This is a genomic window from Fodinicola acaciae, from assembly GCF_010993745.1.
Lineage (GTDB): Bacteria > Actinomycetota > Actinomycetes > Mycobacteriales > HKI-0501 > Fodinicola > Fodinicola acaciae.
On record NZ_WOTN01000003.1, the window covers coordinates 1,203,764 to 1,319,106 of the forward strand.

General features: G+C 68.2%; 106 protein-coding genes, 1 tRNA gene and 1 riboswitch (1 of these 108 cut by a window edge). Of the genes, 41 read left to right on the forward strand and 66 right to left on the reverse strand.

Annotation, left to right across the window (positions count from 1 at the left end):
- Positions 1-341: the final stretch of a phospholipase D-like domain-containing protein gene (locus GNX95_RS31860; protein ID WP_163511369.1), read on the forward strand. The gene continues 898 nt to the left of window position 1, outside the view; only the last 341 of its 1,239 coding nucleotides appear in the window; the start codon falls outside the window, past its left edge; its stop codon occupies positions 339-341.
- A gap of 86 nt (positions 342-427) precedes the next feature.
- Here the strand turns inward: GNX95_RS31860 and GNX95_RS31865 are convergent, their stop codons facing one another.
- Both GNX95_RS31865 and GNX95_RS31870 read right to left on the reverse strand, forming a co-directional pair.
- Complete coding sequence (locus GNX95_RS31865; RefSeq protein WP_163511370.1) at positions 428-727, reverse strand: hypothetical protein; 300 nt, start codon at positions 725-727, stop codon at positions 428-430.
- Positions 724-1,560: a Bax inhibitor-1/YccA family protein gene (locus GNX95_RS31870; protein WP_163511371.1), complete on the reverse strand. Its 837-nt coding sequence runs from the start codon at positions 1,558-1,560 to the stop codon at positions 724-726. Before GNX95_RS31870 ends, GNX95_RS31865 begins: the two co-directional genes overlap by 4 nt.
- Positions 1,561-1,727: 167 nt before the next feature.
- On the opposite strand from GNX95_RS31870, the gene GNX95_RS31875 reads away from it, so the two are divergent.
- From GNX95_RS31875 to GNX95_RS31885, 3 genes are all read left to right on the forward strand, one after another.
- Positions 1,728-2,255, forward strand: a complete 528-nt coding sequence (locus tag GNX95_RS31875; protein WP_163511372.1) for a CGNR zinc finger domain-containing protein — start codon at positions 1,728-1,730, stop codon at positions 2,253-2,255.
- Positions 2,252-3,103 (forward strand): DMT family transporter, encoded by an 852-nt coding sequence (locus GNX95_RS31880; protein ID WP_163511373.1) that lies wholly within the window; start codon positions 2,252-2,254, stop codon positions 3,101-3,103. The genes GNX95_RS31875 and GNX95_RS31880 overlap by 4 nt, the downstream gene beginning before the upstream one ends.
- Before the next feature lie 65 nt (positions 3,104-3,168).
- Entirely contained in the window at positions 3,169-3,510 is a 342-nt protein-coding gene (locus tag GNX95_RS31885) for a hypothetical protein (protein ID WP_163511374.1), read from the forward strand.
- 432 nt (positions 3,511-3,942) lie between these two features.
- Here GNX95_RS31885 and GNX95_RS31890 read toward each other — a convergent pair whose 3' ends face one another.
- Entirely contained in the window at positions 3,943-4,734 is a 792-nt protein-coding gene (locus GNX95_RS31890) for a hypothetical protein (protein WP_163511375.1), read from the reverse strand.
- A 164-nt stretch (positions 4,735-4,898) separates the two neighbouring features.
- Entirely contained in the window at positions 4,899-5,099 is a 201-nt protein-coding gene (locus GNX95_RS31895; RefSeq protein WP_163511376.1) for a hypothetical protein, read from the reverse strand.
- A 269-nt stretch (positions 5,100-5,368) separates the two neighbouring features.
- Here GNX95_RS31895 and GNX95_RS31900 point away from each other — a divergent pair, with 269 nt between their 5' ends.
- Positions 5,369-6,229 (forward strand): helix-turn-helix domain-containing protein, encoded by an 861-nt coding sequence (locus GNX95_RS31900; RefSeq protein ID WP_163511377.1) that lies wholly within the window; start codon positions 5,369-5,371, stop codon positions 6,227-6,229.
- Positions 6,230-6,402: 173 nt separating this feature from the next.
- Here the strand turns inward: GNX95_RS31900 and GNX95_RS31905 are convergent.
- The 5 genes from GNX95_RS31905 to GNX95_RS31925 form a co-directional block, all read right to left on the reverse strand.
- Positions 6,403-6,485, reverse strand: a tRNA-Leu gene (locus tag GNX95_RS31905).
- A gap of 48 nt (positions 6,486-6,533) precedes the next feature.
- Positions 6,534-7,928, reverse strand: a complete 1,395-nt coding sequence (locus tag GNX95_RS31910) for an NAD(P)/FAD-dependent oxidoreductase (RefSeq protein WP_163511378.1) — start codon at positions 7,926-7,928, stop codon at positions 6,534-6,536.
- An 87-nt stretch (positions 7,929-8,015) separates the two neighbouring features.
- Entirely contained in the window at positions 8,016-8,783 is a 768-nt protein-coding gene (locus GNX95_RS31915; protein ID WP_281356978.1) for a uracil-DNA glycosylase, read from the reverse strand.
- Between the two features lie 102 nt (positions 8,784-8,885).
- Positions 8,886-9,107 carry a hypothetical protein gene (locus tag GNX95_RS31920; protein ID WP_163511380.1) on the reverse strand — a complete coding sequence of 74 codons (222 nt, stop codon included), beginning with the start codon at positions 9,105-9,107 and terminating at the stop codon, positions 8,886-8,888.
- A 109-nt stretch (positions 9,108-9,216) separates the two neighbouring features.
- A complete protein-coding gene (locus tag GNX95_RS31925) occupies positions 9,217-9,360 on the reverse strand; it encodes a hypothetical protein (RefSeq protein WP_163511381.1) in 144 nt (47 codons plus the stop codon).
- 10 nt (positions 9,361-9,370) lie between these two features.
- Between GNX95_RS31925 and GNX95_RS31930 the strand changes: the two genes are divergently transcribed.
- Positions 9,371-9,637, forward strand: a complete 267-nt coding sequence (locus GNX95_RS31930; RefSeq protein ID WP_163511382.1) for an HNH endonuclease signature motif containing protein — start codon at positions 9,371-9,373, stop codon at positions 9,635-9,637.
- A 372-nt stretch (positions 9,638-10,009) separates the two neighbouring features.
- Here GNX95_RS31930 and GNX95_RS31935 read toward each other — a convergent pair whose 3' ends face one another.
- The 5 genes from GNX95_RS31935 to GNX95_RS31955 all read right to left on the reverse strand — a co-directional run bounded on the left by GNX95_RS31935 (position 10,010) and on the right by GNX95_RS31955 (position 15,568).
- Positions 10,010-11,125 (reverse strand): beta family protein, encoded by a 1,116-nt coding sequence (locus GNX95_RS31935; RefSeq protein WP_163511383.1) that lies wholly within the window; start codon positions 11,123-11,125, stop codon positions 10,010-10,012.
- Between the two features lie 138 nt (positions 11,126-11,263).
- On the reverse strand, positions 11,264-11,788 hold the full coding sequence (locus tag GNX95_RS31940) for a dienelactone hydrolase family protein (RefSeq protein WP_163511384.1): 525 nt from the start codon (positions 11,786-11,788) through the stop codon (positions 11,264-11,266).
- A gap of 173 nt (positions 11,789-11,961) precedes the next feature.
- Complete coding sequence (gene manD, locus GNX95_RS31945) at positions 11,962-13,191, reverse strand: D-mannonate dehydratase ManD (protein WP_163511385.1); 1,230 nt, start codon at positions 13,189-13,191, stop codon at positions 11,962-11,964.
- Positions 13,188-14,510, reverse strand: a complete 1,323-nt coding sequence (locus GNX95_RS31950; RefSeq protein WP_163511386.1) for a mannitol dehydrogenase family protein — start codon at positions 14,508-14,510, stop codon at positions 13,188-13,190. Before GNX95_RS31950 ends, manD begins: the two co-directional genes overlap by 4 nt.
- Positions 14,511-14,521: 11 nt before the next feature.
- The gene (locus GNX95_RS31955) at positions 14,522-15,568 is read right to left on the reverse strand and encodes an L-idonate 5-dehydrogenase (protein WP_246281829.1); all 1,047 of its coding nucleotides are present in this window, start codon (positions 15,566-15,568) and stop codon (positions 14,522-14,524) included.
- A 57-nt stretch (positions 15,569-15,625) separates the two neighbouring features.
- Here GNX95_RS31955 and GNX95_RS31960 point away from each other — a divergent pair, with 57 nt between their 5' ends.
- Together GNX95_RS31960 and GNX95_RS31965 are read left to right on the forward strand one after the other, a co-directional pair.
- Positions 15,626-16,369: a GntR family transcriptional regulator gene (locus GNX95_RS31960; RefSeq protein ID WP_163511387.1), complete on the forward strand. Its 744-nt coding sequence runs from the start codon at positions 15,626-15,628 to the stop codon at positions 16,367-16,369.
- 65 nt (positions 16,370-16,434) lie between these two features.
- Complete coding sequence (locus GNX95_RS31965; protein WP_222854079.1) at positions 16,435-17,856, forward strand: MFS transporter; 1,422 nt, start codon at positions 16,435-16,437, stop codon at positions 17,854-17,856.
- A 64-nt stretch (positions 17,857-17,920) separates the two neighbouring features.
- On the opposite strand, the gene GNX95_RS31970 is transcribed toward GNX95_RS31965, so the two are convergent.
- Genes GNX95_RS31970 through eno form a run of 4 tightly spaced genes read right to left on the reverse strand, consistent with a single transcriptional unit; the run spans position 17,921 to position 21,242 of the window.
- Positions 17,921-18,853 carry a Ppx/GppA phosphatase family protein gene (locus tag GNX95_RS31970; RefSeq protein WP_187369730.1) on the reverse strand — a complete coding sequence of 311 codons (933 nt, stop codon included), beginning with the start codon at positions 18,851-18,853 and terminating at the stop codon, positions 17,921-17,923.
- A 33-nt stretch (positions 18,854-18,886) separates the two neighbouring features.
- Positions 18,887-19,375: a DUF501 domain-containing protein gene (locus tag GNX95_RS31975; RefSeq protein WP_222854080.1), complete on the reverse strand. Its 489-nt coding sequence runs from the start codon at positions 19,373-19,375 to the stop codon at positions 18,887-18,889.
- Entirely contained in the window at positions 19,372-19,944 is a 573-nt protein-coding gene (locus GNX95_RS31980) for an FtsB family cell division protein (RefSeq protein ID WP_163511388.1), read from the reverse strand. Before GNX95_RS31980 ends, GNX95_RS31975 begins: the two co-directional genes overlap by 4 nt.
- Before the next feature lie 8 nt (positions 19,945-19,952).
- On the reverse strand, positions 19,953-21,242 hold the full coding sequence (eno, locus tag GNX95_RS31985; RefSeq protein WP_163511389.1) for a phosphopyruvate hydratase: 1,290 nt from the start codon (positions 21,240-21,242) through the stop codon (positions 19,953-19,955).
- A 227-nt stretch (positions 21,243-21,469) separates the two neighbouring features.
- Here eno and GNX95_RS31990 point away from each other — a divergent pair, with 227 nt between their 5' ends.
- On the forward strand, positions 21,470-23,017 hold the full coding sequence (locus GNX95_RS31990; RefSeq protein ID WP_163511390.1) for a recombinase family protein: 1,548 nt from the start codon (positions 21,470-21,472) through the stop codon (positions 23,015-23,017).
- 102 nt (positions 23,018-23,119) lie between these two features.
- Here GNX95_RS31990 and GNX95_RS31995 read toward each other — a convergent pair whose 3' ends face one another.
- The 7 genes from GNX95_RS31995 to GNX95_RS32025 form a co-directional block, all read right to left on the reverse strand.
- On the reverse strand, positions 23,120-24,232 hold the full coding sequence (locus GNX95_RS31995) for a DUF5677 domain-containing protein (RefSeq protein ID WP_163511391.1): 1,113 nt from the start codon (positions 24,230-24,232) through the stop codon (positions 23,120-23,122).
- A 1,252-nt stretch (positions 24,233-25,484) separates the two neighbouring features.
- Positions 25,485-25,763 (reverse strand): hypothetical protein, encoded by a 279-nt coding sequence (locus GNX95_RS32000; RefSeq protein WP_163511392.1) that lies wholly within the window; start codon positions 25,761-25,763, stop codon positions 25,485-25,487.
- A 143-nt stretch (positions 25,764-25,906) separates the two neighbouring features.
- Entirely contained in the window at positions 25,907-28,150 is a 2,244-nt protein-coding gene (locus GNX95_RS32005) for an FtsK/SpoIIIE domain-containing protein (RefSeq protein WP_163511393.1), read from the reverse strand.
- A complete protein-coding gene (locus GNX95_RS32010) occupies positions 28,150-28,518 on the reverse strand; it encodes a hypothetical protein (protein WP_163511394.1) in 369 nt (122 codons plus the stop codon). The genes GNX95_RS32005 and GNX95_RS32010 overlap by 1 nt, the downstream gene beginning before the upstream one ends.
- A gap of 208 nt (positions 28,519-28,726) precedes the next feature.
- Positions 28,727-28,921, reverse strand: a complete 195-nt coding sequence (locus tag GNX95_RS32015) for a hypothetical protein (protein ID WP_163510244.1) — start codon at positions 28,919-28,921, stop codon at positions 28,727-28,729.
- A gap of 7 nt (positions 28,922-28,928) precedes the next feature.
- Positions 28,929-29,768, reverse strand: coding sequence for a DUF2637 domain-containing protein (locus GNX95_RS32020; RefSeq protein ID WP_163511395.1), 840 nt, complete (start codon positions 29,766-29,768; stop codon positions 28,929-28,931).
- A 107-nt stretch (positions 29,769-29,875) separates the two neighbouring features.
- Complete coding sequence (locus tag GNX95_RS32025) at positions 29,876-30,325, reverse strand: hypothetical protein (RefSeq protein ID WP_163511396.1); 450 nt, start codon at positions 30,323-30,325, stop codon at positions 29,876-29,878.
- 386 nt (positions 30,326-30,711) lie between these two features.
- Here GNX95_RS32025 and GNX95_RS32030 point away from each other — a divergent pair, with 386 nt between their 5' ends.
- A complete protein-coding gene (locus GNX95_RS32030; RefSeq protein ID WP_163511397.1) occupies positions 30,712-31,560 on the forward strand; it encodes a GntR family transcriptional regulator in 849 nt (282 codons plus the stop codon).
- A 68-nt stretch (positions 31,561-31,628) separates the two neighbouring features.
- Here the strand turns inward: GNX95_RS32030 and GNX95_RS32035 are convergent, their stop codons facing one another.
- The 7 genes from GNX95_RS32035 to GNX95_RS32065 all read right to left on the reverse strand — a co-directional run bounded on the left by GNX95_RS32035 (position 31,629) and on the right by GNX95_RS32065 (position 35,854).
- A complete protein-coding gene (locus GNX95_RS32035; RefSeq protein ID WP_163511398.1) occupies positions 31,629-32,087 on the reverse strand; it encodes a hypothetical protein in 459 nt (152 codons plus the stop codon).
- A complete protein-coding gene (locus tag GNX95_RS32040; RefSeq protein ID WP_163511399.1) occupies positions 32,084-32,701 on the reverse strand; it encodes a hypothetical protein in 618 nt (205 codons plus the stop codon). The genes GNX95_RS32035 and GNX95_RS32040 overlap by 4 nt, the downstream gene beginning before the upstream one ends.
- A 42-nt stretch (positions 32,702-32,743) precedes the next feature.
- Entirely contained in the window at positions 32,744-33,091 is a 348-nt protein-coding gene (locus tag GNX95_RS32045) for a hypothetical protein (protein ID WP_163511400.1), read from the reverse strand.
- A gap of 276 nt (positions 33,092-33,367) precedes the next feature.
- On the reverse strand, positions 33,368-33,667 hold the full coding sequence (locus GNX95_RS32050; protein ID WP_163511401.1) for a hypothetical protein: 300 nt from the start codon (positions 33,665-33,667) through the stop codon (positions 33,368-33,370).
- A complete protein-coding gene (locus GNX95_RS32055) occupies positions 33,664-34,263 on the reverse strand; it encodes a bifunctional DNA primase/polymerase (RefSeq protein ID WP_163511402.1) in 600 nt (199 codons plus the stop codon). The genes GNX95_RS32050 and GNX95_RS32055 overlap by 4 nt, the downstream gene beginning before the upstream one ends.
- Positions 34,260-34,781, reverse strand: a complete 522-nt coding sequence (locus tag GNX95_RS32060) for a hypothetical protein (protein ID WP_163511403.1) — start codon at positions 34,779-34,781, stop codon at positions 34,260-34,262. Before GNX95_RS32060 ends, GNX95_RS32055 begins: the two co-directional genes overlap by 4 nt.
- A complete protein-coding gene (locus GNX95_RS32065) occupies positions 34,778-35,854 on the reverse strand; it encodes a hypothetical protein (RefSeq protein WP_163511404.1) in 1,077 nt (358 codons plus the stop codon). The genes GNX95_RS32060 and GNX95_RS32065 overlap by 4 nt, the downstream gene beginning before the upstream one ends.
- 270 nt (positions 35,855-36,124) lie before the next feature.
- Here GNX95_RS32065 and GNX95_RS32070 point away from each other — a divergent pair, with 270 nt between their 5' ends.
- A complete protein-coding gene (locus tag GNX95_RS32070) occupies positions 36,125-37,183 on the forward strand; it encodes a hypothetical protein (protein WP_163511405.1) in 1,059 nt (352 codons plus the stop codon).
- A 7-nt stretch (positions 37,184-37,190) separates the two neighbouring features.
- Here the strand turns inward: GNX95_RS32070 and GNX95_RS32075 are convergent, their stop codons facing one another.
- The 4 genes from GNX95_RS32075 to GNX95_RS32090 form a co-directional block, all read right to left on the reverse strand.
- Complete coding sequence (locus GNX95_RS32075; protein WP_222854081.1) at positions 37,191-38,084, reverse strand: 1-aminocyclopropane-1-carboxylate deaminase/D-cysteine desulfhydrase; 894 nt, start codon at positions 38,082-38,084, stop codon at positions 37,191-37,193.
- Positions 38,085-38,543: 459 nt separating this feature from the next.
- A complete protein-coding gene (locus tag GNX95_RS32080; RefSeq protein ID WP_163511406.1) occupies positions 38,544-40,142 on the reverse strand; it encodes a DUF885 domain-containing protein in 1,599 nt (532 codons plus the stop codon).
- 430 nt (positions 40,143-40,572) lie between these two features.
- A complete protein-coding gene (locus GNX95_RS32085) occupies positions 40,573-41,481 on the reverse strand; it encodes a nucleoside triphosphate pyrophosphohydrolase (protein ID WP_163511407.1) in 909 nt (302 codons plus the stop codon).
- Between the two features lie 4 nt (positions 41,482-41,485).
- Positions 41,486-42,112, reverse strand: coding sequence for a SurA N-terminal domain-containing protein (locus GNX95_RS32090; protein ID WP_163511408.1), 627 nt, complete (start codon positions 42,110-42,112; stop codon positions 41,486-41,488).
- A 267-nt stretch (positions 42,113-42,379) separates the two neighbouring features.
- Between GNX95_RS32090 and GNX95_RS32095 the strand changes: the two genes are divergently transcribed.
- Entirely contained in the window at positions 42,380-44,863 is a 2,484-nt protein-coding gene (locus GNX95_RS32095) for a protein kinase domain-containing protein (protein WP_163511409.1), read from the forward strand.
- A 1,170-nt stretch (positions 44,864-46,033) separates the two neighbouring features.
- On the opposite strand, the gene GNX95_RS32100 is transcribed toward GNX95_RS32095, so the two are convergent.
- The gene (locus GNX95_RS32100; RefSeq protein ID WP_163511410.1) at positions 46,034-46,834 is read right to left on the reverse strand and encodes a serine/threonine-protein kinase; all 801 of its coding nucleotides are present in this window, start codon (positions 46,832-46,834) and stop codon (positions 46,034-46,036) included.
- A gap of 183 nt (positions 46,835-47,017) precedes the next feature.
- On the opposite strand from GNX95_RS32100, the gene GNX95_RS32105 reads away from it, so the two are divergent.
- Complete coding sequence (locus tag GNX95_RS32105; RefSeq protein ID WP_163511411.1) at positions 47,018-49,042, forward strand: cation:proton antiporter domain-containing protein; 2,025 nt, start codon at positions 47,018-47,020, stop codon at positions 49,040-49,042.
- Between the two features lie 389 nt (positions 49,043-49,431).
- Here the strand turns inward: GNX95_RS32105 and GNX95_RS32110 are convergent, their stop codons facing one another.
- The 3 genes from GNX95_RS32110 to GNX95_RS32120 are packed head-to-tail and all read right to left on the reverse strand — an operon-like array spanning position 49,432 to position 51,007.
- Positions 49,432-50,175, reverse strand: a complete 744-nt coding sequence (locus tag GNX95_RS32110; protein ID WP_163511412.1) for a sugar phosphate isomerase/epimerase family protein — start codon at positions 50,173-50,175, stop codon at positions 49,432-49,434.
- Positions 50,172-50,564 (reverse strand): hypothetical protein, encoded by a 393-nt coding sequence (locus GNX95_RS32115; RefSeq protein ID WP_163511413.1) that lies wholly within the window; start codon positions 50,562-50,564, stop codon positions 50,172-50,174. The genes GNX95_RS32110 and GNX95_RS32115 overlap by 4 nt, the downstream gene beginning before the upstream one ends.
- 11 nt (positions 50,565-50,575) lie before the next feature.
- Entirely contained in the window at positions 50,576-51,007 is a 432-nt protein-coding gene (locus tag GNX95_RS32120) for an uL11 family ribosomal protein (protein WP_163511414.1), read from the reverse strand.
- Positions 51,008-51,194: 187 nt separating this feature from the next.
- Here GNX95_RS32120 and GNX95_RS32125 point away from each other — a divergent pair, with 187 nt between their 5' ends.
- Both GNX95_RS32125 and GNX95_RS32130 read left to right on the forward strand, forming a co-directional pair.
- Positions 51,195-51,965 carry an NAD-dependent epimerase/dehydratase family protein gene (locus GNX95_RS32125; protein WP_163511415.1) on the forward strand — a complete coding sequence of 257 codons (771 nt, stop codon included), beginning with the start codon at positions 51,195-51,197 and terminating at the stop codon, positions 51,963-51,965.
- Positions 51,966-52,023: 58 nt separating this feature from the next.
- Complete coding sequence (locus tag GNX95_RS32130) at positions 52,024-52,521, forward strand: cupin domain-containing protein (protein ID WP_163511416.1); 498 nt, start codon at positions 52,024-52,026, stop codon at positions 52,519-52,521.
- Positions 52,522-52,535: 14 nt separating this feature from the next.
- On the opposite strand, the gene GNX95_RS32135 is transcribed toward GNX95_RS32130, so the two are convergent.
- The 4 genes from GNX95_RS32135 to mfd form a co-directional block, all read right to left on the reverse strand.
- Positions 52,536-54,068, reverse strand: a complete 1,533-nt coding sequence (locus GNX95_RS32135) for an FHA domain-containing protein (protein WP_163511417.1) — start codon at positions 54,066-54,068, stop codon at positions 52,536-52,538.
- Positions 54,065-54,508 carry a hypothetical protein gene (locus GNX95_RS32140; protein ID WP_163511418.1) on the reverse strand — a complete coding sequence of 148 codons (444 nt, stop codon included), beginning with the start codon at positions 54,506-54,508 and terminating at the stop codon, positions 54,065-54,067. The genes GNX95_RS32135 and GNX95_RS32140 overlap by 4 nt, the downstream gene beginning before the upstream one ends.
- An 18-nt stretch (positions 54,509-54,526) precedes the next feature.
- On the reverse strand, positions 54,527-56,404 hold the full coding sequence (locus tag GNX95_RS32145) for a hypothetical protein (RefSeq protein ID WP_246281830.1): 1,878 nt from the start codon (positions 56,402-56,404) through the stop codon (positions 54,527-54,529).
- 159 nt (positions 56,405-56,563) lie between these two features.
- Positions 56,564-60,178: a transcription-repair coupling factor gene (gene mfd, locus GNX95_RS32150; RefSeq protein ID WP_163511419.1), complete on the reverse strand. Its 3,615-nt coding sequence runs from the start codon at positions 60,176-60,178 to the stop codon at positions 56,564-56,566.
- A 498-nt stretch (positions 60,179-60,676) separates the two neighbouring features.
- Between mfd and GNX95_RS32155 the strand changes: the two genes are divergently transcribed.
- Genes GNX95_RS32155 through cydC form a run of 3 tightly spaced genes read left to right on the forward strand, consistent with a single transcriptional unit; the run spans position 60,677 to position 66,397 of the window.
- Positions 60,677-62,146, forward strand: coding sequence for a cytochrome ubiquinol oxidase subunit I (locus tag GNX95_RS32155; RefSeq protein ID WP_163511420.1), 1,470 nt, complete (start codon positions 60,677-60,679; stop codon positions 62,144-62,146).
- Between the two features lie 10 nt (positions 62,147-62,156).
- A complete protein-coding gene (gene cydB, locus GNX95_RS32160; protein ID WP_163511421.1) occupies positions 62,157-63,143 on the forward strand; it encodes a cytochrome d ubiquinol oxidase subunit II in 987 nt (328 codons plus the stop codon).
- Positions 63,140-66,397, forward strand: a complete 3,258-nt coding sequence (gene cydC, locus GNX95_RS32165; protein ID WP_163511422.1) for a thiol reductant ABC exporter subunit CydC — start codon at positions 63,140-63,142, stop codon at positions 66,395-66,397. The genes cydB and cydC overlap by 4 nt, the downstream gene beginning before the upstream one ends.
- Before the next feature lie 8 nt (positions 66,398-66,405).
- On the opposite strand, the gene GNX95_RS32170 is transcribed toward cydC, so the two are convergent.
- Positions 66,406-68,184 (reverse strand): hypothetical protein, encoded by a 1,779-nt coding sequence (locus GNX95_RS32170; RefSeq protein WP_163511423.1) that lies wholly within the window; start codon positions 68,182-68,184, stop codon positions 66,406-66,408.
- A gap of 96 nt (positions 68,185-68,280) precedes the next feature.
- Between GNX95_RS32170 and GNX95_RS32175 the strand changes: the two genes are divergently transcribed.
- The 4 genes from GNX95_RS32175 to GNX95_RS32190 all read left to right on the forward strand — a co-directional run bounded on the left by GNX95_RS32175 (position 68,281) and on the right by GNX95_RS32190 (position 72,732).
- Positions 68,281-69,252, forward strand: coding sequence for a helix-turn-helix transcriptional regulator (locus tag GNX95_RS32175; RefSeq protein ID WP_163511424.1), 972 nt, complete (start codon positions 68,281-68,283; stop codon positions 69,250-69,252).
- Positions 69,253-69,336: 84 nt separating this feature from the next.
- A complete protein-coding gene (gene ppc / locus GNX95_RS32180; protein ID WP_163511425.1) occupies positions 69,337-72,075 on the forward strand; it encodes a phosphoenolpyruvate carboxylase in 2,739 nt (912 codons plus the stop codon).
- A 96-nt stretch (positions 72,076-72,171) separates the two neighbouring features.
- Complete coding sequence (locus GNX95_RS32185; RefSeq protein WP_163511426.1) at positions 72,172-72,363, forward strand: hypothetical protein; 192 nt, start codon at positions 72,172-72,174, stop codon at positions 72,361-72,363.
- 126 nt (positions 72,364-72,489) lie between these two features.
- A complete protein-coding gene (locus GNX95_RS32190; RefSeq protein WP_163511427.1) occupies positions 72,490-72,732 on the forward strand; it encodes a hypothetical protein in 243 nt (80 codons plus the stop codon).
- Between the two features lie 162 nt (positions 72,733-72,894).
- Here GNX95_RS32190 and GNX95_RS32195 read toward each other — a convergent pair whose 3' ends face one another.
- Positions 72,895-73,083: a DUF397 domain-containing protein gene (locus GNX95_RS32195; RefSeq protein ID WP_163511428.1), complete on the reverse strand. Its 189-nt coding sequence runs from the start codon at positions 73,081-73,083 to the stop codon at positions 72,895-72,897.
- Positions 73,080-73,955 (reverse strand): helix-turn-helix domain-containing protein, encoded by an 876-nt coding sequence (locus GNX95_RS32200; RefSeq protein ID WP_163511429.1) that lies wholly within the window; start codon positions 73,953-73,955, stop codon positions 73,080-73,082. The genes GNX95_RS32195 and GNX95_RS32200 overlap by 4 nt, the downstream gene beginning before the upstream one ends.
- 153 nt (positions 73,956-74,108) lie before the next feature.
- Here GNX95_RS32200 and GNX95_RS32205 point away from each other — a divergent pair, with 153 nt between their 5' ends.
- Positions 74,109-74,309, forward strand: coding sequence for a hypothetical protein (locus GNX95_RS32205; protein WP_163511430.1), 201 nt, complete (start codon positions 74,109-74,111; stop codon positions 74,307-74,309).
- Positions 74,310-74,422: 113 nt separating this feature from the next.
- On the forward strand, positions 74,423-74,779 hold the full coding sequence (locus tag GNX95_RS32210) for a hypothetical protein (RefSeq protein WP_163511431.1): 357 nt from the start codon (positions 74,423-74,425) through the stop codon (positions 74,777-74,779).
- A 48-nt stretch (positions 74,780-74,827) separates the two neighbouring features.
- Here the strand turns inward: GNX95_RS32210 and GNX95_RS32215 are convergent, their stop codons facing one another.
- The gene (locus GNX95_RS32215) at positions 74,828-75,505 is read right to left on the reverse strand and encodes a DUF4386 family protein (protein ID WP_163511432.1); all 678 of its coding nucleotides are present in this window, start codon (positions 75,503-75,505) and stop codon (positions 74,828-74,830) included.
- A 71-nt stretch (positions 75,506-75,576) separates the two neighbouring features.
- Here GNX95_RS32215 and GNX95_RS32220 point away from each other — a divergent pair, with 71 nt between their 5' ends.
- The 4 genes from GNX95_RS32220 (at position 75,577) to GNX95_RS32235 (ending at position 80,489) form a co-directional block, all read left to right on the forward strand.
- A complete protein-coding gene (locus GNX95_RS32220) occupies positions 75,577-76,053 on the forward strand; it encodes a MarR family winged helix-turn-helix transcriptional regulator (protein ID WP_163511433.1) in 477 nt (158 codons plus the stop codon).
- 1 nt (position 76,054) lies between these two features.
- The gene (gene cysC, locus GNX95_RS32225) at positions 76,055-77,152 is read left to right on the forward strand and encodes an adenylyl-sulfate kinase (protein ID WP_222854082.1); all 1,098 of its coding nucleotides are present in this window, start codon (positions 76,055-76,057) and stop codon (positions 77,150-77,152) included.
- A gap of 147 nt (positions 77,153-77,299) precedes the next feature.
- A complete protein-coding gene (locus GNX95_RS32230; RefSeq protein WP_163511434.1) occupies positions 77,300-79,546 on the forward strand; it encodes a SulP family inorganic anion transporter in 2,247 nt (748 codons plus the stop codon).
- Between the two features lie 4 nt (positions 79,547-79,550).
- Entirely contained in the window at positions 79,551-80,489 is a 939-nt protein-coding gene (locus GNX95_RS32235; RefSeq protein ID WP_222854083.1) for a protein kinase family protein, read from the forward strand.
- Here the strand turns inward: GNX95_RS32235 and GNX95_RS32240 are convergent.
- Positions 80,475-81,341 carry a LysR family transcriptional regulator gene (locus GNX95_RS32240; RefSeq protein WP_222854084.1) on the reverse strand — a complete coding sequence of 289 codons (867 nt, stop codon included), beginning with the start codon at positions 81,339-81,341 and terminating at the stop codon, positions 80,475-80,477. The genes GNX95_RS32235 and GNX95_RS32240 overlap by 15 nt on opposite strands.
- A complete protein-coding gene (locus GNX95_RS32245; protein WP_343035064.1) occupies positions 81,341-82,507 on the reverse strand; it encodes an MFS transporter in 1,167 nt (388 codons plus the stop codon). The genes GNX95_RS32240 and GNX95_RS32245 overlap by 1 nt, the downstream gene beginning before the upstream one ends.
- Positions 82,508-82,553: 46 nt before the next feature.
- A riboswitch (guanidine-I (ykkC/yxkD leader) is annotated at positions 82,554-82,659 on the reverse strand.
- A gap of 94 nt (positions 82,660-82,753) precedes the next feature.
- Between GNX95_RS32245 and GNX95_RS32250 the strand changes: the two genes are divergently transcribed.
- Positions 82,754-83,641 (forward strand): serine/threonine dehydratase, encoded by an 888-nt coding sequence (locus GNX95_RS32250; protein ID WP_163511438.1) that lies wholly within the window; start codon positions 82,754-82,756, stop codon positions 83,639-83,641.
- A 141-nt stretch (positions 83,642-83,782) separates the two neighbouring features.
- Here the strand turns inward: GNX95_RS32250 and GNX95_RS32255 are convergent, their stop codons facing one another.
- From GNX95_RS32255 to GNX95_RS32265, 3 genes are all read right to left on the reverse strand, one after another.
- Complete coding sequence (locus GNX95_RS32255; protein ID WP_246281831.1) at positions 83,783-85,168, reverse strand: sugar porter family MFS transporter; 1,386 nt, start codon at positions 85,166-85,168, stop codon at positions 83,783-83,785.
- A 205-nt stretch (positions 85,169-85,373) separates the two neighbouring features.
- Entirely contained in the window at positions 85,374-86,171 is a 798-nt protein-coding gene (locus GNX95_RS32260) for a WecB/TagA/CpsF family glycosyltransferase (RefSeq protein WP_163511440.1), read from the reverse strand.
- Between the two features lie 4 nt (positions 86,172-86,175).
- Positions 86,176-88,098, reverse strand: coding sequence for a hypothetical protein (locus GNX95_RS32265; RefSeq protein WP_163511441.1), 1,923 nt, complete (start codon positions 88,096-88,098; stop codon positions 86,176-86,178).
- A 134-nt stretch (positions 88,099-88,232) separates the two neighbouring features.
- Here GNX95_RS32265 and GNX95_RS32270 point away from each other — a divergent pair, with 134 nt between their 5' ends.
- Genes GNX95_RS32270 through GNX95_RS32305 form a run of 8 tightly spaced genes read left to right on the forward strand, consistent with a single transcriptional unit; the run spans position 88,233 to position 97,749 of the window.
- A complete protein-coding gene (locus tag GNX95_RS32270; RefSeq protein ID WP_163511442.1) occupies positions 88,233-89,603 on the forward strand; it encodes a hypothetical protein in 1,371 nt (456 codons plus the stop codon).
- The gene (locus GNX95_RS32275; RefSeq protein WP_163511443.1) at positions 89,600-90,838 is read left to right on the forward strand and encodes a phosphotransferase; all 1,239 of its coding nucleotides are present in this window, start codon (positions 89,600-89,602) and stop codon (positions 90,836-90,838) included. Before GNX95_RS32270 ends, GNX95_RS32275 begins: the two co-directional genes overlap by 4 nt.
- Positions 90,835-91,656 (forward strand): sulfotransferase family protein, encoded by an 822-nt coding sequence (locus tag GNX95_RS32280; RefSeq protein WP_163511444.1) that lies wholly within the window; start codon positions 90,835-90,837, stop codon positions 91,654-91,656. The genes GNX95_RS32275 and GNX95_RS32280 overlap by 4 nt, the downstream gene beginning before the upstream one ends.
- On the forward strand, positions 91,653-92,396 hold the full coding sequence (locus GNX95_RS32285; RefSeq protein WP_163511445.1) for a GumC domain-containing protein: 744 nt from the start codon (positions 91,653-91,655) through the stop codon (positions 92,394-92,396). Before GNX95_RS32280 ends, GNX95_RS32285 begins: the two co-directional genes overlap by 4 nt.
- On the forward strand, positions 92,393-93,310 hold the full coding sequence (locus GNX95_RS32290) for a glycosyltransferase family 2 protein (RefSeq protein WP_163511446.1): 918 nt from the start codon (positions 92,393-92,395) through the stop codon (positions 93,308-93,310). Before GNX95_RS32285 ends, GNX95_RS32290 begins: the two co-directional genes overlap by 4 nt.
- 1 nt (position 93,311) lies before the next feature.
- Entirely contained in the window at positions 93,312-94,865 is a 1,554-nt protein-coding gene (locus tag GNX95_RS32295) for a CpsD/CapB family tyrosine-protein kinase (RefSeq protein WP_163511447.1), read from the forward strand.
- The gene (locus GNX95_RS32300) at positions 94,862-96,448 is read left to right on the forward strand and encodes a lipopolysaccharide biosynthesis protein (protein ID WP_163511448.1); all 1,587 of its coding nucleotides are present in this window, start codon (positions 94,862-94,864) and stop codon (positions 96,446-96,448) included. The genes GNX95_RS32295 and GNX95_RS32300 overlap by 4 nt, the downstream gene beginning before the upstream one ends.
- Positions 96,445-97,749: a ParB N-terminal domain-containing protein gene (locus GNX95_RS32305; RefSeq protein ID WP_163511449.1), complete on the forward strand. Its 1,305-nt coding sequence runs from the start codon at positions 96,445-96,447 to the stop codon at positions 97,747-97,749. The genes GNX95_RS32300 and GNX95_RS32305 overlap by 4 nt, the downstream gene beginning before the upstream one ends.
- Here the strand turns inward: GNX95_RS32305 and GNX95_RS32310 are convergent.
- The 3 genes from GNX95_RS32310 to GNX95_RS32320 form a co-directional block, all read right to left on the reverse strand.
- A complete protein-coding gene (locus tag GNX95_RS32310) occupies positions 97,731-98,360 on the reverse strand; it encodes a response regulator transcription factor (protein ID WP_163511450.1) in 630 nt (209 codons plus the stop codon). The two genes, GNX95_RS32305 and GNX95_RS32310, sit on opposite strands and share 19 nt — an antisense overlap.
- Entirely contained in the window at positions 98,348-100,306 is a 1,959-nt protein-coding gene (locus tag GNX95_RS32315) for a sensor histidine kinase (protein WP_163511451.1), read from the reverse strand. The genes GNX95_RS32310 and GNX95_RS32315 overlap by 13 nt, the downstream gene beginning before the upstream one ends.
- 862 nt (positions 100,307-101,168) lie before the next feature.
- Complete coding sequence (locus GNX95_RS32320; protein WP_163511452.1) at positions 101,169-101,957, reverse strand: class I SAM-dependent methyltransferase; 789 nt, start codon at positions 101,955-101,957, stop codon at positions 101,169-101,171.
- A 56-nt stretch (positions 101,958-102,013) separates the two neighbouring features.
- Between GNX95_RS32320 and GNX95_RS32325 the strand changes: the two genes are divergently transcribed.
- The gene (locus GNX95_RS32325) at positions 102,014-102,622 is read left to right on the forward strand and encodes a TetR/AcrR family transcriptional regulator (RefSeq protein WP_163511453.1); all 609 of its coding nucleotides are present in this window, start codon (positions 102,014-102,016) and stop codon (positions 102,620-102,622) included.
- Here the strand turns inward: GNX95_RS32325 and GNX95_RS32330 are convergent.
- The 4 genes from GNX95_RS32330 to metG are packed head-to-tail and all read right to left on the reverse strand — an operon-like array spanning position 102,589 to position 106,713.
- Entirely contained in the window at positions 102,589-103,515 is a 927-nt protein-coding gene (locus tag GNX95_RS32330; RefSeq protein ID WP_163511454.1) for a 4-(cytidine 5'-diphospho)-2-C-methyl-D-erythritol kinase, read from the reverse strand. The two genes, GNX95_RS32325 and GNX95_RS32330, sit on opposite strands and share 34 nt — an antisense overlap.
- Positions 103,508-104,395: a 16S rRNA (adenine(1518)-N(6)/adenine(1519)-N(6))-dimethyltransferase RsmA gene (gene rsmA / locus GNX95_RS32335; RefSeq protein WP_425483932.1), complete on the reverse strand. Its 888-nt coding sequence runs from the start codon at positions 104,393-104,395 to the stop codon at positions 103,508-103,510. The genes GNX95_RS32330 and rsmA overlap by 8 nt, the downstream gene beginning before the upstream one ends.
- Entirely contained in the window at positions 104,347-105,159 is an 813-nt protein-coding gene (locus GNX95_RS32340) for a TatD family hydrolase (RefSeq protein WP_163511456.1), read from the reverse strand. Before GNX95_RS32340 ends, rsmA begins: the two co-directional genes overlap by 49 nt.
- Positions 105,160-106,713 (reverse strand): methionine--tRNA ligase, encoded by a 1,554-nt coding sequence (gene metG / locus GNX95_RS32345; RefSeq protein ID WP_163511457.1) that lies wholly within the window; start codon positions 106,711-106,713, stop codon positions 105,160-105,162.
- Between the two features lie 102 nt (positions 106,714-106,815).
- On the opposite strand from metG, the gene GNX95_RS42750 reads away from it, so the two are divergent.
- Positions 106,816-108,117, forward strand: a complete 1,302-nt coding sequence (locus GNX95_RS42750; RefSeq protein WP_222854085.1) for a hypothetical protein — start codon at positions 106,816-106,818, stop codon at positions 108,115-108,117.
- Between the two features lie 477 nt (positions 108,118-108,594).
- On the opposite strand, the gene GNX95_RS32355 is transcribed toward GNX95_RS42750, so the two are convergent.
- Both GNX95_RS32355 and rsmI read right to left on the reverse strand, forming a co-directional pair.
- Entirely contained in the window at positions 108,595-109,095 is a 501-nt protein-coding gene (locus tag GNX95_RS32355; protein WP_163511458.1) for a methyltransferase family protein, read from the reverse strand.
- Positions 109,096-109,124: 29 nt separating this feature from the next.
- On the reverse strand, positions 109,125-110,018 hold the full coding sequence (gene rsmI, locus GNX95_RS32360) for a 16S rRNA (cytidine(1402)-2'-O)-methyltransferase (protein ID WP_246281832.1): 894 nt from the start codon (positions 110,016-110,018) through the stop codon (positions 109,125-109,127).
- 137 nt (positions 110,019-110,155) lie between these two features.
- Between rsmI and GNX95_RS32365 the strand changes: the two genes are divergently transcribed.
- The gene (locus tag GNX95_RS32365) at positions 110,156-111,721 is read left to right on the forward strand and encodes a dolichyl-phosphate-mannose--protein mannosyltransferase (protein WP_163511459.1); all 1,566 of its coding nucleotides are present in this window, start codon (positions 110,156-110,158) and stop codon (positions 111,719-111,721) included.
- Here GNX95_RS32365 and GNX95_RS32370 read toward each other — a convergent pair.
- On the reverse strand, positions 111,718-112,404 hold the full coding sequence (locus tag GNX95_RS32370) for a DsbA family protein (RefSeq protein ID WP_163511460.1): 687 nt from the start codon (positions 112,402-112,404) through the stop codon (positions 111,718-111,720). The two genes, GNX95_RS32365 and GNX95_RS32370, sit on opposite strands and share 4 nt — an antisense overlap.
- A gap of 232 nt (positions 112,405-112,636) precedes the next feature.
- Positions 112,637-113,308 (reverse strand): HD domain-containing protein, encoded by a 672-nt coding sequence (locus tag GNX95_RS32375; protein ID WP_163511461.1) that lies wholly within the window; start codon positions 113,306-113,308, stop codon positions 112,637-112,639.
- Between the two features lie 112 nt (positions 113,309-113,420).
- Here GNX95_RS32375 and GNX95_RS32380 point away from each other — a divergent pair, with 112 nt between their 5' ends.
- A complete protein-coding gene (locus GNX95_RS32380; RefSeq protein WP_163511462.1) occupies positions 113,421-114,233 on the forward strand; it encodes an ion transporter in 813 nt (270 codons plus the stop codon).
- On the opposite strand, the gene GNX95_RS32385 is transcribed toward GNX95_RS32380, so the two are convergent.
- Positions 114,230-114,499 (reverse strand): hypothetical protein, encoded by a 270-nt coding sequence (locus GNX95_RS32385; protein ID WP_163511463.1) that lies wholly within the window; start codon positions 114,497-114,499, stop codon positions 114,230-114,232. The two genes, GNX95_RS32380 and GNX95_RS32385, sit on opposite strands and share 4 nt — an antisense overlap.
- Positions 114,500-114,507: 8 nt before the next feature.
- Complete coding sequence (locus GNX95_RS32390; RefSeq protein ID WP_187369731.1) at positions 114,508-115,332, reverse strand: phytanoyl-CoA dioxygenase family protein; 825 nt, start codon at positions 115,330-115,332, stop codon at positions 114,508-114,510.
- Positions 115,333-115,343 lie beyond the last annotated feature (11 nt).

Sequence of the window (115,343 nt, forward strand, 5' to 3'; positions counted from 1 at the left end):
ACGACACGGCGATTTCCGCGCTGGAGAAATGCGACCGGCACAACGGCGTCACCGTCGACTCGATCCACGGCCGGGTCAATGACGACAACGACGAGAACGACACCGAGAAGGTCGGTTTCCTGCACTCGAAGTACCTGGTGATCGACGGTTACTACGACGGCGCGGCCAACCAGCGGGTGGCGTGGACCGGCAGCTACAACTACACCACCGGAGCGCTGCGCAGCAACGACGAGACGCTGCTGAAGATCCGCGGCCACTCCGACATCATCGACGCCTTCCAGGCCAACTTCGCGACCGTGGCCGCGCACAAGGACTACTCGAAACAAGCCGGCACCTGCTGACCGCCCGCAGGCCTGCGGACTTTGCGGCGGATTGTTCGCATGGCCACCATGCGTGCACTGGACGCACGCATGGTGGCCATGCGGACTTAGCGGCGGATCGAGTGGACGATCTCCACGGCGCGGCGCAGCGTCTGGTCGGAGGCCTCCGCGCGCAGCAGGTCGTCGACCAGCACCGCGAGCTGCATCGGCAGCACCTCGTCGTTGTCCGGCGGCGGCAGCTCGCGGCGGCTGATGCCTTCGGCGTCGGCGTCCAGGTCCGCCAGCTCCTGCAGGGCCGCGTGCATCCGCTCGGCGTACGGCCGCCACCGCCGCGCCGACCAGCCGGCCGTCGCGTTGAGCAGCCGGTCGGTCTCGGCGCGCAGCCGCTGGCCAACCGGTCGGGTCACCGCCTGGCGTAACCGAACAGCCGGAGCAGCTCCAGGTAGAGCCAGATCAGGCCGACCAGGATGCCGAAGGACGCATACCAGGCAAAGCGCCGCTCGACGCCGCGCGCGACGCCGTCCTCGACGACCGCGAAGTCCAGGATGAAGGTGAGCGCGGCGAGGCCGACGCAGACCAGGCTGAACACGATCGGCAGCCAGCCGACCGGCTGTCCCGGCGCCGCACGCAGGCCGAGGTCGATGCCGAACAGGCCGAGGCCGAGGTTGACCAGCATCAGCACGACGACACCGATGACCGCACCGGTGACCCACCGTACGAACCGCGGCGTGGCGCGCAGGATGCGGAACCGATAGAGCAGCGTCATGCCGCCGAACACCGCGAGCGTGGCGACCACCGCCTGCAGCACGATGCCGGAGTAGAGGTTTTCGAAGACCCGGCTGAACACACCGAGCAGTGCGCCTTCGACCACCGCGTACGCGATGATCGGCACCGGGTTGGTGATCCGGCCGAAGGAGATGACCAGGCCGAGCACCAAGCCGATGACCACTGCGCCGACCAGCGCGAAGGTGGACACCGCCGGCGGCAGCAGGATCCAGGCGGCGGCCGCGGTGACGACCGTGATCGCCAGCAGGCCGAGCGTACGGATCACCACGTCCTCGACCGTCATGGCGGCCAGGGAGCGCGTGCCGGGCTGGGCGATAGTGCCGCCGTACGGGTAACCCTGGCCGGCCGGTTGTCCATAACCGTAGCCCTGGCCGTAACCCTGGCCGACCGGGTTGCTCACCCCGCGGCGCTCACCCCAGGGGTCCCGTCCGAACGCGGGATTGCTGCTGTTCACCGTGTCCTCCCCACGTCACGTCCCGTCTGCCACCGAGAATAGCGGCCAAACCGGGCCGATGACTGCTCCGTCAGGATGATCCTGGCCAGACGTTCGTCCTGCGTACGGCCAAGGTTACTTTGCTAACCGGACGTGCGGTTATCGGCGAGGTAACCTATCGTGTGGTTATGGAGCGTGAGTGGGTCTGGTATGGCGGGCGGCTGAGCATCGACTTCGTCAACACCCGCAAGCAGCGCTATGCGGCCGGTCGCGAGCTGCTGCTTTCCTCCGCCGATCTCGACGACTGGCTGGCGACGGCCGGTCTGAGAGGCCACGCACCGCTGGCGGAGGCGACCGAGTTACGGGAGGCGATCGACGCCGGCGTACGGTCAGTCGTCGCCCACACCGCCTTTCCCGCCGCCACGCGGAAAACCATCAACCACTGGCTCGCTCGCACTGAGCCGCCGCACCTGGAGATGCGGGCCGGTGCACCGGTTCTGCGTACGCACACCGGTCCACTCAGCCGGATCGCACTGGACGCCGCCGAGCTTTTCGGCACGGACACGCGCAACCGGCTGCGGATCTGTGCCGGCTCCGACTGCAGCGGCCGGTTCGTCGACCTGTCCGCCGGCCAGCGCCGGCGCTGGTGCGTGATGGCAGTCTGCGGCAACCGCGCGAAGGCCGCGCAACACCGGCGCACCAAGGGATCCACATGACCGGCCGCCGGCTTTCCGGGATATCGCTGATGTTGGGCTCGGCGGTGTCCTTCAGCACGGTCGGCCTTTTCACCCGCGCGGTGACCGCGCCGCTGCCGGACGTCCTGTTCATCCGCGGCCTGTCCGGCGCCGCCGCGATCTGGCTCGTGGCAAGGCTTTTCACGACGCAGCGATGGACCGACCGGGGCAACTTCTCCTGGCCGGCGCTGGCCGTCGCCGCGCTTTTCACGCTCGGCATGACCAGCCTGGTCGTCGCGTACCGGATCGGCTCGGTCGTCAACGTCTCGGTCGTCTATGCCACCATCCCGCTGGTCATCGGCCTCTTCCAGATGCTGTTCCGCGGTCGCCGGCCGTCCTGGATTTTCTGGCTGTGCGGCGGATCCGTGGTCGCCGGCGTCGCGATCATGACCGGCCGCGGCGTGAGTGCCGGCGATGTTCTCGGCATGGCGCTGGCGTTTTTCATGACCCTCTGCGTCGCGGCCATCATCCTCGTCTCGCGGGCTCATCCGGACACGCCGATGCTGCCGGCGTCGGCTTTCGCCTGCGTCGCGAGCAGCCTCGCCGCGGCTCCTTTCGTCACCAGTTTCGCCTTTGGCTGGAACGAAATCCTGCTGTGTACGCTGTTCGGTGTCGTGACGTTGGGACTCGGGCGGGTTTTCCTGGTGCTCGGCTCCAGCCGCGTACCATCACGGGACGCCGCACTCATCGACGTACTCGACGCGCCGATCACACCGCTGTGGACCTGGGCCATCCTCAACGAGGCACCGACCATCCCCGGCGCCATCGGCGGCGGTGTCGTCATACTCGCCGTCGCCGCCGGCATCCGCTTCGACCGCAACCAATCCTGAGCCGGGACCGGTCCCAAGTGCCTCTTCCTACGATGCTGCCACTGCCGACATCGAGGGACCTCCACATGACTGAGCAGACACCGACGCCGGATCCGACACCGGCCGGGCCGCGTCCGATCCATGGAACGCCGAAATCTCAGGGAATCTGGAGCATCGTGCTCGGCGTCGGCCTGTGCATGTGCGGCGTCAGTGCCGCCAACTCGCGCACCGGTGGCCCGCTCAGTGCTTTGTTGCCTCTGCTGATCTTCACCGGGCCACTCATCGGTGTCGCTCTGGCGATAGCCGGCATCGTCGGCGCGAGGAAAGCCGGCATGTCCAACACCCTGCCGACTGTCGCGCTGGTGATCTCGGCGGCTTTGTTGCTGATCTACACTGCGACCGGAGTGGCTCTCGTGGCCACCAGATAGGAGCCGCGTCGCGTGGACGCCCAGCCTGGTCGCAAAGCGTCCTTACGCGCGCTGGACGCCAATGCCAGGAACTTTAAGGTCGTCCGGATCGCTTCTCCTGGTTTGGTGTGACTCGTAGTGACCGGGTTGCCGGTGAGAACGCGCCTTGGGTTAGCGAACTCGACGTTGTCGACTGTTCCTTCGGCGTGTCGAGGTCCGCAACGTCGAGTTGGTGAGTCCGGAACTCGGCGGGCGGGACTGTCGGTGACCACGCACGGGATGCTCCGTTGCCATCACCAGACGGCCCGACGACCTAACAATGAGGGCATCTACCAGCGCTTCCGTATTACGCAACCGACGACAAACCGACCTAACCGAGGCCGACATCAAGTTCCTGGCATTGGCGCTGGACGCACACATGGGGCCATGCGCGTTTCGGCCGTACGACGTGGGTCAGTTGTCGGAGTTGGCCATCGTGACCGGCTCGTCGGCGATCGGCGGCCGCGGCTCAGGTACGGACACGTTGGCGGCCTGGTCGATGAGCTTGCGAAACAGTTCGAGATACGCCGCGCCGCGGTCGGTCGCGGTCATCCGGTCGATCAGCCGCTCCGCGTCCAGGAGCCGCTTCGCGTCCGCCGCCTGTGCGGCGTAGTGGTTGAGTTGGCTGAGCGCCTGCGAAAACACGCTCAGATATGTGCGGTGCACGAAGAAACCCAAGGTGCCCCCGACCGAGCCCATCGCGAGCAGCACGGTGCGCGTCTCGGTGTCGGTGACGATGAGACCGGCCGAGAACCAGGCGAGCATCCACCCGAAGCACACACCCATGGCGGTTTGCGACGACCGGAAAGAAGCGCGAGCCTGATGTGTCGCGATGTCGTGATAATGATCCAGCTGTTGCCGGCTGCGTTCGATCCGCGCGGGCAGATCGCCTCCGGTTTCGGTCCGGCCGTACGGCGCGTGCCGATAGTCGGAATAGTCGCTGTGCACGGCCTCGTCGAGCTCGCGAAGACCCGTTCGTTGCTTGTGGATCACGACCACCACGGCGACGCATCCGCCGATCGACAGCAGCAGGAACGCACCGAGCCAGGCGGCCGGCGGGATGGCGGAAAGCCTGCCGGCGAACGCGCCGGGAAGCGCGGCGAACAGGCTTCCCGCGGCCAGCGCGGCGCCACCTGTCGCCGCTATTGACGCGCAGATGGCTAACCATCTGACGATATTGGACCGGCGCGGTTGGGTTGGCGCCATTGGGCTTTCCTCTTTTCGATCGTGTGAGGGCTCCCCGTACCCAACCGGAGAGTTTGCACCATCGTGGCGAGGTCTTCCAAATTCATGCGGATGCGATCCGCGCATGCGCCAGGCGACCAGTTGTTTTTACTTTTACGTTGCCTGCCAAGGATTTCTTGACACGGCTATCGATCGGCCGGCAAGAAAGAAAGGACAACCAGAGTCAACGTGCCGAGCGCGCAGACCGCGAATCCGATAATGAAAGCAATTCCGACGCCGCTTGGCGCCAGCGCCGCGAACGTGCCGGACAGAAGCATGCCGAGCATTCCGATGCCGGCAAGGCCTCCCAGCTTGAGCCGTCGATGAGCGCTTCGCTGGTCGATCACTCGCGAACCTCCCGATCCCCAGCAGTGATATTTACTCGTACGCCGGCCGAATATACGGCGCCCGTATGATTCACTTACCTGACACGCAAATCCGCCGGCCACTCAGCCGACCGACGAAATCCGCCGCGGTCAGCATGATCTGACATCAATTGATGATAGGCAAATCCGTCACTGACTGTGATGTCTGAAGATGAGCTCACACGCACGTGCAGGACATCATAACTACGTAGCGTTAGCTGAAGTGGCAGCACATGCGTCAAGATCGACTGATGCCACGCTTCAGTCCGCCGACGCCACGCTCGCGCCGTCTCGGCCGCGCGTTGAAGAAGCTGCGTACGGCGCGGGAACGCGACCTCAGCCTGGAGAAGGCGGCCGCGCTGATCGCCTCCTCGCCGGCCCGGCTCAGCCGCATCGAGTCCGGCGAGATCAAGGCCAGGCCAGGTGACGTCATGGAGATTCTGGTGGCCTACGAGCTGTCCGTGGACAGCGAGCCCGGCGCGTCGCTCATCGAGATGGCCCGCCAACTGCGAGAAACGGCCTGGTGGAGCCACCTCGACCAGCTGCCGAACAAATACGTCACGTTCATCGCGTACGAGGCCGAGGCGGCACTCCTGCGCAACTTCGAGCCACTGCTCGTTCCCGGCCTGCTCCAAACCGAGGACTACGCGCGCGCGGTCAGCAGCGTCGGGCGGGAGGCGGACGAGCCGGGGATCGATCAGCGCGTCACCACCCGGCTGCGACGACAACAGGTGTTGCACCGCCGGCCTGCGCCGCTCAAGTTCCACGCCATCGTCTCCGAGGCGGCGTTGCACTGCGAGGTCGGCGATCGAGACGTGCTGCGACAACAACTCAGGCACATCGCGAACGTGTCACGCCTGTCGAACGTCACGGTCCAGGTCCTGCCGTTCGCGGCCGGCGCCGAGCTGGCGGACCGTCACGGCTTCGCGATCCTGACCTTCGAGCGCGAGGACCCCACGCTCGGCTACACCGAGATGCTGACCGGACAACAGCTTCTGAGCGGGGCCCAGGAGGTCGCGCGGCTCGACGCGACGTACGACCATCTGCGCAAACTGGCGCTGTCACCGGCCGAGTCCGCCTCGCTGATCAGGAAGCGCGCCGACCAGATCTGAGAGACTGTTGGGGAACTGAGGTGCGCGAGAGTCGAGATCCAAACGTCGTCCTGCCGGTGCCGGACGGAAGCCCAAATAGCAGCACTATGGTGGGGTTTCGTCCGGTGCCGGCAGGCGGCGTTTGGGCTCGGCTGTCGCGTGCCTCAGTTCCCAACAGTCTCCGAGAGGGCGGGTGCCCGGGGCGGGAGTCGAACCCGCACGCCTGTCAAGGCAGTCGTGTTTAAGACGACCGTGTCTGCCGTTCCACCACCCGGGCCTCGCCGTTACGTTACGCGATCGACCGGTGCCGTGGGGTCATAACCGGTCACCTTGTGACGGCCGCCTCTCGAGTGTGCTCCGGAACACGCGGCGCCGGGGGCATCCCGGCGAGCGAGTCCGGCGTGGCGGCCACGGTGAACTCGGCACGCGGGCTGTGCAGCTGGCCGAGCGCCACCACCTCGCGTTTGAGGAACAGCGCCAGCGTCCAGTCGGCGATCACTCGGATCTTGCGGTTGAGCGTCGGCACGCGGCTCATGTGGTACGTGCGGTGCAGGAACCAGGCGACCACGCCTTTGAACTTCAGGCCGAACAGCCGCGCGGCCCCCTTGTGCAGGCCGAGGCTCGCGACCGACCCGACGTACTTGTGCTTGTACGGCCGCGGCACCGCACCGTGGATGACCAGCGCGATGTTGGAGCCGAGCCGGGTCGCCTGGCGTACCGCGTGCTGCGCGTTCGGTGCGCAGGTGGCGGCCGGGTCGGGGTCGGCGAGGTCGGGCACCGCGGCGTTGTCGCCGGCCGCCCAGGCACCCGGCACGATCGCGCCGGTGGCGTCGACGACCTGCATCTGCGCGTTGGCGGTGATCCGGCCGCGGTTGTCGAGCGGGAAGTCGGTGTGCCGCAGCACCGGGTTGGCCTTCACACCGGCGGTCCACACGATCGTGCCGGCCTCGAATGCCTCGCCGTCGGACAGCTTCACCAGGCCGTCGACGCACGAGTCGAGCCGCGTGTTGAGCCGCAGGTCCATGCCGCGGTCGATCAGCCGCTGCACGGTGTACGCACCCATTTCGTGGCCGACCTCGGGCAGGATCCGCTGCGCGGCCTCGACCAGCACCCAGCGCATGTCGCTCTGCGACAGCTCCGGGTAGTAGCGGACCGCGTCGCGCGCCATGTCCTCCAGCTCGGCCATCGCCTCGATGCCGGCGTAGCCGCCGCCGACGAAGACGAAGGTCAGCGCGCGGCGCCGCTCGTCCGGGTCGTCGGTGCTGGCGGCCGCGTCGAGCTGGCCGAGGACGTGGTTGCGCAGGTAGATCGCCTCACCGATGGTCTTGAAACCGACCGCGTTCTCTTTCAGGCCGGGGATCGGCAGCGTACGCGAGATGGAGCCGGCGGCCAGCACGATCTGGTCGTACCTGATCTCGCGCGGCTGACCGGCGGCCGGCCGCACGACGGCCGTACGACGCTCGTGGTCGACGCCGACGACCGAGCCGGTCACGACCGTGCTGTGCCGCAGCACCTTGCGCAGCGGCGCGACGACGTGCCGCGGCGAGATGTTGCCGGCCGCCGCCTCGGGCAGGAACGGCTGGTAGGTCATGTGCGGCTGCGGGTCGACGACGATGATCTCGGCTTCCCGGCGGGAGAGTTTCTTCTGCAGGCGCAAGGCGGTGTACATGCCCACGTAACCGCCACCGACGATGAGAATCCGTGACCGTCCATTTCTCATGACTCGAGCGTACGTCCAGGTCAGGCGGCCGGAGACCAATAGCGATGGCGGTCATACGTAACGGCCGACACATGTCCTGCGACACCTTCAGCCGGCGGCGATTTTGGCCGCTCGCTGGAAAACTCCGTCCATCATCGGCTCGGTGAGCCGGCCGGTGAAGGTGTTCTGCTGGCTCGGGTGGAAACAGCCCAGAACGGTGATCCCGGACACGTCGAATTCCACCCCGTGGCCGAATTTCGGCCGCGGCTTCGGTGCTTTTATCGCCAGCGCCTCCAAAGCCGGCCACAATGCGGCCCAGCCGAAGCCGCCGAGCACGACGATCACCTTGAGCGTCGGCCGGAGCAGCGCCAGCTCGCGCACCAGCCACGGCTGGCAGCTGTCGCGCTCGGCCGGCGTCGGCTTGTTTTCCGGCGGCGCACATCGTACGGCCGCGACGACCCGCGTATCGATCAGCGCGAGGCCGTCGCCGGCATCGACGGACAGGGCCTGGTTTGCCAGGCCGGTGCGGTGCATCGACGCGAACAGCCAGTCGCCGGAGCGGTCGCCGGTGAAGACCCGACCCGTACGGTTGGCGCCGTGCGCCGCGGGCGCGAGGCCGAGCACGGCGATCCGCGCGTCGGCCGGCCCGAAGCCAGGCGCCGGCCGGCCCCAGTAGGTCTCGGTGGCGAAGGACGCGCGCTTCTCGACCGCGACTTTTTCTCGCCAGGCAACCAATCGCGGGCACGCGCGGCAGCAGGCGACGGCATCGTCGAGGTCGTCGAGGCTTTCCGCCGTGCCGGCCAGCCTGCGTACGCCCGCCGGCGACTTCGCGACCGGCACGGCGCGCTCCGGCGCACTCAGATAGCGCAGCTCCACGCACCCATCTTGCCGCAACGTTGGCCAGCTGGGTCGTGAGGGAGCATGGCGGTGCATGATTTTCCAACAGAAAGCCGAAAACCGTCGATCGAGTGATTCGGATCAGCGTTCGCGGATGGTAGTATTTCGTACATGAGTACGAGCGTGGACACTGCGGTCGAGCAGGTCCGCGCGTTGGGTGACGATCAGGTGAAGGCGTTTGTGCGGCAGGCGTGCCAGGCGCATCTGCGCTCGTACGCGGAATTGGGTCGCGGCGGTGGCGGCGTTGGAAAACCGTGGCATCGCCGCCGCCGACGGGTTCCCGGTGCGGTCAGTCCCGGCCACGTACGGGAAATCATCGCGGCGATGTCGGTCGTGCCGGTGGAGTGGCCCGACCGAGACGGCATCGAAGCCTCACTGGCCACCCTGGCGCGGTCGGCTCACCCCGAGGACGTCAAAAGAGCTGGGGAAAGTGATCGCGGACCGGGTCGAGCAGGAAACCGCCGTCCAGCTGAACGCGTTCACGTCCGCCTTCGCCCGGCCCCGCGACACCACCGACACCCGCAGCACCGAACGCCGCCAAGGCGACGCCCGCCATCCGCCGAGCGTTGATCCTGCGCGACGGCGGCCGCGCCTTCCCCGGCTGCGACCGCCCACCGCACTGGTGCGACGCACGTCATGTGACGCCGTGGGAGTTCGGCGGGCAAACCACACCGCACAACATGACGCTGCTGTGCCTTGCCCACCACCAAATCCTGCACCACAACCAATGGACAATCCAGATGCTCAACGGCGTACCGTACTTCGTCCCACCCGCCTCCATCGACCCGACACAGACACCGATACGCCACACCCGCTATTCAATGCGCTGCTAAGCCGCCGTACGCGCCGCACACAGAGAACACCCGCCCGACGGCAGGTCACTTTCGTTCGCCCAGACCGAAAACGACCCGCGACGGTTCTCGATCCGACGTCACCAGCCGGCACCCCTGGCGGACTCGTACGCCAGCACAGCGGCCACCGCCGGCTCGCCGCCAGGCCCACGTCACGAACCTGAAATGGATGTCTGTTGTTGATCACGGGATTCTCACGCACACCAAAGGTGCGTGAGAATGCCGTGATCAACAACCCGGACACGCCCGGCCGTACCGGCAGCTGCCGCCGGTCGGCCGGGGCGAGCAGGGCAAGGCCCCCGTACGGGCAAGGGGGTTGACGGCGTACGGGGGCCTTGCGTCGAGGGGCTCCGGTCAGGCGACCAGAGCGGCGGTGCGGCTGGAGTCGGCGAGGTGTGCGCAGTGGTGTGAGGTGCCGATGGCGATCCACCTGGTCACCGTGCCGACGTTTTGTACGGTCCCGTTGGCGCAGCCGGCCAGCTCGGCATCACCCCAGGAATAGCGCGGGCCGGCGTACTCACTCTGCCGCGACAGCTCGTTGGCGATCTCCCGGAACTTCGTCGCTCCCCCGCCGCGGACGATCTTTCCGTTGTCGTCGCGCGGAAGTTGCCGGCTGAGATAGAGCGAGCCGTGCGCGGCCGTGTAGAACAGATACGGGTTGGTGGTGACCGGTCCGGCCAGCTGTTGGTCGGCCTGCAGCGGATGGACCACCCCGAAGTCGCCATAGCGCAGCTCACCGGACAGCGAGCTCGCGCACGCCGACCACAACTGCCGTTCGTAGCGCGGCTTGATGATGGTCTGCGACACGAACCGGCGCGCGGGCACCGAGCCGGACACCAGCGTCACCGAGCGCACCGGCAGCTCCTGGTGTACGGCGGCGACGAGGTCACACACCAGGTCGACGCGGCGCTCCTGCACGGAGTCGACATAGCCGGCGTCGACCAGCACGTCCAGGCGCTGCGGCGGGATCTCCAGCGCGGCCGACTGGCGAGCCAGCTCGGCGGCCCAGTCGTACGCCGGCCGGCGCGTCAGGCCCTCGATCCGCAGCGCGGCGCCGCGGCCGTCGCGCTTGTCGGCGCGGCGCGCGGCCTCGGCATCGGCCGTGTCCAGGTCGCGGCCGGCGGCGAACACCGGCGTCAGCGTCGGCAGCTCAGCCGTGCCGAACTTCTCCTCGACCGAGTCGCGCACCTCGTTGTCGAGGAAGTCGTATGCCCCCATCGGCTCGGCACGCAGCGGATGACCGGCCGGAATCCGCGACAGGTCCACCATCAGCGGCCGGCCGAAGCCGGCCAGCGCCGTCGCGGCGGCCACGAAAGCCGCCATCAGCCGGCTCTCCGGCACCAACCGCGGCAGCACCACCGCGACCGGCTGGATCGCCGTCGCCTCCGGCCGGCTCAGATGCGACAACGCGGTCAGCTCGCCGAGCTTGCTGTGCGCGGTCAGCACGACCCGGAAGTCGGGTAAAGCCATGGCATCTCCTCACGCCAGTCCGATCGTCTGGCTGCCATAGCCATTACCTCGATCGTACATATGTTCGAAGATCGAGGCAACGTCTCCCGCGACTTTTCCGCGTCGAGAAAATGGCCTTCTAGCTGCGCAAACGCGCGATCATGCAGCTCGCGCCACGGCCAGTCCACGGAGCAGCTCGAGGCTGCGCGCCCAGGCCGTACGAGCCGCGTCGGAGTGATAGGCGCGCGGGCAGTCGTCGTTGAAGAAGCCGGCGACGGCGTCATAGGCGTATGCGCGGCAGCTGCCGCCGGCGTCGGCGATCTGGCGCTGGATCGAGGTGTCGCCGTCCACCTGGTGCAGCACCACCGAGACACCGCGGAAGCGGCTCCAGACCAGGTCCGCCGGCCGCGGATAGAAGCTGACGACCGCGGCCGGCCGGAGCTCGGCGGCGGCCGGCAGCGTACGGTCGCCGAAGCCGAGGATGCCGAGCCGGCCGGTGCTCTCGGGCAGCTCGAGCAGCCGTCGCGCGGCGTCCGCCGGGCCGGTTTTCGGCACCAGCGCGAGGAAACCCTCGGCGGCCAGCCGGTCGGCGACGCTCATCAGGTGGCCGGTCAGGCCGTCGCCGACCACCAGCACCGCGGGGCCCGAGCCGGACTCGGGAATGGCCAGATATCCGCTGCTCATGGCAGCCCCTTTCGGCGGAGACGACCCGACGACGACATGGCCTGCCTCAGGGGTGGCGAGACAGGTCGTGGTCCGGCGACCTAATCACACGGGACAGCGCCGAGTAAAGACGCCAATACGCTAAATCACAGTTGGCCCGCCGATTTTCGAGGCCGTGGTCACACTTTCTCGATTCACCAGTCGTGCACGGTGCCGTCCGCGAGCCGGTTGAAAGGCAGATAGGCGGCCGCGTACGGATAGCTCGCGGCAGCCTTCTCGTCGAGCGTCACGCCGATGCCGGGCTCCTCACCGGGGTGCAGAAATCCGTCCCGGAACGTGAAAGTCTGCTGGAAGACCTCGTTGGTCGCGGGCGCGTGCTGCATGTACTCCTGGATGCCGAAATTGTGGATCGCCAGGTCCAGGTGCAGGGCCGCGGCCATGCCGACCGGCGAGATGTCGGTCGGACCGTGGATGCCGGACTTGATCTGGTACTGCGCGGCGAAATCCAGCAGTTTGCGCATCGCGGTGACGCCGCCGGTGTGGGTGACCGCGGATCGTACGTAGTCGATGAGCTGTTCCTGGATCAGCGTCTGATAATCCCAGACGGTGTTGAAAACCTCGCCGATCGCCAACGGTGTCGTGGTGTGATGGCGTACGAGCCGCAGCGCCGCCTGGTTTTCCGCCGGAGTGCAGTCCTCCAGCCAGAACAGGTCATAGGGCTCCAGCGCCTTGCCGAGTTTCGCCGCCTGGATCGGGGTCATCCGGTGATGGCCGTCGTGCAGCAACGGCAGCTCCGGACCGAATTCGTTGCGTACGGCCTCGAAAACCGTCGGCAGATGGCGCAGGTAGGCGCGCGTGTCCCAGTCTTCTTCCGGCGGAAATGCCTGCCGCTGCGCCGGTTCGTAGTCATAGCGCTTGCCGTCGACCGACGGCTGCGACGCCACGCCGTACACGGATTTGAGGCCTGGCACCGAAGTCTGCACGCGGATCGCGGTGTAACCCATCTCGCGGTGTGCGCGGATGGAGTCGAAAAGCTCGTCCAGCGTACGACCGCTCGCGTGGCCGTATGCCTGGATGCCGTTGCGCGACGCGCCACCGAGCAGCTGATAGAGCGGCATGCCGGCGGTTTTCGCCTTGATGTCCCACAAAGCCACGTCGACCGCGGCGATCGCGGCCATCGTGACCGGTCCGCGCCGCCAGTATGCCGAGCGGTAGAGAAACTGCCAGGTGTCTTCGATCCGTCCGGCGTCGTGGCCGAGCAACAGCGGCACGACGTGGTCGGACAAGTACGCGGCGACCGACAGCTCGCGTCCGTTGAGCGTCGCGTCGCCAAGACCGGTGACGCCGTCCTCGGTGGTCACCTTCAGCGTCACGAAGTTGCGGCCGGGACTGGTGACGATCACCTCGGCGGTGCGGATTTTCATTGCTTCACAGACCTTTCCTCCAGGTCGGCGGCGGCGTCGGCGATGGCCGCGGCCAGTGTCGCGTGGTCGTCGCGCTCGGCGGCGAGGTGGCGTACGACCGCGAGCGCGCCAGCGGCCAGGTCGTGCCGCGCCGTGGCCGCCAGCTGTGCCGCACCAGGATCGTCGGTGGTCACGTAGCCGTTTCGCAGGCGTACCAACCAAGCCGCCAGAAGCAGCGCCGACCCGAGCGGCACGCCGGTGTGTTGTCGCAGGATCGGCGCGACCCGTACGCGCAACTTCTCCGAACCGTCCAACGCGATCTTGGTCAGCTGGTGCTCGATCCGCGGATTTCCCCAGCGCAGCAACAGATCCCATTTCGCCTGCTCGATCTCGGCGTCGCCGAACGGCAGCATGACCGTGGCCTCCGACCACAGCTGCCCGACCGCCTCGCGGCACACCGGATCGCTGACCGCGTCGAAAACCGTGGCATGGCCGCGAGCGAGGCCAAGATAGGCCAGCATCGAGTGACCGGCGTTGAGCAGGAAGAGCTTGCGCATCTCGTACGGCGTGACGTCGTCGACGAAACGTGCTCCGGCGACCTCCCAATCCGGTCGGCCGCACGGAAAGTCGCCGGCCAGGACCCAGTCGGTGAACGGCTCGGCGACCACCGGCGCCTGGTCGGGCCAGCCGGTCAGCCGCTCGGCGATCGCCAGGTCGGTGGGCTCCACGGCCGGCGTGATCCGGTCGACCATGGTGGAAACAAAGGAAACATCCCGCGAGATCCAGGCGGTGAGCCCGCCGTCGACGAGATCGGCGAAGTCGAGCACCGCCCGTCGCGTCGCCTCGCCGTTGCCAGGAAGGTTGTCGCAGCTGACGATCGCGATCGGACGGCCGCCGTCGCGGTGCCGCGCGCGCAGTCCGTCGACCAGCCGAGCCACCGCCGTACGCGGTGATTCCTCAGCGATGACGGCCTTCACGTCAGCGCGTACGTCGTCGGCCTCGGTGTCCAGGCGACCGTCGGAACGTAACCGATAACCGGCCTCGGTGACGGTCAGGGTCACCAGCGCGGTCTGCGGCGCGGCCAGGAATCGCGTCCACAGCTGGCGATCCGCTCCATCCGCGGCGACCGCGATGCTCGACACGTGTTCGGCCCGGTCGCCGCCGGACTCGCGTACGAGCAAGGTAAAAGCGCCGTCCTGCGCCGCGAGTGCGCGCGCGGCATCCGGCTTTCGGCCGGTGAAACTCGCGTATCGCCAGCTGTCGCCGCCGGCCCTGTTGGCCACTTCGGTGTACCAGGCCTGGTGCGAGCGGTGGAAGACGCCGAGACCGAGATGGACCATCCGTGGAGTGGTTATGGCGAACTCCGTTCGCGAGTGAAGTCGAGCAACACCTTGCCGGCTCCGCCGACCCGGTCGCGCGCGACCGCGAAGGCCTTTTCCGCTTCGTCCACGTCGAAAACATGCGTCAGCAGCGGCGACACGTCCAGCCCGTCGGCGAGCAGCCTTACGGCGTCGGCGATCTCGGTGTCGAACCGAAACGACCCGAGATAGCTGATTTCCCGGCTGATCAGCGGCGAAAGATCGACGTTGGCGCCACCGGCCGGCAGGTTTCCGACCTGCACGAGGGTCGCGCGGCGCGGCAGCCAGCGGATGACGTTGGTCAGGCCGGCCGGCGAACCGGACGCCTCGAAGGCGACCTCCACCTCCGGCAGCTCCGCGGCTGTCGAGGCGTCGATGGTTTCGTGTGCTCCTAATGCTTTCGCGATCCGCAGCGGCGCCTCGGCTATGTCGGCGGCGTACACGCGCTCGGCGCCGGCATGCCGCGCGGCCGCCACGACCAACGCGCCGATCGGACCGGCACCGTTGACGAGTACGGACTTCCCGGTCAGGTCGCCGGCGCGGCCTACGGCATGAATGGCGACACCGAGCGGCTCGCAGACCGCCGCCGAACGCAGGTCGACCGAGGCCGGCAGCGGCCGGATCTGGTTGACCGGCACGATTTTCCGCCGTACGAAGCCGCCGTCGGTGTGCGGATCGTAAGCCGCGCTGCCGAGATAACGCATCCGCTCACAAAGATGCGCGAGTTTTCCGCGGCAATAACGGCATTCTCCGCAGGACGTGCCAGGATGGACGGTGACCGGCTCACCGGTCGCGGCGATCCGGCCGGCAAGCTCGTGGCCGAGGATCATCGGATGCCGCAGCACGCTCGTGCCGGCCGCGCCATGTGCGACATAATGCAGGTCAGAGCCGCAAATTCCGCCGTAGTCGACCTCGACGACGACCGACTCCGGCGGGCACCGGCCGGGCTCGTCGACGGTGTCCACGCGCAGGTCACTGACGCCGTGGACGACGACCGCCTTCATCGCACTCCTTCCGTTGCGGCCATCGAACACTGCCATGGCAGTCATGTCAACGGTGTCTTCCGCCAGCCGGATCGCTCGCGCATAATGGCCGGCGTGACCAGGGCTGGGGCGAGCGGACCGCGGGCGTCGGCGCGCGACGTTGCGTACCAGGCGATCCGCAACTCGATCATCACCGGCGTCGACGAGCCCGGCGCCCTGCTGTCGGAAAACGAGCGCGCACTGTCGCTCGGGCTGAGCCGTACGCCGGTGCGCGAGGCGCTGCTGCTGCTGGCGCACGAAGGCCTGGTCGAGGTGCGGCCACAGAGCGGCACCTACGTGAGCGCGATCGACCCGTCGCTGGTGCGCCAGGCGCAGTTCATCCGCGAGGCGGTCGAGACCGCGTCGCTGGCCCAGTGCGCGGCGAATTTCACCGCGGAGCACGAAAAAGAGCTGCGCCGGATCCTCGACGCGCAGGACCGCTGCACTGGCAACCGCGAGGACTTCTATCCGCTCGACGAGGAGTTTCACCGTACGCTGCTGGACATCGCCGGCCACGGCACCGCCTGGCTCACCGTGTCCGGCGCGAAGGCGCACCTGGACCGCGTACGGTACATCGGCCTGCAGGGTCACCGGCCGATCCACGAGTTCGCTGCCGACCACCGCCGGGTCTTCGAGATGCTGGTGGCCGGCGAGCTCGCGCAGGCACAGCGTGAGCTGCGCACGCACCTGCGCTATGTGCTGGCCGACCTGGAGGCCATCCAGCTGGAGCTGCCGGAGCATTTCTTCACCGGCGAGGCACCGAGCGCACGCCGGGTCGCGCGGCCACCTCGGCGGAACAAGACCACGTCACGTGGTTGACATCACTGCCATGGCAGTGCTGGAATGCTCCGCGTCTTGGATGGCAGTTGTGCGGAGGCCCTTAGATGGCTATGTCACAAGCCGAGTTGCGTACGCTTTCCGACCAGGCGGCGCAGCGGGTGATGAACCAACCCGGCACGGTCAGCGGAAGCCGCGCCGGCTGGATGATGATCTCCACGATCCTCATCGAGGCGTGGGATCTCTACTCGATCTCCTTCCTGCTGATCTTCATCAAGAAGGACTTCGGCAGCGACCCGCTGCTGATCGGCCTCGCCTCCGGCGCGGTGCAGCTCGGCGCGCTGCTCGGCTGCCTGGCTGGTGGCTGGATCGCCGACAAGTTCGGCCGTAAGAAGGTCTTCATCACCACGATGATCCTGTTTGTGGTGCTGGCGCTGGCGCAGGGCTTCGTCACCAACATGTGGGAACTGATCATCATCCGGTTCCTGCTCGGTTTCCCGCTCGGCAGCGACATTTCCTCCGGTTACGCGTACATCATGGAGGCGATGCCGCGCGGCAAGCGCGAGGTGATGGGCAACCGCTGGCAGGGCATGTTTGGCATCGGCGAGGTCATCGCGATCGCCATTATCACCCTGCTTTTTCTCACCGGAATGGACCACGAGCTGCTCTGGCGGGTCGGCCTGGCGCTCGGCGCCGTACCGGCACTGGCCCTGCTGATCGGCCGGCTGAACATCTCCGACACCGCGCTTTCGCTTATCCAGCGCGGAAAGTTCCGAAAAGCCAAACAGGTGTCGGAGCAGATGTTCGGCGACTCGCTGGACATGCTGCCGGACCAGGACTTCCACCTCGAGCGGCCGCGTACGCGTGACTTCCTGAAGAGCATCTGGTCGGACGAGACGCGGCGGAAGGCCAGCATTTTCGCCTGGATCTCCAATGCCTGCCAGGGTGCCGAGTTTGGCGCGTTTGGCTTCTATCTGCCGACGATCCTGGTGGTGGTCGGCATTTCGAAGAACGACGTGGTCGCGACGAACGTGTTCACGCTCGGGATCTATTGCATCGCCGCGGTCTCCGGCTTCGTCGGGCCGGCGATCACCCCGAAGATCGGCCACCGCGGCATTTCGCAGTGGGGATACGGAATCGCCTTCGTTTCGTTGCTGCTGGCCGCGGTCGCGCTCTGGCTTGACCTCGGGATCCTGCTGCTGGTCGCCGCCGCGCTGATGATGTGGGGCCATTACTGGGACGCGTCCAACGGCATGACGATCACCTCGATGGTCGCACCGACCCGTTACAAGGGTACCGCGTCGGGTTTCGGCTATCTGTTCGTGAAGTTCGCCGCCTTCGTGACGCTGCTGCTGTTTCCGATCCTGCTGGCCGCGACCGGCCCGGCGCTGGCCACCGCGATCGTCTCGGTCATCTCGCTGGCCGGTTTCCTCGCGGCGCGTTTCATCCTGCCGGAGGTCTACGGCTATGTGGAGACCGAAAGCGGCGGCCTGACCGCCGAGACCCGTACGGGCCAGGCCACCGCCTAGTACTACAGGTTTCGCATGGCCACCATGCGTGCGCTGGACGCACGCATGGTGGCCATGCGCGCATTTACGCCAGTGCGTACGCGATGCCGTCGAGGATGTCGTGCTCGCTGGCGACCACCGACGCCGCCCCGACCTCGGCCATGAGTACGCGCAGGACGGTCGCGCCGCCGCCGATGACGTCGACGCGGCCGGGATGCATGACCGGCAGCGCGGCGCGTTCGGCGCGGGTGGCGGCCAGCAGCATCGACGTGACCTCGGCGACCTGCTCGTAGGTCGCCGTCGCGTGGTGGATCCGCGTCGCGTCGTAGGCCGGCAGGCCGAGCGCGATGGCGACGACCGTGGACACGGTGCCGGCGAGACCGACGAGCGTACGCGCCTGCGCCACCGGCACGGTCTGTCGTGCCTCGGCGATGGCGGCCACCACGTCGGCCTCGGCGGCGGCGATCTGCGCGGCGGTCGGCGGGTCGTCGTGCAGGTGGCGCTCGGTCAGCCGTACGCAGCCCACGTTGACCGACTTCGCGGCGGTGACGGTGTCGACGCCGAGCACCAGCTCGGTCGAGCCGCCACCGATGTCGGCGATCAGATACGGCGGCTGGCCGATGTTGGGCGGCAGGTCGCGTACGGCGCCGGCGAAGGACAGCCGGGCCTCCTGGTCGCCGGTGATGACCTCCGGGTCGACGCCGAGCACCGACCGCACCATCGCGGCGAAATCGTCGGCGTTGCCGGCGTCCCGGCTCGCCGAGGTGGCCACCATCCGGATCCGTTCGGCGCCTAGCCGGGAGATTTCCTCGGCATAGTCGCGCAAAGCCGTCTCGGTGCGGGCGATCGCGGCCGGCGCGAGCATCCCCGTACGGTCGACGCCTTCGCCGAGCCGGACGATCCGCATCTGCCGGGTCACGTCCGACAGCAACGCCCCGTTGAGGCCGACGTTTTCCACGTCCGCGACCAAAAGCCGGATCGAGTTGGTGCCGCAGTCGATCGCCGCCACGCGGGTCATCGGGTTTCCTCCGCACTGTCCACAGTGGACGTTTCAGGCACAGTCCGGGCCGGGCCACCGGTCGGCGATCGCCTCGATCGCCTCGTCGCCGAACGGGTTGACGCCGGGACCGGCGGCCAGCGCGTGCGCCACGAGTACGTGCAGGCACTTCACCCGCTTTGGCATGCCACCGGCGGAAATCCCGTGGATCTCCGGTACGTCGCCGAGCTCGTAGCGGCGCGCCAGATAGCTCTCGTGCGCTCGCCGGTAAGCCGCCGCCAGCTCGTCGTCGACGGCCAGCCGGTCGGTCATCTCCCGCATGATGCCGGATGACTCGAGCGTGCTCACCGCGGTCACCGCGTGCGGACAGGTCAGGTAGTAGAGCGTCGGAAACGGCGTGCCGTCGGACAGCCGCGGGCTGGTCTCGACCACGCCCGGATGTCCGGCGGGACAACGAAAAACCACCGCACGCGCGCCGCGCGGCGGGCGGCCGAGCTGGTCGCCGACCACCGCCAGGTCGGCCGCGCTGATCGGCGCGGTCACTTGGCGTGGTCCGCGCCGGCGATGCTGCCGGCGAGTTTTCCGTACCAGGGACCGGATCCGCTCGTGCCGCCAGCGCCACCGGCCGACTGGCCGGCCGGCGCGGCGCCGCCGACCACCACGAACGTCGTGTCGCCCGGCGTCACATACTGCAGCCGCTCACGCGCCTGCGCACGCACGTACGCCGGGTCGTTCCACCGGTCTTTTTCCTGCTGCAACTGGTTGATCCGCTTCTGTTGCGCGGCCTGCGACTGTTCCAGTTGGGCGATCTGGCTGCGCTGGGACAGATATTTCTGCACCGGATAGGCGAGCGTCAGCACCAGCAGGCACACCACGACCGCGAGGATCGCCGACCGGCCGGTGAGCCGGCCGCCGCGCCGCGGCAGCTCGCCGGCCGAGCTGGGGCTGGTCCGCCGCTGCCGCGCCGGCCGGGCCATGGACGGCACCCGGCCGGTGGTGCGCTGCTGCTCGTCGGCGCGACCGCGTCCGGACCGCGGGCCGGGCGGCTGCTGGCTGCCTGGCGTACGGCGGCTGGTGCCGGTGGTCCGGCGGCCCGGGCGCGGCTGCGTCATGCCTGCTCCTATGCCTTGGCTTCCGGCTCGTAGCGCGGAAACGCGGAGAACCCGGCGTACGCGGCGGCGTCGTCGAGCTCCTCCTCGATCCGCAGGAGCTGGTTGTATTTGGCCGTACGGTCCGACCGGGCCGGCGCGCCGGACTTGATCTGGCCGGCGTTCACCGCGACCGCGAGGTCGGCGATGGTGGTGTCCTCGGTCTCGCCCGAGCGGTGGCTCATCATGGTGGCGAAACCGCTGCGCTGCGCGAGCGAGACCGCGTCGAAGGTCTCGGTCAGCGTGCCGATCTGGTTGACCTTGACCAGCAGCGCGTTGGCCGCGCCGGAGTTGATGCCCTTGGCGATCCGCTCCGGGTTGGTGACGAACAGGTCGTCGCCGACGATCTGGATGTTGTCGCCGAGCCGGTCGGTCAGCGAGACCCAGCCGGTCCAGTCCTCCTCGGACAGCGGGTCCTCGATGGAGACGATCGGATAGGCCGCCACCAGGTCGGCGTAGTACGCGGTCATCTCCTCGGCGGTGTGCGGCTTGCCGTCCAGCGTGTAGACGCCATCGGTGTACAGCTCGGTGGCGGCGACGTCCAGCGCCAGCACGATGTCCTGACCGAGCTGGAAGCCGGCCTTGCGTACCGCCTCGGCGATCAGGTCGAGCGCGTCGCGGTTGCTGTCCAGGTTGGGCGCGAAGCCACCCTCGTCGCCGAGGCCGGTGGACAGGCCGCGGGACTTCAGCACCGACTTGAGCGCGTGGTAGGTCTCGGCACCCCAGCGCAGCGCCTCGGCGAAGGTCCCCGCGCCGGCCGGCGCGATCATGAACTCCTGGATGTCGACGTTGGAGTCGGCGTGTGCGCCGCCGTTGAGGATGTTGAGCATCGGCACCGGCAGCAGGTGTGCGTTGGGGCCGCCGAGGTAGCGGAACAGCGGCAGGCCGGCCGAGTCGGCGGCCGCGCGCGCCACCGCGAGCGAGACGCCGAGGATGGCGTTGGCGCCGAGGTTGGACTTGTTGTCGGTGCCGTCCAGGTCGATCAGCTCGTAGTCGATCAGCCGCTGCTCGGAGGCCTCGTAGCCGACCAGCTCACCCTCGATGGTGTCCACGACGGCGCGTACGGCCTTGTCGACGCCTTTGCCGCCGTAACGGTCCTCACCGTCGCGCAGCTCGACCGCCTCGAACGCGCCGGTCGAGGCGCCGGACGGCACGGCGGCACGGCCGACGGTGTCGTCGTCGAGCACCACCTCGACCTCGACGGTGGGGTTGCCGCGCGAGTCCAGGATCTCACGCGCGGTGATGCCGGAAATGGTCGCCACTGAAGGTCGCTCCCCTGTTGGAAGTCTCGTCGTCTGGGTCTGTTGTCGCCTCGGCAGGTGGCAACAGGCCCTAGGCGAGACTAACGAATCGGGATCGGTTCACCTGGATGGCCCGGGGCTGTGTCGGACACACCCGTTCCAAGATCAACTTCTATGTTTGCAAACATTCCCCACGAACCCACCCCCCACCCTAGCGGGGGTCTTTTTTGTGACTCATACTGGCTGACATGGGACGGAAGACGGACGTTAACGCAGGTCAGGACCCCGAGCAACCGCCGGTTCTCGACTCCTACGGCCGGTTGAGCAAGGTCCCGGAGACTGGGGAGCTGGAGAAGGTCGAGACGCAATGGGCGGACAACCGCAAGGTGATCGAACGTCTAGGCGGCGTGCTCGGTGAGGAACTGTCCGACGGAATGTCGGCTTGGCGGAAAGGCGCGAAGCGGCCAGGATGGGAGCGGCTGCTCGAGCGGGTGAAGTCCGGCGAGTCGCAGGGAATCGTCGTCTGGCATACAGACCGGTTGTTCCGCCAGCCGCGCGACCTTGAAGCGCTGATTGACTTGGCGGACAAGGGGTTCACCGTCGCATCCGCGCATGGCGCGCGGGACCTGTCCGACCCGGATGACCGGTTCATCCTGCGTATCGAGGTGGCGCACGCTGCGCGGTCCAGCGATGACACGTCGCGGCGGATTAAGCGGCGGTTTGCGACCTTTCGCGAGCAGGGCCGGCCGTCGACAGGCGGCGCGCGACCGTTCGGCTTTCCAGGGCTGGAACCATTGCCGCGCGGCGCGGACGGCAAGCCCATACCGCTGGAAGAGGGCGAAGAACGCCAGCAGGTGCCTGACCACATAGTGGAAGCTGAGCGGGAAGCGATTCGGGAGAACGCCAAGCAGTTGATCGCAGGTGTATCGCTGGGCGCGCGAACCAGGGCGTGGAATGAGGCGGGTATCCGTACGGTCGCCGGCCGGGAGTGGACGCCGGAGATGATGCGGAAAACGATGATGCGTCCGGCCCTGGGCGGACACATCGTGTACGAGGGCAAGGTGGTCGGCAAGATCCCCGGCAAGCCGATCCTGGACAAGCGCACCTACGACCGGCTGCAAGCGTTGTTTGCCGGCCGGAAACGCGGCCGTGTGGCGGGCGAGGTTGGGCAGCGGTACGTAGGCAGCGGAATTCTCCGCTGCGGCAACGACGGGTGCGGAATCAAGTTGACCGGTCACGCGAAAGGTCCGGGCGTCTACGAGGACGGTTCGCCGCGCTCAGCGTACTGCTGCTACACGGATCGGCGGGGATGCGGCAAGGTCCAGATCGACCGGTACAAGACAGACAAGGAGCTGCGTCTCTTCACCATCGCGCGCCTGTCTGATCCTCGGCATGCGTCCACGTTGACAGCTGTACGGTCGCGGGTGTCCGAGCGGCTGGCGTGGCTCAACGCAGAAATCAAGACGATTAGCGATCTCCAGAAGGGACTAGCCGCGAAGCTGGGGCGTCGGCAGATCACCGAGGAAGCGTTTGACGAAGGCAATCGACCCCTCGCCGAAGACCTAGCGAAGTACACGGAGGAGCGCGACGGGTTAGACGCCAAGACGCCAATCGGAACCGCTGGCGTCGCCGATCCCGATCAGTTGGCGGCTGAGTGGGATAACGCGGACGTGAGCCATCGCCGCGCGATGCTCCTACAGGCGATCGGCCGCGACCGGTTAGTGGTCAGGCCGCGACAGGCTAAGGGTCGGCCCCGGTTCGACCGTGATCGTATACGACTGCTTGAGAGCAAATGACCTTTCAAGCAGCGCTGGACCGTAGACCGACGCAACACAGGTCCGGCGTCCGTGCGGAGTACGACGTCAGCAGTTCGCTGGCACGCGGTATCGAGGCCGGCTTTATGGCGCTTGTCGATTCTGCTCTGCTTGGTAGCGTTCCTCTGCGGCATTTACGCTCTCATCGCCCGCTGCAAACGCTTTGTATCCAGCCGTGACTAGCTCCTGGACGGCCTTCATGGCGACCAAGTCCCTGGGATCTATTGGAGCGAGTGCACATACGTGCGTGGAGAAACACTGGGCGACTGACCCGAGCGCCATACCAGCAGGCTCGGCAAGCCCGATATTGGTACGGCCGTAGAGGTAGCCGACCTTGTCCCCTCGTCGCATAACGTTCAGGATCGCGTCTTTAGCGTCGGAGTGAATGTGATGGCTAGCCAATTTGTAGTAAGTGCGCAAGTGCGAGACTCCGGCGATTTTCTCGAGATCCGAGAATCGCGGCGACTTCTTTCCACCGATACCCGCCGCCCAGCCGTAGGACGTTGCATACTCTGGTCCATATTTCGAGATTACTTCGTCGCGTAGTCTTTTGAGTTCCGCCATCTCGCTGTCACTAAACTTCTCCTCTCCGAGTTTGGCGGCGTCTCTTTGATATATGAGTGCGTCCGAATAATTAAGGACATAGTGATGCTCAATGTAGCGCCTCGGCAGGTCTTCAAAGCCTTCCTTGCTGGAGTATTCGCCGAGTACGATCGCGGTAACGGCGATCTCGTGTAGCGTTCGGCAACGAGCCAAGCCGCCCATGGCAAAGCCTCCAGAAAGAAGGTGATGAACTTCGAAAGCCACTCGGCAGCACCGGGCGTTGAGCCCCGCCAACGCTTCTACCAACGGACCACCCGTTTCTCGTGATTTCCTGTCAGTCAGTTCGGCTCCGCATTCGTAGTACACACTGGCTACGGCGTAGAGGATGTCAAGACCATCGCCCCAATGCCTCCGCAATCGTGTCTCGAATCGCTGGTTATCTCGGCGATGCCTTTTATGGTTAGCCTTGTTGTCTATTATCGTTCTCGCAACGCGGGGTCCACTGGAATCCAATTGTTCCATATATATCTTTAGCGCCGTCGTGGCCGCCACATCTGGGAGCAAGCCACCGCGGATTAAACGCTCAGTCGTTTGCGCAAGTAATTCCAACGCACCTTCTTCTGAGAACGGGTCATGCATATGTCTGCGAGCCATCGGATAATGCTACAATGTCCTCGGCCCAAAATAGGTGACTTCCGGCTCGGCTGACCATCCGAGCCTCCCGAAGTAGCAGATCATTTAGAAGCGTGTCAACTGATCGGCCGATCTCGGATGCTGCACAAGTCGCCATCAGCGGCTTTGTTTCGACCGTAAGCTCTGGCATTACATGGTTCAGGCCGCCCGCGACGGCCGAACGTAGCTACGGTGACCGGCCGGCTTGTCGTTCGCCACCCGCATCCGACAAATCGGGGCGCACATCCGTGCTTACGGGTTCGTTGAAGGCCGACGATGGTTGACGACTCAGCCAGCCTAATCGCCAATCCGCCTTCCAAAGGCATGCATATGCCCGGATGATGCTCGGTCGTTCGATAGGTGTCGAGCCGCGTAATGCGATGACGAGCCCGATGACCTTCAGTAAGCCACCAACGGCCGTGGCGACGGCAACTGCGATGAGAGGCAAGAACAACTCTGGACGTGCCACGATGAGATCCCACATACCCCGGCTCCTCAATGGGACTGAGCCGAGGATGTAGGGCAGCCTCGGCTCAGCCAGCGCACAGCGCTGCTGAACAGAGGTCCTGCCCGCCGACCCGGTAAGGAACTCGTTGAACATGTCGCGAATAGGTGGTGCAGGGTCTTGCGCGCGCGGCATGACGTAGCTAACCAGGTCCGGGTCGGTGGACCACTGCTCCGCCGTGCCAGGCAGCCAGATGTGGTGGACTGCTACCACCGCATGCACTCATCCTGGCTGGGTTTACGCGACGAGATCAATACATCTCTTCGCACCGCCGCGCTCTCCACTTTGCACTGTATCGCATGTCAAGGATGTGGCCATCTCGTTCCCTGGGCCGATCGATACGAGAGGAATCGTCAGCTATAAGTAGGGCCGGTGCCGACCACGGTGGGTTGGCACCGGCCGCCGCCGGACGTACGCCGGAAGAGGCGGGCGTTAGGCGAGCTTGTCCTTTCGATTTTCTTGCGCGCGACGGTAGTCATCGATGCTGTCCAGAATGGTGGCTACGGCGTGGATCTGTTCGTCGGTCAGCGGCGGGAGTGTGGCGCAGATCTTGGCCCAGTGCTGGAAAGCCTCGGTATCGGCAATCGATTCGCTTTCCAGCTTGGGATTCGGGTTGCCCCTCCCGCTGGTCGCCGCTCGGTGCGGCGCCTGCTGTCGACTACGTCGTCTTTGCTGCGTTCCTTTGCTGTCGGGTGCCTCCCTGGGGTCGGATGGTGGCGTGCTCGTGGGTCACCTCCTCCGGTCGTCGTGCAGGCGCGCGGCGTTGTGCGCTTGGCGGATGCGGCGTGCGTAGTTCAGGACGTGGCGGCCGGTGCGGAGCCGGCGGCCGGTGCCTTGGCAGGGTGGGCATTCGCGCATGGACAGGCCGAAGGTGGAGCGCACGCGGCCGGTGCCTTGGCAGCGTCCGCAGTGTTTGAACGGCCGGCTGTGACAGGTGCGGATGTAACCGAGCGTGATCAGCACCGGTGCGAGGATGATCGCGATAGTAAGGAGCGTGGTCAGGGTCAAGATTCGCCTCCAGGGCGGGTTTTCGGGGCTAGTCCGCGGTTGTCTGCTATCCGCTAAACCGCAGGCCAGCATGGGTTTTGGGTGCTAGCAGGGGTGCTATCGATAGCAGTCGGGGCTGCTATCGATAGCACCCGATCTGTGGGCTACTCGGCCGGTTTGCGGTCACGTTGCGCGATGGCAGCGACGACGTCATCGCGGTCCGGGCCGCGACGGTTGGTCATCACGCCGTCAATGCGCCGGCCGATCTGTCCGACCGTGACGCCGTACGGCTTGAGAGCAGCGGTGAGCTGTTCGGGCTTCCATCCGCCGTACACATCGGCGCGGAGCTGGGCCAGCCGGTCGATGAGGGTTTCGTTCCACTCCCGCTCGACGCCGGACGGCCACACGGTCATCAGATCCCGCAGCACGTCGTACCCCGGCCCGACTTGCCGCTGTGCGGGTTCGGTCGGCAGCGTGCCGGCGACGGCCCGCAGCGCCACGGCGCGCGCCACGACCGCCTCAGCGGCGGCCTGGTCCACGTCGTATGCGTGCGCCGGGGCCGGCTTGCCCATGCCGACCGTGATGCCCCAGCCCGGCTCCTCCGGCCCGAACTCGGTAGCCCGGTACCCGTTCCGGTACATAGAGGTCCCGAGGATCATGTCGTTGGCTATCTGATCCGCCACGGCAAGACAGAACCGGGTGTTGACATTGCGGGTGATCCCCGGCGGCAGGCTGTCCTTGTCCGGGATCTGCGTTCCCAGCAGCAGGGTGACGCCAAGGGCGCGACCGAGTTTGATGATCTTTTCCAGCAGTTCTCCGGCTTTCTTGCCGTAGACCGGATGCGTGATCAACTCCTGAATCTCATCGATATCCACCACGAGCGGATGCAGCCCGGAGCCTTTCAGCGACGCCAGCTCCGGGGTGACTTTGTTCTCCGGAGCCATGCCTTTGGCGGCATAGAAGGCGATCCGCTTCGACCGGTGCTGGCACTCGCCGTAGAGCCAGTGCACCATGTCGTGGCAGCCGGCGACGGTCTCGTCATCGAATCCGCTGCCATACTCGGTGAGCACCGGCTCGAGGACCCTGAAATCACCCGTTCCTTTCAGGTCATAGCACCGAATCTCCACCCGAGGATCAAGCGCGGCGGCCAGAATCGGAATCCGCAACGCGCGAGACTTGCCGGAGCCCGGCATACCGCCGAACAGCCAGTTACGGGCGATCAGGTGCCCATAGATGGGCCGCAAACGCGGGTCGGTGGCGAACGGGAACGGCTCGAAGACATCCACCTTGGGGCCATGCAGCAGCGGCCACGGCGGCGCCTTCATCGCCGACGCCGGCTCATGTCCGACCCACAACCGCAACCGGCCGGTGTGCGCACGATCCGGCTCCGGCCACACCTGGTCCAGCGGCAACCGCAACGCGGACGCCAGCCGGCCACGCCGCGCGATCACGTCAGCGGCCTCCACGCCGTACGGCAGATCCACCACGGCCATATGTCCGGGGCCGTCGCGATGGATCTCCACCGGGAACGTGATCGCACCGGGATCTTTGGACACGGCCTGGTTGATGCCAGCCAGCTGGATACTGGTCAAGCCACGACGCACCAACTCCGCAGTCAGCTTGCGATAGCGCGGGCTATTCGCGACCCGATCGACGATCGGCTTGTCGGTCGGCCGGCCGGAGCGCGCGAACAGCAACGCCATGATGGTGTAGAAAACCCACCGCGCCACGTCCGGAATCGGCACGTACAGGAACACCAGACCGGCGATGAACGCGGCGAGAGTGCCGGCAACCACGATGACCCAGCGAAACCGCGACTGGTCGGCGCGGCGCTGGTCCAGCCGCAGCCAGGTGGCCGGGTCGTTGTGGTCGGCGGCCCACTGCCGAAGAGCCCAGTTCCCCTCCTCAGCGGTGGCCCACCGCAGCATCCGGCTCAACAGTCGGAACGCACCGACCGGCGCGTACACCGCGATTTTGGCCGCGTACTTGGGAATCCGGACCGCGTGATACCCGGCCAGGTAGAGCGTGTCCTTGATGGCCCACCGTACGGCGGCGGCCAGGTCAGCGCGGGACAGCAGCCACGGCGGAATGATCGGCCTACGTGTACGCCTGCGCTCGCGCCATTTCCTGCCTGCCCAACGAGAGCCGACGTGGACCGGCTCGTCCGGCGGGTCGACGGGCGGACCGAGCACCATCGGCGCTATCTCGACCGATTCCCGGTCCGCCGCGTCGTCGGCCACCTCCGAGTCGTCCGGGTCGTCGTCGCGGCCGGGCTGCCGCTGCGCCGGAATCAGCTCCTTGCCGTTGGTCCGGCGGCGGATGGCATCCAGGTCCAGGACTTCCGCGCCATCACCGTCAAACGGATTGAAGTCGTGGCTGTCGCCGTCGTCGGGCGGTCGGGTATCCATCAGCACCACCCCCCGTCGATGCGGCCGGATTCGTACCGGTCCTCAGACACGGGCTCCTCGTCCGGGGCCTCCCACAGGTCGGCCGGCTCGTCCGGGTCGGCGCAGTACTGGAAGTCCGTGAAATAGGTGTCGGGGTAGTCCGGCGGCCAGTTGTCAGCCAGCCGGTGCCCATCCGGCGGATGCGGCAGCTCGTCCACGAGGTACGCGAGCGGATTGGGTTCGCCGTCCAGGTCGGCGCAGATGGTGGCGTAGCCGGCAGCGATAAGGTTCGCGTGCTCTTGGCGAAGCAGCCAGTACGCGACCTGCAAGCCGGTGTTCGGGCCAGTGTCGTGGGATTCGGTCGTGGGGTGCGTGTGTTTGGTGTTCATAGGGTTTCCTTTCCGGTAGGGGTAATGGCGCCTGCCTTTCCGCCCCGGTGTGAGGCTCGTCGCGGATGAGGTACGTCAGGGTCGGTGTTGCGCGGCTGGTGCGTGATAGGCCATCGCCTCCAAGAATTGGTTTTCCAACGGCTCCACCCTTTCTCGCCCGTAGGCGTCGAGATTCGTTGACGTGTAAAGAGAAATTGGCTTGGGATCGCTAACCGCGGCGGTTGATTTCGTGGACGAGCCCGGCCAGTACCGACCCGACGATCGGCGCGACGGCGGGCCAGGACGCGACCGCGAATCCGAACAGCAGCACCACGGCCGCATGCCACCACTTCAGGCCGCCTTTCCAGCAGAGCAGGACGACGACGATGAGCAGGACGACCACGACGGGGAGCGTGATTGCCATCTATTTCTCACCTCCTCTCCGCTGGCGCTGATTCTTTTGGCGTCGGTCGGGCGCCGATGGTCAGCAGTGCCAGACCGGCCACGACCATCAGGCCATCGACAGCTAGCGGGCCGATGTGCGCGGAGATCGGGTCTTCGCCGTAGGCGATGAGCAGCCCGGCCATGTGTCGATAGGAGACGATCGCGGCGACGGTGGCCACGATGGTCACCCCGCCGTACCGAGCGGTGGCCCACCACGGACCGGACTGCCACCGCACCCGTGTCAGGACCTCCACGGCGAGGAACAGCGCGACCGGCCACCACGCGGCGGCCAGTACGGCGCCGACCGGCGGATGCCAGCCGGCCGGTGCGCCAGCCGGCGGCAGGAATGAATGCGCGATGTTCGCTGCCACCGACATGACCACGCCGGCCGCCAACCCGATCACGGCAGACAGTGACGCTCCCGGCCGCTGCTCGGCCCGTACCGGATCGGCGGTGCCGGTAGGCGTGGGATCGGCGGCAGCCGCAGCGGCAGCATCCGCAGCCTTTTGCGGGCTGTCGTTGCCGTCCTCGGCGTTCCGCGTTGCCGGCGGATGTTCCGCCAGCGCTTCCGCGTGCTCCTGTTCGGCGGTCGCGGACTGGTCCGCTGCGGCCAGTTCCGCCTTTGCGGCACGGATCTGCGAGCGTCCCCAACTGCTGGACCTGCCGCACATCCGGCCCAGCTCGTTGCCGGTCAACGGCTGGCCTTCCGCGACAGATCGCAGGTAGGCGCGACGCGCGGTGACCGTTGCCGGCTCGTCCGGCTCGCCAGTGGAAGCCGCGACGGCGCCAACCCGCTCGTGCTCCTTGCCGGCAGCAGAGTGCGACATTGCCGGAGCGTCCGCGCTGCCGCTCGGCGGTTCCGCTTGGCTGCCGGCGACAACCGGCCTCGTCGCACCAGTAGCCGTATCGACTGTCAGCGTGTCGGCGGTGGAAGTCATGACGCCTCCAGCCGGCAGGTGAAGGCGCCGATGGACAGCCCCAGCGCTGCCGCCAGCAGTTCCGCCACCTTGTCGTACTCGGCCGGCGGCATACCGAACTTCTGGTTGGTCTGATTGAGGTGCCGCTGGCCGGCGGCCCAGCGCTGCCACCGTTCCGCGACAGCCGCCACCGTGTCGCCGGCCGCTGCCGCTACCTGCTCCACCGTCGCGCCGGCCAGCAGCGCGCGATGCATCGTGATCGGTGACCACCTCACCAGCCACGACACCAGCGTGCTCATGACCGCCAGCTCTTCCAGCTCCTCGGCCACCGAGCGGTAGCCGGCCAGCTCCCATGCCGTACGGTCACCCCAGAGTTGAGCCAACTTGAACGGCGACATGCCGTCCACGGCGTCCAGGTTCAGCGGTGGCCGGCCAACGATCCCCCGCGTATCTCCGGTGTTCGTCATCGCGTCTGCTCCTTCCGCTGTCGACTGCTGTGCTGATGGCGCCGGTACAACCGGCGACAGCTGCACTTGATGCATTGGCCCAGCTCGCTGCCGATCCAGACCTCTGTGGCGACCGCTCCACACCTGCATCCCGGACCGGTCAGCCCGAACGGCACTCGCCGTCCACAGACCACTCGTCACCGCCTCTCCGGGCCGCTCCGCGACCCGCTCCACTAGGCTGACCATCAGCCTGTAGGTATATGTTGCGGGTACTAATATGACGGCTGGACAGCAGCTTGTCAAGCACTTAGGGTGTCAACTTGCAGGTACAGGTGTGGCCGTACTATAGTTCGGTTATCCGACACTCTTAGGTGGCTCTGACAGTCGGAGGGGAGACGCGAGTTGCAATGGCTCCGCGAAACGACGAAAACACGGCGGTAAGCAGCACAAACGCTACGAGCGCCGCGCGTACGTCCAAGCTTGCACAGGTCAGCGACGCGCTACGGGAGCAGATTCTTAGCGGTGCGCTTCCTCCGGCCGCGCTGCTGCCCAGTGAGCTGGAGATCGCCACACGGTTCGGCGTGTCCCGCAATACCGCGCAGAAGGCCCTAGCCGCGCTCAAGGGCGAGGGGCTGATCACCATTCACAAGGGGCGCGGGTCGTTCGTCCGTCGTCGCTCTGACCAGCCGGCGCACACCTACAAGCGCGCTATCACCCACCACCCCGACCACGACCCCGCAGACGGCCCCGGTGAGGGCGCCGGTTTCGCGGACAGCGACGTCGACTCGCCGGAATGGCGGCTGGTCGAAGAGGCTGCCACGTACCACATGGAGGCCACGGCGGGGCTCGCGCTGGACATGGCCGTACCCCGGTATACGCAGCTTTTCGTGTGTGACCGGCTGTTGGTCAACGATGCCGATCAGCGTGTCGGGCACCGGTTGTATGTGCCGTTCTCCGTGGCCGCGCATGTACGTCCGCTGGAGGAAAACCCGTTTCGGATGCCGGGAGAGCTGTACGACATCTTGTCGGCGGCCGACTATCAGCTCAACTGGCGTGAGTACGTCCGCGCGGTCATGCCCACTCCGGACGACGGTAAGGCGCTGCATATTCCAGCGAGCACACCCATGCTGATCACTGTCCGCGTCACCTACGACGGCATGAGCGGACAGACCCTCGCGCTCGAGCAGACACGCCGCTCCGCCGATGACGCACAGCTCATGTACTGGCTCAGCGCATCACCGGGCGCCGGCGACTAGCCCGACAACCTCACGACACAGCAGGAACCTGTCAAGTTTCCTTGCAGGCAAGGGGAAAGCTTAGGCTGTTACGATTCCGCGGTTGCCTCTCGGATGAGCGTTTCAATCTCGTCCGGGCTGATGATCGTCTGCGCGACGTACGCGGCTTCCTGGGCGGCCTCGTCGGCATCCCTGTCCAGCGCGCTCGCAAAAACTTCGTACGCGCGGGCCGCCATCCGGTGCCGTGTCAACTCCGCCTGTTTCTGCGCCGGCCACGGTTTGCCGGCCTCGTCCAGGGCATCGCGCTCGTCCCGCAGCGCCTCGTACTGGTCCTGAGAGGCGTCCTGAGCATCGGCCAGCCAGTTGGTGAGGTCGCTGGCGCCGAACTGCTCGGCAGCGATTGCCTGTACGACATGAAACGCGCCGTCGACCGGCACGCGGTCAGCGATCATGGTCACGATGGCGGACGCCACGCGGCGCTGAGCATCGGGTCCGGCGGCTGTCAACCGCTCGGAGAGCCGTGGATTGATGCCCTGGTAGGACCTCATCGCTTCGGCCTTCCTGATCGACGTACGTCCAGCTGAGCCTGCGGTCCCAACGGCCGCAGATCCGGCCCGGATGGGTTCGGCGGCTCGTAGTCCGGCGGTGGCGGCTCCAGTCTGGTCAACGCCTTGGTGCCCTCGGCACCCAGCTCCGGCTGGCACTTGCGCCAGCAGATCGGATAGCTCGCGGCTACCGACTCCAGCCGTACTCCGTCCATCTCGACCGGCTCTCCCCGTCTCTTTCGCTCTTCGTTGATCGCACGGATTTGCCTTACCGTGCGCACAATTCTCTGTTCCGCATCCAGGTTGTCCGAGACGGTAGCCGCGTACAACTCGCGCGGGTGCCGCAGGTCACGGACGCTCTTGGGCATCGCGCCATCGCCGGAGATCGAGAGCATGACATACCGCTCACCGGAGTTGTCCACCAGGATTCCGACCGCCATACACGGCGTACGGCGCGGCGGCCGGACCGGCACAGCTGCCTGCAACTGCGGCAGCCGGCGCAGCGCGTACCGTTCAAACGCGCCACGCCGTTGCTGATCCTCCAGCTCCCGCTGTGCCCACTCCGGCCGTAGCTCCGAAGGGATGTCGCGGAACCATCCGCCGTACTCGTCGCCCACTTCCGGGCTCCTCTCCGCCGGCATGCGGCGCATGCCGCTTGACTAGGCCGCATGGCGGTTCCCATCCGGATCGGGTGGCTCAGACGGCGGCCCGGACTGCGCTTCCTGTGCCCGGAATCCCGCGCGGCGCGCCAGGTCCATCAGCCGCCGTACCTTGCACGGCGCCAGTACGACGCGGACAACAGGAACGCCCTTGCTCGCGCAGGGCACGATGTCCTCTACGTCCAGCGCCATGCCGCCGAGCACGACGGTTTGCCACAGGTCAGCCGCCATCTGGTCAGCGACCTTCCAAACCTCCAGCACGCTTTCCGCACCGTTAGGCTGGATCGACTCCAGGACGGCTTCGGTCCAGTCGTCGGCACGCCGGCCGTAGTCTGTCGGCTCTTCCATCGCGTGATCACCTCCTCAGTCGTTGTCGACCAGAGGTGCCCCCACACGCGCCCTTGTTCAGGCACGCCACGGAAACCTCCGGTACGGTCAGTACCGGAGGTTTCCGGACCTCCAGCCGGACCACCCTGCACCGCGCAAGGATCGGGGTGGTCCGGCCTTCGTTCCCGCCACGTGTTCCACCCTGTGGCGAGAGACCAGCCCAACGGCTGGCCGTCTTACAGCCCGGCAGCTCGCTGCGCGCCTTCACAGCAACGGCCGCCGGGAGTCCTCATCTCACTAACCGACCCCCGTTTCCTTGCCATACGGGAAAAGGGACGAGGGTGCCGGACGGACACGGCCGACTCTCGGCACCGATGCAGGCTCGTCATCGCCGACGTTGTCAACCTCGATAGCGATCACGTCCAGCACTGCCTGCAAAGCCGATACCTTGCCAGCCAGAAAATCCATCCGCCGCTGATCACGGGTCCGCTTGGTGTCTTCCAACATCACGGCTGCGTCGACGCGCGACTGATCGACCTGCCGCCGGACCTCTGCCAATCCGCGGAGGTGATTTTCCCTGGAACGATCGGAATTCATGGCCAGATCACGTCCCCGAGCGGCGGCGGAAGCATCCCCGCGACGGCGTACAACAACGCCTGATGAACCATCGACGCATTAGCCGGCCGCCACTTGACCACCGTTGGCGACACCAGCCAGTACGCGTCACCGTGCGACGTCCGCGACGGTGGGACGGCCACACATTCCTGCACGCCGTGCCGCACCACGCCGGTGCAGGTCAACGCAACCGGCAATTCGATGCCGGGCGCCACAACAAAGTGCCATCGGCCGCCGGAGCTGATGGCGGTAGCGGTCGAGAGCAGTAGCCAGCGATGCGCGATGGCGCCTACGGCGGCCGGCGCGTCAATAACGTCCAGGACGTCACCGGTAGCCAGCCCAACGGCATATGGCAGCCGCGACCACCAACCCGCGACGACGTACGCATCCGTCGTCGGCTGAAGTCCATCGGCGCTGACAACAGCGCCACCACGTAGGCCCCGCTCGCCGTATTCCCACTCTCGCAAGGGAATGACCGGCCAGCCGTTGACCGCGTATCGCAACGCCCAGCTGCGCACCTTCGACAACCGATGCCGCGTCCGCAGACGCCGAACGACGGTCGCCACCGACGCCGTCATCGCTGGCCCCGCATACTCTCGGCGTGGCGACCCTGGCCAGCCTCCAAATAGTCCACGGCCGCCGCGACGACAGCGGCGATCCGCTGCTGTCGCACCGGCCCGTGCTCAGCGGCTTGCACCCACAATGCAGCATGCCGGCGCTGACCAACCATCGGAAGCACTTCCAGATCAAGGCCAGCGTCCCGCAGCGCGGCGGCCAGATCAGCCGGCACCCGGAACGGTCGAAGCGTCGGAACGGCAAGGATTGCCTGCCACCAGCCCGGCATGCTCGACGCACCCGTACGCCAGTCGTTGTCCAACGGTGTCGCCACCGTCGCCTCATCAAAGCCAAGAAGGCGAAGACGACCACGCAACCCGTTCGGGTACGTCACGTTCACCGGCCGCCGCACCGGAACATCCGTAAGCCGATTCCGCAAGACAAAAACCGTCCGGCCGTCTGTGGTCTCGGTGCGCATCCACACCCGACCGACGACCTGGGTCGACAGCGTCTCGCCCATCGTGCTTGTCGTCGCGGTCATCGGCGCGGCCCCTCGAGCGGCTGCCCCGCGTATGACTCGTACCAAAGCGACCGGTAACAACGCCACGGTTCCGGCACGAGATTGTTGGCCGCATCGACCATGACGCTCTCCACAATTCGCCGCGCATTCAGGAAATACGAGAATTCGTCCGCCTCTGGCGTATGCAGCCCGTCCATGACGGGCGTGTGTGCCTGGAAGACCTGGAGCGATGGGAAAAGTGTCACCTGCGGCAGCATCGCCGACAGAAAAGGCTCCATGTCCTTGGTGGAATCCAGGCCAACGATGTAGGTAAACGACGTGTCCAGGCCGGCTTCCCGCGCGTCTGCCAGCAGCGCAGGCATCAGTTCCGGCAGCAGATCGGCTTTTGTCTTCTTCAGAATCAAATTTCTACGAGTGACACAATCGGCCGTAAGGAAAAGCCCGAACGGGCCGACGTGCTCAGCAAGCCAGCGAAATGCTTCACGCGACCGCACAACGGACGACAGCAAGACGATACGAGCGTCGATACGCCGCGAGCGCAATACCTTGCGCAGGACCATCATCGCCTCGAGCGCGGCATCCTCTGACTCGTAGCAGGCGGTGGAAACGGTGATCTCGTGCAGATCACGCAGCGACCCGCCGTGCGGCAACTGCTGTCGCAAACCGTCCAGCAGTAAGTGCAACTCATCCTCGGTGTCCAACCGTGGATCGGCCGTAGGCTCCAACGAAGTCGGGCAGGGTGCGCAGCCGGTGCATTTGGACCGGCTGGCCGGATTGATCGTCGCGGCCCGCCACGCCGTGCCGTCCCAGCACCGGAGGTAGCCAGAGACGGCGTCATCGACATCCGTACGTACGGCGGCCCCGACCAGCTCAGCTCCGGCGAACAGTTGTCCACTATCCGCGAGAGTGAACGGCGAGTCAGGCCGGCCGGCGGCGATGACAATCGTCCGTGCCTGCGCGCCGACCGGCACGGAGACCTGCAAGCGGACCCGAGCACCCAGGCGGGTCTGGAGACCGTACAGGTTCAGCGCCAACAGAACCGCATCCGTACGCGGAACTCCGAACCTGTCGGCGGCATCGTGCCAGCCATCCATAGCGGCCAGCTGAGAAGCGACCGCCGAAGACTTCCAGCCGGTACGACAAACCTCCCCTGACGTACGAGGTGACGCCACGTGCTGGCTCATGCCTGCTGCCTCCCCGGTTCGAATGGCCTTCTCGGGTTATGAGACAACTGTCCGTTACAGACCGTGGCCAAGCCACCGCGTACAACGGTGATCTCCTGCGACGGGATCTCCCCGTTGTACGGGGAGGTTCTGTACTGTGGAGATGGCTCCGGAACAGCACGCGAGCGGAGGAGGCGTGACGTGGGTCGGAAGCCGCGCAGCCTGCGGCAAGAACAGCAGCAGCTAGCCGACGAGATGCGTAGTCGTGGCTGTGCGTGGCCTGAGATCGCAGGCAAGTTTCGCGAGACGTACAACGTCAACGCACGCGCGGCGTTCCGTCTCGCTCATGGCTGGAGTCAGCGAGAAGCGTCCGACCAGTGGAACGCTCGATGGCCGGCGGACCCCAAGACGCTCAAGAACTTCTCGTACTGGGAGACGTGGCCGGCAGCATCCGGCTACGAGCCGTCGCTTGCCGTACTGACGCGTCTCGCCGAACTGTATGAATGCAGCGTTGCCGATCTGCTCGTCGATGGCCCGGACTTCCGTGCCCGTGACTCGGTCAACAACGCTTATGAGAACCTAGCCGCTGTGCCCGCACTTTTGGATGGCCTCCAAGGAGAATCGCGCGCCGACGACCAGGCCGGCTCTGCCGACCTTGCAAAGTGGGCACTGCGCCTTGAGGAGATGGACATGGCCGAGATAACCCAGACGGCAGCCGTTTGGGCGCAACGCCTGGAGTCGACGGGAATTGACCGACGTGCGTTGTTGCTCAAGCTCGCCGCAGGAATCAGCGTCGCCGCCACAACACCAGCACTCGCGCCGGAGCCGGCTGCTGCCGCAACGGGCACCGGACAAAACCGCTACGAGGGAGTCTGGCTGAGCCGGTACGTCTACCACAGCTCAACCGCGACAGAGGACCTGGTAGGCGAGCACTACGTCGTACTTCGCAGCGATGGAACGGATCTCATCGGCGAAAGCCTTCCCCACACGAGTGGTTCTAAGCTTCGCCTTGAGCTGTCCGTCGACGGCCCTATCGTCAGCGGCACGTGGACAGAACACACCTCGCCGACCGGCCACTACAAAGGTGCTGTATACCACGGAACACTGCAAATGATGGTCGACCCATTGGGACGCAGCATGGAGGGCCAGTGGGTCGGTTTTGGCAAGAAATTCAAGGTAAATAACGGCGAGTGGTCGCTGACGTGGGTCGACGGCAACCTAACGAAACGAGCCATACAGAAATACCACCTAGCCGTATAACGTGGCCCTACAGTCCCGCGATAACTGCCACAACCGTGGACCCACGCACGAATCTCCCGCGCGCAGCGAGCGCAAACACGCCGTACATCATCTTGGCCTCGTAGATCCAATCAAGCCTGATCCCGTGGCGACGCTCAAAGTCATCGATGAAATCGTCCAACTCTGGAGTCCGCTTCGCGTAACCGCGGAAGTGGAATTCCGTTTCAATCGACCAATTTTGGGTAGCGTGTCCGAGTGCGGACCTCTGAAGTTGGACCACATCATCCGTGAGGAAATCGCCGCCTTTCAGTGCAGAGAAACCAATCGCCTGTTGCGACGACTGTAGACCGGCGGCGATGCCGGCGAGTGTTCCGCCCGTACCCACTGAGCAGCAGATTACGTCAAAATCGCTGTCGATCTCGGCCGGCAACTCCGCACAGCCCTTGACCGCCAAGTCGTTACTGCCGCCTTCCGGCAGGAGGTAGAAGCGGCCGAATCGTTCATGGAGATCTTCGATGACGTTCGGTTCTGTCTTCTGCCGGTACGTCCTGCGATCGAGATAGGCCAGCTTCATGCCGTGATCAACGGCGAACTGTAACGCCGGATTCAACGGAAGGTGCTCCTCACCGCGAATGACGCCGACCGTGTCGAAGCCGAACAGTGCACCGGCCGCCGCAGTCGCGCGGATGTGGTTGGAGTACGCACCACCGAACGTCAGCAAGGACCGATAGCCGCCGGTCCGCGCAGCCTCGAGGTTGTACTTCAGCTTCCGCCACTTGTTGCCGGGCAAGTCAGGATGAATCAGATCATCACGCTTGAGGAGGAGGCGTACGCCAGTGACCGTCATCCGGTCGTCGTTGATCTCCTCGACTGGCGACGGCATGCGTAGCCCCAGCTGCGTGACCACCTCATCACCGTCCACAAGGCCATACTCCCACCAGTACGGCGACGACCTGGCACAACGCGGCCTGACATCTCCGGACAGTCGGCCATACGTCGCCGTGTGAGGATAAGGATATGAACGGGAAGGCGACACACCCAGTGAGCGACCCAACCAGCGACCCTCCGAGCACAGGCCAGCCAGCCAGCGGCAACCGACCACCGCCACCATCTGCTGATCCGGAAGCCTGGGCGCACTGGACAGCGGTCAACGACCGGCGCGAGCCGATGACCGAGGATGAACTCGAGGCCGTCGAGACCATTCGACGCGACATCCACGCCAGCCAAAGACACCACGACTCGGCATCCAACGGACCGTCAGCCCCGAGCGCGAGCACATAACCCCAGATAACGAATAGGTCACAAAACCCACCTCCGCACTGGGTTGGGTGGGGGCCAGTTTTGCCGTCGGGTACGACAGTTTCGCGCCGTAGCGGCTATCTCAGAGGCCGAGGAGCGTACGGAGGTGGCGCGGCGACGGGCTGCCGTGCGCGAGCATCGCGTCGTGCCACTCACGCGGTGAGGCGCCGGCCGGACGCGCGGCGGCGATGGCGGCGACCTCGGTGTAGCCGACGAAGTAGGTGGAGAGCTGCGTCGAGGTGAGCAGCGTACGGTCCCACTTCTTCACCGCCTCGCTCTCCTCCTGGAAGCCGCGCCGCCGCATCAGGTCGAGCGCCGCGGCCTCGGCCATGTCACCGCAGTGCACCTCGTTGTCGATGATCGCGTTGATGATCATGCGCAGCTGCATCTTGAGCTGCTGCATCCGCACCCGCGGCCCGCCGTAACCTGCCTCGGTCATCAGCTGCTCGGCGTAGACGGCCCAGCCCTCGACGAACGTACCGCTGCCGCACAATGCGCGGGCACGCGTCGCGCTGCGGAAGCGGTTCGCGTGCGCGAGCTGCAGGTAGTGACCCGGCATCGCCTCGTGTACGGCGAGGTTTCTGACCATGTGGTTGTTGAGCTCGCGGTAGTACGACTCGACCAGCTCGGCCGACCAGCCGGCTGGTGTCGGCGAGACGGCCAGGAAGGTCGGAACGGCCGCCTCCTCCAGCGGTCCCGGCGCGTCGCAGTAGGCGCCGGCGACACCGCGGGCGAACTCCGGCATGACCAGGATCTGGTACGGATCGTCGTACACGGTGACCAGGTCGTTGTCCCGTACGAAGCGGGTCGTCTCGACCATCACCCGCTCGAACTCCGGCACGATCGTCCGGTCGTCCGGCCGGTCGTTGGCCAGCTCGTCCAGCGCCGCCTTCGGGTCCGGCCGGCCGGTGAGCTGGCCGGCCACCTCGGCAATCTCCGCGGAGATCAGGTCGAGCCGGTCACGCGCCGCGGCCAGCACCTCGGCGGCGGTCAGCGGTGAGTCGAGCGTGTGCCAGAGCTTCGCCTCCCACAGCCGGTCGCCGAGCCGCGGCGAGCGTCCCGGCCGGTCGGCCAGCCGTTGCAGCGTCTCGCGGTGCCGCTCGATGGCCTGCAGGGCGTCCGCGATCGGCACGTCGGCCTTGTTTGGCAGGCCGGCCTGGGCGGCCAGCCGGGGCACCTCGTCCTGCACCAGGCCGGCCATGCCGTTCCACTGGGCCAGCGCGGTCGTGACGTGGATGCGCGGACAGTCGGCGAGCGTACGGTCGGCGGTGGCCAGCGCGTCCGGCAGGTCCTCCAGCCGCGAGATGACCGCGGCGAGGCGCTGGTCGGCCGGTGCGCTCGGCCGCAGCAGCAGGCTGTTGAGCAGGAAACCGGGGATGTGCACCAGCGGGTTCCACTCGTGCTCGCGCAGCTCGGTGAGCGCGAACAGCTGTCTGTCCACAGTGGACTGGAGTTGCTCCAGGTCGACCGCGTCCTGTGGCCCCAGGCCGTCAGCGTCGATCTCGCTGAGCGCGTGCGAATCCTCCTTGAGACGGGCCACGCGGCCGCGTACGGCGTCGTCGGAGTAGTCCGGCAGCCGGTGGTCGGCGCGGTGGTCGCCGGCCCACAGCGCGGTCGTGGGGTCGGAGTCGAGAAGGTCGTCCACGACGCGTTCGACGGTGGCGACGAAATCCTGCGGCATGTTGTCGACGCTACCTGGCCGCGCTTGCCGCGGACTGTCAGCAGGCTGGCGGCCGGGAGCGGGGTCCGGGTCTGGTCGCATGGACCCCTTGCGTGCGTTGGATGGCCGCATGGCCACCATGCGTGCGCTGAACGGCCGCATGGACCCCTCGCGTGCGTCCCCGGTCGCATGGCCACCATGCGTGCATCCCGGTCGCATGGCCCCCTCGCGTGCATCCCGGTCGCATGGCCCCCTCGCGTGCGTCGGATGCGCGCATGGCCACCATGCGTGCGCTGAACGGCCGCATGGACGCCATGCGTGCATCGGCGCGCGAAACCAAGATCAACTTTTCTACTTATGTAAGGTGCCACGCGAACCCACCCCCCGCCCGATCTGGGTGGGGGCCCAGATTGGCAGGGGGGTACGACAGTTTCGCGCCGTAGCGGGTAGTTCAGCCGGCGGCTTCGGCGGCGCGTACGGCGGTGGCGTACGCGAGGACGGTCGAGCGGAGTGCGCCTTCGGGATCCTCACCGGCTGCGCGTGCCTCGGCGACCAGCGCGAGCAAGCGGCCGCCGAGCGTCGACGGGTCCGGCAGCGGCACGGCCACACCGGCGCGGGCGGCGCGCGAGAGGACCTTGGCGGCGAGCGCCAGCGCCGGCTGCGTACGCGCGATGCCGTCCATCGACGACTCGCGCGACTTCTCGCGGCGCTTGATCTGTTCCCAGTTCTCGTGCACCTCGGCCGCGCCGGAGACCGCCGTCGCCGCGAACACGTGCGGATGCCGGTTGACCAGCTTGTCGACCAGTCCGGCGGCCACGTCGTCGATCGACCAGCGCGACCCGGCCGGCCGCTCCTCGGCCAGCCGAGCGTGGAAGGCGACCTGCAGCAACACGTCGCCGAGCTCCTCGCGCAGCGCGTCGAGGTCGCCGTCGGCGAGCGCGTCGTATGCCTCGTAGGTCTCCTCCAGCAGATACGGCATCAGCGACTCGTGCGTCTGCTCGGCGTCCCACGGACAGCCGCCCGGCGACCGCAGCCGGTCCATCACCGCGACCACGTCCAGCAGCCGGCCGCCGGGCGGGTCCCAGCTGCCGGCCATTCGCTCGACGATGACCCCGGCGTCGACGGCCGGCTCCTCGCCACCGTCGACCAGCCACACCGCCGCGCCGGCCTCCTTGGCGATGCCGGCGGCGTCCTCGGCGGCCGCCAGCCGCACCTCGTAGCCGGCCTCGCGTACCGCGGTGACCAGCGCGGACTCTGCCGCCGCCAGCACGGTCGCGGAGCCGATCAGCCGCCACGCGGGGCCGCTGAGCAGGCCGGCCGGCAGCCGTGGCGAGGTGGTCAGCAGGGTGAGTACGGCCATCGGCTCAGCTGGCCGGCGCCGTGGTCGCCGGGCGAATCCACGGCTCGGTCGCCGGCGCCGCCGCGCCAGGCGGATAGACGGCCAGGTTGTGTGGGCTGAACGCGCCATACGCCGGGTTGACGTTGACCGGGTTGGCGGCGAGCACCGGCCGTATCCGGTCGGTGATCCGCGTGTTCATCTCGGCGCTGGTGACCGGGTCGAAGACACGGAGGCCGTTGACGTCGAAGCGCGGGTCAAGGTGGTGCGAGATCGCGCCGAACACCAGGTTGGCCTCGGCCAGCAGAGCGACCGGCAGGCCGTTGCTGCGCGCGCTGGCCACGTTCGCCGGATCGCCGGTCGCCGCCGCCAGCGCCGCGGGATCGATGTGCAGGCCGAGCCGCGCGGCCAGCAACTCCATCAGCCGGTTGCGGACGATCGTCGTCACGATCGACGCGCGAAGGACATCGCGCGAGTAGGTGCCGCCGCCGGCCGCTGTCACGTCGTCGACGTACGTGTCGACCTCCGACGCGCTGACCCGGTAGTCACCGACCACCACCGCCGCGCCGAACCGGTTCTGGCAACCGGCCGCGCCCGCCACCGCGAGCACCGCCAGCACCGTTGCCACCACGGCCACCAGCCGCCTGCCGCGCATGTCCCATTGCCTCCGGAAAAGGGGTGACCGACTCCGGCCCAGAGTCCCACAACCCCATCGTCCGCTGCCTGACCAGCCCCACGCCTCTGCCTCTTTGGCGAAGATCACCACGCGCCGCCGCCGGGGTCATACCGTCATGAACGTGACGTTCGCGGCGGCCGTACGACCGGAAACGTCACGCTCGTGAGCGCTCGTCTGATTCAACCGAACAGACCTAATTCCGTCCCGGCGTTACACGACGAGACAGGACGTGCCAACCTGTGAGGTGTGTTGGAGCCGGGATCCCGATTCGCCGCGTACGAGGTGCTGGACCGCCTCGCCGTCGGCGGCATGGGTGAGGTCTACCGGGCCAAGCACCGGCTGCTGGACCGGATCGACGCGCTGAAGGTCCTGCGCCCGCACCTCGCCTCCGACGAGGCGTTCCGCCGCCGGTTCCTGCGTGAGGCGCTGTCCGCGGCGCGGCTGCGGCATCCGCACATCGTCACCGTCTACACCGCCGACGAGGTCGACGACCAGCTCTATCTCGCGATGGAGTACATCGAAGGCGCCGACCTCGGCACCGTGCTGCACAACGACGGCCCGATGGACCCCGACCGAGTCGTACGGCTGCTCGCCGAGACCGCCGAGGCGCTGGACTCGGCGCACTCGCTCGGCATGGCACACCGCGACGTGAAACCCGGCAACGTGCTGATCGAGGACCCCGGCGCGAGCGGCGAGAAGGCCTACCTGGTGGACTTCGGCCTCACCAAGGCGCACTCGGTCGAGGACCAGCAGATCACCGCGACCGGCCAGGTGCTCGGCTCGCTCGCGTACATCGCGCCGGAGCAGATCGACGGCGTCGACAAGGGCGGCAGCGTCGACCAGTACGCGCTGGCCTGCGTGGCGTTCGAGGTGCTCACCGGCCGGATCCCGTTCGTACGCGAAAACCCGGTCGCGTCGATCTCCGCGCATCTCACCGCACCGCCGCCGGAGGTCACCGAGCTGCGCGGCGACCTGCCGCGCGCGATGAACGCGGTGATCATCCGCGGGATGGCGAAGAAGCTCGAGGACCGCTATCCGACCTGCGCCGACTTCGTACAGGCGCTCTCCGAGGCACTGCACCCGCCAGCGCACAAACCCGCGCCCCCGCAGGCCGGCGCGCCCTCAGCGCCACCCGCAGCGCCGCCTTCTGCACCGCTGTCCGCTCCTCCGGCCGCGCCGTTCTCGGCCCCACCGGCCGGTCAGCCGCCGCGGCCACAGTCAGGGCCACAGTCAGGGCCACAGTCAGGCCCGCCGCAGGCTCCGGCCGCGCCGGTCGGTCCAGGTGGGCTGCCATACCAGCAGCCGGGTCCCGGCGTGCCGCAGCGACCCCCTGGCGTGCCGCAGAGCGGACCGGTGTATCCGCAGCAGCAACAACCACCGCGCTATCCGCAGGGTCCGCAGGGTCCGGCGCCGTCGTACGGTCCGCCGCCGGGACAGCGGCCGCCGCCGTCACAGTCCGGTGGCATCCCGAGCCGTACGCCTGTGCCGCAGGGTTACGGACCGCCGGCCGCCTACCAGAACGCGCCGCGGCAGGCGCCGCCGCCGCAGGCACCGCAGAGCCGTCCGCTGCCCGGCCGGCCGGCGCCGCAGCCTGGTTATGGACCGCCACAGCCGGGCTTTCGGCAGCAGCAACAGCCACCGCCGAGCTTCGGTGGCGCCAGCCAGCCGCAGAACGACTCGCTGTCGATCGTCGTCGTCGGCGGTCCGGCCAGCGGCCAGGTGCTGCCACTGCCGCTCGGTGAGTCGGTGGTCGGCAACAGCGGTCCGCTCGCGATCGAGGACGACGCGCTCGACGCGCAGCACGTACGTTTTCGGGTGAACGGCTGGAACGTCACCGCCGAGCCGGTCGGCAGCGCGTCGGCGCGGCTGGACGGTACGCCGCTGACCGGACCCCGGCCCGTGCAGCCGACGCAGATCATCGACGCCGGCTCGTCGCTGCTGGAGGTGCGGCCAAGCGACCGGCTGAGCCGCGCGAGCGCCGACCTGGCGCTGCCGGACCCGGTGTCGATCATGGCCTCGATCACCCGGCCCGGGTCGCCGCTGCGGCGCGGTCCGCAGCATCCGCTGACGCTGCTGACGCGTGTCGGCTGGCGCCCGGAGCGGCCACCGCGGGTGATGGCGATGCCGCTGGGCGAGACCACCGGCGGCGCGATCCGTGGTGAGCCCGAGCGTGCGACCGCGCTGGTCCGGTGGGTGATCGGCCAGGCCGCCGGTCTGCACGACCCGCGCGACCTGTGCCTGGCGGCCGCGCTCACGCCGGTCGGACCGGAGCGCTGGTCGTGGGTCCGCGCGCTGCCACACGCCCGTCCGAGCACCGCGCCGCTGCAGGGCCCGCACGTGGCCGCCGACAGCGAGGCCGCCGCCGACCTGGTCAACCGCCTGCTGACCGTGCTGGAGCGCCGCCGGGTCGCCGCCGCCGGCGGCCAACAGCAGCAGCACATCGCCAAGCATCCGCGGGTGCTGGCCATCCTGGACGACAGCGCCGACAGCCCCAAGGCCGACGAGCTGACCGCGCACGGTCCGGCGCTGGGCATCCACGTGCTGCGCGTCCTCGGCCCGCACCGCCGCGTGCCGCGGACCTGCGGCTATTGCATCGACATCCGCGGACCGGGTCCGGCCGCGCTGGTCGTACACGCCGGCACGCCAGGCGCGTCGCTGGCCGGCACCGCGGACGGCGTCGACGCCGGCTGGGTCCGCAACCTCGCCGAGCACCTGGAGGTCCTGGACTGATCCCGCCTCTGCCGCGTCTCCGCGTCTGAGAGCGGCCTGAATCCGCCGTCGGATGCGGGGACATCCCGCATCGAACGGCCGGCTTTAGCGCGATTTCCCCACAATCGACGACCCGGCGGCCTCCGTGCGATGTTCGCATGGCCACCATGCGTGCGTTGGGCGTGAGTTTTGACCTCTGGGTTGGTGACTGGTTCCGCGCCGCTGGACGCCGGACTGCTGGGTCCCCGGCTGGCCTACCCTGCTCCGAGAGCTGCCCATCCTGGTCATCGTCCGGTGGCGCAGCGACCGGGTGATGTACGTCCAGTCATCGGCTGCGCGGGCCGGCTCGGAAGGTGTCATGGTGTCCCGGTAGGCGGCAAAAGGGTCCACTCAATGGGATCCACAGCACCGTGTAACGCTAAATGTCTGTCTTGCGAGGTTTACCGGAGGGATGAATGTCGAGTTACTGGCGCTAGATGCACGAAACACGGCTTTCACGCCTGCGTGACCGTCAGCCCCTGTGGTGGGTGTGACTGCCGAGGCCAGTAATGCTGTTGTGGCTGCTCGCCGGGCCGGGCTCAATGTCCGGGCGTGCCAATCGCCCGGATCTGATGTCCTGTTGACCAAGTACTACCCGGTCAAGCCGTCTCTCCCGCATGGTTGGCCACAGCAGTCACACCAGCACCGCCCCAGCCGCCGCTGGACGTTCACAAAGAGTCCCTTACGCCTGGATCGCGGCGGCGGGGACGTCGCTGCGTCCCATACTGGTCCGCCGCGACAGCTCACGCCATCACAACCCAGGACCTGCCATGCGGCTGTGGCACTCCAGCACCGACCCAACAACGGCGCGCTCCGGCCGAAAATCACTCCCCCAACCAGCGCACCAAAACCACCCGACCCAGACCACCCCACTCAACAACCGCAAAAAAAGACACAGCCCCAAAGACCGCCAGAGCCAAACAGGGTTAAAACTCAAGCTGAACGCACGCATGGTGGCCATGCGACCAGCCGCCAAGCACACAAACCCGACATGTAGCGCTCCACGACCCGCCGACATGATCGACTTCGTACTTACGTGACGTCCGAAACCCACGTACCCACCCCCCGCCCAGGGTGGGGGCCAATTATTTCAGCGAAAACCTGTGGACAACGGGTTATCCACAGGACGACTTTTGGCGGGTACGGCGCCGGTCAGGCGGCGATGGAGGTCAGGCGGTCGGCGACCTCGGCGGCCGTGGCGGGTCGTTCGGTGCGGTCCTCGGCGATGCAGCTGCGGACCACGGCGGCGATCTCCGGGTCGAGGTCGGGGGCCACGTCGGGCTTGGTGGACAGGACGCGGCGCAGCACCAGGACCGGGTCGGAGTCCGGCAGGTCGCCGAACAGGCCGCGGCCGGTGGCGACCCGGTGCAGGGTGGCACCGAGGGAGAAGATGTCGCTGGCGCGGGACGGCGAGTCGCCGTGCAGCAGCGCCGGGTCGGTGAACTCGACCGAGCCGAGCGAGCCCATGCCGGTCATCGTCATCCCCGGCGCGAGTACGCGGCTCAGGCCCAGGTCGGACAGCTTCGCGCTGCCGTCGCCCCCGAGCAGGATGTTGGCCGGCTTGATGTCGTTGTGCACGATTCCGGCCTCGTGCAGCGCGTGCGCGGCGCGCGCGGCGCTGGCGACGGCGTCGGCGACGCGGCCCAGCTCCAGCGTGTTGGCCGGCTCGGCGAGCGACCCGTCGGACAGGTATTCCATTGAGTAGTAGACGACACCGGCCTGCTGACCCGCGTCATAGAGCGCGACCAGGTGGGGCGACTGCACCGCGGCGAACGCCTTGAGCTCGCGGGTCGCGCGGCGAAACACGTCCTCGGACTTCTCGCCGGACAGCACCTTGACCGCCACGTACGGCGCGTCCACCGGCAGCCGCTGCGGTGTCTTGGCCAGGAAGAACTCACCGTGGTTGCCGGTACCCAGCGATCGTACGAACTCGTAGTCGGCGATGCCGTCCACGGCCCCTCCTGCCTTCGTCGCGCACATTCGGTGCGGTGTCCAGTTGCGTATCGTCGCACGAGTCGACGCCGTCAGCGTACGCACGACGAACAACACACGCCGACTCCACCGAACCTACCGGCACGCGTATGCGTCGCTGAGCTACGTTACGGCGGACACCATCGCAGAATTTGGAGTGCCACCGTGACTTCCGCACAGACGGCGTGGGTCCTGCTGGATATCGCCCTGATCCTCGTGCTGGCCCGGTTGCTCGGCTGGCTCTTCCGCAAGATCGGCCAACCTGCCGTCATCGGCGAGGTCATCGCCGGCATCCTGCTGGGTCCGACGCTGTTCAACGGCTGGATCTCCACGCATCTGGTGCCGGTCGACGTACGCGGCTTCCTCAACGCGCTGGCCAGCATCGGCTTGGTGCTGTTCATGTTCATCGTCGGCTTCGAGCTGGACACGTCGCTGATCCGCGGCAAGGGACGGATCGCGGCCAGCGTGTCGACCGGCTCGATCCTGCTGCCGTTCGGTCTCGGCATCCTGCTGGCGTTCTGGTTGTACACGTCACATCCGACCGGTGCCGGCCAGCTGGCCTTCGCCCTGTTCATCGGTGCCGCGATGTCCGTCACGGCGTTCCCGGTCCTCGCGCGGATCCTCACCGACCGCGGCATGCACCGTACGCAGCTCGGCGGCCTCGCGCTGGCCAGCGCGGCGGTCGACGACATCATGGCGTGGAGCATCCTGGCCGTCGTCGTGGCGATCGCCGCCGCCGGCGCGTCCGCCGGTCACGGCGCGAGCTGGCAGATCCTGTTCGCGATCCCCTATCTGGTGGTGATGTTCGCGGTCGTACGTCCGCTGCTGAAGCGGCTGGTGGACATGCGCGACAAGGCCGGCCGGCTCACCCCGAGCATCCTCGCGATCGTGCTGACCGGCGTCATGCTGTCGGCGTGGGCCACCGAGTGGATGGGGATCCACTTCATCTTCGGCGCGTTCCTGTTCGGCGTGGTGATGCCGCGGGCCGGCGTGGAGAAGATGCGCCACGAGATCCTGGAGCGGTTGGAGCAGGTGTCGGTGCTGCTCCTGCTGCCGCTCTTCTTCATCAACGCCGGCCTGAAGGTCGATCTGTCGAAGGTGGGCCTGGACGGGCTGGTGGAGCTGCTGGCGATCCTGGCGGTCGCGATCGGCGGCAAGTTCATCGGCGCGTACATCGGCGCACGGCTCAACAAGGTGCGTAACCAGCAGGCCGCGGCGCTGGCGACGCTGATGAACACCCGAGGCCTGACCGAGCTGATCATCCTGACCGTCGGTGTGCAGCTGATGGTGCTGGACACCAAGCTCTACTCGCTGATGGTCGTGATGGCTGTCGTCACCACGGTGATGACCGGTCCGCTGCTGAAGTGGATCTATCCGGACCGGCGGATCGCCAAGGACGTGGCCGAAGCCGAAGCCGCCGCGCTCGGTGTCACCGCCGCGCATCGCGTACTCACGCTGATCCCCGACCCGTCCGACGGCACGGCGCGTACGGACCTGGCCACCGACCTGGCCGGCGGCCGCCGGCCGGCCGAGGTGGTGCTGACCCACATCAAGCGCTATGCGACGCCCAACCTGGAGGTCGGCAGCGGCCTGTCCGGCGAGCTCGCCGAGATGGCCGGCACGATGGGTGAGCTGGAAGGCCTCGCGCGGCACGCCAAGCAGCGTGGTCTGGACGCGCCGGTGCTCAGCCGGTTCTCCGACGACCCGATCCGCGAGGTCGCCGAACAGGTCGCCGCCGCCACCCCGCAGGCCGTACTGGTGGCCCGGTCGGACGACGGCTACGAGCAGATCAGTGCCGCCACCACCGGTCAGCTGCTGACCCTGCTGGACACCCCGCCGACCGGCGGCCCGGTGGTCGTACTCGGTGCCAGCGGCCGCAACGCCGAGTCGGCCATCGAGGCCGGCGCCGCCATCGCCTCCGCACGCGGCGTCGAGCTCCTGCTGGCCGAGAGCGGCAAACCCAGTCGCAAGTCGACCCAGCTCGCTGCCACCCTGACCACCAACGGCCTGCCGACCCGCGCCGTATCCATGCTGGAAGTGCCGACCGAACCGGCCCCGATGATGGTGGCCACCGACGACGGCAACCCTCCGGCACCCGGCGTCCACCTGCTCGTCCGGCCGGCGCAGGACCCGGACGAACCCAACTGGCCCGAGGTCATCGGCACTCCGGCCACCGTGCCGACGGCATAAATACCCGCTACAGCGCGAAACTGTCGTACCTGGGTGTATATGTTTCCCCCACCCATTCCGGGTGGGGGGTGGGTTGAGAGGCCGCGCGCGCGAGCGAAAATGATCTTGGTCCTGACACCGGCGCCTCAGCGGCCTCATTGGTCACATCCGCCACAGGCCCTCTGCAAGCAAGGCCCCCTTACGTGCGTCAGGTGCACGCAAGGGGGCCTTGCTTGCGTTGACCATTGCGGCAAATGGGGCATTTAGCGCTCCAATACAGCGTGAGCAAGATCAACTTTCTATGTAGGTAAGTTGCCACGCGAACCCACCCCCCGCCCGATCTGGGTGGGGGCCCAGATTGGCACGGGGGTACGACAGTTTGGCGGTGGGGGGCGGGATGGTTGGGGTGGCTAACGAGAGTTCAGCCAGCTGAGGAGGGTTTCGGCTTCGGGGGCCAAGAGGGCCGGGTCGTTGTCGACGACGAATTCGAGGAGTGCGTTGTACGAGCCGGGCGCGGCGGACAGTTCGTCGAGGACGGTGCGCCACAGGCGTTCGCCGGCGGACAGCGGAAGGCGGGAGCCGTCGGTGTCCCAGCTGAAGACGTGCACCGTCGGCAGGCCGTACGGCAGCAGCGCCCGCACCTGCGCACGTGCCGCGTCGACGGCGTGGCAGTCCCACGGCTGCCAGTACGGCACCACGCCAGGCCCGACCTCGTCGAAGAGCCGCAGCGCCGACTCGAGCGTGTCGGTGAGCGTGTTGGGGTGGTATTCCACCGCGACCGTCACACCGTGGCCGGTCGCGGCCTTCAGCGCGCGTACGACGGCCGCGCGATAGTCGTCGGTGGCCTCGGCCGATCCGAGCCGGCCGGCCCACACCCGGACGTACGGCGCGCCCAAAGCAACGGCCACGCGCGCGGCGGCGGCGAAATCGGCCGGGTCACTGACGCCGGCCCGGTAGTACGACCCGTACGCCGCGACCGCCAGTCCGGCATCGGCCGCCAGGTCGCGCGTACGCACCGCGGCGCCGACGTCCGGCACGTGCACGTCGCCACCCCACTCGACCGCCGCCAGGCCCGCTTTCGCCGCGACGTCCACGACTTCCGGCACCGACAACTGCCGGAACGTCACCGAGACCAACCCAGCCCGCACGCTCATCCCCGTAGGTTAGAACGCCGGTGCGCCGGACACGAACGGGTCGTGGCGCCCATCGTCCGGTCGATGAACGGCTGCCGGCACCGGCCACAGCACCGGATCCGGTGCCAGCCGGCACGCGCCACCAACACCGCGAGCATCGTCGCGGCGTCCGCGACGTCGGACAGCTCGCCGAGCGCGAGCTGCCACGCCTCGCCGTCCCGACGCAGCCGCGGCCGCACACCGAGGATTTCCAAGGAAAAGTTGAGGTGTACGGCCGCCGCGTCCTCATCCGGTAACGCCGCGGCCATCCGGCGCAGCGCGTCGGCCGCCGGCACGTCGCGTACGTCGCCGGCCAGGATTCGCTCTGCCAGAGCCAATCCCGGGTCGAGCATCCGAAACGGCGGGATCACCGCACCGAAGATCATTCCGGCGCGACGGAGACACCCATCGACCGCGCGGTCCCGGCGACGATGCTCATCGCCTTCTCCACGTCCGTCGTGTTGAGGTCCGGCAGTTTCCGTTCGGCGACCCGCCGAAGCGCGGCCCGGCTCAACGTGCCGGCCGAGATCTGGCCGGGTTTTGCCGACGCAGCCTCGATTCCGAGCTCGCGACGGATCAGGAACGCCGCCGGCGGTGTCTTGTAGCGCAGCTGAAAACTGCGGTCCTCGAAGATCTCCACGACGACCGGCACGATGTCGTCGCGCTGCGACGCCGTCGCCTCGTCGTATTCCTTCTTGACCAGCGCCATGTTCACGCCGGTCGGCCCCAGCATCTTTCCGAGGTCGACCATGGTGGCGTTGCCGCCGCGCAGCTGGATGGTCACCCGGTTCACGGTTTTCCTGGCGGGTGCCATCGTCGGCCCCTTTCCCTCGCCTGCAATTGCCACGAAGGACGCTAAAGTTTGACGTTACGGAAGAGTCAACTGTGTTCCAGCACATAATGGATTCGCTGGTCCACAGCCGGCCCGCCAACCAGATTGACCACCGCTGGCCCGCGAGTTACGTTCGATTCGTTGGAAAAGTCGCCAGGAGGTCCGCGGTTTGTCGCAACATTCCCGTCGTGTCCTGGTCATTGGTGGCTGCGGCGTGGTCGGCCGGATCGTGGTGCCGATCCTGGCCGCCGGTCACCACCTCACCGTCCTCGACCTGAAGCCGCCGGCCGACCCGGTGCCCGGCGTCGGCTACCACACCGGCGACGCGCGCGACGCCGACCTGACCCGCGAGCTCGCCACCGGCGCGGATTCGTTGATCTACATGGCAATGGGGCCGGTGCAGGGCTGGAACACGCCGCCGACCGTACGCAGCCACCTGGAGGTCGCGGTCAGCGGTCTCTACCTGGCCTTGCGTGCGGCCCACGAGGCCGGCGTACGGCACGCGGTCTACACCAGCAGCATGTCGGTTTTCCGTTACCTGATCCCGGGAACGCAGCGCGAGGCGAGCCGCGACGAGATCGGCCGCTTCCCCGGCGACGACGCGCGACCGGACGCCCGCGACTTCTACGGCCTGGCCAAACGGCTCGGCGAGGAGGTGTGCCGGTCGGCGGCGGCCGAATGGGACATGGACGTGGTCTGCCTGCGACTGGCGTTCCCCACTCCGGACACCGAGTGGCCGCCGGTCGACCCGCTTTTCCACCGGCTGATCGCGACCTCCGGCAGCGATGTCGCGGCCGCGCTGGACGCGGCGTTGAACTACCGCGGGCACGGGTTCGCCGCGTTCAACATCAGCGGCGACCTCGACGGCCACACGATGAGCCTGGCCAAGGCCCGCGAGCAGCTCGGCTGGACCCCGGCCCACGCCGCACCTGGTCCGTAGCCGTCACAACGGCAAAGCCCGTACCGTCTTTGTTTTCACAACGGACGGGAGAACCAACATGACGATGATCCGGTCGGACGAGCAGGGATCGATCCTGGTCCGCGAGGCGGACGCCGAACGGCTCGGTACGGAGAAGGTCGGCATGATCCTCTACGCCGACCACGACCAGACCGGTGGAGCGTTGAGCGCCAACCGCGCGTTGATCGCCGACGGCATGGACGGCGCCGCGCCGCATTTCCACAACACCTCGGCGGAGATCTTCTTCATTGTCGACGGCAGCCTGCAGGTGCTGGCCGGTGACGACGTGGTCACCGCGGAGAAAGGCGACTTTCTTTTCGTACCACCGAAAATGCCGCACGCCTTCGGTGCGCCGAAAGGCTCGTCGGCCGACGTGCTGATCCTGTTCGCACCCGGCCTGGCGCGGTTCGACTACTTCCGGCTGGTCGACAAGGTGGCCCGTGGCAAGGCCAGCCCGCAGGAGGTCCTGCGGACACAGGACCTGTTCGACAACCATTTCATGGACAGCGCGATCTGGCGGGCCGTACGCGACAGCTGACAGACCCGGCCGGGTCAACGAGGTGCGGTGCCCGCCTCGAAGACCGGCGACTTGCGGTGCGACTCGTAGAGGAAGCCGCGCCGGCCAAGGCCGACACGGGTGCCCGGCGTGATGGTGATCGGCGCGTTGGGCAGTACGCGGATCCAGCCGTCGGCGCCGGGCGGGAACACGTACGTGCCGTTGGCCGAGCCGAGGTCGTTGACCTTCACGTCCCAGTCGACCAGCTCGATCATGGCGTGCGCGCGGGAGACCAGGCCCTCCGGGTCGTACAGCCGGACGGACCTGGCCCGGCCCTCGGCGACCTCCTGGTTGCGCTCGGGCTCGCGGCCGATCACATAGCTGGTGTCCAGCCGGAAGGTGGCGCCGTCGTCGAGCACCAGCACGCCCAGTGGCGGCCGCGGACCCGGTCGCGCGATGTGCGTGAGCTGGACCATCGAGATGCCGCAGACGCCGCAGTACGGCGCGCGCGGGTCGTTGAAGTGGTCGTTCTTGCAGTAGATGCCGAGGACCTCGGGGTGGACCTCCTCCTCTTCCTCGGCGGCCTCCTCGCCGACCGGCAGCGGAGCCAACGGCGTGTCGTTGAGGCTCGCCTCCGGCCCGGCCAGCAGCACCGACTCGAACGGCTCGCTGCGGTCCACACCAGCCGCCGGACCCGGCTCGGCCGGCGGTGTCGGCATGTCCGGCATCGGGGTGGCCGGAGCGTCCAGCGGCACGGCCGCGACCGGCTCGTCCATCGGCGCAGCAGGCTCAGCCGGTGCCGGTGCCGGTGCCGGAGCCGGAGTCGGTGGTGGTGGCGGCGGAGGAGGTGGAGGCGCCGGAGTGGCGGCGGCCGGCATCGGCGACGAGAAGTCGTCGGCCGGTGGCGGCGAGGTGAAGTCCTGCACCGGCGGCGTGGAGAAGTCGTCGGACGGCGGAGCGGCGGTGAAGTCGCGCACCGGCTCCTCGTCCACGAAGGACGACGCGGCGACCGCGCCGGAGGTGGCGACCGCCTGCGCCGGACCGGCGGACGGCGTGATCACCGGCTCCGGAGGCGGCGGTGGAGGCGGCGCGGCCGGCGTGGCCGGTGCCGGCGTACGCCGTGGCCGGCCGCCGCCCGGCTGCATGACGAAGCCGTCGGCCGGCACGACGCCGTCGTCCAGCCGGAAGCGCGTGGACGCGCCGGCGGCCCCCTTGCCCAGCGACGCGGAGATCGAGGTGGCGTCGGAGATGACCCGATCGACCCAGGTCATCGCCTGGCTGCCGTCCAGCCGCACCTCGCCGCCGGCGGTGTTGGCGACCAGCATCGCGTCGCCGTGTACGAGCACGGCGACCTGGTCGCCGGTCGGACCGAAGGCCACCAGCGGCGGCGCGTCGTCCAGGCTGGAGAGCAGGCCGGCCAGCCGGCGGCCCAGCCGGCGGCCGTCACCACCCTCCGCATCGACCGTCTCGAGCAGCTCCAGGAGCTGCTGGACGGCGTCGTCCGGCTGGGCCCCGAATAACAGGACCACGTCCCCCAATCGCGCCAGCACCCCGTTGCCGGGGGCCGGACGCACTGTCCAGCCGGTCACACAAACCTCCCGCCGCGGAACCGCCACCGGATGAACGGGACCCGCAACGGCCCGTTCGCGGTCAGCCACTGAGCGATCCACACAATCACGAACAGGATGGTGAACGCCAGCCAAGGCACGTCGGCGCCGTTCATCCAGGGGATGAAGTCGAGCTTGACCAGGCCGAAGATGAGCAGGCCCTCGTTGATGACGGTGGCCAGTCCGAACAGCGTCGGCCAGTCCTTCTCCCAGCGGAACTGCATCAGGAGGTGATAGAGCAGTTCCCACAGGATGCCGACCACGATGGTCAGACCGAGGATGGTGTACGTGGTGGCGTACTTCTGGCCGATGGTGCCGACCAGGCCAGGCAGGATCGGAGTGAGTACGAGCGTCCAGAACCCGCCGACGACCAGCAGCAACACGATCCGGACCTGGATTCTGCCGAAAAGGGTTGGCAGCACTTTACGACTCCTACCTGTCTATGGCGCGCTGTTGAACAGCCACTTGAACCAGCCGACCGTGGACCTGATCGGACCGATCTTCTTGCAGAACCGGTGTCGCGCGAGCGAGTCGGCGATCTCCTGCGCGGCGATCTGCAACCCCAGGAAGGTGTCCACACCGGGGAAGTAGCCGCCGAGCGTCGCGGTGCCGGAGGCATAGAGCACGCCGTCGCCGCTGCGCGCACCACGAACCTCGAAGTCGCGCTCCACGTCCAGCCTGCCGACCGGGTTGCGTCCGGCGCCGCCGTGGTCGAGCAGGTCCTTGATGACGCGGTGCTCGGCGATGTCGGCCTCCAGGCCGGTGCAGTCGATGATGTAGTGCGCCGGCACGTCCACCACCCCCTGCGGGGTCTCGACCCGGCTGACCAGCGTGCCGTCGGTGTGCGCGGTGACCTCGCGGACCTGGCCGGCCATCGTCACGTACCAGCCACCCTGGCGGCCCTCGCGCATCTGCCTCTGCCAGGACCGTCGCCACGGCGTGTTGGTGCCACCCATCTCCTTGTAGAGACGCGCGCGGTCGGCACCTTCGGACTTGCGCACCTTGGCCTTCAGCTGGCCACCCCACACCGACTTCGGGTAGTTGAAGCCCTGGTAGGCGAAGCCGTTGCTGCCTTTGCGGCGGTTGAAGATGTTCTTGCCGTGCGACCCGGAGATGAACGTGCGGAAGATGTGCACGATCCGGGTTTCCAGGTTGTACTTCTTGCGGTCGTCCATCAGCCGCTGCAGCACCCGCGAGGCCACGATGCCGCCGCCGCGTACGACCACCGTGCCGGGACGCGTGCGGAGGAAGTCGTAGACGTGCTCGTGCGGCTCGTACGCGTTGACCACGTGCGTGAAGTCGCCGCTCTTGGTGCGGAACTCCTGCAGGTCAGGCAGGAAGCGCAGGCCCGGATAGCCGATCGCCATGTGGACGTGGCGCGCGCGGAAGGCGATGCGCTTGGTCTGCGAGGCACCTTCCGGCGGCGTCAGGATCACGAAGTAACCACCGCCGCGGCGGCGGCGGATCATCCGGACCTGACCCTTGACGATCATGTCGCGGAAGTTGATCCGCTTGAACTCGCGCTCCATGTTCTCGAAGACCATGCCGGCGCGCGGCGTGTAGAAGTCGTCCCAGACCGGCTCGACCAGCACCTGCCACAGCGCGCGCGGGCTCTTGTCCTTCCAGGCCTCCTCCAGCGCGTACGACGGGAAGCCCCAGATGTTGTCCGGCCGGGACGCCGAGTCCGACCGGATCCGCTCCGGCCGCGGGATCTGCGAGACGCGGGTCAGGTATTCGTAGGTCTGCCACGGAAAGTCGAGGTTGGTCAGCACCTTCATCTGGTTGGTCGGCACGCCGGCGACCCGCAGGTAGTCGACCGTGACGAAGGAGCCGATGCCACCGCCGACGCTGACGAACGGCACGTCGTAGACCGGGATGGCGGCCTCGGCCAGCATCCCGTCCTCCCACCAGTCGTTGCGCAGGAGCGTGTCGGTGAGGTCACCGCTGCCAGGCGGCGCGCCTGGCGGGATCGGCGCCGGCGGCTCTTTCGGCTGCTGCTGCGGCTGGCCAGGCTGTGGCGGCTGTCCCGGCAGCGGTGGCGGCGGGAACGGCTGCTGGCCCGGAGGCGGCGGCGGATAACCCGGCTGGCCCGGCGGCGGTCCAGGCGGCGGATAACCCGGCTGGCCCGGTGGTGGCGGGTACGCCGGCTGACCTGGCACCGGTGGATAACCCGGCTGCGGCGCCGGCGGGTAACCCGGAGGTGGTGGCGGTGGGTAACCCGGCTGTCCGGGCGGTGCCGGATAACCGGGCTGCGGCGGGTAACCCGGCGGTGGCGCACCGTGTCCCTGGCCAGCGCCGCCGGGATACTGCGTCGACATGTCTCTCCGAGCCCCCTTGCGGTTCAGTCGTTCTTTACTTTCAGCCTCGACTGGCAGCCTAGCCAGCCCGCGCACGTCCCTGAGGGGGACGCGCGCTGAGCTGGCACAAATACGTGACGAACGATATCGATCGATCAACTCGTGCCGGTCCGCAGGTCTCTACCCGGTCACCGCCGACAGCACCTTGGCGGCCCAGTCCAGCAAAGCAACGTCACGCAACGGCGTGCCACCGACTCGTGCCGTGGTGGGCTGCGGGATCGAGACGGTGTTGACCGTCTGTTTGTACGCCGTTCCCGGATAAAGCCGCTGCAACCGCATCACCTTGGACTCCGGCAGCGGCCACGGCGAGAATCGGATCGTTCGGCCTTGCGCGGAAACGTCGGTGAGACCGGCGGCGCGTGCCAGCTGCCGGAACGCCGCGACGGCGAACAGGTTCTGCACCGGATCCGGCATCGGTCCATAGCGGTCGACGACCTCCTCGCGCAGCGCCTGCAGCTCCTCGTCGCTCTGTACGGACGCGAGCTTGCGATAGGTCTCCATCCGCAGCCGCTCGGCCGGCACGTACTCGTGCGGCAGGTGCGCGGTCACCGGCAGGTCGACCTTGACCTCGGCCTGCTCGACCTCCTTGTCGCCCTTGAACTCCTGGACCGCCTCGCCGACCAGCCGCACGTACAGGTCGAAGCCGATGTTGGCGACGTGGCCGGACTGCTCGCCGCCGAGCAGGTTGCCGGCGCCGCGGATCTCCAGGTCCTTCATCGCCACCGCCATGCCGGCGCCCAGGTCGGTGTTCTGCGCGATCGTGGCGAGCCGGTCGTGTGCCGTCTCGGTGAGCGGTTTCTCCGGTGGATAAAGGAAATACGCGTACGCGCGCTCGCGGCTGCGGCCGACCCGGCCGCGGATCTGGTGCAGCTGGCTCAGGCCGAAGGTGTCGGCGCGCTCCACCACCAGTGTGTTGGCATTGGGAATGTCCAGTCCCGACTCGACGATCGTGGTCGAGACGAGCACGTCGAATTCCTTTTCCCAGAATCCGACCATCACCCGCTCGAGCACGTCCTCGTGCATCTGGCCGTGCGCGACCGCGACGCGGGCCTCCGGGACCAGCTCGCGTACGCGCGCGGCGGCACGCTCGATCGACTCGACCCTGTTGTGCAGATAGAAAACCTGGCCGTCGCGCAGCAGCTCGCGGCGGATCGCCGCGGCCACCTGCTTGTCCTCGTACGCGCCGACGTAGGTCAGCACCGGATGGCGCTCCTCCGGCGGCGTGAGGATCGTGGACATCTCCCGGATGCCGGTCAGGCTCATTTCCAGCGTTCGCGGAATCGGCGTCGCGGAAAGCGTCAGCACGTCGATGGACGTGCGCATCTGCTTGAGATGTTCCTTGTGTTCCACGCCAAAACGCTGCTCCTCGTCCACAATGGCCAGTCCGAGGTGCTTGAAGCGCGTGCTGTTCTGCAGCAGCCGGTGCGTGCCGACGACGATGTCGACGCTGCCGTCGGCCAGCCCGTCGAGCACCTCGCGCGCCTCGGCGTCGGTCTGGAAACGGGAAAGCTGCTTGACGGTCACCGGAAACTGCGCCAGCCGCTCGGAAAACGTGGCGAAGTGCTGGCGGGCGAGCAGGGTGGTCGGCACCAGGATCGCGACCTGTTTTCCGTCCTGCACGGCCTTGAACGCGGCGCGTACGGCAATCTCGGTCTTGCCATAGCCGACGTCGCCGCAGATGACGCGGTCCATCGGGAATGGCTTTTCCATGTCCGCCTTGACTTCCTCGATGGCGGCCAGCTGGTCGGGAGTTTCCGCGTACGGAAAGGCGTCTTCCAGCTCGCGCTGCCACGGGGTGTCGGGCGCGAACGCGTGCCCCTCGGTGGCCGTGCGCGCCGCGTACAGCCGGATCAGCTCGGCGGCGATCTCCTTGACCGCTTTTCGCGCTCGTCCCTTGGCTTTCTGCCAGTCGGCGCCGCCGAGCCGGTGCAGGCTCGGCGCCTCGCCGCCGACGTAGCGGGTCAGCTGATCGAGCGCGTCGGTCGGCATGAACAGCCGGTCGCCGGGCTGGCCGCGCTTGCTCGGCGCGTACTCCAACACCAGGTATTCGCGCTCGGCGCCGCCGATCGTCCGGCGGATCATCTCGACGTATCGACCGACGCCGTGCTGCTCGTGTACGACGTAATCGCCCGGCTGCAGCTGCAAAAGATCGACCGCGTTGCGGCGGCGCGACGGCATCCGGTTGGTGCGGCTGGCGGTGCCGGTCCGCGCGCCGGTCAGGTCGGCCTCGCCGAGGACGGCCAGCCTGACCTGGTCGTCGAGCATGCCGCGGTCGATCGCGCCGGTGGTGACCAGCACCTCGCCGGCGCGCGGCGGCTCGGTGATCGCGGCGACCAGCCTGGCGCCGATCTCCTGCTCGCCGAGCACCTCGACCGCGCGCTTGGCCGGACCGTGACCGGGGAAGACGAGCACCTGCCGCCAGCCGTCGGTGGAGCGGCCGTGGATGTCGGCGACCGCGCGCTCGATCTCGCCGTGATACGGCTCGACCGGATGCGTCGGCAGCGTCAACACCGTCGCCGTGTCATCGATGTCGGCGATCGTCGGGATCGCGACGTCGTACGCGTCGTCGTCATCGAGGTCGTCGGTCTTGACCTCGGTCGGCGCCTCGGCGAACGGGCTGACCGACCACCACGGCATGCCGAGCTGGATCGCCGTCGCGCGTACGTCCTGGAGGTTGTGGAAGGCGGCCGCGCCGAGGTCGATCGGCGCCTCTCCCCCGGTCGCCGCGGCGGCCCAGGACGCCTGCAGGAACTCCTCGCTGGTCGCCACCAGGTCGCGCGCGCGGCGCCGGATGCGCTCCGGCTCGACCAGCACGACGTGTGTGTCGGCCGGCATCTCGTGCAACACGAGCCGGAGGTTGTCCGAGCCGATCAGCGCCGGTGTCAGCGACTCCATGCCGTCGACCGGGATGCCTTCTGCCACCTTGTCGAGCATCTCGGCCAGCGCCGGATGCTCCTGCGCCAGCTCGGCGGCCTTCGCGCGTACCTCCGGCGTCAGCAGCAGCTCGCGACACGGCGGAGCCCACAGGCCGTGCGTCGCGACCTCCAGGCTTCGCTGGTCGGCGACCGCGAAGTAACGGATCTCCTCGACCTCGTCACCCCAGAACTCGACCCGGATGGGGTGCTCCTCGGTCGGCGGAAACACGTCGAGGATGCCGCCGCGCACGGCGAACTCGCCACGCTTGCCGACCAGATCGACGCGCGCGTACGCGATCGCGGACAGCCGCTCGACGACGTCCTCGAGGTCGGCCTCCTCGCCCTGGCGCAGCTGCACCGGCATCAGGTCGGCAAGGCCGGCCGGCTGCGGCTGCAGCACTGAGAGGATCGGCGCGCAGACGACGCTGATCGGCCCGGTCGTCGGATCGTCGTGGCTCGGATGCTTGAGGCGGCGCAGCACCGCCAGCCGGCGGCCGATGGTGTCGGCGCGCGGCGACAGCCGCTCGTGCGGCAGCGTCTCCCAGGCCGGATACGAGACGACCTGGTCGGCCGGCAGCAGCTCGCCGAGCGCGGCGGCCAGGTCGTCGGCCTCGCGGCCGGTCGCGGTGACGGCGAGCACCGGCTTGCCAGCGCCGTTACGGTCGTTGGTCGCCGCCAACGCGGCGATCGCGTACGGTGCCGCGACCGCCGGCGCGGTCAGCGACACCTCGGTGGTCTTGTTCTCGGCCGCCTGGACGGCCTCGGCCAGCGCTCCTTCGGTGAGCAGCGCGTCGAGGACGCCGGTGAGCGATCCGGCCATGGATTTCCCGCCTCCACATTGGCACGCACAAAGGCCCCCGGCCGCGGTCGACAGGGGGTGATGACCAAGAGCCTACCCAGTCCGTACGACATTCCCGCCGTCGAGCGGATGGCCGCAGGGACTCCCTGCGGCGTCTGTGGTGCGGTCGGTGCGAGGGCTGCCGTCGAGATGGGCTGCCGTCGAGATGGGCGCGGGGCTCACCCTCGTCGCGTTGGGTGGGTGGTTGGTTGGCTGCGCCCGCCGACGGGGAGAACGAGCAAGCCAGCCCCCGTTCTGGAAGCAACCCGTCCCACAACCGGGGGCGAAATGTCCGGTTCGCTAAACGATCATGGAGGTCTCGCGCCGTTCCATCGTTGTCATGCCACGAGATCTCCATGATCGTTTTCAGAATCGGACATTTAGCCCGCATGAGCGGGTGTGACCAGCGCCTCCGGGCAAGTTCTACCGATCGTAGAAGATGTGGTTCTACGCTTTGTAGAAGGACGAGGAGGTCGGCACATGGATGCGATCGACATCGCGCGCTGGCAGTTCGGGATCACGACCGTCTACCACTTCCTGATGGTGCCGCTGACCATCGGCCTCGGGCTGGTGGTGGCCACGATGCAGACCGCCTACCTGCGCACCGGCAAGGACCACTACCGGCTGATGGTGGCGTTCTGGTCGAAGATCTTCCTGGTCAACTTCGCCATGGGAGTGGTGACCGGGCTGGTGCAGGAGTTCCAGTTTGGCCTGGCCTGGAGCGAATACAGCCGGTTCGTCGGCGACGTGTTCGGTGCGCCGTTGGCGATGGAGGCGTTGCTGGCGTTCTTCCTGGAGTCGACCTTCCTCGGCCTGTGGATCTTCGGCGCCGGGCGGTTGTCCGAGCGGGTACGGCTCGCGTGTCTGTGGACGGCGGTGCTCGGCTCGGTCGCCTCGGCGTATTTCATTCTGTGCGCCAACTCGTGGATGCAGCATCCGGTCGGCGTGGAGTTCGTCGCTGGACAGGTGCGGATGACCAGCATCTGGGCCGTACTCACCAACAACACCGCACTGGTCACGATGGCGCACACGATCGCCGGCTCGCTCGCGGTGGCCGGCTCGGTGTTGGTCGGCGTTTCCTGGTGGCACCTGCGAAAAGACGAGCATCCGACCTGGCGGCGGTCGCTGCGCTCCGGCGCCTATCTGTCGATGGCGGCCTTCGCGGCGCTCGCGATTTCCGGTGACACGCAGGCGAAACTGATGTTCGAGCAACAGCCGATGAAGATGGCCTCGGCGGAAGCACTGTGCCACACCGAAAAACCGGCGTCGTTCTCGGTCTTCGCGATCGGCGACGTGGCGCGGCCGGAGTGCGAGTCGGTGAAGTCGCTGACCGTGCCGTTTCTGCTGTCGTTTCTCGCGCACGGCGACCTGACCAGCGAGGTGCGCGGCGTCGAGCAGTTGCAGACGCAGTACGAGCAACGCTACGGCGACCGCTATCCCGACAAGCCGAGTTTTGGCCGGTACGCCGGAAAACCGATCGACTACAGTCCGATCCTGCCGGTCACCTACTGGGGTTTCCGGCTGATGATCGGCTTCGGCGCGATCGCCGCCGGGCTGAGCGCGGTCGCGTTGTGGCTGACCAGGAAGGGCCGCATGCCGCGGTCGAAATGGCTCGGCCGCGCCGCGCTCGCCAGCGTCGCGACACCGTTCCTGGCCAACATCGCCGGCTGGATCTTCACCGAGATGGGCCGCCAACCGTTCGTGGTCGCCCCGAATCCGAGCGGCATCGACGGCGTGTTCATGTACACCGTGCAGGCGATGTCGCCCGGCGTGACGGCGACCGAGTTGCTGGTGTCGGTGATCGCGCTGACCAGCGTGTACGCGCTGCTGGCGGTCATCGAGCTGACCTTGCTGGCGCGACTCGTGCGGCGCGGTTTGGCGCCGTACCAGGAAAAGCCGGACGAAGACGACCGGCACTCGGTCCGCGACGTACTCAGTTTCGCGTACTAGGGCAGGAGCCATGGCGGAGTTCTGGTTCATCGTCATCGCGGTCCTCTGGATCGGCTTCTTCTTCCTGGAGGGTTTCGACTTCGGCGTCGGCATGCTGTTGCCGTTCCTGCCGGAAAACGAGCGGCAGAAGCGCGTCCTCATCAACACGATCGGACCGGTCTGGGACGGCAACGAGGTCTGGCTGATCACCGCGGTCGGCGCCACCTTCGCGGCCTTCCCCCGCTGGTACGCCGCGTGGCTCTCCGCGCTGTACCTGCCGCTGGTCCTGGTCCTGCTCGGCCTGATCGTCCGCGGTGTGGCGTTCGAATATCGCGGCCAGCTCGACAGTCCGCGGTGGCGGCGGTGGTGGACGGCGGCGATCTGCACCGGATCGCTGGTCCCCTGTCTCGGCATCGGATACGCGCTGACGACCACGCTCACCGGACTTCCGTTGGACAGCGCCGGAAACCGCGTCGGAGGCCCGTTCGCGGTCTTCAGCTGGCCGGCGATGGTCGGCGCCATCGGCTTTGTCGGATTCGCGCTGCTGCACGGATCTGCTTTCCTGGCACTGAAAACCGACGGAGCTGTCCGGCGCCGCGCGGTGCGCATCACGCTCTTCGCTCCGCTGGCACTGCTGCCGCTGGCGATTTTCTCCGGCTGGCTGCCAAACGACACCGTCACCTGGCTGGTCTGGGGCATCGGCATCGCGGCCGGACTGCTCGCCTGGCTGGCCGCCTGGCGGCGGCGCGAAGGCCTGGCTTTCCTGTTACTCGGCGGTTTTCTGGTGGCGACGCTGGCATCCGCTTTTGTCGCGCAGTTTCCGGTCGTGTTGCCGTCCACAGTGGACACCCACTGGAGCCTCACCGTCGCCACTGCCAGCGCGTCACCGTATCCGCTGACCGTGATGACCTGGCTGGCGGCTTTCGGCCTGCCGCTGGTGTTGGCATACCAGGCCTGGACCTACTGGGTTTTCCGGCGCCGCATCGGTGACACGCACATCCCGGATGGTGCGCATTGAGCCCGCTCGGTGACGCGCCTCGGCTGTCGCGTACGGCCAGGATCGCGGCGGCCTGGCTGACCGTCCTCGCGGTGGCGCAGGCAGTGGCGACGATCGTCGTCGCGGTGGCGATTTCCAACGCTGTCGCCACAATCGCCGCCGGTGGCCCGCTGGAGCCGGCACCGGTCGCGGTTTTCCTTGCGGCTGTTGGCGTACGCATGACGCTGACCTGGTCGGCCTCGGTGTTGGCTCGCCGCGCCGCGGCCGGCACCAAGGAGGAAATCCGTGCGCGCGCCGCACAAGCCGCGCTGGCCCGGCCGGGATCCGGACCGGTCGGCAGCGTGGTGGCGTTGCTGACCAGCGGCCTGGACGATCTCGACGACTGGTTCACCGCGTATCTTCCGGCGCTGTTGTCGGCGGCGGTCGGTCCGCCGGTGGTTGTGGCCTGGTTGCTGTGGATCGACTGGCCGTCGGCGTTGATCGTCGGCCTCACACTGCCACTGGTGCCGCTTTTCATGGTGCTGGTCGGCCGGTTCACGCAGGGTCGCACGGCAGCCGCCGTCGACGCGTTGGCACGGCTCGCCGACCACGTCGTCGAGCTGGCCGCCGGCCTGCCGGTGCTGGTCGGGCTCGGCCGCGCCGCCGACCATGGCCGCGCGCTGGCGCGGATCGGCGAGCGGCATCGCCAGCGTACGTTGGAAAGTCTGCGCGTCGCGTTTCTTTCCGCGCTGGTGCTCGAACTGATCGCGATGCTGTCGGTGGCGCTCGTCGCCGTGACAATCGGACTCCGATTGATCGGCGGCCGGATGTCGTTGGAAACCGGCCTGTTGGTGCTGGTGTTGGCGCCGGAGTGCTATCTGCCGTTGCGTGCGCTCGGTGCCGCCTACCATTCGTCCGCCGGCGGCCTGGAAGCGTTACGCCGCAGCGGTGAGCTGATCGACGCCGCCCCGCCCGCCGATCGCCAAACCGATGACGGCTGGACGGCCAGCGGTTTGACCGTACGATGGCCGGATCGGTCCGTGCCGGCGCTTTCCGATCTGGATCTGGTCATCCGGCCAGGAGAAATCGTCGGCGTCGCCGGTCCGAGCGGCTGCGGCAAGTCGACGCTGCTCGCGCTGCTTTCCGGCGCTTGGGACGGCGATGGCGCCGAGGTGAGCGGCCGGCTCTGGCTGCCGGAGAATCGAGCGTACGCGGCGCAACATCCGCGTACGACCGAGGAAACCGTCGGCGCCGAGGTCGCGGCCGCCGCGCTTGGGCCCGCTCCGGTGTTGGATGTGTTAGAAGACCTCGATATCAGCCATCTCGCCGACGCGCATCCGGCCGAGCTGAGTCCCGGCGAGTTGCGCCGCGTGGCGTTGGCGCGCGTGCTCGTACGTGTGCGCACCGGCGCCAAGGCGGTGGTCCTCGATGAGCCAACCGCGCATCTGGATGGCAACGCTCGCGCCAATGTGGAGCTGCTGCTGCGCGGATTCGGTCCTGACGTCGCGGTCGTTGTCGCCTCACACGATGAAAATCTCCTCGCCGCCGCCGACCGCGTCATCCGGCTCGCCGGCGGTCCGTCCGTCGGCATCGACGCCGACACGACCGAAGCGGCACCAGCCGTCACGCGTACGCGGATCGCGGCCGAGGCACCGGAAAGCCGGCACGTCCGCGAGCTTTTGCCGATCCTGCGGCCGTATGCCGGCAGGTTGCTCGCGGTGACCGTCCTCGGTGCGCTGGCCCTCGCGGCCGGTGTCGGCTTGACGGCCACCTCGGCGTGGCTGATCGCGCGAGCCGCGCAGCATCCGCCGGTGCTGATGTTGATGGTCGCGATCGTCGGCGTCCGGTTCTTCGGCCTGTCGCGAGCAATCTTGCGATATGCCGAGCGGCTGTCTGGCCACGATGCCGTGCTGCGGCTGACAACCGCGATCCGCGACCGGCTCTGGCGCGCGCTCGCGGCCGCGCCGATGCGCAAGCGCGACCTGCGTGACGGCACGCCGATGCGCCGCCTTGTCACCGATATCGACGCCCTCACCGCCGGACTGCTGCGAGTTGTGTTGCCACCATTGGCATCCATCGCCGTGATCGTCGCCGCGATCGCGATTTTGCCTTCGTACGCCCGATGGATGGCCGCGCCGCTGATCGCGACGACGATCGCCGTGCCGCTGGCAGCGTGGTGGACCGACCGGCATGCCAGCGACCGGACGACCGCCGGTCGCCGTGAGCTTGCCGGCGCGCTCGCCGTCGCTCTGCCGGCCGCGCCGGACCTGCGCGCGCATGGCATGGTCGCCACCTGGGTCGCACGGATCGCCGAAATGGACGCGAAACTCGCCGCCGCCACCCGACGCAGTGCCTGGGCCGACGGACTGGCTGGCGGTCTGGTGGTGGCCGGCTGCGGAGCGACCTCGGTCGTCGGTCTGTTGACCGGCATAGCCGCCGTGTCCGCGGGCAGCCTCTCGCCGATCGCGGTCAGCGTCCTCGCCTTGGCGCCACTGGCGTTGGCCGAAACCTTCCAGGCACTGATCCCGGCCGCGCGCCAGGCATCCGCGTTGTGGTCCTGCGTCGTACGGACAAGCAACGCGCTGCACATTGACGACCAGCCGACGCGCACCGGAAAACCGCCAGTCAGCGTCGAAACGCTGGAGCTGGACGGCGTACGCGCCAGCTGGCCACGGCTCGACGGCTGGTCGGCCGGACCGGTCAGCGCGACCGTCCACACTGGACAGTGGCTGGCGGTCACCGGACCGTCCGGCGCCGGCAAGTCCACGATCCTGGCCGTGTTGCTCGGATTCCTGCGCCCGGCCGGCGGTCGCTGTCTGCTGTCCGATGTGGACACGGCCACGCTGTCGGCCGAGGCGATCCGCGAACGGACCAGCTGGTGTCCGCAGGAGGCGACGCTGTTTTCCGCGAGCGTACGGGCAAACCTGCTGCTCGGAGCCGATCCGGACGCGCCGCCGACCGACGACGAGCTGACCGGCGTCCTGCACCGCGTCGGCCTCGGAAAACTGCTCGCTCAGCTGCCGAACGGCCTGGACACCGAGGTCGGAGCCGGCGGAGTCGCGCTCTCCGGCGGCGAACGGCATCGCGTCGCCGTCGCCAGGGCACTCCTGCGAAAGGCCGAGATCGTGTTGCTCGACGAGCCGACCGCGCACCTCGACCGCGAGACGGCCGATGCGTTGATCAGCGATCTTCGCGGTGCACTGGCCGAAAAGATCGTCGTGCTGGTGACTCACGACCGGCGATACGCGACGATCTGCGACCGCGAGATCAGCCTCGGCCAGCTCGTCAACGTCTAGGGCCTGTCCTAGAGTTTCCAGACCCACACATCATCGACCGGTTTGCCAGGACCGAAAAGTGCCTGCAACGCCGCGCGCAGCTCGGCCTGCCGCGGATCGGGACCGAGCACGACACACGACGATTTCCAGTAACGCAGGTCCCTTTCCGCCTGCGTGCGTTCCTTCGCACCGATCGGTGGCACCACGCCGGACTTGCGGACCTTGGTCAGCAACTGCGAGGTCGAGGTCGGATAGACACCGAATGCCGCCGTGCCGTGCGCACCATAGGGACCGACGAAAAACCCTTGTGGCAAGGCAAACCGCGTATCGGTCGCCGCGGCCCAACGCATCGCGAGCGGATCGCCCGGCTCCGGCAGCGGTACGGTCACGATCGTCTGGCCGGGCGCCGCGCACTGCTGCCAGTCACCGGACGCGAAATACGTCGGCACCGGCTGGCGCGCGGCGGTCGGCAGCGGCAACGGCACGAGCGGAATCAACGCCACGGTCACCGCCACCGGCACGGCGACCGTCGTAAATCGTCCTTCAAACGTACGATCCAACGCCAGTGCCACCAACAAACCGATCAACGGCAGCAAAACGATCGCGTAACGCGTCGGCAATGCGCCGTCGACGGCCGGCAACCCCTTGATCAACTCGTACGGCATCCAGATGCCGGTGTTGTGGCCGTCGATCACCAGCCGTGGACCAAAAGACAGCAGCACCATCACAATGCCGGTCACCGCGACCGCTGGCACCACACCGCCGCGCCGCCGCCACAGCCAGCCGACAAGCACCGCCACCAGCAGCACCAGCGGCCAGCCGAGAAACGTGTTGTACTCCGTCGGTCCGAGCGCGAGCTTGCCCACGTCGTATGGCGCCGGCAGGCCGCCACCGGCGACCGACAGCGGCGGAAACGCGACGTACGACCGCAAATCCGCGACGTACGCGACCGACCACTCCAGATGCCGGACGGCCTGCGGACCGGCGAACTGGATGGTCAGCGGATAGGCCAACAACAGCGCGCCGACCGCCATCGCGACGCTGAGACCGCGCACCAGATCCGGCAGTGCCTTGCGCACGTCGTTGCGACGGAATGCCGCATACGCCAAGGAAAAGACGACCAGCGACAGCGCGGCCAGGAACAGGATCTCCTCACCGAGAAACGCCTGCGAAGCGACCAGCACGCCGAGCACGACACCGGTGATCAGCGGACGCTGACCGCGGAAAATTCGTACGACACAATAGATGATCGGCGGCACCAGCCATTGGGCCGTGATGTGCAGATGACTGTTGGACTGGGTGATCATCGCCGGCCCGAAACCGCAGACCGCCGCGCCGACCGCGGCCGACATCCAGCCGATGCGCGACACGCGCGAGAAAAGGAAAAACCAGCCGATCGCCGTGCCAGCGAGGTTGAGCGCGACACACAACGCGAAAGCGGTCGCCACACCGGCGACCGCGATCACCGGCGCCAGCAGGATGCCGTGCAGGATGTGCGCGGCATTGGACATCAGGTTGATGCCTTCCGGCGCGTTGAGCCGGTCGGTCACCAGGCTGAAGTCGCCGACCCAGAAGCGGCTGGCCCTGGCCATGAACCATTCGATCAGGATCTGGTCGTTGGGGTTGACCGACAGCGTACGGTTGTCCGGTCCGCCCTGCCACAGGCCGGCGGTCAGATAGCCGGCGCACAGCACGTACGCGACACAGACCAGAACGTCGATCCGCTGCCTGACCCACTGCCGCGGAGCGGATTTGTCGTCTTCCGGGCGCACTTCCGGCGTCTTGACTAAGGTCACCCCGTCGGCCATGCCAGAAAGGCTAGTGGTCGCCATCGGATTACGCTGCTCGGTTGTCACGCGGATGAGCAAGCGCCGGCGCATTTTGTCGGCCAGAGGAGGTGCACCGTGTTCGACGTCTTCGATCCGGACGCCGTGCATGGCCGCGTCTACCAGGCACTGGTGGCCGAGCCGCGCGCCTCGGTGGCGGCGATCGCGAAACGCACGTGCCTGCCGGAAAAACTGGTCCGCGACACGCTCGCCGAGCTCCGACAGGCCGATATGGCAACCGATTCGGACGGCGACCGGTGGGACGCGCGCAGCCCCGATCTGGTTGCCGCCACCGAGTTGCGCCGCGAGGACGACCGGCGCGTGCGGCTGCGCGCGGCCGAGGCGCAGCTGATGGAGGTGTTTCGCTACAGCCGGCTGCGGACCCCTGGTTTCGTCGAGATCATCCACGGTCCGGCCGCGTTTTTCGCGCGGTTCCAGAAGATCCAGGAGGGCGTACGGTCCGAGGTGAAGGCGATCGACCGGCCACCGTACTACTGGGACGCGGCCGAGATCGACCGCCAGGAGCGGCTGCAGATCGCCCAGATGGCGACCGGCATCAGCTATCGCACCGTCTACCAGGAAAGCGAAAGCGACTCGCCGGTCCGCAACGCGAGCATGATGCGGACGATCACCGCCGGCGAAAACGCGCGGGTGCTGGCCGATCCACCGGTGAAGCTGACCATCGTCGACGACGAGGTCGCCGTGTTGGCCACCGACCCGCCGGACGGGGCCGGCGGCACGCTGCTCGTGCTGCTGGTGCACAAGTCGGTGCTGCTGGACTCGCTGACCAGGATCTTCGAGTCGCTGTGGCGGCTGGCGGTGCCGGTCAACCTGGCGCGGCTCAATGAGACGATCAACGAGACGCTGAGCGACCGCGAGCGCGAGATCCTGACGCTGATGGCCAGCGGCGCCACCGACGACGCGATCGCGCGGCGGCTCGGCCTGTCGCGGCGCACGGTCGTACGCGACGTTGGCCGGCTGCTGGAACAGCTCGGCGCCACCACCCGATTCCAGGCCGGCGCGCAGGCCGCCCGCCGCGGCTGGCTGTGACATACCGGCACGATTCGCCCCGCGTACGTGACCGGTCGGCGACGAGAAGAGACGTGGAAGAACCGATTCAGTAGGGTGCTGCACATGAGCACCGAGGACGTCGTCGAGGAGCAGCCGCCGCATCCGGCCGACGCGGCGTTGCGTGCCGACATCCGGCGGCTCGGCCGGCTGCTCGGCGAGTCGCTGGTCCGCCAGGTCGGCCCCGAGCTGCTGGAGCTGGTCGAGACCGTACGCCGGCTGACCCGCTCTGACCCGGACAAGGCCGCCGAGCTGCTGCGCGAGGCCGACGTGCCGACCGCGATCCGGCTGGTGCGCGCGTTTTCCGAGTTTTTCCAGCTGGCCAACGTCACCGAGCAGACGCATCGCGGCCGCGAGCTGGCGACCAGGCGGCGCGAGGAGGGCGGCTGGCTGGAGGCGACCGCGCGGATGATCCGCGAGCGCGGCGTGCCGGCCGCCGAGATCGCCGCCGCCGCGCGCAACCTGGCCGTACGACCCGTGTTCACCGCCCACCCGACCGAGGCGGCGCGCCGGTCGGTGCTGGCCAAGCAGCGCAAGATCGCCGACCTGCTCGACGCGGAGGCGGCCGGCCGGTCCGGCCGGCGCACCGACGAGCGGCTGGCCGAGCTGATCGACCTGCTCTGGCAGACCGACGACCTGCGGCTGGAGCGTCCGGAGCCGGACGACGAGGCCCGCAACGCGATCTACTACCTCGACGACCTCTACGCCGAGGCCGCGCCGGAGGTGCTCACCGAGCTGGCCGGCACGCTCGCCGACCTCGGCGCCAGCCTGCCGGACGACACCCGGCCGCTCAGCTTCGGCACCTGGACCGGCGGCGACCGCGACGGCAACCCGTACGTCTCGGCCGCGGTCACCATGCGGGTGCTGCGGCTGCAGTACGAGCACGGCATCCGGGACGCCGAGCGGATGCTGGCCGGCCTGGTCGACGAGCTGAGCGTGTCGAGCCGCGTCGCCGGCGCGTCGGAGGAGCTGCGCGAGAGCGTACGCGTCGACCTCGACGCGCTGCCGGAGGTCGAGCAGCGTTTCCGGCGGATCAACGTCGAGGAGCCGTATCGGCTGAAAATCCGTTGTATCCAGGCGAAACTCCACCGTACGCGGCAGCGGCTGGCGGCCGGTCTGCCGCACTCGCCGGGCCTGGACTACCTGGGCAGCGCGGAGATAGTCGCCGACCTGGAGGTCATGCGGCGGTCGCTGCTGGAGCACGACGGACAGCTGATGGCGCGAGGCCGGCTGGCCGAGGCGATCCGTACGGTCCGCGCTTTCGGCCTGCACCTGGCCACGATGGACGTACGTGAGCACGCCGACGCGCATCATGCCGTGCTGGCCACGCTTTTCGACCGGCTGGGCGAGATGGACCGCAAGTATGCCGAGCTCGACCGTCCACAAAGGACGGCGCTGCTGGTGCGCGAGCTGTCCAACCGGCGGCCGCTGACCGGTCTCGCGACTCATCTGGAAGACACCGACGCGCGCACTTTTGGTGTCTTCACGACGATCCGCGACGCGCTGAACGCCTTCGGTCCGGAGGTCGTCGAGTCCTACATCATCTCCATGACCCAGGGCATCGACGACGTACTCGCCGCCGTGCTGCTGGCACGTGAGGCCGGTCTGGTCGACGTGCACAACGGTGAGGCGCGGCTGGGTTTCGTACCATTGCTGGAACAAGCCGCCGAGCTGCGCGCCGCCGGCGAGATTTTGGACCAGCTGCTGTCCATCCCGGGCTATCGGCGGATCGTGGCCGCGCGCGGTGACGTGCAGGAGGTCATGCTCGGCTATTCCGACTCCAACAAGGACGCCGGCATCGCCACCAGCCAGTGGGAAATCCACAAGGCGCAGCGCGCTTTGCGTGACGTGGCGGCGAAACACGGCGTACGGCTGCAACTTTTCCATGGCCGCGGCGGCACGGTCGGTCGCGGCGGCGGTCCGACGCACGACGCGATCCTGGCGCAGCCGTGGGGCACGCTGGACGGCGCGATCAAGGTCACCGAGCAGGGCGAGGTGATCAGCGACAAATACATGCTGCCCACGCTGGCCAGGGAAAACCTGGAGCTGACCGTCGCCGCCGTGCTGCAGGCCTCGGTGCTGCACACCGCGCCGCGGCAGTCCGGCGAGCAGCTGGCCAGGTGGAACGCGGCGATGGAGGCGATCAGCGACGCCGCGTACGGCCGCTATCGCGAGCTGATCACCGACGAGGACCTGCCGCGCTATTTCTGGGCCTCCACGCCGGCCGAGCTGCTCGGCGAGCTCAACATCGGCTCACGGCCGGCGAAACGACCCAACGCCGACGCGGGTCTGGCCGGCCTGCGCGCGATCCCGTGGGTCTTCGGCTGGACGCAGTCGCGGCAGATCGTGCCCGGCTGGTACGGCGTCGGCTCCGGCCTGGCCGCCGCGCGCGCCGCCGGGCTCGACGGACTGCTGACCGAGATGTACGCGGAGTGGCACTTTTTCCGCACTTTCGTGTCCAACGTCGAGATGACGCTGACCAAGACCGACCTGCGGATGGCGGCGCAGTATGTCGAGCGGCTGGTGCCCGGCGAGCTGCACCACGTCTTCGAGCGGATCCAGGCGGAGTTCGACCTGACCATCGCCGAGCTGCTGCGGCTGACCGACGAGGAGAGTCTGCTGGCCAGCCAGCCGCAGCTGCGCCGCACCCTTGGCGTACGCGACCGCTACCTTTCGCCTTTGCATCAATTGCAGATCGAGCTGATGGCGCGGCGGCGGCAGGCAGGCGAGCCGGATCCGGCCCTTTCTCGCGCTTTGTTGCTCACGGTGAACGGCATCGCGGCAGGAATGCGCAACACCGGCTGAGTTTTCACGCAGGCCGTACCGCTGGCCGCTGGGCCCGTGGTACAACGTGGGAAACCTCGAGAAACCGATTTCTAAGACCCTTGTCGGAGGTCTGAGATGCATAACGCCATCGTCCGCGTCGCCGCTGCCGCTGCCGCCATCTTCGCCACCGCCGCGCTCGGTGTCGCTCTCGCCGCCCCGGTCAACGCCAGTGTGCCCGTCGGCACCATCAACGGCGACGGCGTACCGTCGTGGACCCAGGGCAGCGGCGGCACCATCAACGGCGACGAAACCCCCGGCCACGGCTGACGTTGGTCCAATGTGCTATTTGGGACCACTTTCACGCCGAGAAGTGGTCCCCAACAGCACATTCGACTGGCCGGTCGGCTCCCAGCCGCGGCTGATGAGGGCGGCGCGGAGTTTGCTGAGGAAACGGTGGCTGCCGCCGGCCAGGTCAGCGGCGGACGAGCGGAGGATCAGCCAGCCGTCGGCGGACAGGTCCGTGTAACGCGCGGTGTCGATGGCGAACTGCTTCGGCTCCGTGTGGTGCCGGCCCTCATGCTCGACACCAATCTAGTACTCGCGGTAACCGAGATCCAGTCGCGGCAGACCGCAGCAGCCAGTCGCCAACATCGCATCGCCGACCGCCACGAGTTCTTCCAACTCGACGCGGACTGACTTCGGGGACCGCCTCGAAAGGCAACCGCCTGGCTGGTGGCATGCCTCAATCGTCAGGCAGCGTACGAGCACCGCGGCGGGACGTCGGCGAATCTGTGGATGGAGATTCGCCGTGTGGATAACGTCGTACGCCGAACTTTCGCTGGTAGCCTGGCCGGTTTCTCAGGCGGTCTGCCAGGCGAGGAAGGCGGACCAGGCGGTGGAAGCTACGGCGAGGACGGGGCCGGCGGGGTCCTTGGAGTCGCGAATGCCGACGACCCGCTGCCGAGCCGCCACCTCCACGCAGTCAGTCGAGTTGCCACTGCGCGAGCTTTTACGCCATTGAGCCTTGCCAAAGTCCACGTTGGTCATCTCTGCTCCTCTGAGTGCCGCGCCATGTTGGCTGCCGCTCTGGCGATGAGCTCAGCCGACCGCTCCGGCGACAGAGCCTTCGCAAGAATAGTCTTCCATGCGAGCCGGTAGGTCTCGATATGCGCTGTCTCCTCAAGGAAAATGCTGAGGACCTTGTTCTCCAGGTAGACCAGAGTCTCGTACGCGTCCGAGTCCATGATCATGAATGGACTCTCCAGGCCGGGATGTGGTCCGGCCGAGATAGGCACGACCTGAATCGTGATCTGGCGTTTGCCGGCCATCACCAACAGATGTCGCAACTGTGCGGCAAGCACGTCCGCGCCGCCGACCTGGGTAAGGAGAGCCGCTTCGTAGACGAGTGCATGAAGCTCCGGCGGCAGGGGCCGGCTGAGGATCGCCTGGCGACCGAGGCGCGCGGCAACGCGCGATTCGATCTCGCTGTCTGTACGTTTACATACTGCCGTCGCGTGAATGATCGCTCTCGCGTATTCAGGCGTCTGCAACAAACCTGGAACCACCAGCGGCTCGTAGTTTCGGAGACGAGTGGCAGACCGTTCGTAGTCAATTAACGCTTTCCACTGTTCGGAGAGGCCTTCTCCGTGTGCTTCGACCCAGCCGGGTTTGGCGGCTTCGCGTACCAGGCCAAGGATCTCGTCGCGGCGGTCGATCGGTACGTGGTAGAGGCCGAGCATCGCTGCGACCTCTTCCAGCTGCAGGCCGAGCTGGCAGTTCTCGATGCGGCTGATCTTGCTCTGCGACACGCCGAGGCGCGCGCCGACCTCGCCGGTGGTCAGGCCACGCGCCTTGCGCAGGCGACGCAGCTCGGACGAGACCTGGCGCGAGCGTACGGTCGGCTTTCCCTGACCGGTCATGGCCAGCCCCCCAATTCGCGATGGTACGAGAGAAAATTCCGCGGTCGCATGAACGTGCGTGGCGCCGCTGACCCGTGCCAAGGTAGCCCGCATCGGCCGAAGCGCAAATCGCATGAATGCGACGAATAATCCGACGGGAACGAGGTTCGCGACATGAAGGACTCACCGTTACGCGTGTGGAAGATCGACGGGGAGGTGCCGCTGGTGATCACGATCTACCGGCCGGCCGTCACGGTGCGGTGTGGCGACGGACCGGAGGCCTGTCTGACGCCGAAACAGGTCAACGCTCTGTGCATGCAGTTCGACGACGCGGAGGCGTATTTTCTCGACGAGGCACCCCAGACGATCGGCTGACGGCTGCGCGAAGAGGCAGAGCGCGAAACCGCCGTGCAACCGAACGAACGACTGGACCCGTTCCTGGATCGTGCGGCCGACGGCGGTCGTACGAAACGGAGAGGGATCACCAAATGCGCAACACCATTGCTCGTACGCTCGCCATCGGCGCCTTGCTGGCCATTCCGTTCGCCGGCGCCACCGCGGCGAACGCGGCGACCGTGAAAGTCACCGGAAACTGGACGCTCGACCAGCGCGCCGACGACCCGTATCCGACAAACGACAGGCTGACGATCAACAAGGACGGATCTTTCCGGCTCGGCGGCGAGGACGGCAACCGATACGACTGCTACGGGCTGGTCGACTCGGCCGGCACCGGGAAGTACGTTTTCCGGATGCACTGCACGACCGGTGACACGACGGCAAAGGCCGAATACAAGGGAAAGTCGCTGATCGTCCACTTCAGCGCCGACGAGTCCTTCCACCGCTGACGAAAAGGCCTCATCACCGGTCGCGGTGATGAGGCCTTTTCACGACCGTCACCGTGGCCAGCGCCGCGGCATCAGCGCGGCGACCGCGATTATCCAGACGAAACCAGGAAAACGCGCCAGCGGCAGCAGCGCGGCCAGGGCTGGTAGGAGCAGGCTCAGCGTCGACAGCTCAGCGATCGCCGCGACGACCAGACCGAGGATCGCGACCCAGCGCGGCAAAATCCGCGTGAACAACGCGATCACCGAGACGCCGGCGATCAGCAGGCCGAGAAAGACCACGTGCGCCGGACCACCGGTCAGAAACGCCAGGTCCTGGATCGTACGCACCAGCGCCGGACTGCTGACGATGTCCGGCCGCGACAGGCACCAGCTCAGAATTCCGGACAGCATAAGGAAAACAGACGACGCGATGCCGCCGACCAGCGTGATCACGGCACCTGGCACGGCAACCTTGAAATGCCGCAGACGCGCGTAGACGACAGCGGTGAACAACAGCAACGGCACCGCCGCCGCAAACTGGAAGAAGCCGGTCAACAGCGCGCCGGTCGGATGCTGCGCGAAGTACGCCAGGATGCGCTCCGCCGGATCGTACGGCGACGGAAAGGTCGTGCCAGCCGCCAGTGTCGCGCCGACCAGGCCGGCGAGGAACAGCACGACGAAAACAATGCCGATCGCCAGCAACGGCGGCCCAGGCAGCGGACGAGTCTGCGGTTCGGTGGTGGTCATGTCGAGCTCCAATCGTTCTGTCGATGAATCATTTCTAGCATGAACGATTGTCATCCGCTAGCGTTAACCGCATGGACGATGCCCCCAGCCGCGGCGCGGCGTTCCTGGTCACGCAGCTCGGCACGCACTGCGCGGCGAAGTTCGCCGTGCGTGCGCGGGAGATCGGCCTGACGCCGCCACAGGTCGGCATCCTCGGCCTGATCGCGCGCTCGCCCGGCCAGAGCCAGCAGGCGGTGGCGACCGCGCTCGGCCTGCTGCCCAGCCGGCTGGTCGGCTTCGTCGACGACCTGGAGGACCAGGGCCTGCTCGAGCGCGTACGCAGCCGCACCGACCGGCGCAACTACGCGCTCCAGCTCACCGAGGCCGGCCGTCGCAAGCTCGGCGAGATCGGCCGCGTCGGCCGCGAGCACGAGCAGGACATCTTCGGCAACCTGACCGACGAGCAGCACACCGAGCTGGTCCGGCTGTTGCAGCGCGTCGCCGACGAGCAGGGCCTGACCGCCGGCGTGCACCCCGGCTTTCGCAGCCTCAACAGCGAGGTCTGCTGACGTGACCAGCCAACTGGCGCTGGACGGTGCCGCGCTCGGCCACGCCGAGCTGCTGCTCTCCGGCGCGTACGCACCGCTGACCGGCTTCATGACCAGCGCCGAGGCCGCTTCGTGGCCGGCGCCGGTGACGCTCGCCGCGGAGGTGGCCGGCGACCAGGTCGAGCTGACCGATCCGGAAGGCGCGCCGATCGCACTGATGACCGTCGAAGAGCGCTGGGACGGCCATATCGCCGGTCCGCTCAAGGCGCTGAAGCCGCTCGCGTACGGTCCGTTCCAGGCGCTGCGGCGCCTGCCCGCCGACGTCACGCTCCCTGCCGGCGCTGTCGCCGTAGTCGCCGAGCGGCCACTGACCCCCGCCGACGTTCCTGACGCGCCACTGCTGGTGATCGTGCCGATCGTGGCCGGCCGCGAGCGGCTGGTACGCGCCGTACGCGACAGTGTCGATGGGGTCGCCTGCGAGCTCATCGCCCTGCCGCTGCCAGAGCCGGCGCTGGCCGGGGTCGTCGCCCGCAACTATGGCGCTGACCAGCTCGTACGCCTGGCGGCCGAGGACATGGACCGGCGCGGCCTGGTCGTCTTCTTCACCGGCCTGTCCGGCTCCGGCAAGTCGACGGTCGCGCGCGGCCTGGTCGACCGGCTGCGTGAGCGCGGCGACCGGACGATCACCATGCTCGACGGCGATGTCGTCCGCCGGCTGCTCTCCAAGGGCCTGACCTTCAGCCGCGAGGACCGCGACCTCAACATCCGCCGGATCGGTTTCGTGGCGGCCGAGGTGGCGCGGCACGGCGGCCTGGCCGTGTGCGCGCCGATCGCGCCGTACGCGTCGACGCGCGCGGAGGTCCGCGCGATGGTCGAGGCCGCCGGCGGCCGGCTGATGCTCGTCCACGTGTCGACGCCACTGGAGGTCTGCGAGCAGCGCGACCGCAAAGGTCTCTATGCCAAAGCGCGCGCGGGCCTGATCCCCGAGTTCACCGGCATCAGCGACCCGTACGAGACGCCGACCGACGCCGACCTCACGATCGACACCTCGACGATGTCCGAAGCAGAGGCCGTCGAGGTCATGCTCACCGCACTCAAAACTGGATACGATATACTGTGACCATCAGTCATACGTCCGATATCTCATCATGTGGTGTGTTTCGCATGATCTAACTGTCAAATCACAGTAAAGGGAACTTTTATCTCGCCTGTCCCGTGTGACGAGTCGTGTGAAGCACCTCGTCTTACGGCAAGGAGGCGACAAGCAATGACCACCGGCACCGAAGTGCCAACCGATCCGACCTGGCAGGGCCGCCTCGGCAGCGTGCTGCGGCACGACGTGCCGGCGTCACTCGTCGTATTCCTGATCGCTCTGCCCCTCTCGCTCGGCATCGCCATCGCGTCCGGCGCGCCGGTGGTGGCCGGCCTGATCGCGGCCGCCGTCGGCGGCATCGTGGCCGGCGCGACCGGCGGCTCGGTCGTGCAGGTCAGTGGACCAGCGGCCGGCCTCACGGTGATCGTCGCGGAGATCAACGTGCAGTACGGCTGGCAGGTCACCTGCCTGATCACGCTGCTCGCCGGCCTCGTGCAGATCGCCCTCGGCGCGGTCAGGGTGGCGCGTACGGCGTTGGCCGTCTCCCCCGCGATCGTGCACGGCATGCTGGCCGGCGTCGGCATCACCATCGCGCTGGCGCAGATCCACGTGATTCTGGGCGACCAGCCGCAAAGCTCGGCCGTACGCAACATCCTCGACCTGCCTGGTGAGTTGCTGCGGCCCAACATTCTCACCGCCGCGGTTGGCCTCTCGGTCGTGGCGGTCATGCTGCTCTGGCCGCGTTTGCCAGCTGTGGCGCAGAAAGTCCCCGGCGCGCTGGTGGCGGTCGTCATTCCGACGGCGGCCGTCGCGCTGCTCGGCTGGAACGTGCCGCGGATTTCGTTGCCGGACAACCCGCTGCAGTCGTTCGTGTTGCCGAAACTGCCGGAGGCAGCGCAAATCCAGGGTGTCGTCATCGCGGTGTTCACCGTGGCATTGGTGGCCAGCGTCGAGTCGCTGCTGTCCGCGGTCGCGGTCGACAAGCTGCACGACGGACCGCGGGTGAGGCTCGACCGCGAACTTGTCGGCCAAGGCGCGGCAAACGTCGTGACCGGCGCGCTCGGCGGCTATCCAGTGACCGGCGTGATCGTCCGCAGCTCGACCAACGTACGAGCCGGCGCCCGGTCGCGTGCGTCCACGGTCCTGCACGGCGTGTGGATTCTCGCATCGGTCGCCGCCTTGGCGTCGCTCATCGAGCGCATTCCGGTCGCGGCGCTGGCCGGACTCCTGGTCGTCATCGGCGTACAACTGGTGAACATCAAGCACATCCGGCACCTGCGCCACCATCGCGAGCTGCCAGTGTACGTCGTGACCGCGGCCGGCGTCGTCATGCTCAACCTGATCGAGGGCGTGTTGCTCGGCGTCGCGCTCGCCGTGGTGATCGCGCTGCGCCGGCTCGGCCGTACGCGCATCCGCACCGAACAGGACGGCGACCGCTGGCACGTACGCGTCGCCGGCTCGCTCACCTTCCTGTCGGTGCCGGGACTTTCCCGCGCTTTGGCGGAAATCCCCGACGGCGCCGCGGTCGACGTCGATCTTTACGTGGATTTCATGGATCACGCCGCATTCGACGCGCTGCACTCCTGGCGGGTTGACCACCAGCGGCGCGGCGGAATCGTTGACATCGACGAGATCCACGAGCGTTGGTATCACCCCTCGGTCCGAGGCACGCCGCCGAAACCGGCGGCCGAGAAATCGCCGTCGCCGCGGTGGTTCGCGCCGTGGTCGAGCTGGCAGCCGGACCGTACGAGCGCTCGCACGGACAGCCATCCGGTCGAGCTGACGCCACTGGTCGTCGGCACGCGCGACTATCACCGGCGGGCCCGGCCACTTGTCCATCCGTTTCTGCAAAGGCTCGCGCGCGAAGGCCAGAAACCGTCGCAGATGTTCATCACCTGCGCCGACTCGCGGATCGTGCCCAACCTGATCACCGCCAGCGGGCCCGGCGACCTGTTCACGTTGCGCAACATCGGAAACCTGGTGCCGCCGTACGGCTCGGCGGATCGCTCGGTCGGTGCCGCGGTGGAATATGCCGTGGACGTGCTCGGTGTGCGGCTCATCACGGTGTGCGGACATTCCAGCTGTGGCGCGATGAACGCGCTGGCCTACCAGCCGGCGCCGGCCGGTGCCCTGCCGGAATGGCTGGCGTATGCGGCGGACAGCCGTGAGCGTTGGCTGCGCAGCGGCGGCGGTGTCGAGGACCTGGCGCACGTGAACATCGCGCTGCAGCTCGACCACCTGCTCAGCTATCCGAGCGTACGCGCGAAAGTCGCGGCCGGACAGCTGCGGCTGGCCGGCCTTTACTTCGACATCGAAGGCGCCGAGCTGTTCCTGCTGGACCAGGCGGCCGAGCTGTTCCGTCCGCTCAGCCGGACGATCGACGTGACCGACGGACAGGTGAGTGCGTTGCCGGTAAAGTGATGTGGTGCCCAGAGCCGAGAAATTCGACACCATATCGGGTTTTCTGAGCCGGCTCGGCGATCGCGAGGTCGCCGAGCTGGTCGCCACCGCGACGCCGCTGGGAGCCGGGATCGGTGGCACCACCTCGCTGCTGCGGATCGGGGACGTGCCGGTCTTCCTCAAGAAGATCCGGCTCACCGACCTGGAGATGGCACATCCACGGTCCACGGCGAATCTCTACGATGTGCCGGCGTACATGCAATATGGCGCCAACGCGATCGGCTCGACGGCGATCAACGCCTGGCGCGAGGTCGCCACGCACGAGATGACCACGGAGTGGGTGCTGAGCCGTGCGTACGACGGCTTTCCGTTGACCTACCACTGGCGGGTGCTGCCGGAAACGCTGGCGATATACGAAGAACTGGCCGACGTGGAGAAGGTCGTCGCCTATTGGGGTGGTTCGCAGGCCGTACGACGGCGGTTGCTCGCTTTGCACGACTCGTCGGCGGTCGCCGTGTTGTTCTGCGAATACATTCCTCAGTCGCTGGAGTCCTGCGACGACGCACCGAAACGACAGCTGCTGGACGGCGTGGCGTTCATGAACTCTCACGAGCTGCTGCACTTCGACCCGCATTTCGGCAATCTGCTGACCGACGGCGAGCGGATCTACTTCGCCGACTTCGGCCTGGCGACCAGCACGCGTTTCGAGCTGTCGCCGGCCGAGCGCGAGTTCTTCCAGACTCATCGCACGTACGACCACGCGTACGTCCTCAGCTATGTCGATCGCTGGCAGATCTACAAAAAGCACGACATCGCCTGGCGCGATCATCTCGCTTTCCTGCGCGAACACGGAGGATCGGCGCTCACGCTGTTGATGACCGAGTTCTTCGACACGCTGATCAACGAAAGCCGCACCACGCCGTATCCGGTGGCGGAGATCGAAAAACTGCTAAGCGAGCAGTGAGAGAAAGTCGGCGACCAGCGGCGTCGGCCGCTTTCGGTGGACGACGTGGATCTGCCAGGCCGGTTTGATGCCGGTGAGCCGACCGACGCAGATCTTCCGGTCGACGCGGCCGTCGAGCAGGCTGGCTGGCACGAGCGCGATGCCGAGGCCAGCCGCCACCAAGGCCAGTGTCACCTCATAATCGGCCGTCTCGTACGCGACATGCGGCTGGAACCCGTTGGTCAACGACTCGAGGCAGGCTCGGTTAGCCACACCACGCGCGCCGCAAATCCACTGCTCACCGGAAAGATCGGCCATCCGGTTGCGGCACGCGGCCCGCGGATGGTCTCTGGGCAGCACGAGTTTCAGCGGATCGGACAGCAGCAACTGGCGGTGCAGGCCGGTGGCCTCCGGCATCGCCACACCGGGATATTGGTGCGTGATAAGGACATCCAGGTCGCGTGCGGTCACCAGGCCATAGCCGGCTGGCGGTTCGACGTCGAGCAACGAGAGATTGGCGGTCGGATGGCGGCGGCGCAGCGCGGCCAGCGCTCGCGGCACGATTGTCTTGCCCGCGGTGGCAAACGTGCCGATCGCCAGCCGCTGCGGCGCCGACGCGGCGGCCAGTGCCGCCTCGGCATCGCGCAACTCGCCGATCACCCGCTCACCATGGCGTACGAGCAGAGCGCCGGCGCTGGTCAACCGTACGCCGGTCGGCAACCGGTCGACCAACGTCACGCCGACCTCGCGCTCAAGTTTGGACAGCTGCTGCGAAAGCGCGGACGGCGTGAACGACATCCGTTGCGCCGCCGCCGCGATCGAGCCGGCGTGGGCGATTTCCACGAGTACGCGCAGTCTGGCGACTTCGAGCATCAACGACTCCTTTTTGCGAACATACGATGCGCGATGAACGCGGCCAGCGCCACCGCGACCGGCATCAGCGCCAGTGTGACCACGGCACCGAAACGGTCGGCGAGCAGGCCCGCCACAGCCGAGCCGGTCGCGCTGCCGGCGGCGAGTCCGGTCGACAGCCAGGCGAACGCCTCCGCACCCGGTGTCGCCTTTCCGACCAGCAGGTAGCTCGCCGCGGCGATCGGCGTGAGAAACAGGCCGGCGCCGACCAGGACGACCCCGGTCGCGAACAACGTAACGTTTGCCGGATAAACAGCGAAAAACGCGACCGGCGTCAATGCCACCGAAAACCATGACAGCATCCGCACGTACGTGCGCTCACCGTCGGCACCCAGCGGCGCGAACGTACCAAGGATGCCACCGAAAGTCAGCATCGCCTGGACAACGCCGGCCAGCTGCACCGCACCGGCCGCGCCGGCGAAAGCCGACAACCCGACCGGCTCGGCGCCGAAAGCCATCCCCTGCAGGAAAGCGCTGGCGGTGAGCACGCGCACCGCCGGCAACCACAGCACTCCTGCCTGGCGAGACCGGCCGCCGGCGACCGGCTCCGGCGCCGCCACGACAAACCAGATGGTGCCGGCGAGCACCAAAAACGCCGCCGACAGCAGCGCGACGAGCGGACTGGCGGCGACGACGACCAGCGTGACCAACAGCGGACCGGCGAGAAACAACACCTGCTGCAGCAACGATTCCAGCACGTACGCGGCCGGCAGTCGCTGCCGGTCGACCAGCCGCGGCCAGACCGCTTTGACACTGCCGGAAACCGGCGGCATTCCGATGCCGGCGGCCGCGGCGCTCACCGCCAATGCGAGCGGCCAGGCGGTCAGGAAAATCAGGCTGACGACGGCAACGACGTGCAGCGCGGCGATCGGCGGCAACACGCGCTTGAGGCCATAGCGGTCGATCAAACGTCCCTGCAGCGGCGTGGTCGCCGCGTCCCCGATCGCCAGCAGGGCCGCCGCCAGGCCGGCGAGCGCGTACGAACCGGTGACCTGGTGCAGAAGCAACACGGTCGCCAGCGGCAGCATGCCTTTGGGCAGCCGAGCGACCAGTGAGCTCGCGGCGACCTGGCGTACGCGCGGATCGGCGAGGACGAGGCGGAGGGACCGTACGTGAGCCAAAAACATGGACACCTCGAGCGATAGTCAGGCACGCGACAGCGCACCGACGTCGCCCTACCAGGCTTTTGCCCCTTCAGATGCCCACCGTCTCCGGCGGGTCGTGGCGCTCGGACCAGTCCCGACTCCGCGAAGCCGGCGGAACCCTAGCCACGTCCAGTCGATCCAGCACCGATGTTACCGCATTAAGTGCTGCTAATGGCCATCCAGAAACCGTAGCTGGCGGTTAAGGCTCGCGTCGGCCATGGTGGGGTCATGACATCGCTCACGCCAGCCGACGTGGCCGCCGCCGCGGACCGGATCGCGCCATACGCCCGGCGTACGCCGGCCATCCGCATCGAGGTCGACGGCCGGCCGTTGCTGCTGAAACTGGAATATCTGCAGCGAAGCGGATCCTTCAAGCTGCGCGGCGCGCTGAACGCCCTGCTGATGGCGCGTCCGGATTCGGTGGTGACCGCCTCCGGCGGCAACCACGGACTCGCTGTCGCGACGGCCGCGGCGATCCTCGGCATCCCCGCGACCGTTTTCGTGCCAGAAACCGTGCCTTTCGCCAAGGCGCGGCGGATCGAGGCCGCCGGCGCGCGACTCGTACGACACGGCACGACCTACGCCGAGGCGGCCGCAGCCGCTGTCGCGGAGCCAGGACATTACGTGCACGCGTACGACGATCCGACCGTCGTGCCCGGCCAAGGCACCTCCGCCCTCGAGGTGATCGCCGATTTTCCCGAGGTGGAAGCGTTTTACGTCGCCGTCGGCGGCGGTGGACTCGCCGCTGGGACCTCCCTGGCGATCGGTGACCGTCGCACGGTGGCCGTCGAGCCAGAGAACTGCTGCGCACTTTTTCGCGCGCTGGCAGCGGGAAAACCGGTCGATTCGCCGGTCGACTCGGTCGCCTCGTCGGCGCTTGGTGCGACACGTGCCGGCGAGTTGCCTTTCGCCATCCTGAACAACGACCGGACCTCGTCCGTCTTGGTCAGTGACAAGGAAATGCTCGAAGCGCGTGACTTCCTGTGGGAGGAAGCGAGGATCGCCGCCGAGCCGGCCGCCGCGGCACCGTTCGCGGCCTGGCGCGACGCGCGTACGACCGAGTTTTCGTGTGTCATCGTGTGCGGCGCCAACACCGACTGGCATCCGCAGGACTGACCCGTTTGAGGCCAGGTCCACCGGGTCTCGGCACACCCAAACCGCACCCGCGAACTTGACGTTTTGGTGGTCAGTTACGGCGTGTCGACCACCAAAACGTCGAGTTCGCGAAACCGGGTGCCTGCCACTCGCTTTTTCGAGCTATGCCTTGGCGCCACCGGTACGCGCACGCAGGTCGAGCTCGATCTCCTCCAGGCTGCGGCCCTTGGTCTCCGGTACGAGCCAGCGCACCAGGAAGAACAAAATGACGCTGATGGCGGCGAAAACGAACGCCGAGTTGGCCAGCCCGATGCCGGTGTTCATCACCGGGAAGATGAACGTGATGGCAAACGTCGCGGCCCACAGCGCCACGCTGCTGACGCCCATGCCGATGCCGCGCACCTTCAGCGGGAACACCTCGGCCATCATGACCCACACGACCGCACCCCAGCCGAGCTCGTAGCCGGCCAGGTAGACGATCAGCAGTACGAGCGTGGTCACGCCGACGACGGTCTGGTTGTGGATGGTCAGTACGGCCACGCCGAGCAGCGCGAGCGTCAGCGCCATGCACACACTTCCGAGCAGCAGCAAGGGTTTGCGGCCCCAGCGGTCCACCACGAAGATGACCCACGCGGTGAAGGCGACCTTCACGGCGCCGAGTACGACGGCGGCCAGCAGCGAGGTGGAGTTGCCGAAGCCGAGGTTGGTGAACATCGTCGGCGCGTACAGGTTGATCGCGTTGACGCCGGACAGTTGCTGACCGACGGCCAGCAGCAGCGCCACGATCAGCGCCGGCTTGGCCCATTTGGCGGCCAGGTCGCGCAGCCGGCCCTGCTGCGCCGCGTCGAGCCGGATGACCTCGCGGATGCTGGCCAGCTCCGACTCGATGTCGCCGCCCCGGTTCGTACTCACCAGCACCGCTCGTGCCTCGTCGTCGCGGCCGGCTTTGAGCAGCCAGCGCGGCGTTTCCGGCATGCCGATCATGCCAAAGAGCAGCACCAGCGCCGGTACGAGCGCGGCGGCGAACATCGCGCGCCAGTTGGCCGACGGGGTGAGGGCCCAGTCGACGATGTACGCGAGCAGGATGCCGGAGACGATCATCAGCTGGTTGAGCGTCGACAGCGCGCCGCGGATCCGAGCCGGTGCGAGCTCGGACAGGTAGGTCGGCACGGTCGCCGACGAGCAGCCGACCGCGAGGCCGACGATCGTCCGCGAGACGACCAGCGTCCACACCTCCGGCGCGAACGTGCAGCCCAGCGTGCCGACGGTGAAGATCGCCGCGGCGACCATGATGGTACGGCGGCGGCCGAGCCGGTCGGTCATCTTGCCGGCAAAGGCCGCGCCGACGACAGCGCCGGCCGCCAGGCAGCCGCCGACGACGCCCTGCTCGACCGCGCCCATGCTCCAGGTTTTCTTGATGAACAACAGGACGCCGGAGATGACACCGAGGTCGTATCCGAACAGGATGCCGCCCAGAGCGCCGAAGAAGTAGTACAACCAGGTGCTGCTGAAAGTGCGCCGGGTCGGCGCAGCCGTCGCTTGTTGCACGTCCAGTCCGCCTTCACTTGGTCCGCAGGTTGTGCCGTCGCCGTCACGGACGGTCAGCGATGGGCACCTGTCGCCGCCGCCGCTGGTGAGGCTGTGCCAACGGTCACATGACACAGACCTGAAGACAAGATGCTGGAGCGAAGAGATTCTGATTTCTGAACAGAATTCGGATACATGAATACGCATTCGTGGCGTACGGTTTGAATCACCCAGCCAGTGAGCGGCGTGCGCGCAGGCACGACGGAGCGAGCGCGGCCGTCGACAGCGCTCCGCGCGCGTATCGCGGACCGAGCCGGCCCGGCGCCTGGACGAACCGCGCGACCCACTCCATGCCGGCGGCGCGCATCCACTCCGGGGCGCGGCGCTCGTTGCCGACCAGGAAGCCAAACCAGCCACCGCAGGTGAGGACGAGCGCCGGCGGCAACCGGTCGAGCCAGCCGGCAACCCACAGCATCTCGGCCGGCGCGCCCAGGCCGACGACGATCGCGTCCGGCCGGGTCGCGCGCAGCCGGTTGACCACCGGGGCCCAGTCCGGCTGGAAACCGTGCTCGGCCAACACCACCTGGCCGCCGAGCCGGCCGGCCAGCACCTCGCCGGCCTCGCCGGCCAGCCCGATCGGACCGCCGACCAGCGCCAGCCGCAGCCGCCGGCCGCGCAGCTTTGCCAGCCCCTGCAACACATCCCAGCCGAGGTCGGTGGTCACCGACCGGCCGATGACCTTGGCACCGGCGAGCTTGGCCAGCCCGACGACCGACGCGCCGTCGGCATAGACCACGTCGGCTTTCGCCATGGCGGCGACGAAATCCGCGTCGTGCCGGTGGTTGAGGCCGCCGACGTGCAGCGCGAAAGCCAAAAACGGCCTGGTGCCGCCGACGCGTACGACCGAACGCGCGATGTGGTCGGCGAGCAGCGGCCGCGGCAGGTCGACGACGTCGAACGGTCCGACGCGTACGGTCGCCGGCCGTTCGGGGGCCGTCGTGACTCGTGCCGACGGGATGGTCATCGCGTCACGCCTGGAAAGCGAACATCGCGCCGGAGCGCCAGTCGCGGCGGTCCACACCCGGACCGGAGACCACCGTCGGGCTGCCGGAAACCCCGCCGTACGCGAAGGAAAAACACCGCAGGTTGCCGTCGGTCGCCACCGAATAGCAGTATTTGCCGCCGGCGTAGAAACCGGATTTCACCTGCGCGAAGGCGGAGTTGCGGGCTGAGGTGAACTGCTGCGCGCCGACCACGTCACTTTGCTGGGTGAAGTAACGGAAATACAGGCCGCTCTGCCCGGCGAGGGTGTAGTAGAGCCGGCCACGGTCGAAAAACATCGACGTGATCGACTGGATCTGGTCGTGCCAGTCGGAGTCGGCGACCACCCGGTCGGCACCGGTGACCGCGACCGCGCTGCCGTACGCACCGCCGCGGAACGGCCGGCGGATCAGCTGTCCGTTGGACTGTCCATAGTAGACAGTGCCGTTCAGCATGAACGCGCCGCGTACGGTCGACCAGTTGATGCCGCCACCGGATCCGCCGCTCGTCGCGGTCACCCGACTGCCGTTGAAATCGTTGACAGTGCTGGAAGTGCCGACCTGTTTGTAGACCTTCGCCGGCAGTCCTGGCGCGGCCGTCGACCGTACGCCGGTGCCACCGCTCAACGGCATGAACGCGATCCGCGCGTGATACTGGTTGGCGATCCGGTCCGTGTCGCTGGCGACCCACAGCCCGGACGGTGTGGCCAGCAGGTCCAGCACGCCGACGCCGAGCGGGTTTCTGGTCGGGTTCCAGGAAAACGGCAGGCCGTTGACCGGGTCGAGCGCGGCGATGCCGGGCCGCGAGACGGCACCCTCGGCCTGCGCGTTGTTGCCGTTGGGGTTGTTTTCCCAGCGAAAATGGCCACCGACGTAGACCGCGGTGCCGGTGATCGCGACCGAGTACGCCGTGTCGCCGCCGGTGTAGTCGACCCAGGTCGGCCACAGCCCGGCACCGCGCGCACCGGTCTCCCAGCGCGCCGACTCGTCGCACGGCGTGCCGGGACCGCGCGGTCCGCCGGTCGTGACGACCACGAAATAGCCGCCGTCCGGCGAAAACCCGACGTTGCGCATGATCGACGGGAATTCCTCGTCGCACGCCTCGTTGTAGAAGTCGGTCTGCCACCAGTCGACCGCGGCGGCACCTCCGCCGGTGGTCAGCATCGCGATCTGCGGTCGCGCGTATCCGCCGACCTGGTTGAAGCTGCCGATCGCGACCAGTTTCCCGGCCGGGCTCACGTCCATCTTGCTGACCTGCAGCGGCGCGCCGTCCTGCGGCTCGGCGAACCGCAGCCGCATGAACGGGTCGTACGCGCCGCTGCTCGCGCTCACCGTCGCGAGCGCCGGCTGCACCGCACCGCCGACGTGCGTGAACGCGCCGGCCACCCAGAGCCGGCCGCCGGACATCCGCAGGTCGGTCACCGGACCGTCCAGCCGCGGCGCGAAACCGCTGATCACCGCGCCGTCGCTGACGCGTACGCGGGCCAGGCCCGGCCGCGACACGCCGCGTACGGTCCGGAACGAGCCGCCGACATACACCGTCCGGCCGTCGCCGGCCGACAGCACCTTGGTGACCTGGCCGTCGACACCCGGGTTGAAGCCGGTGAGTTTGCCGGTGGTCGCGTTGAAAGCGAGCAGCCGCGCGCGCCCGGTCGCCGAGCCACCGACGTTCTGCGCGCGGGTGAACGTGCCACCGAGCACGATCACGTCGCCGACCTGCGCGACCGAGTCGACCTGGCCGTCGAGCACGTTCGGCGTCCAGCCGGCCGGGCGCGCGCTGACCAGCTGGCTCTGCCGGGCCTGCGCGGTGGCGCTCGGCGGGCTCAGCGTGACGGCACACACAGTGACGACCACGCCGGCGAGGATCCGCGACACGCGGCGGCCGGATACGCTGTGCAACCGCTCGACCATGAGCACCTCTCGATCCGGCGTCCGAGTTATCCGCCTTGACGGCAAATGTTATCGACGCTTCGTTGCAGGCAGAATACTGAGGGTCGTGCACACTACGCGGAGCGACCCGCCGCCTCGCGTACGCTCTGCAGCCGATGCGTACGAAACCGCGACTTCCCGAGGGCTGGCCACTGTCGGTGGCCTTCCTCGGCTATCCGCTCTGGTGGGTCCTCGGGATCGGCGAGTTCGTGTTCCTGGCGGCCGCGGTGCCGCTCGCCGTCGCGCTCGTCCGGCGGCGTGACTGGCGTACGCCGCGCGGCTTCGGCTGGTGGTTGCTGTTCCTCGCGATGGTGCTGGTGAGCGCCGCACTGCTGCCGGCGCACGCGCCCGGCGCCGTACCGGAGGCGGGATCGCCGCTGACGTACGGATATCGGCTGCTCTGGTATGCCGCCGTCACCGTCGCGCTGCTCTACATCGGCACGTCGACGGTCAGCGACCTGCGGATGTCGCGGCTGCTCGGCTACATGTTCCTCGTCACGACGATCGGCGGCCTGCTCGGCGTTTTCGCGCCATGGCTGGATTTCCGGTCGCCGGTGGAGATGCTGCTGCCGCATTCGGTGACCGGCAAGGAGTTCATGCACGTGATCGTGCATCCGGCGACCGCCGAGGTGCAGTCGGTCCTCGGATACGTCGAGCCGCGGCCGAAAGCGCCGTTCACGTACGTCAACTCCTGGGGCGCCAACCTGTCGTTCTTCCTGCCGTTCTTCCTGTTCTCGTGGTGCCGGAGGGACTGCGGCTGGCGGCGGTACGTCGCGCCGTTCGTACTCGCCGCGGCGGCGGTGCCGGTCGTCTACTCGCTCAACCGGGGCCTGTGGATCGCGCTCGGCGTCGGCGCCGCCTACGGCATCTTCCAGCTCGCGCGCGCCGGCCGCACGTGGATCGTCGGCGCGGCGGCGGGCGCGGTGCTGGTGATCGTGCTGGCGATCGTCGTGTCGCCGCTCGGCGAGGTGATCAACGAGCGGCTGCAGCATCCACACAGCAACAACCGGCGTTCCGCGCTCGCCGTCGCCACCGTCGATTCGATGATGCGCGGCTCGCCGCTGGTCGGCTTCGGCAACACGCGCGACGTACAGGGCAACTTCTTCTCGATCGCCGGCTCGGGCACACCGGACTGTCCGGCCTGCGCGGTGCCGCCGCTGGGCACCCAGGGCCACCTGTGGCTGTTGCTGTTTTCGCAGGGTCTGGTCGGCACCGCCTTCTTCCTGGCATTTCTGCTGGTCAGGGGCTTCTACGCGTATCGCTGCCGAGACCCGATGGCGGTCGTCGCGCTCGCGCTGCTGCTCTTCTTCGGCATCGAGATGTTCGTCTACGACGTGCTCGGGCCACCGGTCTTCACGCTGATGCTCGCGCTGGGGCTTGCCTGGCGGGCCGGGCGCGGGGCGGAAACCGGACACGGCAAAATATCGCAAAACATGGCAATTGCTGAGCTATCGTCGCGAGCTATCGCAGAACGCGCGAGGAGGTGAGTGGGATCGACAGCACCGACCTCGTGGTCCGGCACCGGCCAGCCGTGGATCTCACACAGGTCGCCGAACGGCTCTGGCCGGCCCCCGCGCGCGTTGAACAGTGCGCGCGGCGGGAGCCGGCGACCTCGGTCGTACGCGAGCTGGCCTTCGTCCCCAACGCGCGCGAGCCGCGCATGCTCGTACCAGCGGACCTCCCGCGCGCCGCGTCCGGCGCGGTCCGCCGGTTCAGCGCCGGGCTCAGCCGCGCCGAGCACCTGACCAGGCTCGTCGCCGGCCTGGCGCTGCGGCTGCCGGGCTCCGGCCGGCTGCTCGCCGACCGGCTGCGGATCACCGCGACCGGTCATCCGGAGTCGATCGAGACGCACCTGTCGGACCTGCTCGGCATGCCGGTGCTGGTCGGCATCGGCGTCGGCGCGCTGCGCGCCAACCAGAAGCCGGTGCTGCAGGTCTTCGACCGCGCCGGCCGCACGGTCGCGTTCGTCAAGGTCGGCGACGGACCGGTGTCGCGCCAGCTGGTCGAGCGCGAGGCTGTGGCGTTGCGGGAGGTCAACGGCCGGTGCTGGCAGCGGCTGCGTACGCCGACGGTCGTCCACAATGGATGGTGGCGCGATCTGCGGCTGCTGGTGATCTCACCGGTGCCGGCGACCAGCCGGCCGCGGTTGCGCCGGGCCGGCGGCCCGCCGACCGCGGCGATGGCCGAGCTGGCCGCGGGTTTCGACAGCGGCACAAGGAAAATCGCCGACTGCCCGCTGCTGTCGCGGCTGCGTACGACGGCGGATCTGTTGGCGGACGGGGAAAACGCGCGGCGGCTCGGATCGGCGGTCGACGCGATCGAAGCGCGTGCCGGCGACGTCTCGTTGCGGCTGGGCGGATGGCACGGCGACTGGACGCCGTGGAACATGTCGGCGCGCGGCCAGCAGGTCGGCCTGTGGGACTGGGAACGCTTCGACACCGGGGTGCCGGTCGGCTTCGACCTCGTGCACTTTCTCGTCCAGTCCGCGGCGCGCCGGCACGGCATCGCCGAGGCCGTCGTCGACCACGCGGTTTCGCAGGCGGGACAACGAATCGGGCCGTATGGCGAGCTGATCGGCACGCTCTACACGGCGACCGTCGCGGCGCGATATCTGCACGCGTCGGAGCCGGCGACGGGCGCGCCGCTGCGCGCGCAGGCACAGCTGATGCTGCGGATGCTCGGCGCACGCGTCGACCGCGTGCCGGAAGGACAGGTGCGATGATCGCCAGCTCGGTGCGCAAACCGGTCATCGGAGCGGTCCGTACGGTCGGCCGGTTGACGCCGACTTTCCGTATGTTGCCAAGCTTTCTGGTGGTCGGCGCGCAGCGCGCCGGCACCACCAGCATGCACAAGCTGCTGTCCGCCCACCCGGCCGTCGCCGCGCCGCTGTTTCTCAAGGGCACCAGCTATTTCGACGTGAACTACGACCGCGGACCGTCCTGGTATCGCGGCCACTTTCCGGTGCGTACGGGGAAAGTCACCTTCGAGTCGTCCGGCTACTACCTGTTTCATCCGCTCGCGGCGGCTCGGATCGGCCACGATCTGCCAGACGTACGGCTGGTCGCGCTGGTGCGCGATCCGGTCGAGCGCGCGTATTCGGCCTTCCGGCACGAGCTGGCGCGTGGATTCGAGACCGAGACCGACTTCGTACGCGCGTTGGCGCTGGAGGACGAGCGGCTGCTCGGTGAGGAGCAACGGATCCGCGCGGATCCGCGCTATCGCAGCCACAGCCACCGCCATCACGCGTACGCGCGGCGCAGCCTCTACGCACCGCAGCTGCGGCGGCTGCGCGAGGTGGTCGGCGACCGGTTGCTGACCATCGACGCGGACGCTTTCTTCGCCGAGCCGGAAAAGGAGTTCGTCCGGCTGCAGGAATGGCTCGGCCTGCCGGTGTGGACGCCAGAGGAGTATCCGCGGCTGAACGCCAGGCCCGGCTCGGCGTTGGAGCCGGCTTTGCGGCAACGACTGCTCGACGGTTTCGAGGCCGCGGACCAGGAACTGGTCGAGTTTCTCGGCGACATCCCGAGCTGGCGGCGATGACGGACCTGGTTTTGGCCGCCTATCTCCGGATCCCACGCCGGGGTTGGGCCGCCATCGGCGGCTGCGCGCTGATCGGCCTGCTCGCCGGCGTGGCGGTGTTGCTCGGCCAGCCGGCGAGTTTTCGCGCGACCGTGCCGATCCTGGTCGCCGACCAGCCGGTGGCGGTCGTCGCGCCGGGCCAGGGCACCGCGAAGTGGATCACCGTGGACACCGAGGCCCGGCGGGTGACCAGTGAGGACGTACTCGCCGAGATTTCCCGCGCCACCGGTGACGGCGATCCGCTGGCGCATCTCGATCTCGGCGCCGTGCCAGGGACGAAGGTGCTGACGATCGGCTATCGGTCCGGCTCGGCGGCCCAGGCGGTGGCCGGAGTTTCGGCCGCCGTGAAGGGATATCTGACGGCGCGCACCGACTTTCTGTTGGCACGGCGGTCCGCCGCGGTCGCGGCACTGTCCGGCAACGTCGACCGCCTGGTCGCGGAGTTGGGTGATACACCGAAAAACGCTGCCGGCAAGGCCGCGCGGCAGCAGCTCTATCGGCGGATCGGCGAGTTGCAGACGGCGATGGTCAACAGCGCCAACCTCGGCGTCTATGCCGGCGACGCGCTGCGTACGCCGTCGGTCGCCGCGGAAGGCACCGCCAACCGTCCCGTGCCACTGGTCTCCGGCGCCGTGCTCGGCGCGCTCGCCGGTCTCTGGTTCGCGCGCCGCACACACACATTGGCGAAAGGCAAGGCATGACCGAGAAAGTCAGCGTGGTCGTCGCGACGCACAAGCGGCCGGAGCTGTTGCGCGCGGCCGTACGGTCGATCCTCGCGCAGGACTATCGCGGCGAGGTCGAGTGTGTGGTCGTCTTCGACCGCTGCGAACCGGACCATCAGCTGCGCGAGGAGCTGGTGCCGCTCGGACCCGACCGGTCGCTGGTCGTCATCGGCAACGATCGCACGCCAGGCCTGGCCGGCGCGCGTAATGCCGGTGTCGCGGCGAGTTCCGGCTCGTTGCTGGCCTTCTGCGATGACGACGACAGCTGGTGGCCGGACAAGCTCGCCAAGCAGGTTGGCTTGTTACGTGCGGAAAACCGCGACCTGGTGGTGTGCGGCATCGAGATCAACTACGGCGACCGCACGCACCTACGCGTGCCGCGGCCGGCCGACCTGACCGTCGACGAGCTGGCCAGGCGCCGGGTCATGGAGGCGCATCCGTCGACGGTTTTGGTCACTCGCCAGGCATTCACCCTGATCGGCGAGGTCGATGAGAAGTTGCCCGGCAGTTATGCGGAGGATTACGACTGGATGCTGCGTGCGGTGTCGTACGCCTCGGTCGGTGTCGTGCCGGAGCCGCTGGTCGAGGTTTTGTGGCACCGTGGCTCGTATTTCGCCGAGCGCTGGCAGATGATCATCGACGCTTTGGACTATTGCGTGGCGAAACATCCGGCGCTGCGCAACAGCTCGCGCGGACTTTCCCGGATTTATGGCCAGAAGGCGTTCGCGTACGCGGCGCTGGGTCGCCGCTCGGACGCGCGGCGGTGGGCCTGGCGGTCGTTGCGGCTGCATCCGGCCGAGCGGCGCTCGTATCTGGCCATCCTGGTCAGTGCGCGGCTGATCTCGGCGGCCACCGTCCTGCACCTCGCCCACAACGCCGGCCGGGGGATCTGACGTGACCGAGCAACGGCGTGGAATCGGCTGGATCTGGCCGCGGCTGCGGCGCAGCTGGCTGCCGCTGGTGCTGGTTTTCGTGGTGGTGGCCGGAGGTGTGGCCGTTGTCGGTGTCGTGCGGCCGGCGAGCCGCGTCGCGACCGCCAGCGTGCTGATCAATCCCTTGGACGGCAACCCGTACTCGACCGGGTCGCGGGGCCAGAACCTGACCAACCTGCAGACCGAAAGTCAGCTGGTGACCAGCGACGCGGTGGTGGCGATCGCGAAGCGTACGATCGGCACCGACGAGGACTTTCCAGCGCTGGCGGCGAAAGTCTCGGTCGACACACCGAGCAACACACAGGTGTTGGAGATCAGCTTCGCCGCGCGTACGACTCCGGCCGCGGTCGCCGGCGCCAACGCTTTCGCGAAGGCCTATTTGGCCACGCGCGCACAACGCGCCGACGCCAACGCCGCTTCGCAACTGGCGCTCTACACCGCTGAGGCCAACAAAATCCGTGCCGCGATGACGTCGACCGGAGCGGACCTGGCCAACACCAGCGCCACCAGCCCGCGCGGCCAGGTGCTGACGCAGCAGCTCACCGTCTACGCCTCGCAGCTGGCAAAAGTGCAGGCGACGATCAGCGACCTGCGGACCAGCCAGCCCGAGCCCGGCCAGGTCATCACGCCGGCCGCGGACGCGACCGGCGGCCTCGGCCTGCCGGTCTATCTGCTCGCCGGCCTGTTGCTCGGCCTGCTCGCCGCCGCCTTTCTGGCTGGTTGGCTGGCCTTTTCCGACGACCGCGTGTATGTCCCGGCCGATCTTTCTCGCGCCGGCTTCACGGCGCTCGGCGACGCCGCGCCACTGTCCACTGTGGACGCACCGACCACCGATGCCGACCGCTCCCGGCGAGTCATGGTGTCGGTTGGCGCGACGGCCCCGGCGACGCTGCTCGTCGTCGACGCGGCGGTGGCCGCGGCACGGCTGGCGATTTCGTTTGCCAAGGCCGACAACTCGGTGATCCTGATCGACGCCGCGCGCGGCGCGTTGACCGAGGCGCTCGACGAGCCGGCGATTCCGGGGCTGTCCGAGGTGCTGGTGCGCAAGCGCGAGGCGGTCAAGCTGCTGCGCCGGCCGCGGCCCCGGCTGGCTTTTCTGGCCAGTGGCGCCGATCCGGATGCGGCGGCCGACCGCTTCCAGTCGGACCGCTGGTCGGCGCAGCTGGCTCTGCTGGCGCAACATGCCGACTATGTCGTACTTTCCGCGTCGGCCACGGACAGTCTCGCGCTCGCCAGCTCGTCGTCGGCGGCCATTCTCTGCGCGACCGCCGGGCAGACGCGCGTACGCGACCTGCGCGCGACGGCCGACGAGCTGGAGCGGTGCGGCGGCAGCGTACTCGGCGTCTTCCTGACCGCCGGCGAGGCGGTGTCCGATTGTCACCCCGCGGCTGAATCCGAGCAGGAGCAATCGATTTCGCCGGCGCAATCGGAATCCGATCGCGTCGACGTGGCGGCGGCGGAGCGGCCGTCGCCGCGGCCAAAGCAGGCCGAGCGGACGGCGGCCGGACGACCGTGACCGCCGCTCGCGTCCCCACGCTGGCCGCCTCGCCGGCCGGCAGCCTCGACGCGATCGCGCGCGGCGGCACGGCCAACCTGATCGGCGCCGGGGTGTCAGCGGTGGCGACCTTCGCGGTCGTCGCGGTCGTCACCAACCGCGTGCCGACCGAGGTCGCCGGCAGCTTTTTCGCGTCCACGTCGGTGTTCCTGGTCGCGATCGCGGTCGCCGAGCTGGGGTCGGACGTGTCGCTGGCGCGCTGGCTTCCGCATTATTTGGTGGAAAGGCGTACGACCGCGGCGCGCACCTGCCTGCGCGTCTGCCTGCGGTCGGTGCTGGTGGCCGGCATCCTCTGCGGCATCGCGATGTTGATTGCCGGTCCGGCGCTCGCGCCGCTGGTCGGCGGCGCGACCGACCACCGGCAGGTGACCGTCGGCCTGCTGGCATTGGCGGTGTTCGTACCGATCGCCGGCGTCTACGACACGGTGATCGCGGCGACCCGCGGCTATGGCTCGATGCGACCGTCCGCCCTGGTCGAACGCGTCGGGCGCAGCGTTTTGCAGGTGCTGACAGTGGCGATCGCCGTCCTGGCCGGCGCGCCGATGGCCTGGCTGTCGATCGCCTGGGCCATTCCGTACGGCGTCGGACTGGTCGTCGGCGCGTGGTGGCTGCTGCGGTTGGTACGGGCTGCGGACGTTGACCGGCGGCCGAGTCCGATCGGCACTGCCGCGGTGACGCGCGAATACTGGTCGTACACGCTGCCGCGAGCGGTCGCGCGGATCTGCCAGATTCTGTTGCAGCGGGCCGACATCGTGCTGGTCGCTGTGCTGCGGTCGCCGACCGAGGCAGCGGTCTACACGGCGGCCACGCGGTTCCTGGTGCTCGGCCAGCTGGTCGCCCTGGCCGTGCAGAACGTCCTCGCGCCGCACCTGTCGAAACTGTTGGCGCGCCACGACCATCGCGGCGCGGAACGGGTTTTCCAGGTGACCACGGCATGGACGATGGCGGTCAGCTGGCCGCTCTATCTGGTCAGCGTCGGCCTCGCGCCGCTGCTGCTGTCGATCTTCGGCGATCACTACCACTCCGGTGAGTTGGTGGTCGTCCTGCTCGCGCTGGCAACGGTCGTGTCGGCGGTCTGCGGTCCGGTCGACACCGTCCTGCTGATGGCCGGCGGCAGCAAACGCAGCCTGTTCAACAACGCCGCTGCGCTGGTCGTCGACCTGGTTTTGGACGTATTGCTGATCCCCTCGCTCGGGATGACCGGCGCGGCGATCGGCTGGGCCGCCGCGATCGTCGTTCGCAACGTGCTGCCGCTCGCGCAGGTGCGCGGCCAGCTGCACATGACGCCGTTCACCAAGGCGGTCTGGTGGGTCGCCGGCCTGACCGTCGTCTGCTTCGGCCTGCCGCCGCTCGCGCTGCGGTTTTTCTTTGGCCTGCAATGGTGGTCGGCGACCGTGTTGGTGGCGGTCTGCTCCGCCGGCTACGCCGCCGCGCTGCTGAGCCGGCCGGACCTGCTCGCCCTGGACTCCTTTGCCAGCATGCTGCCGCGCCGGCTGCGTCCGCTGATCACCCGCACCGCCACGCTGAAGGAAAACTACTCATGAAGTCACTCCCCCGCCGCGCGCTCAACGCCGCCAAGTTCCGCGGCCGCAAGGTCGCACTTCGCAGCCGTACGACCGCGTTGGCGCTCGCCGACCGTGCCACCAGCGCCGCTCGCCGTAACGTGCCGGAGCCGATCCGGCTGCGGCTGTCGCGCACCTTCCTTCGGCCGGCGCAACCCGCGCGCGTGTCGATCGACAAACTGTTGCTCGGAGCGCAAGGCGGCCTCAGCGCGACCGATTTCGCGCGTGTCACTGGCAATCCGCTCTGGCCGTCGACGCGCGTCGCCGACGGTCCGCATGTCGCCTTGTTGCAGGCCGGCGCCGTCACCGACGACGACATCCTGGCGAGCCGCTATGGCCAGCTCGGGTTGGCCTGCCTGCGCGCCACCGGCGGCTTTTTCTGGGCCGACTCGCCGGCCGGGGTGGTCGAGGTCGCGCGCGATTTCCTCGCGCGGCGCCGATCCACCGGCGGGTACGAGCCGCGTGCCAACCAGAGCGGCACCGACGATCCGATCCTGGTGGAGAAGATCCGCGACTCCGACTGCTATTCGGTGCTGGACGGCCATCACCGGATCGCGCTCGCCTACGCGGCGGGTGAGACCGCGGTTTCCGTTGTCGTGAAACGTACGTCCACCAGCACGCCGCTGCAGGAGCTGCTGCGCCGGATGAGCTGGCTGGAAGGCTCGACCGAGCTTTATCAGCCGGTGGACTTCCCGGAGCTGAAAAGCTGGACGCTGGTGCGGCAGTGCACCGACCGGCTGGACAAGATGCAGAAATTTCTCGACACCCGGCGCATTTTCGGCTCCTACCTCGATGTCGCGAGCTGCTATGGCTGGTTCGTCGAACGCATGTCGGCGGTCGGCTTCGTCGCGGAAGGCATCGAAAAAGACCCGCTGGCGGTGCCGCTGGGGACGGCGATCTACCGGCTCCAGCCCGGCATGGTCCACAGTGGACAGTGCGAGGAGTTCCTGCGCGGCGGCCGGGTCTGGGACGTGGTCTCCTGCTTCAGCCTGCTGCACCATTTCGTCCTCGGCCGCGGCTCGGTGAGTGCCGAGGAGCTGGTCAAGCTGCTCGACGCGGCGACCGGATCGGTGCTGTTCCTGGACATGGGCCAGGAGCACGAGGACTGGTTCGGCACCAGCCTCGCCGGCTGGGACGCCGAGCGGATCAGGGCTTTCCTTGCCGAGCACGGCACTTTCGACGAGATCGTCGACCTCGGTCCGGACAGCGACGGCGTCGGCGCGTACGCCGGCAACTACGGCCGGCACCTCTTCGCCTGCGTCCGTCAAGCGGTGTCGAGGTAGGCGAGGACAGCCAGTACGCGGCGGTGGTCCTCGTCGGTGGCGGCGAGGCCGAGCTTGGTGAGGATGCTGCCCACGTGCGTCTCCACGGTCCGCTCGGTCAGCCAGAGCCGGCGCGCGATGCCGACGTTCGTACGGCCCTCGGCCATCAGGCCCAGCACCTCACGCTCGCGCCGCGTCAGGCTGTCGAGCGGGTTCTGGCCGATCAGCCGCGCCACCACCTCCGGATCGAGCGCGGAGCCACCGCCGGCCACGCGCCGCAGCGCGTCGAGGAAATCATCGACGTCCAGCACACGGTCCTTGAGCAGATAGCCAAAACGGCCACTGCTGACCAGCTCGACCGAGTGCCGCGTCTCGACGTGCTGCGACAGCAACACGATGCCAAGCCGCGGAAACTCCTTCCGGATCCGCCGCGCCGCGCGAGCGCCGTCGTCGGTGCCGTCCGGCGGCATCCGGATGTCGACGATCGCGAGATCCGGCCGCTGCGCGCGTACGGCCTCCACCAGGCTCGGCGCATCCGGCGCCTTGGCGGCGATCTCATGGCCGGCGTCGGCGAGCAGACGCGCGAGACCTTCGCGAAAGAGCACCGAGTCCTCGCCGATCACGATGCGCACGGCAGCACCGCCTCCACCGTCGTGCCGCCGCCGAGTGCGCTGTCGACCAGCAGTTTTCCGCCGACCGCCGCGACCCGATCGGTGAGCCCGACCAGTCCGGATCCCGGGCCGACGCGCGCACCGCCGCGGCCGTCGTCCATCACGCGTACGCGCAGACAGCCGTCCGCCTGGCCAACGGACAGCGCGATCCGGTCGGCGGCGGCGTGCTTGACCGCGTTGGCGATCGCCTCGCTGGCCACGTAATAGGCGGTTGTCACGACGTCGTCCGGCAGGTCGCCGGGCGGCAGGTCGACGCGTACGTCCACCGGACTGCTGCGGGTCAGCGCGGCGAGCGCTGGACCGAGACCATCGTCGAGGCTGCTCGGGCGCAGGCCGTGCGCGATCTGCCGCAGCTCGGCGACCGCCGTGCCCAGCTCGGCGACGGCCTCGTCGATCAGGCCATCGACCTCGACACTGCCGTCGTCCAGGTGGCGCTGCGCCAACCGGAGCGTCATGCCGAGCGCGACCAGCCGCTGCTGCGCGCCGTCATGCAGGTCGCGCTCCAACCTCCGCCGCTCCTGATAGCCGACATGCAGCAGCCGCGCGCGACTGGATTCGACCGCGCGCAAGGCGTTCGCCAGTTCCAGGCGCAGCCGCACGACCTCGACGATCAGCGCGGCCGCGGCGGCGATCTCACGCAGCAGCTCGCGCGAGGCGGCGCCGGCCAGCAGGCCGATCCGCTGGCCGCCGAGCATGATCGGCGCGTGGCCGTCGACCTCCGGCATCGCGGCGCCATTGGCATCGACGAACTCCGACTCGCCAGGCAGCACGTAACCGACGCGCAGCGACGGATCGCGCATGGCCACACGCAACACGTCTTCCAGCTGCTCCGGCCGCGCCGTGCCGGCGTTGGTGCCCTGCCGGAGGTTGTCGAGCGCGGCCAGCGCGGCGCGGCGCAGCGGATAGAGGCGCCGGTCGACCTGCCGTTGCAGGCCGGCGCGCAGCGGACTCAGCGCGACCGCGCACAACGCGGTGGCACCGGCCGCCGCGACGGCGGACGTACGGCCGAGAATCAGGCCGCCGGCAAAGGATACTGCGCTGAAGATCGCCAGCAGCGCGGCGGTGAGCAGGCCGTACGTGACCGCCGCGCTGATCGCCTTGTCGACGTCGTAGAGGTCGTGCCGGAGCACCGCGATGGTGGTCGCGGCCGGTACGGCCAGATAGGTCGCGGCGAGGCCAACCAGCACGAACTCGTCGGGCCGGCCGAGCACCGCGTATCCGGTCCAGCACAGCAACAGCGTCGCCGGCAGGAAGCCGCCGGCCAGCGCGAACCACTTCAGCTGCGCTCGCCGTACGGCGTCGGCGCGCCGATAGCGCAGCACCATCGACACCGCCGCGGCGACGAGGAAACCCAGCAACGTAGGCAAAAGTACGGCCGCACCGGCGACCGCCACAGTGGACATCGGCTGGCCGTTCTCGTACGGCGGCCGATATGAGCCGGGGTCGAGCGCGATGACCAGCTGGATCGCCAGCGCGTCGGCGAGCAGCGCGGCGATCCCCCAGCGCCAGCGACGGCTCGGCAGCCGGCCGTCCGGCAGGAACAGCACCAGCAGGACCACCGGCACGTACCACCAGACCCAGTCGCCCTGCAGCGCCGCGACCAGCCACGACCACTCGGCCACCCGCCCGGCGGCGCTGACCGACAGGTATGTGTCGCCGGCGGCGACCGCGATCGGCGTGAGGCCGATCCAGCACAGCAACGCGCCGACCGGATTCGCCGGCCGGAGCCGCGCGACGAGCAGGCCGAGGAACGTCGAGACCGCGCCTATTGCGGCGGCGCCACCGACATAGCCGATCGCGTCGGCGGTCGGTGCGTACGTGAGCAGCCAGATGCCGACCGCCACGACCGCCGCGTACAGCGTGGCGATGGCGACGGCCGACCGGTACGCGGGGCGGCTGGGCGGCATGCCTCACGGTAGCCCGCCGGCCTGGTCTGGCACCTCCGTACAGGCACGGGGATCACTGCCTTTGCACGCGGTGTTCGGGGCACGGACAGATGCCGTCGCTCGGCGAACGACGCCTGTTGGGTGGCGCTCGGCAACGACGACATCCCTACGGCCCTCGGCGAACGCCGCCATTTTCGCGGCACTCACCGCGAGCGCCGTACTTTCCGCCGCAGTGAACGAACGACGACATTTGCGCGCCGCTCGCCGAGAGACGCCATTCGCGCGACCCTGCGCGCCGAACGACGCACATCGGGCGACAATCGGCGAGCGCCGCGCTTTCCGCGGCACTCAACGAACGACGTGATTTCCGCGGCACTCAACGAACGACGTGATTTGCGCGGCGCTCGGCGAGAGACGCCATTCGTGCGACACTGAACGCCGAACGACGCACACCAGGCGGCAGTCAGCGAACGCCGCGCTTTCCGCGGCAGCCAACGAGCGACGCACATTCCTCGATACTCGACGAACGACGAGATTTGCGCGGCACTCGGCGAGAGACGCCATTCGCGCGACACTGAACGCCGAACGACGCACACCAGGCGGCAGTCAGCGAACGCCGCGCTTTCCGCGGCACTCAACGAACGACGACATTTGCGCGGCGCTCGGCGAGAGACGCCATTCGTACGACACTGAACGCCGAACAGCGCACATCGGGCGGCAGTCGGCGAGGGACGGACAGATGCCGTCACTCGGCGAGCGACGCCTGTTGCGCGTCGGTCGGCGGGCGTCGGTCGGCGGGCGTCGGTCGGCGGGCGCGTCGGTCGGCGGGCGCGTCGGTCGGCGGGCGCGGGCGCGGGCGGGGCGCGTCGGTACGCGTCGGCGGTCAGTGGGCCGTGGCCGCGCGGCCCCAGGCGGCGACAGTGGTGATGCCGAGGTCGTGGACCCGCGGATCGGCCAGCGCAGCGAGGCCGGCGGTCGCCTCCGGCTCGGTGATGTCACCGGCCGCCAACGCGTCCGGCAGTACGCGCTGAAACGACACGCGCCAGAAGGTCGGCCATGGCTCGCCACCGGTGAAACCCGGCCAGTTGCCGTCGCTGCCGCAGTCACGCAGACCGGCGGCGACCAGCGGCTCCGGGAACGTACGCGTCCACGCTCCGTCGGCGCCGAAGCGCCGGCGGGCGGCGGCGAGACAGGCCGTCGCGGTCCGCCGGTACGCCTCGTGGCGCGTCGACGCGAGAGCGAAGTCGCTGGCCTCCTCGACCAGCAGCACACCGCCTGGCGCCAGCCACGACGCGATCCGCCGCAGGTGACGCGCGCCGTCGCTCAGGTTGCTGAGGACCCATCGCAGGTGGATGAGGTCAAAGGACGCCGCCCGGAAGCCGTCGGTGGTCAGGTCGTGCCGCAGGACCAGCAGGTTCGGCTCGCGGCACTCGGACAGAAACGCGGTGCTCACGTCGGTGGCGACCACCTGCGCCGACGGGTACGTGCGCGCGAGCCAGCGGGCCACCGTCCCGAGGCCGGCGCCGAGCTCCAGAAACCTGCCGCCCGGCTTCGGCCGCAACGCGCGTATCCGCTGCTCAGTGTGCGGATCGAGCGCCTCGGCCATCAGTGCGAGACGGGCGCGCTCGCCGTCGGCGTCGTGCGCGAACAGGACGTCGGAATAGCGCTCCATGGAACCCCGCTTCCATACACTACTGTATGTACTTCCGTACAGTAGTGTATGGAAGCGTGCCGAAGCAACAGGTGACCAAGGACGACTGGATCCAGGCCGCGCTGACAGCGGTCGCGCGCGGTGGCATAGCGGCCGTACGCGTCGACGTGCTGGCCAAGGACCTCGGCATCACCCGCGGCAGCTTCTACTGGCATTTCGCCGACCGCGAGGCTCTGTTGGTCGCGATGCTGGAGTGGTGGGAACGCGTGCTGACCACCGAAATCATCGAGCGACTGGAGAAGGTCGACTCGCCGCTCGAGCGTTATCACGACATCGTCGCCAACGCGTTTTTCGGCCGGCGCGACCGCAACGGCATCGAGCCGGCGCTCGCCGCCAACGCCGACGACCCAATCGTCGCCCCGTTCCTGCGCCGCGTCACCACGGCTCGGCTGCGCTTTCTTACGCAGCTCTTCGCCGACCTCGGCCTGCCCGAGCCGGCGGCACGGCAACGTGCGCTGGTCACCTACGGCGCCTTCGTCGGCTGGCTGCAACTGCGGCACACCTCGCCTGACACCGTGCCGGAGCTGATGGCCACCGCCACCGAGCCGATGGCCGAGCACCTGACCAGCCTGCTGCTGGCCGACATCGACACTCAGACGACGCGCGCGCCAGGCACCGGACCATAGGCGGTGCGGACCGTACGGCAGACGCCCAGGCCGGACAGGCCGGCGGCGACGCGTACGGCGTGGTCGCCGTCCTCGGCCAGGAAAACACAGGTCGGTCCGGAGCCGGAGACCGCACCGCCGAGCGCGCCGGACTCGACACCGGCGGCGAGCGTGCGGCGCAGCGACGGACGCAGCGAGATCGCGGCCGGTTGCAGGTCGTTGGCGATCACCTTCGCCAGCGGCGTGGCCGCCTCCTCGCGCAACGCGCGCAGCAGCGCGTCGGCGCCGGCCGTACGCGGTGGCGGCCGGTCGGTGCTGCGCAGCCGATCGAGCTCCTTGAAGACGTCCGGCGTCGACAGGCCGCCGTTGGCGATCGCGATGACCCAGTGCCGCTGCGTACGCGCCAACACCGGCGACAACCGCTCGCCGCGGCCGGTGCCGAGAGCGGTGCCGCCGTACAGCGCGAAAGGTACGTCGCTGCCGAGCTCGGCGGCCGTCTCGGCCAGCTCGTCCCGACTCAGGCCACACGCCCACAACGCGTCGCACGCGACCAAGGTGGCGGCGGCATCAGCGCTGCCGCCGGCCATGCCGCCGGCGACCGGGATGCCTTTGCGCATCACGATGCGTACGTTTGGCGACCGGCCGGTGCGCTCGGCCAGCGCGTACACCGCGCGCGCCGCGAGGTTGCTGTCGTCCAACGGCACGTCCTCGGCGCCTTCGCCGTTGACGACCAGCTCGAGCCCCGCAGCCGGCTCGACGACCACCTCGTCGTACAACGAAATCGCCTGATAGACGGTCGTCAGATCGTGATAGCCGTCGTCCCGCGGCAGGCCCACCGCGAGATGCAGGTTGATCTTCGCCGGCACGCGTACGCGCACCGGGCCGGGCGAACCCGGCAACGGTTCCTCACTCATCGCGGGCCTCGTACGCGATGTCGGCGAAGGTCTCCGGCGCCAGCTGCTCACCGCGCGCGGTCGGCGGCACGCCGGCCGCGACCAGGATCCGCTCGGCTCGCTGCGCCGAACCGGCCCAGCCGGCGAGCGCCGATCGCAACTGCTTGCGGCGCTGCGCGAACGCCGCGTCCACAACGGCGAAGACCTCCGCCGCGGTCACGTCGTCGCGCGGTGGCGGCCGCCGCGTGATCGCCACCAGGCCGGAATCCACGTTGGGGACCGGCCAGAACACCGCTCGCGGCACCGCGCCGGCGCGCCGGACGCTGCCATACCAGGCCGCCTTCACGCTCGGCACGCCGTACGTCCGCGACCCCGGCGCCGCCGCGAGCCGGTCCGCCACCTCCGCCTGCACCATAACGAGCACCGTACGCAGACTTGGCTGACGCGCCAGTAGGTGCAGGACGACGGGCACGGCCACGTTGTATGGCAGGTTGGCGACCAGAGCCGTCGGCGCCTCGGCCAGCGTGTCGATCCTCAGCGCGTCGGCGTGCCGCACGGTCAGCCGGCCGGCCGCCTCCGGCAGCCGCTCGGCGACCGTCTTCGGCAGCTGCCCGGCCAGCACCGGGTCGATCTCCACCGCGATGACCTGCGCACACGCCGGCAGCAGCGCCAGCGTCAGCGAGCCGAGGCCGGGGCCGACCTCCAGCACGACGTCGTCGGCGGACAGGTCGGCGGCCTTGACGATCCGGCGGACCGTGTTGGCGTCGTGGACGAAGTTCTGGCCGAGGGTCTTGGTCGGCCGCAGCCCGAGCCGGTCGGCGAGCGCGCGGATGTCCGCCGGACCCAGCAGGCCTACCAAGGCCCGTACACTCGCTCGGCGTTCGCGGCGACCGCGGCGCAGACCTGATCCAGCGGCTCGTTTCGCGCCTCGGCGAGCGCGCGTACGGTCCACGGCAACAGATACGGCTCGTTTGGCCGGCCGCGGTGGGGATGCGGCGTGAGGAACGGCGCGTCGGTCTCGACCAGGATCTGGCTCAGCGGCACCGATTTCGCCGCCTCGCGCAGCTCCGGCGCGTTTTTGAACGTGAGCGGACCCGCGAAAGACAGGAACCAGCCGGCGTCGGCGCACAGCTTCGCCATTTCGGCGTCACCGGAGAAACAGTGGAAGACGACCGTCCCTTGTGGACGCTCGGCGCGCAGCACGTCGAGCACGTCGTCGTGTGCCTCGCGGTCGTGGATCATCACCGGTTTTCCGAGCTTTTCCGCCAATGCGATGTGCCAGGCGAAGGCCGCTTTCTGTACGTCGTGCGGCGGCGCGAAATCCCAGTAGTAGTCCAGGCCGGTCTCGCCGACCGCCCGCACGCGCGGATGCGTGGCGAGTTTTTCCAGCTCCGCCTTGGCGTCGTCGTCGAGGTCGGCCGTGCGCGTCGGGTGCAAAGCGACCGCCGCGTACAGGTCAGGATGCCAGTCGTTGGCGACCCACCGAGCCGAGGCGAGATCGTCGGCGACGGTCACGACTTTCCCGACGCCTACGGCCGCGGCGCGCTCCATCGCACCGCGTACGCCGGCGGAATCGGTGCAACCACAGGCATCCAGGTGCGTGTGCGCGTCGGCCACCGGCACCGGAAGCGGCTCCGGAGCCGGTGGCGCCTCACCGCGCGGCATTTATGCCTTGATCCGCGGGAAAAGTGGCGCACCCTTCTGCACCGGCAGGCCACCGGGATACTGACCCCAGGCCGCTGCCGCCGGCAGTCGTACGTCGGCCGGCGAGCCGGTCAGGCCGATCCGCCGCCACACCTGCTCGGCGGCGTTCGGAATGGCCGGATAGGACAGCACGGCGACAATTCTCAGCGCTTCCAGGGCATCGCCGAGCACCGCGTCGACCTCTGGACCGGGGTCGAGCTTCCACGGCTCGGCCGCCTCCAGCAGCGCGTTGGTCTCGCGGATCAGCCGCCAGGTGTGGTCGAGCGCGATCGACGGCTGCACCGCCTCCCAGGCTTTCGCGGCGTTGGCGTACGACTCGGCCGCGACCGCCGCGAGCGGGCTGTCCGGCCGCGGCGCCGGCCCGACACCGTCGCATTTCTTGCCGACCACAGTGCTGACGCGAGCCAGCAGATTGCCGTAATTGTTGGCCAGATCGGCGTTGTAGCGGCTGACCATCCCCTCGTACGAGAAATCGCCGTCCGGACCGTAGGAGTTGTCCCGCAGGAAGTGATAGCGGAAGCCGTCCACGCCGAAGTCCTCGACCAGGTCGGCCGGCGCGATCTGGTTGAGCGCGGTCTTGCTCATCTTTTCCCCGCCGACCAGCAAAAATCCGTGCACCGAGAGCCGGTGGGGCGGCAGCTCACCGGCGGCCAGCAGCATGGCCGGCCAGTAGACGCAGTGAAACCGCAGGATGTCCTTGCCGAGCAGGTGGTGGACGTGCGGCCACCACTTGCCGAACTTCTCCTCGTCGGTGCCATAGCCGACGGCCGTCGCGTAGTTGATCAGCGCGTCGTACCAGACATAGAAAACCTGGTCGTCGTCCCACGGGATCGGCACGCCCCAGCTGATCGAGGACCGGCTGATCGAGATGTCCTCCAGGCCCTGCTTGATGATGCCCAGTGCCTCGTTGCGCTTGGACTCCGGCTGCACGGCGTCCGGGTTTTCCGCGTACCAGTCCAGCAACGGCTGGGTGAACCGCGACAGCGCGAAAAACCAGTTGTCCTCCTTGAAGAACTCGACCGGCCGGTGGTGGATCGGGCACAGGCCGAGGCCGTTGGGGTCGGGGTTGGGCAGCAGGTCGGCCTCGACGTAGTAGGCCTCGCAGGACACGCAGTAGAGGCCTTCGTAGGTGCCTTTGGTGATGAAGCCGTTTTCCTTGACCTTGGACAGCAACTTCTGCACCGCCGCGTAATGCCGCGGCTCGGTGGTGCGGATGAAGTCGTCGTATGACACCTGCAGCTGCTGCCACGCCTCGCGATAACGCGCGCTCGTGCGGTCGGCCTGCTCCTGCGGCGTGATGCCGTGTGCCTCGGCCGCGCGCTGCATCTTCAGGCCGTGCTCGTCGGTGCCGGTCAGGAACATGACGTCGTCGCCGAGAAGCCGGTGCCAGCGCGCGAGCGCGTCGGCGTTCATCGTCGTGTACGCGTGGCCGATGTGCGGCGCGTCGTTGACGTAGTAGATCGGTGTGGTGACGTAGAACGTGCCGTTCCGCGTCTCCTCGGCGGGTGTGCTCATGCATTCAAGCGTAGTAGTGGCGGCCAGCGTATTTACCTCCGGCGCCACGCCGGAGACGGCAACGTCCACCGATGGCGGCGGCGGTCGTTGTCCAATGGGACGGTGACCGATCGTTCCGATCCTGAGAGCACTGTTCCGCCGGAGGCCCCGACCAGCGGCGGCGGACGGCCGCGGAGCCTGGACGAACTGGCGGCGGCGGTCATGGTCCGGCCAGCGGACCCGCCGTCGCGTACGCGCGCGGCCAAGCCGTACGTGCCGGCCGCACCTGTGTCGGCGCCGGCCGCCGCGCCGGTCTCGTCGGCGCCGGTCTCCGCGCAGCCAGTCTCGTCACAGCCCGTCTCGTCACAACCGGTCTCGTCACAACCGGTCTCGTCACAACCGGTCTCGTCACAACCGGTCTCGTCACAACCGGTCTCGTCACAACCGGTCTCGTCACAACCGGTCTCCGCGGCGCCGGTCTCGTCGCAGCCGGTCTCATCGACACCGGTGTCCTCCGCGCCAGTGTCCGCCGAACCAGCATCAGCCGAACCGGTGTCCTCGGCGCCAGTCTCGTCAGAGCCGGTGCCGGCTCACCCGGAGTCCGAGCCGGGCGCCGCCGAACCTGCCGCGCAAGCACAGTCCGAGGTGACCGAGGCGATCGCGATCGAGCCGGCCGACCAGGACAGCACAGAGTCGACCACAGAGCACACAGAGCCGACCGAACAGCTGTCGACCGCTCGGCGTACCGAACAGACCACCAAGCTCGCGTACGCGGCGCTGTCCGCGCCGGCCGACCGCTATGGCCAGTCCACCTGGCAGGAGCCGCCGGCGCAGGTCCAGGAGCCGGCCGTCGGCCTGCCGATCGGCGAGGACGAGGAGACGCTCAAGGAGCGCCGCCGCCGCAGGCGGCACCTGGAGGACCGCCGCCGTACGTCCGGCCGCCGGCCGCTGGTCGGCCTGGTCGCGCTGATCCTGCTGACGCTGGCCGGCGCCTTCCTCGGCGGCGTGTCCGCCGACCCGTTCTGGCTGAGCATCGGCAAAGGCAGCAGCGGTACGGTCGCGGTCGGCAGCTGCGTGACGCGCGGCGCCGGCACCACCTGCGTCGGATCGTTCCGCGGCCCGTCCTTCTCCGCCCGTGACGTCACCGTCGCCGGCCTGCCGCCGGCGCTGCGCAAAGGTACGCAGCCGGCACGGATGCTGTCGGCGAAGCACGCCTGGGCCTATGCCGGCTCCGACCGCGCGCTGCAGCTGCGCTGGGGCCTCGGCCTGATCGTCACGCTGCTGCTGAGCCTGCTGGCGGCCTGGGCGACCGGCGCGAAATACCTGCGGCCGTTCGGCCGCGGCAAGGTGTTTCTGGCTCGCGCGCTCGCTTTCGCCGGACCGCTCGTCGCGTTTGTGGCGGTCGTTCTCGCCGCGTTGGCCTAGTGTCCCGAGTCAGAAATTCGTCACTTATCTCGGCGCCCAGACGGCGACTGAGCGCACCGGAAAGGCGCCCGAATACGCCCGGTATGAGGGCGCTTTTCCGGCACACTCGGTCACCGCCTGGATCCCCGAGCTAAGCAACGAATTTCAGACTCGGGACACTAGACGATCTATTCCCAGGGCAGTAGCTGATGACGCAGGTGCGGCGGCTCGGCTGCGTAGTACTTGTTTGGCAAGACATCAAATCGGACATCTACTGCAAGGCCGGCAGTCGCAACAGCATTACCTGTCTCAACGGTCACACTGGTCACAGCACCCGCCGGTCGTGCGGCTGCGAAAGCCGTGTTTCTCGCATCTAGCGCGAGCAACTCGACATTCACGCCATCGACGAACCTCACAAGACGGGCATGTAGCGCTACACTGCGATCGAGTCCCACGTAGTGGACTTTCTCGCCACTTACCGGGACACTTGACGCGGCACTAAGGCGTCCAGGGACGCAGGCGTGGCAGCCAGGCTGGTACGGCATGCCGGTAGGTGTCGTAGTCGGCGCCAAACTCACGGCGCAGACGCGGCTCCTCGTAGAAGCGTACGAAGGTGGCGCTGACACACCAGAGGATCGCGGCGTAGGCGACCAGATTCCATTGCGCCAGCAGCAAAGCCTGACCGAGAATGACGGCCAGGATCGCCACGTACATCGGATTGCGGACGAAGCGATAGAAGCCGCCGACGACCAGCCGCTGCGGCGCGGCGACCGGCAGCGGCGTACCGAGGCCTTCGACCACGAAGCGATAGAAGGCGTGCACGACCACCACCACGCCGACGGCGATCAGCAGCACACCGACCACGCGCGCCACGATCCAGCCGGGGAACGGGTCGAGCGTCCGCCAGCCGGTGAGCCACCATGGCACCAGGCCGCCAACCGTCCCGGGCGCCGCCACGAAGAATGCCGCGCTGCCGGCCGCGGCCACCGATTTGCGCATGCGCACCTCCACCGCCCACGGCAAGTATCTCACGGCGTGTTGAATTTAGAAACACCTGTCCCGCGGGGTGGAGAGTGCGGTCCGGCGCGGTCAGCGGCGAGCGATGCCTCGTAGACCTGCCGCTTCGGCACGCCGAGCCGGTCGGCGACCGCGGCGACCGCGTCGCGGCGGGACAGGCCGGCGTCCTGCTCGGCGCGTACGACGGCGGCCAGGTCGTCGTCGGAGGTCGCGGGCGTCGTCGCGGTCGCGCCGCCGATGACCAACGTGATCTCACCGCGTACGCCGTCAGCGGCCCAGGCCGCCAGCTCGCCGAGCGTGCCGCGGCGGACCTCCTCGTAGGTCTTGGTCAGCTCGCGGCAGGCCGCCGCCGGCCGGTCGTCGCCGAGCGCGGCGGCCAGGTCGGTCAGCGAGTCGGCGAGCCGGTGCGGCGCCTCGAACAGCACGATCGTGCGCGGCTCGGCGGCCAGCGCGGCGTACGCCCTGCGGCGGTCGGCCGGCTTGCGCGGCGCGAAGCCCTCGAAGCAGAACCGGTCGGAGGGCAGTCCGCTGACCGCCAGCGCGGTGGTGACCGCGCTCGGGCCCGGCAGCGCGGTGACCTCGACGCCGTCCGCGACCGCGGCCGCCACCAGCCGGTAGCCGGGGTCGGACACGCTCGGCATGCCGCCGTCGGTGATCAGCAGCACCGTCTGGCCGTCGCGCAGGGCCTCGGCCAGCGCCGGCGTGCGTTGCTGTTCGTTGCCTTCGAAGTACGAGACGATCCGGCCCGCGATGGTCACGCCGAGGTCGGCGGCCAGCCGCCGCAGTCTGCGCGTATCCTCCGCCGCGACCACGTCGGCCGCGGCCAGGCCGTCGCGCAGCCGCTTGGACGCGTCCGCGACGTTGCCGAGCGGAGCACCGGCGAGCAGCAACTTTCCCTCGGCCACGGTGCTCAGGCTAGAGCATGTCCGATTGTCACCTCGCTGCGTATCGCCGCAGCTAGACCTACCAGCGACGACACAATCGGAATCCGATTGCGTCGGCCTGAGCGGCGGCCGGCGGCCGGCCCCGTACTCTTGGCCGGGTGGCAGCTACCGCGACCGAGGCCCCCGTCAGTCTGGTCAAGAAGCTGGACGAGGGCAGAGTCCGGCTCACCGACGAGCTGCGCAACCGGCTCTTCCGGCCGCTGCCGGCGGACCGCTGGCTGTCCTGGGCCCTGGCGATTGCCATCACGGTCGTCGGCGGCGTCCTCCGGTTCGCCTTCCTGACCAGGCCGCGCGCCGACGACAAGGCGCAGATCTTCGACGAGATCTATTACGTGCACGACTCGTGGTCGCTGCTGCACCACGGCTACGAGCTGGACAACACCGACACGGTCGGCGCCTTCGTGGCGCATCCGCCGCTGGGCAAGTGGTGCATCGCGGTCGGCGAGGCGATCTTCGGCGAGAACCCGTTCGGCTGGCGGTTCGCCGCCGCGGTCGTCGGCACGCTCGCGATCCTGCTGCTGATCCGGATCGCGCGGCGGATGTTCCGGTCGACGCTGCTGGGCTGCGTGGCCGGCCTGCTGCTCGCGCTCGACGGCCTGGAGCTGGTGCAGAGCCGCGCCGCGCTGCTCGACATCTTCCTGATGTTCTTCCTGCTGGCCGGCTTCGGCTGCCTGGTGCTCGACCGCGACCGGCGAAGGCGTACGACCCTGGAGGCACTGGAAGCCGGCCAGCCGTCGCTGCGCCGGTTGCCCGGCCGCACGATGGCGACCGTGCCGTGGTGGCGCTTCGCCGCCGGCGTCTTCACCGGCCTCGCGCTCGGGGTGAAGTGGAGCGCGGTCTACTTCATCGTCGCGTACGTGCTGCTCGCGCTGTTCTGGGAGATCGGCGTACGAAAGTCGGCCGGCGTACGGCATCCGTGGCGGGACGCGATCCTGGACGAGACCGGCTGGCTGGCCGCCTTCGTCGGCTTCACCCTGCTGGCATATCTGGCGACCTGGACCGGCTGGTTGGTCACCGACGGCGGCTGGGACCGCGACTACTTCGCGTCGCAGCACAACGGCGACACGCTGCCGCCGGTGATCAACGCGCTCTACAACCTCGGCCGCTATCACTTCGAGATGCTCAACTTCCACACGCATCTGGACGCGCCGCACACCTACCAGTCGTGGCCGTGGCAGTGGCTGTTGCTCGGCCGGCCGGTGGCCTACGCGTACTCCTCGCACGGCGTCTGCGGTGGCCCGGACGTGAAGTGCTCGGCGGAGACGCTGGCGCTCGGTACGCCGACGATCTGGTGGCTGTTCATCCCCGCGCTGATCGCCGTGCTGTGGCAGTGGATCAGCAAGCGCGACTGGCGCTCGGCGGCGGCGATCGCCGGTGTGGCGGCCGGCATCGTGCCGTGGTTCGCGTTCCCGGACCGCACGATGTTCTTCTTCTACGCGCTGCCGGCGCTGCCGTTCCTCGTACTCGCGCTGACACAGTCGCTCGGCCTGGTCCTCGGCGACGAGCAGGCGACGCGCGAGCGGCGGGTCACCGGCGCGGTCCTGGTCGGCGTCTACATGGTCATCGTCGCGGTGACCTTCGGGTACTTCTGGCCGATCTGGACGTCCGAGGTCATCCCGTACACCCAGTGGCGCGCCAGGATGTGGCTCGACTCCTGGATCTAGTTGTACGCGAACTGCTCCAGCTCGGTGTCCAGCCGGTTGAGCTCGGCGTGGTCGATCAGGCCGAGCGCGGCGTCCAGCTCCTGGGTCAGCCGCTCCGGCTCGGTCACCACGCCGCCGAGCTGTACGGTGCGGCCGCCGGTCTCCACCAGCAGCATCGGGAACGAGTCGGCGCCGAGCTGGCGGGCCAGCTGGAAGTCGGCCATCGCGGCCTTCCACGACCGCTCGGAGTGCAGGTCCTCGACGATCGCGGCCGGGTCGAGGCCGGCGTCCAGCGCGATCTTGATGTAGGTCTCGGTGTCGGACAGGCTGCGGCCGTTGCGATAGAAGGCGATCTGCATCGCGTACGCCAGCTTGAGCGCGTTGGCCGGCGCCGCCTCGCGCAGCGCGGCGAACCCGCGCGCGGCCGCCTCGGAGTCCATCACGAACCGGCCGCCGGCCAACAGCCGCTGGTAGGGCTGACCGAACTGCGCGCCGGTCAGCTGGCTGATCCGCTGGTTGGTGCTGGCGAGATGGCCGAAGGCCGCCACCGGCACGCGCGAGTCGCCGGTCAGCAGGCCACCGCTGACCACACGCAGCTCGACGCGGTGGCCGTTGGTTTGCATGAACCGGTTGACCGACGGCGAGAACGCGTAAGACCAACCGCAGTAGGCATCGAACACGTAGGTGACCCGGGGTAGCGGCACGCCCGCTCCTTTACAAATCTGCGGCTCGGGGTGGGACCCGCAGCCGCCGCCGGGTGACCGAACCCTGCGACGCTGCAGGCCGATGAATCTACGCGAAGCGGCGGCCGGATGGTGTAACGATCGCGCGCGTCCCATTATGTGAGACGCTTCTAGATCAATTCAGACGAGGTCGGAGCGATCCGCCTCGCCGGCTGCCGGCGACAAGTTGGACGTAAGGAGCCGACCGTACATTTCACTCAACGCCGTCGCCACCCGGCTGGTCGGCGCCGGGCCGAATCCAGCCGGCGCGTACGCCGTCGGCGATCATGCTGTGCACGGCGTCCCACAGCTGCCGCGAGCCGTCCTTGATCGGCGAGACGCGCGCGCGGATCACGTCGGCGGTGACGCCGGGCCACTGCCAGGTGCCGCCCTTGGCCATCCAGTTGAGCAGGATCGGCTCCAGCCGGTCCATCGCCTTGGCAAACCTGGCCTCCGGCGTACGCCGTGCCTCGAACTCGTCCCACAGCGCGCGGATCCACTGCGCCTGGTCGGCCGGCAGCATCCGGAACAGCCGGTCGGCGGCGGCCTGCTCGCGCTCCTCCTGGTCGACCGCCGCGGCGGTGTCGTAGAGCGGCGTGTCGCCGGCGTAGATCTCCACCAGGTCGTGGATGACCACCAGCCGGATGGTGTGGCCGATGTCGATCCGCTCGTCGGCGTAGTCCGACAGCAGCATCACCATCAGCGCGAGGTGCCACGAGTGCTCAGCGTCGTTCTCCCGCCGGTCGGCGGCCACCAGCGGCGACGCGCGCAGGACCGTCTTGAGCCGGTCGACCTCGACCAGGAACGAGAGCTGTTCGGTGAGCCGCTTGGACAGCGCCGCCGGCAGCGGGTTCTGGTCGACCAGTTGGGGTTCCTCGGATGTCACCCGGCCATCGTCGCATCCGGCCGGACACGCATCCCGGATGGACAGGCGTTCGCCTGGTCGTACGTAGATAATTCCTGGCAGACAACGCAGTCAAGGCACGGGAGCAGCGCCGATGGTCAACCTCCAGCACCCCAACCGGCCGCTCGCGCCGAAGCTGCGGGTGGCCAGCCGGCTCGACTGGACGATGCTGGCACTCGCGGTGTTCTCCGTGCTGCTGCTGGGATATGTCACGTTCTTTCCGCATTCGGAGACCACCGCACACGTGGTCTTCGTGATCGACACGTGCGTCTGCGGTGTGTTCGCTGTCGAGTTCTGCTGGCGGTGGCGCAAGGAGCGCTGGCAGCGGTCGTTTCCGTTGCGGCACTGGTACGAGATCCTCGGCATGATCCCGATCGCGCATCCGGCGCTGCGCAGCTTCCGGCTGATCCGGATCGTCGTCGTGCTGATCCGGCTGGCCCGCGCCGCCGACCGCGCGTTCGGCGAGGAGTTCACCTACCGGCTGGTCGAGCGGATGTCCCGGCCGATCGTGCTGGCGATCAAGAAACCGATCACCGTCGCGGTGCTGGACGAGGTGGTCAAGGTGGTGGAGACCGGCAACTACCCGCAGAACCTGGCCCGGTCGCTGGACGAGAACCGCGAGGAGCTGCGCGCGATCGTCACCGAGAAGGTCCGCGAGGACCGGCAGGCCGGCATGTTCCGCCGGCTGCCGTTCCACGACGACGTCGTCGAGTCCATTGTGGACACCGCGATGCGGGTGATCCTGGAGGTGCTCACCGACCCGCGGATCGACGCGTTTTTCGCGCACGTCGTACGAGAAAACCGGATGCAGATCCGGCGGGCCGTGCAGCTCGGCCTGAGCGAGCAACCACACGACGACGCGATCGAACAGCTGCCGGTCACTCCGGAGAAAGTGTCCGCGCGCTAGAGATCCACCAGCTTCTCGAACAGGAACTCGTGTTTGAGAAAGGAAACGTCGTGTTCGTGGCCGGGATACGGCGGGATCAGCGGCGACATCTGCAGCAGCCGCCAGCCGTCCTGGAGCGCCGCGACTCCGGTCTGGTACGGCGGCTCGTCGCTGTCGCCGGTCGTCGGCTTGGTCCGGCCGGTGCCGTCGTAACCAGACCAGCCGACGACATCCGCGTCAAGCGCCGAGGTGGCCAAATAGAGCACCAATATTTGTTGTCGCTGCACGAAAACTCCTAGCGGCTGGCGAGGGACACGCGCTGCGGGCGGTTGGTCACGCGCGTCACCCAGAAGTCGATGTCGAAGGTGTCGTCGCCGGTCAGCGCCCGCCACAGCAGGATGCGGTTGTAGACCTCCAGCCGCCCGGTCGCGTGCTCGTACCACGGAAAACGCGTGCCGAGCAGGGCGACGACGGCCGGGTCGGCCAGATCATCGGTGTTCCACAGCCGCACCTGTCGTACGGTCGGGTTGAACCGGATCTTGTACATGTAGCGCTCGATGTCGCTGTCGTTGCGCCGGCCGCCGTGCCAGATCCCGTGGTGCAGCAACACGACCGTACCGGCCGGGCAGGTCAGCCGGGTCTGGCCGCGCAGGTTCTGGTAGCGGCCGGTGTCCGACTCGTTGCTGCGGCGCAGGTGGCTGCCCGGGACGCTGAGCGTGCCGCCCATGTCGGCAGTCACCTCCTGCGGGTAATACATGAGCTGCACGTCGAAGGCGTCCGTACGCGCGTCGATGATCGCGTCGGCGTGCAGCGGCTGCGCACTGCCACCGCGCGGCTCGCGGATGTGCACATGGTGATGGTCGATCGTCGGCTCCGGCCCGACCAGGCTGTGCAGTGCGCCGGCGATCGCCGGAATGTCGAGCAACTGTCGGGTAAAACTGCCGGCCGGAAATGCCTCGTCGACCGTGCTGCCGTACGGCACGTCCGGCATTCCGTTCGTGAAAACGCCGATCGCCCGCGCGTTGAGCTCGTTGGGGACGACGGCATCCATCCGCAGTGCGCCATGCGACACGAACTCCGCCATCTGGACGGAGGTCAGCAGCTGCTGTCGGTCGACCATCGAGCCTCCTC

Coding starts and splice junctions, on each gene's coding strand:
- GNX95_RS32090 (WP_163511408.1), bottom strand. CDS start 42,112: ATGCGCGGCAGGCGGCTGGTGGCCGTGGTGGCAACGGTGCTGGCGGTG.
- GNX95_RS31875 (WP_163511372.1), top strand. CDS start 1,728: ATGGAGCGTGAGTGGGTCTGGTATGGCGGGCGGCTGAGCATCGACTTC.
- GNX95_RS31900 (WP_163511377.1), top strand. CDS start 5,369: ATGCCACGCTTCAGTCCGCCGACGCCACGCTCGCGCCGTCTCGGCCGC.
- GNX95_RS32110 (WP_163511412.1), bottom strand. CDS start 50,175: ATGAGCGTGCGGGCTGGGTTGGTCTCGGTGACGTTCCGGCAGTTGTCG.
- GNX95_RS31955 (WP_246281829.1), bottom strand. CDS start 15,568: ATGGCAGTGTTCGATGGCCGCAACGGAAGGAGTGCGATGAAGGCGGTC.
- GNX95_RS32055 (WP_163511402.1), bottom strand. CDS start 34,263: ATGACGGCGTCGGTGGCGACCGTCGTTCGGCGTCTGCGGACGCGGCAT.
- GNX95_RS32050 (WP_163511401.1), bottom strand. CDS start 33,667: ATGAATTCCGATCGTTCCAGGGAAAATCACCTCCGCGGATTGGCAGAG.
- GNX95_RS32065 (WP_163511404.1), bottom strand. CDS start 35,854: ATGGATGGCTGGCACGATGCCGCCGACAGGTTCGGAGTTCCGCGTACG.
- GNX95_RS32015 (WP_163510244.1), bottom strand. CDS start 28,921: ATGGCAATCACGCTCCCCGTCGTGGTCGTCCTGCTCATCGTCGTCGTC.
- GNX95_RS32005 (WP_163511393.1), bottom strand. CDS start 28,150: ATGGATACCCGACCGCCCGACGACGGCGACAGCCACGACTTCAATCCG.
- GNX95_RS32245 (WP_343035064.1), bottom strand. CDS start 82,507: ATGTTTTTGGCTCACGTACGGTCCCTCCGCCTCGTCCTCGCCGATCCG.
- GNX95_RS32030 (WP_163511397.1), top strand. CDS start 30,712: ATGGCTCCGCGAAACGACGAAAACACGGCGGTAAGCAGCACAAACGCT.
- GNX95_RS32200 (WP_163511429.1), bottom strand. CDS start 73,955: ATGACCGGTCAGGGAAAGCCGACCGTACGCTCGCGCCAGGTCTCGTCC.
- GNX95_RS32305 (WP_163511449.1), top strand. CDS start 96,445: ATGAAGTCACTCCCCCGCCGCGCGCTCAACGCCGCCAAGTTCCGCGGC.
- GNX95_RS31885 (WP_163511374.1), top strand. CDS start 3,169: ATGACTGAGCAGACACCGACGCCGGATCCGACACCGGCCGGGCCGCGT.
- GNX95_RS32260 (WP_163511440.1), bottom strand. CDS start 86,171: ATGACCATCCCGTCGGCACGAGTCACGACGGCCCCCGAACGGCCGGCG.
- GNX95_RS32340 (WP_163511456.1), bottom strand. CDS start 105,159: ATGCCGCGCGGTGAGGCGCCACCGGCTCCGGAGCCGCTTCCGGTGCCG.
- GNX95_RS32155 (WP_163511420.1), top strand. CDS start 60,677: ATGGATGCGATCGACATCGCGCGCTGGCAGTTCGGGATCACGACCGTC.
- GNX95_RS32355 (WP_163511458.1), bottom strand. CDS start 109,095: ATGCGCAAATCGGTGGCCGCGGCCGGCAGCGCGGCATTCTTCGTGGCG.
- GNX95_RS32205 (WP_163511430.1), top strand. CDS start 74,109: ATGAAGGACTCACCGTTACGCGTGTGGAAGATCGACGGGGAGGTGCCG.
- GNX95_RS32195 (WP_163511428.1), bottom strand. CDS start 73,083: ATGACCAACGTGGACTTTGGCAAGGCTCAATGGCGTAAAAGCTCGCGC.
- GNX95_RS31990 (WP_163511390.1), top strand. CDS start 21,470: ATGGGACGGAAGACGGACGTTAACGCAGGTCAGGACCCCGAGCAACCG.
- GNX95_RS32035 (WP_163511398.1), bottom strand. CDS start 32,087: ATGAGGTCCTACCAGGGCATCAATCCACGGCTCTCCGAGCGGTTGACA.
- GNX95_RS32240 (WP_222854084.1), bottom strand. CDS start 81,341: ATGCTCGAAGTCGCCAGACTGCGCGTACTCGTGGAAATCGCCCACGCC.
- mfd (WP_163511419.1), bottom strand. CDS start 60,178: ATGGCCGGATCGCTCACCGGCGTCCTCGACGCGCTGCTCACCGAAGGA.
- GNX95_RS31910 (WP_163511378.1), bottom strand. CDS start 7,928: ATGAGAAATGGACGGTCACGGATTCTCATCGTCGGTGGCGGTTACGTG.
- GNX95_RS32170 (WP_163511423.1), bottom strand. CDS start 68,184: ATGGCCGACGGGGTGACCTTAGTCAAGACGCCGGAAGTGCGCCCGGAA.
- GNX95_RS32220 (WP_163511433.1), top strand. CDS start 75,577: ATGGACGATGCCCCCAGCCGCGGCGCGGCGTTCCTGGTCACGCAGCTC.
- GNX95_RS32315 (WP_163511451.1), bottom strand. CDS start 100,306: ATGCCGCCCAGCCGCCCCGCGTACCGGTCGGCCGTCGCCATCGCCACG.
- cydB (WP_163511421.1), top strand. CDS start 62,157: ATGGCGGAGTTCTGGTTCATCGTCATCGCGGTCCTCTGGATCGGCTTC.
- GNX95_RS32080 (WP_163511406.1), bottom strand. CDS start 40,142: ATGCCGCAGGATTTCGTCGCCACCGTCGAACGCGTCGTGGACGACCTT.
- GNX95_RS31950 (WP_163511386.1), bottom strand. CDS start 14,510: ATGGTCCATCTCGGTCTCGGCGTCTTCCACCGCTCGCACCAGGCCTGG.
- GNX95_RS31880 (WP_163511373.1), top strand. CDS start 2,252: ATGACCGGCCGCCGGCTTTCCGGGATATCGCTGATGTTGGGCTCGGCG.
- GNX95_RS32020 (WP_163511395.1), bottom strand. CDS start 29,768: ATGTCGCACTCTGCTGCCGGCAAGGAGCACGAGCGGGTTGGCGCCGTC.
- GNX95_RS32120 (WP_163511414.1), bottom strand. CDS start 51,007: ATGGCACCCGCCAGGAAAACCGTGAACCGGGTGACCATCCAGCTGCGC.
- GNX95_RS31925 (WP_163511381.1), bottom strand. CDS start 9,360: ATGGCGGGCGTCGCCTTGGCGGCGTTCGGTGCTGCGGGTGTCGGTGGT.
- ppc (WP_163511425.1), top strand. CDS start 69,337: ATGAGCACCGAGGACGTCGTCGAGGAGCAGCCGCCGCATCCGGCCGAC.
- GNX95_RS32010 (WP_163511394.1), bottom strand. CDS start 28,518: ATGAACACCAAACACACGCACCCCACGACCGAATCCCACGACACTGGC.
- GNX95_RS32290 (WP_163511446.1), top strand. CDS start 92,393: ATGACCGAGAAAGTCAGCGTGGTCGTCGCGACGCACAAGCGGCCGGAG.
- GNX95_RS32270 (WP_163511442.1), top strand. CDS start 88,233: ATGCGTACGAAACCGCGACTTCCCGAGGGCTGGCCACTGTCGGTGGCC.
- metG (WP_163511457.1), bottom strand. CDS start 106,713: ATGAGCACACCCGCCGAGGAGACGCGGAACGGCACGTTCTACGTCACC.
- GNX95_RS31940 (WP_163511384.1), bottom strand. CDS start 11,788: ATGAGCAGCGGATATCTGGCCATTCCCGAGTCCGGCTCGGGCCCCGCG.
- GNX95_RS32330 (WP_163511454.1), bottom strand. CDS start 103,515: ATGAGTGAGGAACCGTTGCCGGGTTCGCCCGGCCCGGTGCGCGTACGC.
- GNX95_RS31935 (WP_163511383.1), bottom strand. CDS start 11,125: ATGGCTTTACCCGACTTCCGGGTCGTGCTGACCGCGCACAGCAAGCTC.
- GNX95_RS31970 (WP_187369730.1), bottom strand. CDS start 18,853: ATGACCCGCGTGGCGGCGATCGACTGCGGCACCAACTCGATCCGGCTT.
- GNX95_RS32060 (WP_163511403.1), bottom strand. CDS start 34,781: ATGACCGCGACGACAAGCACGATGGGCGAGACGCTGTCGACCCAGGTC.
- GNX95_RS32265 (WP_163511441.1), bottom strand. CDS start 88,098: ATGGTCGAGCGGTTGCACAGCGTATCCGGCCGCCGCGTGTCGCGGATC.
- manD (WP_163511385.1), bottom strand. CDS start 13,191: ATGAAAATCCGCACCGCCGAGGTGATCGTCACCAGTCCCGGCCGCAAC.
- GNX95_RS32045 (WP_163511400.1), bottom strand. CDS start 33,091: ATGGAAGAGCCGACAGACTACGGCCGGCGTGCCGACGACTGGACCGAA.
- GNX95_RS32085 (WP_163511407.1), bottom strand. CDS start 41,481: ATGGCCGTACTCACCCTGCTGACCACCTCGCCACGGCTGCCGGCCGGC.
- GNX95_RS32380 (WP_163511462.1), top strand. CDS start 113,421: ATGGTCAACCTCCAGCACCCCAACCGGCCGCTCGCGCCGAAGCTGCGG.
- GNX95_RS32390 (WP_187369731.1), bottom strand. CDS start 115,332: ATGGTCGACCGACAGCAGCTGCTGACCTCCGTCCAGATGGCGGAGTTC.
- GNX95_RS31965 (WP_222854079.1), top strand. CDS start 16,435: ATGGCTATGTCACAAGCCGAGTTGCGTACGCTTTCCGACCAGGCGGCG.
- GNX95_RS32250 (WP_163511438.1), top strand. CDS start 82,754: ATGACATCGCTCACGCCAGCCGACGTGGCCGCCGCCGCGGACCGGATC.
- GNX95_RS32320 (WP_163511452.1), bottom strand. CDS start 101,957: ATGGAGCGCTATTCCGACGTCCTGTTCGCGCACGACGCCGACGGCGAG.
- GNX95_RS32210 (WP_163511431.1), top strand. CDS start 74,423: ATGCGCAACACCATTGCTCGTACGCTCGCCATCGGCGCCTTGCTGGCC.
- GNX95_RS32130 (WP_163511416.1), top strand. CDS start 52,024: ATGACGATGATCCGGTCGGACGAGCAGGGATCGATCCTGGTCCGCGAG.
- GNX95_RS32285 (WP_163511445.1), top strand. CDS start 91,653: ATGACGGACCTGGTTTTGGCCGCCTATCTCCGGATCCCACGCCGGGGT.
- GNX95_RS31980 (WP_163511388.1), bottom strand. CDS start 19,944: ATGACGCAGCCGCGCCCGGGCCGCCGGACCACCGGCACCAGCCGCCGT.
- GNX95_RS31890 (WP_163511375.1), bottom strand. CDS start 4,734: ATGGCGCCAACCCAACCGCGCCGGTCCAATATCGTCAGATGGTTAGCC.
- GNX95_RS32230 (WP_163511434.1), top strand. CDS start 77,300: ATGACCACCGGCACCGAAGTGCCAACCGATCCGACCTGGCAGGGCCGC.
- GNX95_RS32215 (WP_163511432.1), bottom strand. CDS start 75,505: ATGACCACCACCGAACCGCAGACTCGTCCGCTGCCTGGGCCGCCGTTG.
- GNX95_RS32025 (WP_163511396.1), bottom strand. CDS start 30,325: ATGACGAACACCGGAGATACGCGGGGGATCGTTGGCCGGCCACCGCTG.
- GNX95_RS32145 (WP_246281830.1), bottom strand. CDS start 56,404: ATGTCGACGCAGTATCCCGGCGGCGCTGGCCAGGGACACGGTGCGCCA.
- GNX95_RS32185 (WP_163511426.1), top strand. CDS start 72,172: ATGCATAACGCCATCGTCCGCGTCGCCGCTGCCGCTGCCGCCATCTTC.
- GNX95_RS32280 (WP_163511444.1), top strand. CDS start 90,835: ATGATCGCCAGCTCGGTGCGCAAACCGGTCATCGGAGCGGTCCGTACG.
- GNX95_RS31995 (WP_163511391.1), bottom strand. CDS start 24,232: ATGGCTCGCAGACATATGCATGACCCGTTCTCAGAAGAAGGTGCGTTG.